This is a genomic window from Streptomyces sp. NPDC001315, assembly GCF_042896175.1.
GTDB lineage: Bacteria > Actinomycetota > Actinomycetes > Streptomycetales > Streptomycetaceae > Streptomyces.
Genome location: NZ_JBIAWZ010000023.1, coordinates 1 through 107,953 on the forward strand (window position 1 = coordinate 1; position 107,953 = coordinate 107,953).

The following is a 107,953-nucleotide window of genomic DNA, read 5'->3' on the forward strand; positions in this document are numbered from 1 at the left end:
CCCGGTTACATTCCGAACCCGGAAGCTAAGCCTTACAGCGCCGATGGTACTGCAGGGGGGACCCTGTGGGAGAGTAGGACGCCGCCGAACAAATTGTGGGAAAACCCCCGTATCGAAAGATACGGGGGTTTTCTGCGTTCAGGGTCGATTCAGGTTCGGTTCAGGGTCGATCAGTGTCTTCAGAACGTCATTTCCGCGGTGTCGACCGTTCCGCCGCGGCGGCCGGGGGCCGTCTGCCACTTCCAGTAGAGGTTGGTGTGGGCGATCACCTGCTGCGGGGCCGGCGCGCCGTACTGCGTGAGGTCCTCCGTGGTGTGGGCGTCGGCAACCAGGGTCGCGTCGTAGCCCCGGACCACCGCGCCGTGCAAGGTGGAGCGGATGCATGCGTCGGTCTGGGCGCCCGTGACCACGAGACGGCCCACGCCACGCTCGGCCAGGACGGTCTCCAGGTCGGTAGCCTCGAAGGAGTCGGCGTAGTTCTTGTGGATGAGGGGCTCGGCGGCTTCGCGGGTCAGCTCCGGTACGTACTGCCAGGGCTCGGTGTCGGGCTTCAGACGGTCGTCGGAGTGCTGGACCCAGATCACCGGTACGGCCTCGGCGCGGGCTCTGGTGAGCAGGGTGTTGATGTTGGCGATGACCTCGTCGCGGTTGTGGGAGCCGGCCACCACCCCGTTCTGTACATCCACGATCAGCAGGGCCGTGTTCGGGCGGTTCGGCAGAGTCGTCATGGTTTTCACGGTAGGGGGCGGCACTGGCAGCCGGCCGGGATTAATCGAGTGAAGGGTCGGTTCGGGGGACTACCGTGTCCCGCATGAGTGCCATGACCAGCGGTGATTACGTTATTCGTGCGATACGGTCCGACGAGTGGGAGGCCGTCAAGCAGTTGCGGCTCGACGCATTGCGGGACCCGGTGGCGCACCTCGCGTTCCTGGAAACGTACGAGAAGGCGGCGGCCGAACCGGACTCCTTCTGGCAGGGGAGAGCCGAACGGTCCGGTGAGGGGGCCACCGGGGCGCGTCAGTTCATCGCCGAGGGGGCGGACGGGACGTGGGCCGGGAGCGTGACCGTTCTGGTCGAGGAGGCCGGGACGACGGACTGGGCCGGGTTCCCGGTCGAGCGGATGCAGGGGCACGTGGTCGGCGTGTTCGTACGAGCTGAAGGGCGCGGGACCGGGTTGGTCAAGGCGCTGTTCGACGCGGGCGTGGAATGGGCCTGGGAACGCGGCGTCGAGCGGGTTCGGCTGCTCGTACACGAGGACAACGCTCGGGCGCAGGCCGCCTATCGCAAACTGGGGTTCGCGCCCAGCGGGATGACCGTGCCGTACGTGCACGTTGAGGAGCAGCGGGAGTTGGAGTTCGTGCTCGAACGATCGTGACGGGAGCAACGGCAGCCGTCAGACCGGTAGTTCGTGGTGCGGCCAGCGGGCTCGGGCCTGTTCCCGGGAGCGCAGGAGGGCCAGGGTGGGGAGGCCGCGGTTCGACCCCGTGGACAGGAGGTCCGGGAGCTGGGGGAGGGGGGCCACGGCCGCGATGTCGTCGAGGACCAGTGTCAGTGGTGGGTCGAGGCGACCGGAGGATGACCGTTCGGCCATGCGCCGGCCGCGCTCGACCACGCTGGAGACGAGGGCCGTCAGGAGGGGCATCGCGCCGGGGCTGGTCCTGGGGTCCTCAATGGATTCGCCGACCACATAAAGAGTTCCCCCTTCGTCAACGAAGGAATCCAAGGCGAGGGCATCAGTTCGGTTGGGAGTGCATGCTTCGCGGATGTTGATGGTGGAGAGGGCGAACAGGGCTCGGGAGGTCAACTCCTGGGCGATGTCACGGCGTTCGGGGTGAGCGGTGAGGGCTGCTTCGAGTTCGCCGGCCGAACCAGCGGCTGCCTTGGGGTTCGTACGGAGGGTGCGGACCGCTTCCTGGATTCCTGTGCCCTGGGACCAGCGGTGGACGTGGCGGATGGTGCGGCCGTCGATGGCCGCGGCGTGCAGATAGCTACGGAGGAGGGTTTCCGCGGTGTCGCTCACCGCCTGGTCCAGGCGGGCGGCGGGGCGTACGGGGGCGAGGATCGCTGCCGCGCGGGAGGCCGCGATTTCCTTGGTTTCGCAGGCTGTTGTGGGAGACCAGTGGAGGCGGGCCGGGGTGTCGCAGAGGTGGGTCGGGTCGTAGAGGTGGACCGGGCCCAGTTTGGCCCTGGCGTCCTTGGTGTCCTGCCAGAGGGCGGGGTTGGAGGTGACGATGAGGACGGCGCCCTCTGCGTCGCGTACGGCTTGGGTCGCGGTGGCCTGGCGGGTGGCTGCGGGGGCGTAGTGCACGGCGCCTTCGTAGTGGGTGTTCTCCCACCCGCCCACCTGCTCACCCTTCGACGGTGACGTGAGCGTCGAGGGGGTCGGCGGGGCCGGTGTCGGGTGGAGAGTCTCCGTCGGTGTCCGCGGCTCGCCGTCCGTGTTCGGTTTCGCCTCCGCCCCCGGCTCCGACTCCGCCCTCGGCGTCACCTCCGCCCTGGGCGTCGGGACCTCATGGTGGGTCGGTGTCGTCGGCGCCTCGTGGGGGGCGGCCGTATCGGAGGTCCGAGCTTCATGGCGGCGCCGTTCCGCCGCGCGCGTCTCCTCCCGTCTCCTGGCCCGCACCGCCTTCCACCTCGCCAGTGTTCCCATCACGAACACCGTCAGGACGAACAGGACCATCAGCTGGCCGATGAGCAGGCCCCAGAAGAGGCCGTAGCCGGAGAGGGCCGTCTCCTCCGCCTCCGGCCAGGCGCCGGGGATGTCGTGGGGTTGGGCGATGAGGTGGCGCATGGCGAGGGGGGTGCGGGTGAAGGTGACGCCGGCCGGCCAGGAGCCGTTTGCGAACAAGCCCGCCAGGCCTGTGGCCGACCACACCAGCAGGGTCATGCCGAGGAGGAACGCGAGTATGCCGACCAGCAGGCCGTCAGGGATGCCTCCCTGGCCTTGGCCGCTGGTGCGCTCGCGGTCGTCCGGTCTCATGCCAGGGACACCCCTTCTACGCCACCGTCGACTCGGACGAGCCGTCCAGGTCGCCCAGGTGCTGCTCCATGAAGGCCGCCGCCCGTTCCTCCGCCTCCAGCTCGGCGGCGCGCAGCGCATCGTCGTCGGAGAGCAGGTCGCTGGACGACTCCGTCATCGCGCGGTCGGTGAAGACCAGCGGGCGTTCCGTCTCGGTGACCAGGTGTTTGACCACCTGGACGTTGCCGTTGACGTCCCAGACCGCGATGCCGGGGGTGAGGGTCGGGATGATTTCGACCGCCCAGCGCGGCAGGCCCAGGACGCGGCCCGTCGCCCTCGCCTCGTCCGCTTTCTGGGCGTAGATCGTCCTCGTCGACGCCATCTTCAGGATGGCTGCCGCCTCCTTCGCCGCCGCTCCGTCCACCACGTCGGACAGGTGGTGGACGACGGCCACGAAGGACAGGCCCAGCCGGCGTCCGAACTTCAGCAGCCGCTGGAACAGCTGCGCCACGAACGGACTGTTGATGATGTGCCACGCCTCCTCGACCAGGAAGATGCGCTTCTTCCGGTCGGGGCGGATCCAGGTGTGCTCCAGCCACACGCCGACGATCGCCATCAGGATCGGCATGGCGATGGAGTTGCGGTCGATGTGGGAGAGGTCGAAGACGATCAGCGGGGCGTCCAGGTCGATGCCCACCGTCGTCGGGCCGTCGAACATGCCGCGCAGGTCACCGTCGACCAGGCGGTCCAGCACCAGGGCGACGTCCAGGCCCCACGCCCGCACGTCGTCTATGGCGACGTTCATCGCCTCGGCCGACTCCGGCTCGGGGTGGCGCAGCTGCTCGACGATGTCGGACAGGACCGGCTGGCGTTCGACGATCGTCTCGTTGACGTAGGCGTGGGCGACCTTGAGGGCGAAGCCGGAACGCTCGTCCAGGCCGTGGCCCATCGCGACCTCGATGATCGTGCGGAGCAGGGCCAGCTGGCCCGTGGTCGTGATCGAGGGGTCGAGCGGGTTGAGGCGGATTCCGTGGTCCAGGGCTGCCATCGGGTCCAGGCGGATGGGAGTTATTCCCAACTCCTGCGCGACGAGGTTCCATTCGCCGACCCCGTCCTCGCCCTGCGCGTCCAGGACGACGACCTGGCGGTCGCGGAAGCGCAGTTGCCGTAGGACGTACGTCTTCTCCAGGGCCGACTTGCCGTTGCCGGACTCGCCGAGGACCAGCCAGTGCGGGGCCGGGAGCTGCTGGCCGTACAGCTGGAAGGGGTCGTAGATGTAGCCCTTGCCGGAGTAGACCTCGCGGCCGATGATGACGCCGGAGTCGCCGAGGCCGGGGGCGGCGGTGGGGAGGTAGACCGCCTGGGCCTGGCCCGTGGAGGTGCGCACCGGGAGCCGGGTCGTCTCGACCTTCCCGAAGAGGAAGGACGTGAAGGCGTCGGTGAGGACGGACAGCGGATCCCGCATCAGGTCCTACCTCCGAATGCCGGTGGCGAAGGGAAGTGTGTTCACGAAGGCGCGATGGTGCTCGCGGTCGCACCACTCCAGCTTGAGGTACGACTTGCCGGCCGAGGCCCTTATCGTCCGCTTGTCGCGGGCGAGCGCCTCCGGATTGCGGGAGGAGACGGTGATGTAGCCGACCAGGTTGACGCCCGCGGCGCCGCTGGCGAGGTCCTCGCCGCGCTGGTCGAGGCGGCCGTGGGCGGCCACGTCACGCGGGTCGACGGTGCGGTTCATCTTGGCGGCGCGGGACGCCTCCGCCTCGTCGTTCGTCTTCTCCGTCAGCATGCGTTCGATGGCGACCTCGGTGGGTTCGAGGTCCATCGTGACGGCGACCGTGCGGATGACGTCCGGGGTGTGGACCAGGAGGGGCGCCAGGAAGTTGACGCCGACGGGGGTCATCGGCCACTCCTTCACCCAGGCGGTGGCGTGGCACCAGGGGGCACGGGTGGAGGACTCGCGGGTCTTCGCCTGGAGGTAGGTGGGTTCCATGGCGTCCAGCTCGGCCGGCCAGGCGTTGCGCTTCGTCATCGCCTGGATGTGGTCGATCGGGTGGTCCGGGTCGTACATGGAGTGGATCAGGGACGCGAGGCGGCCCTGGCCCAGCGGCTGGCGGACCCGGATGTCCGCCTCCTGGAGGCGGGAGCAGATGTCGGTCAGCTCGCGGGCCATGACGACGGCGAGACCGGCGTCCCGGTCCAGCTTGCGGCCGGACTGCGGGCGGGCCGCCCGGGCCATGGCCTGCGCCTCGGCGGCCAGCTCACGGTTGAAGTGCATGCAGGCGACGAGGTAGGCGCGGTGCTGCTCGCTGCTGGTGGACACCATGGACTGGAGCTGCTCGTACGACTGCGCCAGCCATGCCGGTGCCTTCTCGTCGCCGCGTACGGCCACGTCCTTGGCGTGGGCGTCCGGGTCGGCCGGGAGGGTGCGGGCGAGCATCTGCAGGCGGGTGACGAAGCCGTCGCCGTTCGCCACGTGCTTGAGGAGCGTGCCGAAGCGGTCGACGAGGGCCTCCTGGTCCTCGCTGTCGCGCAGACCGACGCCCGGCCCCTCGATCTCGATCGCCGCGGTGACCGTGCGGCGGTCGGCGTGCAGGAGTACGGCGATCTCGTCGGGGCCGAAGGGCGCGGCCAGCCAGTTGATGCGGCCGATGCCGGGCGGCGGCCCGACCTCGATCTCCCGCCCGTCGATCCGTGTGCCGGCCTCCATGACGGAGGAGCGGTAGGCGGCGCCCCGGCGGAGGGTCCGCTTGTAGCTGCGGTTGACCTCGAACCACTTGTAGAACGTGCGCTGCTTGTACGGCACGTAGACCGCGGCCAGCGCGATCATCGGGAAGCCCGTCAGCAGCACGATGCGCAGGGGGAGGACGGGGACCAGAAGTCCGCACATCATGCCGAGGAACGCGCCCGTGATGATGAGCGCGATCTCGCCGGACTCGCGGTTGCGGCCGACGATCGCGTTCGGCCGGGCGCGGCCGATCAGATATGTACGGCGGGGCGTGACCGGATGGGACACGTGGGACTGGGTCGTCAACGCCCTTCACCTCCCGTGCGGTTGGTACTGCTGTTGCGGGTGTTGCTGGCGTGCGGGGTGTTCACCGGGCTGGGTGCGCGCGGCGCGGGCGTGGCGGAGGGGACGGATCCGCCGCCTCTGTTCGAGGTGCGAGTGCTGTGCGCGGCGACGCCACCGGAGGCGGGGTTGGCGGGGCGGGGGCCGTTGGAGCCGGACTGGCCTCCGCCGTTGTTGTCGGCGCGGGTGCTGTGCGTCTTGATGCCCTGTGCGACGAGGGTCGCCGGGGAGCTGATGACGGCCGCGGCCTTGCCTTCGGCGCCCTGCATGATGCGGTTGTTGCGGGAGTTCGCGATCTCGTCGCCGAAGCCGGGGACGAAGCGGTAGATCATCGCGCTGGCGAAGATGGCGAGCAGGATGATCGCGAGGCCGGAGACGACGGCGGAGAAGGCGTCGGGGCCGTCATCGCTGGACAGGGCTCCGGCGAGGCCCAGCACGATGACGATGACCGGCTTGACCAGGATCACGGCGATCATGATTCCGGCCCAGCGGCGGACGTGGCCCCACAGGTTCTTGTCGACCATGCCGGCGTAGACGACGGTGCCGAGGAGGGCGCCGACGTAGAGGAGCGCGGCGCGGATGACGAGCTCCAGCCAGAGGACGCCGGCGGCGAGGATGGAGACCAGGGAGACGACGATCAGCATGATCGGGCCGCCGCCGATGTTCTCGCCCTTGGCGAGGGCGCCGGAGAAGTTGCCGAAGAAGGTGTCGGTCTGGTTCCCGGTGGTCTTCGCCAGGACCTCGGAGATGCCGTCGGTCGCCGAGACGACCGTGTACAGGATCAGCGGGGTGAAGGCGGAGGCCAGCACGGTGAGCCACAGGAAGCCGACCGCCTCCGAGATGGCGGTGGTCAGGGAAACCCCGCGCACGGCCCGCTTGGCGACGGCCAGCAGCCACAGCAGCAGCGTCAGGACGGTCGACGCGGCGAAGACGACCGCGTACTGCTGGAGGAACTTGGGGTTCGTGAAGTCGACGTTCGCGGTGTCCTTCACGGCCTCGCTGAGCTTGTCGACGGTCCAGGAGGCGGCGTCGGCACAGCCCTTGGCGAGGGAGGAGAGGGGGTCGAGGGTGTCGGTGGTGCTGGGGGTGGTGGTGCCGGAGGGGGTGTTGCCGCGTTCGCAGTACTTCTTGGCCTCGCCGACGATGAGGTCGCAGTCGCTGCTCTGGGACGCCGAGGGCGACGGCGACGGACTGGGTGTGGGCGCGGCGAAGGCGCGGGTGGCCAGCAGCACGGCCGATGTCTGTACGGCCGTGACGACTCCGGCGAGCCTGAGCACGCGGTGCGGGTTACCGGGCATACGTGAACCCTCCGTACTCCTCGATGGCCTTGCTGATCTCGTCGGAACTGGCGGCCTGGTTATCGCCCGGAACCGGGGCGGGGCCGTCCTTCTGGGAGTCCGTGGAGATCTTCCAGTCGCCGCCGGACCACTGCAGGTCGAACGTCCAGGTCTTCCACGTCGAGGTGACGGGGTCGGTCGACTTGTCCCCGGACATGCCGATGAGCCCCATGTACCAGACCGCGACCTTGGCGCTGCCGGCGCTGTACGACTGGACCGTCGTGCCCACGGGGACCACGCGGGAGACGAACGTGCTGCCCGCCGGTGCCTTGCCGTCGGCGTCGAGCCCGAGCTTGCCGAGGAAGTCGGCCGAGTAGGCCTGGTCCATAGGGGCCTGGAGTCTGGCAGCCGCGTCGGCGGTGTAGAGGGCGTCGAGAAGGGCGTGCCGGCTGTCCTTCTGGAACATGCTGGTCGAGCCGAGCGCCACGGAGTAGTTCGCGGCGGCCGACTGCGCACCCTGCTCGGTGTCGGCGAACCCCGACGGAATCCCGCCCGCCTTCGTCTCCACCGGCTTCGTTCCGCTCGCCGCAGTCGTCGACGTCTGTGGTTTGTCGGCGCCCGTGCTGCCGCTTTCGTTGCCGGCCGTGGACGCGGAACCGTCTCCTCCACGGTTCGCGAAGGCGATCGCCGCGATGAGCAGGACCACCACGCCGACCACCGTGATCAGGCTCCGTGACGACGAGCGGCCGCCGCGCCGGGCGCCGCCGTAGGGGTCGCTGTCGGGCAGGCGGGTGCGGGTCTGGCCTGAGCCGCCGTAACCGTCGTCGGCACCGGTGCGTGCGGTGTCGCCGTAACCGTGCTCGTCCCCGAGGCTCATGCCGCGTACGCCCTCTCGACCTCGTACCGAAAAGCGTAGAAGTACGACGGTAGCCGTGCTGGTTCCCGCGCGGGCGCGGTGTGGTGACTCGACATCAGGGAAACGCAACCTCAGCCGGTGGGCACGACGGGCGGGTGGGGGTGGAGGTGGGACCGGGCGTGCCCGGGCGGGCCGGAGCTATACGGCCATGCCGTACACGATGGTGAACAGCGTGCCGAGCGAGCCGATGATGAAGACACCGGTGAGGCCGGCGATGATGAGCCCCTTGCCCTGTTCCGCGCTGAACGTGTCGCGCAGGGCGGTCGCGCCGATACGCTGCTTGGCGGCGCCCCACACGGCGATGCCGAGGCAGAGCAGGATGGCGACCGCCATCACGACCTCGATCATCACCTTGGCCTCGTTGCCGAGGCTGCCGAAGGGGCCCCAGTCCGGAGCGATCCCGCCGATGATGGTGTTGATGTCTCCCTTGTCGGCCGCAAAGAGCATGTAAGTCACCGCCCCTGGTGGGTAGTTCCGAGCGGCCTCTGCGGTGTGCAGAGGTCAGGCCCCATTGTCGCCGACAATGTCGCTGTCGCATGTCGACTTGGCGTCATTGATTGGCGGGTTTCGTACGAGTGCCTGACGAAGGGCCCTATCGTCACTCTGTGTATCACGGCAGGTCACGCCGGGCAATGAGGTCGGAGCGGAACCTGTCGTGTGGTTCCGTCGTTGACCCTTTTTCGTGTCGATGTTCTCGGGGTGAAGGTTATCGGGTACGACGAACGGGCCGCGGCTGGGTGCCGCGGCCCGTTCTCCCCTTGCCACGTGGTCCCCACGGTCCACGGTGGCGCGCTGTGGTGACTGATCGTCAGTCGGGTGTATCGGTCGTATCGGTCGTGGTCACCGGCAGTCGGCCGTCAGCCGGTGAAGGCGGCGACTCCCTCCGGGGTGCCCCAGCCGGTCGGGCCGTCGTAGCCCGTCGTGGCGGTGCAGAAGTAGCTGGTGGTGCAGGTGCCGTTGTTGCCCGAGGTCACGTCGTTGAGGGCCGAGGTGCCGGCCGCCGTGTAGGGGAACTTCGCCGGGTAGGAACCGGAGGACGGCGTGCCGGCCAGGGCGTACACGCCCGCGATGATGGGCGAGGAGACGCTGGTGCCGCCGAAGGTGTACCAGCCCGCCGTAATGCCGTACGAGTCATAGACCGCGACGCCGGTGGCCGGGTCCGCGACCGCCGAGACGTCGGAGATCATGCGCTTGGTGCAGCCCGTGTCGGTCTGCCAGCTCGGCTTGGCGTCATAGGCGGAGCAGCCGGAGCCGGTGCCCTCGGTGCTGCTGGTCTTCCAGACCGTTTCGGTCCAGCCGCGGGTGGTGGAGGTGGCCTTGGTCAGCGCGGTGCCGCCGACGGAGGTGACGTACTGCGAGGCCGCCGGGTACTCGGCGCCGTAGGCCTCGTCACCCGCGCTGACGGTGATGGCGACACCGGTGTGCTTGAAGTACGAGGTGTCGTAGGTGGAGTCGGAGGACGACTCGGAGCCGCCGTAGCTGTTGGAGACAAACTTCGCGCCGAGGGTGACCGCCTCGTTCACCGCGGTGCCGAGGTTGGCCATGGTGGCGGACTTGGCCTCGACGAGCAGGATCTTGCAGTTCGGGCAGATGGCGCTGGCCATGTCGAGGTCGAGGGAGATCTCCTCGGCCCAGCCGGTGTTGCTCGTCGGCAGTGAGGTCGTGGAACCGGTCTGACTGACCTTCTTGAAGCAGCCGTTGGCGGTGGTGCACGCCGACAGGCCGTAGTACGAGCGGTAGGTGGCGAGGTCCGCCTCGGCGTTGGGGTCGTTGTACGCGTCGACGATGGCGATGGTCTCGCCCGAGCCGTTGGAGGCGGCGGCCGAGGTCAGGCCGTACGCGGCCCGCAGGTCGGTCGGCCCGAAGCCGGACGGGGTGGTGGCGTCGGCGGCCTTGGGCGTGACGCCCTTGGCGTAGGCCTTCTCCGCCATGTACTCGGTGACGCCGCTGGTGACCCGTTTGGCGTTACAGGCCGCGACGTCCGCCTTGGTGGGCGTCGCGCACGCCCTGGTCCAGCTGACGTGAGGGGCGACCTTGGCGACGCCGCTCTGGGCGTCCGCCGCTCCGGCGGTGCCGAAGCCGGCGAGGACGAGGGCCGCGGTGCCGAGGGCGGCTGCGCCCATGCGGCGCAGGCTGCGGCGTATGACGGGTCTGTCGGGGTGTGTGGTGCGCAACGTACAGCCTCCTGAGAACGGTTGACAGGGGCGGTGCGGGTGCGCCGCCGGTACGGTGTCCCCGGCGGGGGGCCGAGCGGCCCGCAGATGACCATCGCTTGTTGAGTACGCGACAACAAGACGAGTTGTCGATTCCTGACCTCCGCCTTACTGAGGGCGGTTCGGGCTTACCACTCAGTGGCTGGGGGATGGACGGGCGATGGCTGGCTCTTGACCTTGGGCACAGGGGGCACACAGGGTGGGCGGGGTGGAGCAGGGGGCGTCTGTTGGGGGCACGCAGGGGCGATTCGCCCTCGCCGTCCAGATCGGGACAGTGACCGGCGGCAGCGAGCTGCTTGGCGGCGTCCGGCGTGATCTGGCGCCGGATGAGGCGGTCTGTGTACGCGGATACATTGCCATCGGGGCGTGATCCCTGACATGGCCGACTGTTTCATCCGAGAGCGGCACGGTGATCTTCGTGGTCATGGCCGGGTCATACCGCGCCATCCACGAAATGGTCGAACTCCCCCGCCTGCACGCCCAGTACGAACGCGTCCCACTTTCGCCGGTTCGTCGTGACCACGTTGTCCGGGTCGCTGGTCTCGCGGATGTAGACGGGCGCGTCCCCGTCGTCCCCCTCGCCGAAGGCGATCTCGATCCAGGGGCCGGGGCCGGTCGCCTCCGGCGGGGCGGCGCGTTCCCAGGTGAGGTTCGGGGGGATGTCGTCAGACATGGTGGGGGTCCTTCTGGAGTACGTGGAGGAGGGCTGCGAAGGCGACGGGGGTGGAGGTGAGTATCGCGGCGGTGGGGTCGCCGGTTTCGGTCATGTGGATTGCTTCGGGGGACGCGACGGCGTTCACGCAGGAGTTGCCCCGGGCGTCCGCCGCTCCGGCGGTATGCCACTGGGCATCCGGCCAACTCCCCTCAGTGACCGGAGACTTCCATGCCCACCGTATCCCCGCCCTGGACCCACACCCTCCAACTCCCGCACGACCCAGGCGCCCCCGGCGTCGCCCGCGCCACCCTGCGCACCATCCTCTCCGCCCATGACCTCACCGAACTCACCCCCAGCGCCGAACGTCTGGCCGCCGAGCTGCTCACCGACGCCCACCTCCACACCGCCGGCCCCTACGCCTCCGCCTCCTCTCGGCGGAACCCGGGAGGCCCCGGATCGCCGTCTGGGACACCGAACCCCGTGTCCCGCCCGGCTTCGCCGCCGACGGCGCCCCCGTCGCCCTCCCTCCGCCCGACGCCGAGCACGGACGTGGGCTGCACCTCGTACAGGCGTGTGCGGGCAGGTGGGGTGTCTCCGTGCTGCGGGAGCCGGGCGCGTCGAAGGGCGGGAAGCTGCTGTGGGCCGAGTGTCAGACGATTGGCCTAACGTAGTCATGTGGCGACGGAACGTAAGGAAGGCGTGGTGTGGCGAAGGTTGAGCAGCGACACAGGGGCGCGGCCGTGTGCGCGGGGCCTGACGCGGAGGCGGGGGAGGGGCTCGCACAGTACGGTGGATTCGACGCCGAGCCGGAGCCGGAAGGATGGAGGTCGGACACCATGTCGATGCCGTCCGTGCCTCAATTCCATCCCAGGCCCCGCCCCGGGAATCTGCGCGAAGTCGCCGAGAAGATCCAGGAAGCGACAGGTCTGCGCGTGCAGGTTCTGGGAGGGAAGCTCGTGACGTCTCCGACGCCGCGAGGCAAGCACGCCGGTGTGCTGAGGCGGCTGCGTCGGCAGCTCTACGCGGCGATGCCCGAAGGGCTGGACATGTATGAGATGTCCTCGATCGCATCGCCGGAAGACCCCGATGACTATGCGACGCCGGACCTGATCGTCCTGCCCACCGAATGGGACGAGGACGACGGTTGGCTGGCCGCCTCGGAGGATGCGGCGCTCGCCGTGGAAGTCATCTCGCAGTCCGAGAAGTCCAGGGAGATCAGGGACAAAGCCGACTGGTACGCGGTTGCCCGCGTCCCCCTCCTTCTCGTCATCGACCCGCGCAAGGGCACCTGGTCCCTGCACACCAACCCCGACAACGGCGCCTACCAGGACGTCACGCCCGGCAAGTTCGGCGAATCCTTGCGGCTGCCCGAGCCGCTGGACGTCGAGGTCGCCACCGACGGCTTCCCGATCTACGGCACTCCGCCGCCCAGCGTCTGACGTTCCTCTCACCTTCATGCGACAAGGTGGGCCCGATGAAGCGCACCCTCCGCCCCCCGGGCACCCGTAGGCGCACGCTGCTCGGCGCGCTCGTGCTGTTGGTCGTCGCGGCGGCCTCGGAGGCGGCGGCGGACGACGGGGCCGGCCCCCTGGGCGTAACCATCACCACGGGCCGGTCGGCGCAAGCCGCTCGGGTGGGGGCGCTGTTCCCGGCCGACCGCGGCTCCGGTCTCGCCGGCGAGCACTTCTGCACCGCCTCCGTGGTGCACAGCCCGCACCGGAACCTCATCGTCACCGCCGCGCACTGCCTCGGCGGGAACGGGGGCCGCGACCTCGTCTTCGCGCCCGGGTATCGGGACGGCAAGGCTCCCCACGGCTTGTGGAAGGTCGGGCGGCTGTTTCTGCCCGACGGGTGGGCCGACGGACAGGACGAGGACAGTGACATCGCCTTCGCCGTCGTCGAGCCGCAGGGCGAGAAGGGGATCGAGGACGTCGTCGGTGCGAACCGGTTCGCCGCCGGGGTGGCCACCGGGGCGACAGCGCTGACCGTCACCGGGTATCCCGACTCCCGCGAGGCACCCATCAGCTGCACCAACAAGCCCGCCGCGCACAGCACCACGCAACAGCGCATCGACTGCCCCGACTTCAGCGGCGGCACCAGCGGCAGCCCCTGGGTGAACGGCAACGGGCAGATCGTCGGCGTGCTCGGCGGGCACGAGCAGGGTGGGTCCACCGACGACATCTCGTACAGCGTGGTGTTCGGAAGAGAGGTCGCGGAGCTGTACGGGGACGCGGCGGGCGATCCCTAGACGCCGACAGGCGTAGACAGAGAGCCGTCCTCGGCCACCGACGCGCGCATACGCGTCGACCTTTCCCGTGATCACCCCTCACCGCGGGGGCCGCCTCTACACTGACGTGGGCGTACTCCCGGGCGGTGAGGGGCGGTTGACGGTGCGTAAGACGTGGGTCGTGGTGACCGCTGTCGCCGGTGCCGGTCTCGCCTTCGTGATGCTGCTCGTCGTCGGGGTCTACGTCGCCTCCGGGAACCTCGCGGGCGGGGTGGGCGGTGGGACCAGGGCGTTGGCCAAGGGGGCCGTGCCCGCGGCGTATCAGACGCTTGTGCAGAAGTGGGGCAATCTGTGCTCCGCCCTCAACCCGGCCCTGCTCGCCGCCCAGCTGTACCAGGAGAGCGGGTTCAACCCGAGCGCCAAGAGTCCGGCGGCCGCGCAGGGCATAGCGCAATTCATCCCGGGGACATGGGCCACCCACGGCATCGACGGTGACGGAGACGGCGACCGCGACGTATGGGATCCGAATGACGCGATTCCGTCGGCCGCTTCGTACGACTGTCAGCTCGCGTCGTACGTGAAGGACGTGCCGGGCGACGCCACCCACAACATGCTCGCCGCCTACAACGCGGGGGCGTACGCGGTCATCAAGTACGGGGGCGTGCCGCCGTACAAGGAGACCCGGAACTACGTGAAGACGATCACGACTCTGGAGGACTCCTTCGCCGCGCCGGTCAGTCGCGTCGATCCGTCCAAGCAGGCCGCGGGGGCCATCTACTACGCGCAGAAGAAGCTGGGCACTCCCTATCTGTGGGGCGGCAACGGCACGGCTGACCAGGGCGGACGGTTCGACTGTTCGGGGCTGACCAAGGCCTCGTACGAGAGTGTGGGGATCACGCTGCCGCGCGTCGCCAACGACCAGTACAACGCCGGGCCGCATCCGAAGCGGGACGAACTGCTGCCCGGGGACCTGGTGTTCTTCTCGGACGACCTCACCAACTCGCGGGCCATCCGGCATGTGGGGATTTATGTGGGTGGCGGATACATGATCGACGCGCCGAGAACAGGTGCTGTGATCCGGTTCGACCCGATCGACACCCCTGACTACTTCGGGGCCACGAGGGTCACCGAAGATGGCGCGAAAGCGCTCCCCACCACGGTGTGAACCGAGCGTGAACCCACCCCCTGAGCTGCGGAGATGTATTTCTCTTCGATAACGTCTGCGTGATCATTCGGTGGAGTGTGGAACGTAGTGACAGGGGCCGTGCGTTCCTGTTCACGTAGCCCGGCGGACGTCAGTCGGCACGTGTCATGTGCGCGTGTGTGCAGCGGAGCGGAAGCGGACCTACAGACCACGGGGGTGGGCAGGAGCGGCGCACGTGAGGTGCGTCCGGAAGAACGACGAAGGGGCCGCAGCGCCATGGCTGGACTCGCCGAATCCGGGTCGAACCCCGACGTCGACCTGCTCTATGACATCAACGGTCTGGCCAAGGACGCGCCGCACTGGTTCGACCGCGTGGTCGAGTTCGTGGGTGAGTACGGGCTGTTGCTCGCCATGGTGCTGCTGGTGCTCTGGTGCTGGTGGACCGTGCGGCGGCGGGGCGGCGACGCGGCCGCCCCGTCCGTGGCCGCGCTGGTGTGGGCGCCGCTGGCGGCCGGCCTCGCGGTGCTGGTGAACGTGCCGATACGGGGGTTCGTGGAGCGGCCCCGGCCCTTCCGCGACCACCAGGGACTCGATGTCCTCGTCTCCGGCAAGACCGACTACTCCTTCGTGAGCGATCACGCCACCCTCACCATGGCGATGGGCGTCGCGCTGTTCGTCGCGAACCGGAGGTTCGGACTCGTCGGGATCGGGCTGGCGCTGCTCGAAGGGTTCTGCCGGGTCTACATGGGCGTGCACTACCCGACGGACGTCATCGGCGGGTTCGCGCTCGGTACGGCCGTGGCGCTGCTGCTCTCGCCGCTGGCCATGCTGATGCTCACCCCGGTGATGAAGGCCGTGGACCGCTCCCCCCACGCCGGTCGGCTGATCCGGCGCCGGTCGGCCGGGGACGCTCGGGACGCGGTGGTTCCGGGGGCGCGGAGTGCGTCCTCGGCGGGAGCCGAGGAACGGGATCTCGCGGCCTGAGGCCCCCTGGAGAGCCTGCGGGTACTAGAGAGCCTGCGGGTAGGTGAAGAACCGGTTCGGGTCGTACTGCTTCTTCAACTGGGCCAGGCGCGTTGCCGCTTCGCCGTAGTACGCCTTCCGCCAGTCCGTCAGAGTCGGGTCCGTGTAGTTCTGGTAGGCCGCGCCCGAGGCGTACGGCTGCATCGCGTTGTGAGCCGTCGTCAGCCAGGACTGGGCCGTGGAGCCCGACGTCCCGGCCCCCCAGGACACGATGTACTGCGCCAGCATGCGCGAGCGGCGGTGCACGAAGGCCGTCGCCGTGGGGGAGACACGGTTGACCGCGCCGCCGAGAGCCGTGAGGGCGATGCTGCCGGAGCCGCCGCGCACCGACGTGATCTGGGCGAGCAGGGTCTGGATGCCGGCCGCGGAGAGGGAGCGGTCGAAGAAGTCCGACTTCGCCGCGTACGTCTCCCGGCCCAGCGCGCCCTGCGGGGAGCGGCCCGGGGTCGCGCCCGGGAGGTGGCACTGGGCGTCGGAGGAGAAGGAGGAGCAGCCGGCGTAGATCTCCATCGCCTCCTCGTAGCCGCGGCGGCGGAGCGAGACGCTGCTCGCCGGGGCGCCGATACGGTCGGCGAGGCGGTCGACGGCGTTCTGCAGTTCGCCGTACGTGCCGAGGGAGAAGGCCGCGACGGAGACCTTGGGCGTGCCGCCGGAGCTCTCCAGGTGCAGGGAGGACCAGATCTCGTCCGGCTGGGACGGACCCCACCCCTGCCAGGCCTTCACCACCGCGGCCGCCTTCGCCCACGGCCAGGTCATGTACGCGGTGACGGCCTGGGGGGCGGCGTGGGTGCGGAACCGCAGCTCGGTGACGACGCCGAAGTTGCCGTTGCCCGCGCCGCGCAGGGCCCAGAAGAGGTCCTTGTTCTCGGTGGCGTTGGCGGTCAGCTGCTTGCCGTCCGCCGTGATCAGGGTCGCCTGGGTGAGGCTGTCGCAGGTCAGGCCGTACGCGCGGGAGGCCACGCCGTGACCGCCGCCCAGCACCAGGCCGGAGACGCCCACGGTCGGGCACGAGCCCGCCGGAATCGTCACGCCCTTCGCGGCGAGCGCGCGATAGACGTCGATCAGCTTGGCGCCGGCGCCGACGACCGCCGTGCCGCCGCTGCTGCGGACCCGGTTGAGCTCGGAGACGTCGACGACCAGGCGGCCGTTGCCCGAGGACCAGCCCGCGTAGGAGTGGCCGCCGTTGCGGATCGACACCTGGATGTGGTGGGCGCGGGCGTACGCCAGGGTCGTACGGATGTCGTCGGCGTGGGCGACGTAGGCGACGGCCGCCGGCTTCAGATCGTCGAAGCGGGTGTTGTAGAGCCGGCGGGCCGACTGCCACTTGGCGTCGCCGGGGCGTACGAGGACGCCGTCCAGGTCATGGGCGAGCGCGGTCCAGTTCGCGGGGGCCGTGGCGGCGGTGGTGCGCAGGGAGGTGGAGGCGGGCGGGGCGGACCCGTCCGCGGTCGTCGGCGGCGGAGTGCTCTGCGACGGCACGGCCGACCCGGTTCCCCCGCCCTTGCACCCGGTCGCCGCGACCGCCGCTATCGCGGCCGCGCCGCCTCCGATGAACGTACGCCGTTCCATGTGGCCTCCTGCTAGCTCTCGTGGAACGAGACGGGTCCCCCGGCCGGGGGGTTCCCGGGACGGGCTGGTTCATCGGCCTCATGGGCACGGTTATGTGGCGAGGGTACGGGGTGGGCGCGGTGGTGCGGGGGCGTCGGATGGTTGCGCGGATGCCGAGATGTGTGGCGCTATGTCCGATATGTCGTGCAGTGTGTCAGGTGGTGTGTCAGATCGGCGTCGCGTCGGAACCTCCATGTGTTCTCCCTGTGAGCAATCCGTGACCTAACCGCACCGTCCTCAGGGGTTCACCCCCCGTTCACTTCCGTCCGTAGGTCGCTTCACCTGATCTGCCTAATTTCGGCCTTACCGATGCCGGACGCACTGCGCAAACGCGTCCGGATCACCCGCAGCACCCTGTCTTCGCACGCCGCCGATCAGGCCGGCGGCTCCTGGAAGGAATTCCCTCAGTGAAGCTTCAGCGCAAGAACCGGCGGGCTCTCGCTCTCGGCGCTCTCGCCGTCTCCGGCGCCCTGGCCCTCACGGCGTGCGGCTCGGACGACACCGGCGGCGGCAGCGGTGGCAGCAGCGCCTCCGCGACCACCGGTGGCAGCAACATCAAGTGTGACGACGCCAAGGGCCAGCTGCTCGCCGACGGCTCCTCCGCGCAGAAGAACGCGATCGACGCCTGGGTCAAGCAGTTCACCGCTGCCTGCTCGGGCGTGCAGATCAACTACAAGGGTGGCGGCTCCGGCGCCGGCGTCACGGCGTTCACCCAGGGCCAGGTCGCCTTCGCCGGTTCGGACTCCGCGCTGAAGCCCGACGAGGTCACGGCGTCGAAGTCGGTCTGCTCCAACGGCCAGGGCATCGACCTCCCGATGGTCGGCGGCCCGATCGCCCTCGCGTACAAGCTCGACGGCGTGGACAACCTCGTCCTGGACGCCCCGACCATTGCCAAGATCTTCGACGGCAAGATCACCAAGTGGAACGACGCGGCGATCAAGGCGCTGAACCCGAGCGCCACGCTGCCCGACCTGAAGATCCAGGCGTTCCACCGCTCGGACGAGTCCGGCACCACGGACAACTTCACCAAGTACCTGATCGCCACCACCCCGGCCAACTGGAAGTACTCCGGCGGCAAGGCCTGGCAGGCCAAGGGTGGTCAGGCCGCGTCCGGCTCCAGCGGTGTCGCCGCGGGCGTCAAGCAGACCAACGGCGCCATCGGCTACATGGAGCTGTCGTACGCCAAGGACGGTCTGTCGACGGTCTCCATCGACACGGGTGCCTCCGCCCCGGTGAAGGCCTCCTCCGACGGTGCCACCAAGGCCATCGCGGACGCCAAGGTCGTCGGCACCGGCAGTGACCTGGCGCTCAAGATGAACTACACGACCAAGGCCGACGGCGCCTACCCGATCACCCTGGTCACGTACGAGATCGTCTGCGACAAGGGCAACAAGGCCGACACCCTGGCGAGCACCAAGGCCTTCCTGCGCTACATCGCCAGCGAGGACGGCCAGGGCATCCTCTCCGGCATCGACTACGCCCCCGTTCCCGCCGACATCATCGCCAAGGTCCGCACCACCATCGAGGGCCTGAGCTGATCTGAAGGTGCGGTCCGGTCCTGGGAACCCGGGGCTGGACCGCACCGTCCGGTGCACCGCCGCCATGAGCCGTCCCGCACGGACGGCTCCGCCGAGCCGCTCCGACCGAGCGGCTCCGCAGACCGGAGAACCCGATGGATATATCGACACAGAAAACACAGGCTCCACCTCCAACGCCCCAGCCCTCCGTGGGCGAGCAGAAGCGCGCCGCCCGCGGCGCCACCCGGCCCGGTGACCGCATCTTCCTCGGTCTGTCCCGCGGGTCGGGCATCCTGCTGCTCGTGATCATGGCCGCGATCGCGGTCTTCCTCAGCTACCGCGCCTCGCTCGCCATCAGCAAGGACCACGGAAACTTCCTCACCACCTTCGAGTGGAACACCGGCCTCCAGCAGCCGGTCTTCGGCATCGCCGTCCTGGCCTTCGGCACGATCGTCTCCTCGATCGTCGCCATGCTCCTCGCGGTCCCGATCGCCGTCGCCATCGCGCTCTTCCTCACGCACTACGCCCCGCGCAAGCTGAGCGGCCCCATCGCGTACGTGATCGACCTGCTCGCCGCCGTACCGTCCATCGTGTACGGCCTGTGGGGCGCCCTGATCCTCGTGCCGCACATGAACGGTCTGTTCAGCTGGCTCAACGACTACCTCGGCTGGACCGGCATCTTCTCCTGGGAAGAAGGCGCCCCGCGCTCGATGCTCACCGTCGGCATCCTGCTCGCGATCATGATCCTGCCGATCATCACCAACGTGAGCCGCGAGGTCTTCCGCCAGGTCCCGCAGATGCACGAGGAGGCCGCGCTGGCCCTCGGTGCCACGCGCTGGGAGGTCATCCGTATGTCGGTGCTGCCCTTCGGCCGCTCCGGCGTGATCTCCGCCTCGATGCTCGGCCTCGGGCGTGCGCTCGGCGAGACGATCGCTGTCGCCACCGTGCTGTCGCCGAGCTTCGACATCCAGGCCAGCCTGCTCGACCCGGGCGGCGGTACGTTCGCCCAGAACATCGCCAGCAAGTTCAGCGAGGCGACGGAGTTCGGCCGTGACGCGCTCATCGCCTCCGGTCTGGTCCTGTTCGTCATCACGCTGCTGGTCAACGGCGCGGCCCGCATGATCATCGCCCGCCGCAAGGAGTACTCGGGGGCCAACGCATGAGCCACGCAGCCGTCGTCGCCGACAAGCAGCCCAGCACGCTGCGCGGCGCCAGCCTCCCCAAGTGGTCGCCGTGGGCCATCGCCGCGGGCTCCCTCGCCCTCGCGGTCGTCATCGGCCTCGCCGCCGACCTGCACAGTCACATCCAGTGGGGTCTGATCGCCGCGCTCCTGTTCGTCTTCGGCACGTACGGCATCGCCGCGCGCGTCGAGGGCCGCCGCCAGGCCAAGGACCGCATCGCGACCTCGCTCGTCTGGGTCTCCTTCCTGATCGCCCTGGTCCCGCTGGTCTCCCTGATCTGGGTGACCGTGCAGCGCGGTGTGAAGGTCCTCGACGTCTACTTCCTGACCCACTCCATGGGTGTGGTCGCCGACTCCGAGCCGGGCGGCGGTATCTACCACGCCATCCTCGGCAGCCTCGAGCAGGTCGCCCTCGCCACCGCGATCGGTGCGCCGATCGGCGTGCTCACCGCGATCTACCTCGTCGAGTACGGGCGCGGGAAGCTCGCCACGGCCGTCACCTTCTTCGTCGACGTCATGACGGGCATCCCGTCGATCGTCGCGGGTCTGTTCATCCTCAGCCTCATGCTGATGTTCGACATGCAGCCCTTCGGCTTCGCCGGCTCGCTCGCCCTGGCGATCCTGATGATGCCGGTCGTCGTCCGCTCCACGGAGGAGATGCTCAAGCTCGTCCCGAACGAGCTGCGCGAAGCCTCCCTGGCGCTCGGCGTCCCGAAGTGGCGCACGATCCTGAAGGTGGTCCTGCCGACCTCGATCGGCGGCATCACCACCGGCATCATGCTGTCGATCGCCCGTATCGCGGGCGAGACCGCGCCGGTGCTGCTGCTGGTGTTCGGCAACCCGTTCATCAACGCCAACCCCTTCGAGGGGGCGCAGGCCTCGCTGCCGCTGTACATCTACCAGCAGTACTCGCAGAGTGGTGGATCGACGGCGGCGTACGACCGTGCCTGGGCGGCGTCGCTGACGCTGATCGCCTTCGTGATGATCCTGAACCTGGTGGCCCGCGGCATCGCCCGCTGGAAGGCCCCGAAGACCGGTCGCTGACGCGGCCATCGGCGACTGAAGACTCTGGAAGTGAAGTAGTAATGGCCAAGCGAATCGACGTAAGCGGACTCACCGCCTACTACGGCTCCCACAAGGCGATCGAAGACATCTCGATGACGGTCGAGCCCCGCTCGGTGACGGCCTTCATCGGCCCCTCGGGCTGCGGCAAGTCGACGTTTCTGCGCACGCTGAACCGTATGCACGAGGTCACCTCCGGCGGCCGCGTCGAGGGCAAGGTGCTGCTGGACGACGAGGACCTGTACGGCGCCGGCATCGACCCGGTGTCCGTGCGGCGCGAGGTCGGCATGGTCTTCCAGCGTCCGAACCCCTTCCCCACGATGTCGATCTTCGACAACGTGGCGGCGGGGCTGCGCCTGAACGGCAAGTTCAAGAAGAGCGAGCTGAACGACATCGTCGAGAAGTCGCTCAAGGGCGCGAACCTCTGGAACGAGGTGAAGGACCGCCTGAACAAGCCCGGCTCGGGTCTCTCCGGAGGTCAGCAGCAGCGGCTGTGCATCGCCCGCGCGATCGCTGTCGAGCCGAACGTCCTGCTCATGGACGAGCCCTGCTCCGCCCTCGACCCGATCTCCACCCTCGCCATCGAGGACCTGATCGGTGAGCTGAAGGAGCGCTTCACGATCGTCATCGTGACGCACAACATGCAGCAGGCGGCGCGCGTCTCGGACCGTACGGCGTTCTTCAACCTCGCGGCGGTCGGTCAGCCCGGCAGGCTCATCGAGATCGACGACACGGAGCGGATCTTCTCCAACCCGTCGGTCCAGGCGACCGAGGACTACATCTCGGGCCGCTTCGGCTAGGCCGACGCTCCGAAAGGACCCCTCGCGGTGCTGCATGGCGGTGCCACCGCGAGGTCAAAATGGGCCCGCCCCCTGGCTCCCGGGGGGCGGGCCCATCGTCGTCGGCCCCCCGGGGCTGCGCCCCGGACGCCGTTTCGGCCTTGACGGCCTCGTCCTCGATCGCCGGACGGGCCGAGATGTCGCTGGGAGCTTTGCTGACCGGCGCTTTGAAGTGAGGCGTTCGACACCCCGTAAGCGACGGGCCGCGCGGCCCACCCCCGGCCGCTACAGGAACGCCAGGTTCACAACCCCGTACGACGCCGCAGCCACCAGCGCGGCCGCCGGCATCGTGATGAACCAGCCCAGGACGATGTTCTTGGCGACGCCCCACCGCACCGCGTTCACGCGCTTCGTCGCGCCGACGCCCATGATCGCCGAGGTGATGACATGGGTCGTGGAGATGGGCGCCTTGAAGAGGTACGCCGTGGTGAACATGATCGACGCACCGGTCGTCTCCGCGGCGAAGCCCTGCGGCGGGTCCAGTTCGATGATCTTGCGGCCGAGGGTGCGCATGATGCGCCAGCCGCCGGCGTACGTGCCCAGGGACAACATCATCGCGCAGACGAGCTTGACCCAGACCGGGATCGGGTCGCTGTAGTCCTCGACGTCGGCGATGACCAGCGCCATCACCACGATGCCCATCGTCTTCTGGGCGTCCTGGAGGCCGTGGCCGAGGGCCATGCCTGCCGCCGAGACGGTCTGCGCGATGCGGAAACCGCGCTTGGCCTTGTGCGGGTTGGCTTTGCGGAAGATCCACATGATCGCGGTCATGACCAGGTAGCCGACGATCAGGCCCACGACCGGGGACAGGAACATCGGGATGACGATCTTGTCCAGCACCCCGCTCCAGTAGACCGTCGTACCGCCCGCGAGCGCCGCGCCGACCATGCCGCCGAACAGCGCGTGGGAGGAGGAGGAGGGCAGACCGAAGTACCAGGTGATCAGGTTCCAGGTGATCGCGCCGACCAGCGCCGCGAAGAGGATGCCCATCCCCTTCGAGCCCTCGGGTGTCTGAATGATGCCTTCGCTGACGGTCTTGGCGACCCCGCTGCCCAGGAAGGCACCGGCGAGGTTCATGACCGCGGCCATGGCGAGAGCCGCGCGGGGAGTCAGCGCCCGGGTCGAGACAGACGTCGCGATCGCGTTGGCGGAGTCGTGGAAGCCGTTGGTGTACGTGAAGAAGAGCGCGACCGCGATGGTCACGACCAGAGCGAGGGTGTCCATGGACTGGCTCAGGACTCCTTGACCGCGATGGTCTCCACCGTGTTGGCGACGTGCTCGAAGGCGTCCGCCGCCTCCTCCAGCACGTCCACGATCTGCTTCAGCTTCAGCACCTCGATCGCGTCGTACTTGCCGTTGAAGAGGGTGGCGAGCAGCTTGCGGTGGATCTGGTCCGCCTGGTTCTCGAGGCGGTTGACCTCGATCCAGTACTCGGTCAGGTTCTGCATGGTCCGGAGGTTCGGCATGGCCTCGGCGGTGAGCTCCGCCGCCCGGGCCAGCACCTCGATCTGCTGCTCGACGCCCTTCGGCAGTTCCTCCACGTTGTAGAGGACGACCAGGTCGACGGCCTCCTCCATGAAGTCCATGATGTCGTCGAGGGAGGACGCGAGGTTGTAGATGTCCTCGCGGTCGAAGGGCGTGATGAACGAGGAGTTCAGCTGGTGGAAGATCGCGTGCGTGGCGTCGTCACCGGCGTGTTCCGCGGCCCGCATACGCTCTGCGATCTCGGCCCGGGCGGAAGCGTCCGCCCCGAGCAGTTCCATCAGGAGTTTCGAGCCCGTGACGATGTTGTCCGCGGACGCGGCGAACATGTCGTAGAAGCTCGTCTCCCTGGGGGTCAGACGAAAGCGCACGTGTGGTCCTCGGGATGCATCGGTTTCGGTCAGGCTGATGCTAGGCGCATCATCCGGCCACGGCTAATGGGCCGTCCTCCAGTGTCGCCCATCGGGCAGAGTGGTCGGCACGGGGCCCGGTACCGCCATGGGCACGGGGCCTCATACCCAGCAAAGTTCGTTACCATATACCCACCAGGGGTATCAGTCAGCGGGAGGACGCGATGACGACCACCGAGGCCGGCGCGACGGCGCCCTCCGAAGCAGCCGAACCCGAAACAGTCGTACCCGAAGCGACCGTGCACGGATACCACAAGCAGAAGGACGAGCACCTAAAGCGCCTGCGCCGGATCGAGGGCCAGATCCGCGGTCTGCAGCGCATGGTCGACGAGGACGTCTACTGCATCGACATACTCACCCAGGTGTCCGCCTCCACCAAGGCCCTGCAGTCCTTCGCCCTGCAGCTCCTGGAGGAACACCTGCGGCACTGCGTCGCAGACGCCGCCGTCAAGGGCGGTGCCGAGATCGACGCCAAGGTGGAAGAGGCGACGAAGGCGATCGGCCGGCTGCTGCGTACCTGACCGCCGCCGTGCGGGGCCGGTGCTCAGCCGCCGCGGGTGTTCCGTTCCTCGGCCACCCGCAGCACCTCGTCGATGCTCTCCAGGCTGAGCCGGTCCTCGTCGGCGGCCGACGCCGCGATGATCAGTTCTCCGCACAGTTCGATCTCGGCGAGGGCCACGTGGTCCTGAACTGCCGTACCGCCGACCGGAGCCACGCGCATCACCTCATCTCTGCCGTCACCGACTTCCTAGAGTAGGGAGCGGCCTACGCACCGCGCATGGCACGGACGGGCTAGTTCTCACGTCTCACTGTTCGGCGATCGTTCCCGCGTAGATGTCCCCGGCCGCCGGCAGCCGTACGTCCACGGGGGCCCCGAAGTCGTAGAGCAGTGTCGTCGACGCGACCGCCACGGCGTCCTTCTGCCGGCCGTTGACGAAGCTGAACCGCTGCCGGACCTTGCGGATGCGCCCCTGGTCGTCGAGGTAGACGTCGAACGGAACCTCGGCCGTGGCGAACCCTTTCGCTGCCGCCCGCAGTGACTCCCGGCCGCCGGCCGAGGCGTGTTTCGCCGCCTGGTTGAGGTCGGCGGTGCCCCGGTAGTGCCGCACCTCGGTCCCCGCGACCTCGGTCCGGCCCAGGTACGTCGCCGCCAGCGTCCCGCGCAGCACCTCGGCGGCGGCGTACGGATCGGTGGCCCCGCCCGTCACCAGGTTCCCGTCGGACAGGCCCGCCGTCTCCACCCGGACCCATTTGTCGTCCGGCACTCCCGCGCCCCTGTTCTTCATGAACAGGGCGCCCGGTGCGAGGAGTTCGGTGATGGGCCGGTGCTCGCTCTGTCCGGCCGGGTCCTGCGGCAGCAGCACCTTCAGCCGGCCGAGCTGTCTGCGGTAGTCGTAGCCGCCCTCGCCGCGGATGGTGACGCGGGTGCCGCCGGTGGCCATCTCCATCGACGTACGCGCCTTGGAACTGCCCGCGTCCACCAGCCGGTCGGCGGCGTGCCGCAGCGTCTCGACGGGATCGCCGGCGCCCCGCGCGTCCTCGGCGGCGGCACCGCTCCAGGAACATCCGGTGGCCCCCACACAGATCCAGACCACGAGCCCCGCCACCGCGGTCCCGCCCGCCGTCCGGCTGTGCCGCCGCTGCCTTGCCGCCATCGCCTGCCTACCCCCAGCCGGTACGTCCGTCACGGGCCCCCTGTCGTTCCGGTTAACGACGGGTAGGTGACGCCGGTCACGCGCGCCGTGGGCTGCCGGGGCCGGTGCCAAGCCCTCACGGGCGCCATACGAGCCCTTTACCAAGCCTGGGTAACGTTGTCTGCGTGGCGCAGCAGGAGGTGCCGGACTTCATCCGGGAATTGCCGGGACATCGAACGACGACGGCTGAACAGGGGCGTTTCTGCGTGGCCCGCTGCACCTGCGGCTGGCGCGGTCCGGCCCGCCGGGCACGGAGTCTGGCCCGGGCGGACGCGGAGGGGCATGTGCCGGCCGGCTGAGCCCGTTCGTTTTCCGGCGGCGCCGGGTCAGGCGGTCAGGCGTGGCGTACGGTCGCCAGCAGGTTGTCGACCAGGGTTCGGTCGCGGGGCTGGGTGAGGCGGTTGCGGGCCGCGGTGGGGGAGAGCCACAGGATGCGGTCCACCTCGTGGGTCGGGGCGAACACGCCGGAGACGGCCTCGGCCGCCCAGTAACGGACCCGCTTCGGGCGGCCGTTGGCGAGGTAGTACATGGTCGGCAGCGGCGGGCCGGGCTCGGCGGTGTAGCCCGTCTCCTCCTCGACCTCGCGCAGCGCGGCGGCGAGGTGTTCCTCGCCGCGCTTGAGCTTGCCCTTGGGATGCGACCAGTCGTCGTACTTCGGCCGGTGCACCAGGCAGAGCTCCAGCTGCCCGTCGAACGGGGAGCGGCGCCACAGGACGCAGCCGGCCGCCTGGACGGTGCTGTCGTCGTCGATGTCTGTCACCGTGTGCTCGGCCTCCCTGTGCGTCAGGACGTGGTGACGGTCTGCTTCTGCCACGCCTGCTGGAACGCGAACCTGGCCGCCTCGACCTCGTGCCGCTGGTCGGCGTGGAGCACGCCGAGCGCGTACGCCGTCGCCGGGGCGATGCGTGGCGTACGGGCCGCCTGGGCCGCCGCCGCGGCGGCCTCCGAGGCGTCGCGATGCCGGTTGAGGGCCTGGCCGGCCGACAGCACGCGTACGTGGAGGGGGGAGCCGCCGTGCGGGGCCAGGACCTCGCGGGCGTAGCGGTGCAGGCGCAGCAGCAGGCGGACCTGGTGCCAGGGGCCGTCCTGGGGGTGGGGGGCCGGGTCCGGGGAGAGGCCGTGGATCAGGGCCTCCGCGTTGTAGGGGTGGCCCGCGGTGACGAGGGGGAGGGTGGTGACGGCGTCCGTGAGGCGCTCTTCGGCCGCGGCGGCGAGGGGGCGCAGGTCGGTGGTGGGGGCGGTCAGGGTGAGGGGGACGTCGCTGGCGAGTACGGCGAGTTTGTCCGCGACGGCGTGGAAGCGGGACGAGCCGAGAGCTTGCAGGGCCGTGGAGTGGGCCCGGGTCCGGGCGAGTGTGAGCTGGCGTTCGAGCAGGGCGCCTGCTTTCGCCGCGCCTACGGTGAGGTTGCCGCGTTCTGTCGCGTCGGAGGGTGGGGCATCCGGGCCCGCGGTGCCGGCCGGCGCCGTGCCGACCGTCTGGGCCGGAAACACAGCCGCCCCCGACAACCGGTGCAGTGCGAGCAACAGCCGTGCCAGGCGGGCCTCGTACGCGTGCTCCAGTGCCAAGGTGCCGGACAGCCAGGCCAGTTCCGGGCGGATGTCCTCCGCCCAGGCGGGGTCCAGGAGGGGGCGATAGGTGTGCAGGCTGCCGCTGATGCGGCGGGCCGACTGGCGCAGGGCCAGGGCCGCGTCGGCGGACCCCTCCGCGCCGTTGTCCCCCGGTCGCGGCTGCGCTCGACCGGGGGCACCCCCACTGCCGCCGGTCTCCCGGTGCAGGCGCAGGGCGCGGAGGAACTCCGTGGCCTGGGACCGGAGGTAGCGCGCGAGGGCGTCTCCGGTCACGGGCCCGGCGGCTGTGGGGTCCGTCGGGTCAAGGTGTTGCTGTGCCACGCCGGCGCCTCCGGGCGTCTATGAGCATCTCCTGGACGTTGCGCAGGGGCTGTCCGTCCGCGTCGGTCGCGTGCCGGGTCCACTCGCCGTCCGGGCCCAGGTGCCAGGACGCGGTGGAGTCGGACATGCCGGTCTCCAGCAACCGGTTGAGGGACGCCCGGTGGGCCGAGTCGGTGACCCGGACCAGGGCCTCTATACGGCGGTCGAGGTTGCGGTGCATCATGTCGGCGCTGCCGATCCAGACCTCGGGCTCGCCGCCGTTGCCGAAGCCGAACACGCGGGAGTGTTCGAGGAAGCGGCCGAGGATCGAGCGGACCCGGATGTTCTCCGACAGGCCCGTGACGCCCGGGCGCACCGCGCAGATGCCGCGCACCCAGATGTCGACGGGCACGCCCGCCTGGGACGCGCGGTAGCACGCGTCGATGATCGCCTCGTCCACCATCGAGTTGACCTTGATGCGGACGTGGGCCGGCCGTCCGGCGCGGTGGTGCTGGACTTCCTTGTTGATGCGCGCGATCAGCCCGTCCCGCAGGGACTTGGGGGCGACGAGGAGGCGGCGGTAGGTCTCGCGGCGGGAGTAGCCGGAGAGGCGGTTGAACAGGTCGGAGAGGTCCGCGCCGACCTGCGGGTCCGCCGTCAGCACGCCCAGGTCCTCGTAGAGGCGGGCCGTCTTCGGGTGGTAGTTGCCCGTGCCGACGTGGCTGTAGCGCCGCAGCGTCTCGCCCTCCTGGCGGACCACCAGGGACAGCTTGCAGTGGGTCTTCAGGCCGACGAGGCCGTACACGACGTGGCAGCCGGCCTCCTCCAGCTTCTTCGCCCACTTGATGTTGGCGTGCTCGTCGAAGCGGGCCTTGATCTCGACCAGGACGAGGACCTGCTTGCCCGCCTCGGCGGCGTCGATGAGTGCGTTGACTATCGGGGAGTCGCCGGAGGTCCGGTACAGGGTCTGCTTGATCGCGAGGACGTCCGGGTCTTCGGCCGCCTGCTCGATGAAGGCCTGCACGGACGTCGAGAAGGAGTCGTACGGGTGGTGCAGGAGCACGTCCCGCTGCCGCAGGGCGGCGAAGATGTCCGGCGCCGACGCGGACTCGACCTCCGCCAGGTCGCGGTGGGTGCCCGCCACGAACTTCGGGTACTTCAGCTCGGGACGGTCGAGGCCGTGGATACGGAAGAGGCCCGTGAGGTCCAGGGGACCCGGCAGCGGGTACACCTCGGCCTCGCTGATCTTCAGCTCGCGCACCAGGAGGTCGAGCACCTCGCGGTCGATGGACTCCTCGACCTCCAGGCGCACCGGCGGCCCGAAGCGGCGCCGCATGAGCTCCTTCTCCAGCGCCTGGAGGAGGTTCTCGGCGTCGTCCTCCTCGACCTCCAGGTCCTCGTTGCGGGTGAGGCGGAAGGCGTGGCTCTCCAGCACCTCCATGCCCGGGAACAGCTCCTCCAGGTGGGCGGCGATGACGTCCTCGATGGGCACGTAGCGGCCGGGGGAGCTCTCCAGGAAGCGGGACAGCAGCGGCGGCACCTTCACTCGGGCGAAGTGCTTGTGACCGCTGACCGGGTTGCGTACGACGACGGCCAGGTTGAGGGACAGGCCGGAGATGTACGGGAAGGGGTGTGCCGGGTCGACCGCGAGGGGGGTCAGCACCGGGAAGATCTGGTGGCGGAAGAGCGTGAAGAGGCGCGCCTGCTCCTTCTCCGTCAGCTCGCCCCAGCGGACCAGGTGGATGCCCTCCTCCGCGAGGGCGGGGGCGACGTCCTCGTGGTAGCAGGCGGCGTGCCGGGCCATGAGCTCGCGGGAGCGGGCCCAGATCATCTCCAGCACCTCGCGGGGCTGGAGTCCGGAGGCGGAGCGGGTGGCGACGCCGGTGGCGATACGGCGCTTCAGACCGGCCACCCGGACCATGAAGAACTCGTCCAGATTGCTGGCGAAGATCGCCAGGAAGTTCGCCCGTTCGAGGAGGGGCGTGTTCGGGTCCTCGGCGAGTTCGAGGACGCGCTCGTTGAACGCGAGCCAGCTGCGCTCACGGTCGAGGAAACGACCTTGCGGCAGTTGCGGCCCGTCGTGCGGCGACTCCTCGTACGCATCGAGGTCGGCATCGATGTCGGGTTCCAGGTCGGAGACCGCGGCCGCCACGGTGTGCGGGCGGTGCGCGGCTATGGAGCCCACGGAGGGCTGTGCGTGCTGGACCTCTGCCTGGGCGTTTGGCTGGCTCATAAACCCATTCTTCCGCGCCAGCAGCCTGACCGGCGCGTCGGATTGTGCGGGCGGGAGCGCGGCGGCGTCGTCCTCGGGGGGCGGCGAAGGCTCGGGCACGGCGGGGTTCATTGATCGAGCGTCGCAAGCTCGTCTGAACCGATGGTTACGGAGACATGGCGTGCGGGATATCGGGACACGGCTCCCGGGCGTCCACGGCACCGGGAGCCGCGTAGGAGGATGAGGGCACACCCCGTCCCCCGTACGGAATGTGCCGACGAGAGCTCGTTTCAGGCGGTCCGGCGACGCAGCAGCCGGAAGGCGACGAACGCCGTCACCGCGGCGAAGGCGAGCACGACCCCGGATTCCATGAGCTGGAGGGGCCAGAAGTGGGAGTAGGGGTGGACGTCGGCGTAGTAGCCCGTGGCGTGGAGCTGTTCGAGCTTCGTGGCACAGCCGGGGGCGTCCTTGTAGTCGGGGATGAAGCAGCTGGAGTCGCCGGCGACGTGCGTGCCGCCCGAGGTGACGATGCCCCGCTCGACGGTCTCGGCCCGGGAGGTGCCGGGGATCGACTCGCTTCTGAGGCCGGCGACGCGCGTCACGGTCGGCCACAGGCGGACACGCAGGGCCTCGGCGATGCTCCAGACGCCGAAGGAGGCCGCGCCGGTCACGCCCAGCGCGGGCAGTGCACGGCCCAGCCGCAGGGCCGCGACGGCACCGAAGGCGAGGGCGAACAGGGCGACGGCGACCGGGACCGGACCGCTCGCGGTGTAGGTGAGGACGTCGGTCCACGGCTTGATGGTGTCGATCCGGCCCTGCCCCGCGGACCACGCCCGGTGGTACAGCAGAGCGAGCGGCGTCAGGCCTACGACGATCAGCGCGGCCGGCCAGGCCAGCTTCACGGCCAGCCAGCGGGCCGGGGAGACGGACTGGGTCCAGGCGAGCTGCGCCGTGCCGTCCTCCACCTCCCGCCCGAACAGGGCACCGCCCGCCCAGGCGGCGACGGCGAGCGGCGCGAGGGCCACGACGAAGGCGGCGTACAGGGCGACCGACTTGTAGGTGGTGACGGCGTTCTGGTCGTACGAGCAGGCCGGCTGCGGACAGGCGTTGTACTGGCGCCAGGCCTCGGCCGAGGCGTCGGTGAGCGGGCCGCCCAGCCACAGCGTCAGGGCGGCGCCGCCGACGACCACGAGCGCCCAGACGAGCAGCGCGGGCCGGTGCAGGCGCAGGACCAGCCAGGTCGGTCCGGACAGGCGGGGCGAGCGGGCCGGGGCGGCCGGTACGGAGAGGGTGCTCATGCGGCGGCCACTTTCTTGTGCAGGACGCGGAGGGACACGGCGACGACGAGCGCGGTGAGGGCCAGGACGACGCCGGTCTCCAGGAGCTGGCGGGGCCAGTACTCGGGGGACGGCAGGTAGGTGCGGTGCGCGCCGCCGCGCACGGCGAGCTCCGGGAAGGAGGTGAAGAGCGCGAGGTGCTGGAAGGGCCACAGGTGGTCGTGCAGCGACGTGATCACGTACTGGACGGCGACGGCGACCGCCAGTGCGGGCAGCGCCCGCCCGACGAGCAGTCCGGCGAGTGCGCCGACGGCCAGACCGAGCAGCGGGTAGGCGACGGTGGCCGGGCCGATCCGGAAGTAGAGCTCCTGCGGGGCGTGACCGGCGTACAGGAGCCCGTTGTGAGCGGTCCACAGCAGCCGGTAGAGCACCACGAGCAGTCCCGTGCCGGCGGCGATCGCGACGGCGGGCACGGCCAGCTTCACGGCCAGCCAGCGGGCCGGGGAGACGGACTGGGTCCAGGCGAGCGGCGCGGTCCCGGACTCCAGCTCGCGGCCGACCAGCGCGCTCGCCGCGAACAGCGGGACGGCGAAGGTGGCCACGCGGATGAAGCCGGCCGGGCGGTAGAACAGGAGGTCGTACGCGTTCTTCGCCGAGCTCCAGCCGTTCGGCACGTAGTACCCGTACCGGTCGAACTCCTGCTGGGCGGCCGTCGCGCCCGGCCCGTACAGCCACAGCAGCAGGCCCGCCGTGACCACGACGAAGGCGAGCCAGGTCCACAACGCGGCGCGGTGCAGGCGGAGCACGGTCCAGACGAGGCCGCGGGGTCGCACGAGGGTGCGGCGCGGGGAGCGCGAGGCCGTCGGGGACACGGAGAGAGCCGTCGCGCTCATGCCTTGACCGTCGACATGCGCGAGGTCGTGCCCGGGGTGAGCAGGGCCGGGGCGCCGGGGGAGCGGAGGTGGGCGAGGAGCAGCGCCTCCAGGGACGGCTCCGCGGTCGCCCAGCCGTCGCCGACCGGGCCTTCGCGGCGGATCAGAGCGGTGACGCCGCGGCCGGTGGCGCGGGACTCGACCACCGTGTGGGGAGCGAGGTCGGCGGGGGTGCCGCGCCCGGTCACCAGGGTGTGGGCGGCGAGCAGGTCGTCGATGCCGCCGCCGAGCCGGATGCGGCCGTTGCCCAGGAGCAGCAGGTGGTCGCAGGCATCGGCGAGTTCGGCGACGATGTGCGACGAGACGAGGACGGTGGTGCCGCGCTCGGCGGCGTCCGCCATCAGCGTGCCCATCAGCTCGTGGCGGGCCAGCGGGTCGAGGTCGGCCATCGGCTCGTCGAGCAGCAGCAGCTCGGGCCGCTTGCCGAGCGCGAGGGCGAGCGCGACCCGGGTGCGCTGGCCGCCGGAGAGCCGGCGGATCCGCTTGCCGGGATCGAGGGAGCCCTGCTCGACGATCGCGGCGGCGTGGGCGCCGTCCCAGCGGCCCGGGTTGAGCTCGGCGCCCATGCGCAGGGTCTCGGCGATGGTGAGCTGGGGGTGCAGGGGCTTGTCCTGGGCGAGGTAGGCGACCCGGTCGCGGTGCTCGCCCGGGGTCCCGCCGAGGACGGTGAGGGCGCCGGAGGTGGGGCGCAGCAGGCCGGCCGCCATCGCCAGCAGGGTCGACTTCCCGGACCCGTTCGGGCCGACCAGGGCGCTGATCCGGCCGGCCGGGAGCCGGAAGGAGCAGTCGTCGAGGGCGGCGGCGCCCCGCCTGCCGTAGCGCTTGCCGAGTCCGGACGCCTCCAGGGCGACGGCCGGGGTGGTGCGGGTGGAACTCACTGGTCCCCCTTCGGGAAATGTGCGTCCAGTACGGAGCCGAACAGCGCGTCCACGTCCTCGCGGTCGAGGCCCGCTTCCCTGGCCCGCTGCGCCCATGCGTCGAGTTCGCTGCGCAGGGGCGTGTCGGCCGGGTGGGCGCCGAGGGTGCGGCGGACGAAGGTGCCGAGGCCGCGGCGGGCCTCGACCAGGCCCTCGCGCTCCAGCTCGCGGTAGGCCTTCAGGACGGTGTTCGGGTTGATGGCGGTGGCCTCCACGACCTCGCGGGCCGTGGGGAGCTTGTCGCCGGGCTCGATGAGGCCCAGCCGGAGGGCCTGTTTGGTCTGCTGGACGATCTGCAGATAGGTGGCGACGCCGGAGCGCCGGTCGATGCGGTACTCGACCACCCGTACAACCACCCTTTCACTAATTGAGTAGTGAAAGGGTGGTGGAAGATGATCCGGAAAGTCAAGCCGGAAAAAGAAGCCGGAAAGTCAGGGGCGATCGAGTGAACCGATCGGCAGGGCTCGTCCGATGAGGAGACGTGAGCGAAACGAGAAGCGACGGGGAGCTGCTGCGGGCCATCGCGGCGGACGGGGACCGGCGCGCCTTCGAAGAGCTGTACCGGCGGTTCGCGCCGTGGCTGAGCGCACGGCTGCGCGGCCGGTGCGCCGACGCCGGGATCGTCGACGACGTCGTACAGGAGACGTTTCTCGCGGTGTGGCGGGGGACCGCCCGCTACCGCGAGGAGGGAGACGTGGCCGGCTGGCTGTGGCGTATCGGGTCGCGGCGGCTGGTCGACGCGCTGCGCGGTGACGGGGCGCGGGGGCGGCTGCGGCAGACGCTGGCGCGGCTGCGGCACCGGGACGAGGCCTCGGCGGAGGAACGCGTGCTCGCGGGGGTGGAGCACGGGGACCTCGCCGGGGCCCTCACCCGGCTCTCGCCCGAACTGCGGGCCGTCCTCCAGGCGACGGTCATCGACGGGCTCACCACCCGGGAGGCGGCCGTGCTGCTCGGCATCCCGCCCGGCACGGTCAAGACGCGGGCACTGCGCGCCCGCAAGCAACTGCGGGAGGCGCTGGCATGAGTACGACCTGGCATGTGCCCGAGGACGACCTCCGGGCTTACGTACAGGGTGAGTTGGCGGCGCCGCGGCTGTGGTCCGCCGACACGCACCTGGCGGCCTGCGCCGACTGCCGCGCCCTGCTCGCGCGGGTCGGTGATCCCGTCGCGCTGGACGCCGGCTGGGAGCGGCTCGACGCCGAACTCGACGCGCCCAGGCCGGGGTTCGTCGAGTCGCTGCTCGTACGGACCGGCGTCGCCGACCACACGGCCCGGCTGCTCACCGCCACACCCGTGCTGCGCCGCTCCTGGCTCGCTTCGGTCGTGCTCCTGCTGGTCATGACCGTGGGGGCCGTCTACACGGCCGACTCGCCCACGATGTTCCTCGTCCTCGCACCACTGCTGCCGCTCGCCGGGGTCGCGCTGTCGTTCGGGCCCGCGCTGGACCCGACGTACGAGATGGCCGTCGTCGCACCGCTGCACGGGTTCCGGCTGCTGCTGACGCGCACGGTCGCCGTGCTGGCCGTCGGCCTCGCGCTCAACGGCCTGGCGACGCTCGCCCTCCCGTCGTACGGGCTGGCGGCGCTGGCCTGGCTGCTGCCCGCACTCGCGCTGACCGCGGCCGGACTCGCGCTGACGGCTCGACTGGGCCCGGTCCTCGCGCCCGCCCTGGTCGGCGGAGCGTGGACCGCGCTGCTCCTGGTGGCGGAGGCCTCCCGGCACGGCAGCGGGACGCTCGCGCCCTTCACCGCGGCCGGGCAGGGCGTCGCGGCCGGGGTCGCCGCGCTGGCCGCCGGGCTGCTGTACACGGCCCGCGACCGGTTCGACTCGTCGTCGACGCGGGTGCTGTTCGGGGGCTCCTCGGGCGGGGGTGCGCTGTGACGGAGTCCCTTCCGGCGATGACGCCCGGCGCGCGGCGCCGCAAGCGGCTCGTACTGCTGCTCAAGGCGGCTGCCCTGGCGGCCGGGGCGGTCGCCCTGTGGACCGCCGAACTCCTCCGCCTGCTCCTGACCGGCCCGGCGCCCCGCACCGGTCGGACGTCCGACAGCTCCGACACTGACAGCGGGGGCGACGGGTGAGCCTGACGGCAGCCCCTTTCTCCGACCACTCCGACTTGATCCGCCTCTTCCACAGGAGCGCCCTATGACTCCCACCGTCTCCGCCGCGGGGCTGGCCCTTCGCTACGGCGGCACCGCGGCCCTCGACGACGTCTCGCTGCGGCTCACCGAAGGGGTGACCGGGCTGCTCGGGCCCAACGGGGCCGGAAAGACCACCCTGCTGCGGGTGCTCGCCACCGCCGTCCCCGCCGACCGGGGCGCCTTCACCGTCCTCGGGCACGACCCGGGCACCGCGGCCGGGCGGCAGCACGTCCGCCGCGCCCTGGGATACCTGCCGCAGACCCCCGGGTTCCACCCGGACTTCACCCCCTTCGAGTTCGTCGACTACGTCGCGATCCTCAAGGAACTGACGGACCGCGGCGCCCGGCACCGCGAGGTGCGGCGGGTGCTCGACGCCGTCGACCTGTCGGACGTACGCGGCAAGCGCATCAAGCGGCTGTCCGGCGGAATGCGGCAGCGCGTCGCACTCGCCGCCGCCCTCGTCGGCGACCCCGGTTTCCTCGTCCTCGACGAGCCGACCGTCGGCCTGGACCCCGAACAGCGCATGAGGTTCCGGGAGCTGATCGCCCAGGCCGGCGAGGGCCGGACCGTCCTGCTGTCCACCCATCAGACCGAGGACGTGGCGATGCTCTGCCACCGCGTGATCGTCATGGCCCGCGGTCGCGTCCGCTTCGAGGGCACCCCCGCCGAGCTCACCGCGCAGGCGGCGGGCCGGGTGTGGAGCAGCGCCGAGCGGGACCCGGGGGCTCGGGCGGGATGGCGTACGGGCCTGGGCACCTTCCGTAACGTCGGCGACCCGCCCGAAGGCGCCGATCTCCTCGAACCGTCCCTGGAGGACGGCTACTTGCTCACCCTCGACGGCGAGCCGGCGGAGGTGGCCGCATGAGCGCCACCGCGGTCATGGAAACGGCCCCCACGGCCGTCGAGCCCGCCCCCGCCCCGAGGCGCGCGGCGGCCGTCCTCGCCCTCGCCCGCTTCGAGGCCCGCGAACTCCTCCAGTACATACCGGTGTTCGCCCTCCTCCTCCTGTACGTCGGATACACCGGCTGGCAGCTGTTCTCGGGCCGCGAGGGCATGGACGCCTACCCGGCCCTCCAGGACGTCGACCGCGGTACGCAGAGCATGCCGCCGCTCCTCGGCATCGCGCTGCTCGTCTGCGTCAACCGGGCCGCGCTGCGCTCCCGCCGCAACGGCACCGACCGGCACGACGGCGTCCTGCCCATGGAGCCCTGGCGGCGCACGGTCGCGCACGCCCTGTCCGTCGTGCCGTACGCCGTGGTCACCGCGCTCGTCGTCGCGGTCGAGTTCACCGGGGCGGCGCTGAAGCCGGGCGCGGCCGGCCACGGCTCGTTCTTCGAACTGGCCGTGGGCCCGCTCATCGTGCTCCTGTTCGGCGTCGTCGGCGTCCTGCTCGCCCGGGTGATCCCGTCCTCCTTCGCCGCCTCCCTCTTCGTCGTCGGCGCCTACGTCCTGTTCACCCTCGTGTCGGAAAGCACTGGCAGCGCACACTGGCTGCGCTGGCTGTCGCCGACCGTCACCGAGACCGGCGCCGACCCCCTCCCGTCCGACCTGATCGGCCGCCCGGCCGCCTGGCACGCGCTGTACCTGGCGGGGCTGATCGCCCTCCTGCTCTGCGGCGCGGTGCTGCTGAGCGGTGGACGCACGCGGCTGGTCAGGACCGCGGCCGTCGTCGCCCTCGCCGTCACGGCCGCGGGTGCCGTCGGTCAGGCCCCCGGCGACTCGGCCGCACTGACGGCCGCCCGAGCCGAGGCGTCCACCCACCCCGAGCGGCTCCAGTCGTGCGTCGCGCACGGCACCTCGACGTACTGCGCCTTCCCCGAGTGGACCGGCCGCACCACCGACTGGGCCGCCGCGGTCGACCGGGTGCAGAAGCTCGCGGGCGGCGCCGCCGGAAGCGCGCGGCTGACCGTACGGCAGCGCGTCGAGGCCCGCTACGGCCCGGCGGACGACGCCGCGATCGACCCGCTCACCGAGCCCGGCCAGGTCACCGTCGGCACCGCCTGGGGCGGCAACCGGATCCCCGAGTTCGAGGTCGGCGTCGCCTCGGTGCTGGTGGCGGGCGACGAGAAGTCCGGCGGTGAGGTGTGCGACGCCCGCGCCGTGACGATCATGTGGCTGGCGCTGGGCGCGGAGTCCGAACCGATGACCGCGTTCCGCAACGTCCGCCTCGACGACAGCGTCACGGGCTCCGCGCTCGCGCTGACACCCACGAACGGCGTCTTCATGAGCACCGGACAGACCGACGTCGTACGGCAGTTGCTCCAGCAGCCCCGCTACGGCGTCACCGCCAAGGTGAAGGCCCACTGGACGGAGCTGACCTCACCGAAGACGTCGCTCACACGGGTGGCGGAACTGCTGGACGTGAAGGCGCCGGCGAAGGGGGCGGAGACCGGTGACGAGTGCGGGGAGTAGGAATGAACTGAAGGAGTACGCCGTGATGCGCGCCCTGCTCCGCCCCGTCTGGCGCACACTGCCCTGGACGGCCCTCACCGCGACCGGCGGTTTCGGGCTGCTGCTCGTCGGCCTCCCGCGTCTGCTGTCCGACGCGCCCGACCCGTGGCTGTGCCTCAGCCTGCTGCGGGCCGCCGCGCTCTGCCTCGGCCTGGGCCTGGCGTTCCTGCTGGACGACCCGGCCCGGCACACCACCGCGTCGGTGCCGGTAGGCCGGCCGGTGCGCAGCGGACTGCGGCTGGCCCTGGCCGCCCCGGTCGCCGCGCTGTGGTGGACGGTCGCGCTGCTGCTCGTACCGAGGGAGGCGCGGCCCCCGGTGGGCGCCGTCACCCTGGAGGCGGCCGCCTGTGCCGCGCTCGCCCTGGCCGCCGCCGCGACCGTCGTCCGGTTCTCGGACGAGGCCCGGCCGGGCACCGCCGTCGCGACCGGCCTGCTGGCCGGCGCACTGACCGTGCCGACGCTGCTGCTCCCTGCGCGATGGACGCTGTTGGCGGCGGTGGGCGACAAGCGGTGGGAGGACGCGCACGAGCGATGGGCGGGGCTGTTGGTGCTCGCGGGGGTGGTGGTGATGGTGTGCATGCCGGAGCCGCTGCGGCGGGGGCACGGCTTTCGCCGAGGCGGGCGCCTGCTTTTCGGCGCGGCTCGGTAGAGAACTCAGCCCGTCCGGCGACTGAGGACGAGGCCGTTCAGGCCGACAGCGGGGGCCCGGGGGCGGCAGCCCCCGGCGACGCCCGCACCGGCGCCGGGTGCCGATGAACGCCGCTCACGTCTCCGTGCGGTACATCAGATCCGTCTCGTGCGTGAGGAACCCCAGCCGCTCGTAGACGGACACCGCTGCCTTGTTGTCGGCGTCGACGTACAGCATCACCGTAGGCAACGCCTGCGCCGCGAGATGCCGCAGGCCGATCGTCGTGAGGGCCTTGCCGAGGCCGCCGCCCTGCGCGCCGGGGGCGACACCGAGGACATAGACCTCGCCGAGCCGCTCCTCGGCGTGGACCTTGGTCCAGTGGAAGCCGACGATCCGGTCCCCGCGGAGGGCGAGGAAGAAGCCGGCGGGGTCGAACCACGGCTCGGACTTGCGGTCGTCGAGGTCGCGCTGGGTGAGGGAGCCCTGTTCGGGGTGGTGGGCGAAGGCGGCGGAGTTCACGGCGAGCCAGGCCGCGTCGTCGGTGCCGGGCTCGAAGGTGCGGACGCTCACGCCCTCGGGGAGGACCGGGTCGGGCAGGTCGAGGTCCGTCAACGAGCGCCGCATCTGGCGCAGTTCGCGGAAGAGGGTGAGCCCGAGGACCTGGGCCAGGTGCCGTGCGGCGGAGTGGCCGCCGTGCGCCCATACCCGCAGCCGCTTCCCCGAAGCGGCGAGCAGCGCCGAGCCCAGCGCCCGCCCGTGCCCGTGCCCGCGGTGCGAGGGGTGTACGACCATCTCGGCGGCCGGCGCCTCCACCGGGTCGGTGTCCTCCAGCTGCGCGTAGCCGACCAGTTCGTCGCCCACGGACAGCAGCAGATGGGACACGCCCTCGCGGGCGCCGCCGCGCAGTTGCAGCCGTCCCTGTTCGGACACCGCCTGCTGGCCGTCGTTCCGGGCGGCCTCCGCGAGGAGTGCGAGCACGGCGTCGGTCTGCTCCGGGGAGAGCGCGGAGAGGGTCTCGATGGATCGGGAGCCGGGGAACCGCTCGGTGTCGTCGCTGGTCATGCGTATGAGGGTAAAGGGAGTGCGCGGCAAAGTGGCGGCAGGGGAGAGGCCAAAGGAGAAGGCTGAGGAGACGGCAAAGGAGAGGGCAAAGGGAAACCAGGATGTAACCATGAACCCCCTGTCGTGCTACGCGCGTTGACCCTAGGCTGCGCCGGACGGGGCCACATCCTCAGCAGACCCACGGGGCCACGACGGCCCGGTGGACGCACATCAGCCACAGGGGGGCGTATGCCAGCCACACCTCAGTCGTACCCCAGCCGCAGACGCCGTACGTACCGGCTTCTGGCGGCCGCCGCCGGTCTCGCCACCGCCGGAGCACTGGCCGCCGCGCTCCCGGCGGACGCGCACGAGTCGGGCGAGCCCGGCCAGGCGAAGCCGAGCCGTTACCAGGACGTCCAGCTGCTGTCCTTCAACGACCTGCACGGCAACCTCGAACCGCCGTCGGGTTCCTCCGGCCGCGTCACCGAGACGCAGGCCGACGGCACGACGAAGACGATCGACGCGGGTGGCGTGGAGTACCTCGCGACGCACCTGCGCGAGGCCCGCAAGGGCAACGCCTACTCGATCACCGCGGCCGGCGGCGACATGGTCGGCGCCTCCCCGCTGATCTCGGGCCTCTTCCACGACGAGCCCACCATCGAGGCGCTGAACAAGCTCGACCTGGACGTCACGTCCGTCGGCAACCACGAGTTCGACGAGGGCGCCACGGAACTGGCCCGCCTCCAGAACGGTGGCTGCCACCCGACGGCCGGCTGCTACACGGACGACAAGTTCGAGGGCGCCGACTTCCCCTACCTCGCGGCGAACGTCCTCGACGAGAAGACCGGCAAGCCGATCCTCAAGCCGTACACGGTGTGGAAGAAGAACGGCGTCAAGATCGGCTTCATCGGCGTGACCCTGGAGAACACCCCGGGTGTCGTCTCCGCCGACGGCGTCAAGGGCCTCGAGTTCAAGGACGAGGTCGAGACGATCAACAAGTACGCCAAGGTGCTGGAGAAGCAGGGCGTGAAGTCGATCGTCGCGCTGATCCACGAGGGCGGACTGCCGGCCTCGGGCTCGTACAACTACAACTGTGACTCGCCGGGTGCGGGTGACGGTATCTCCGGCCCGATCGTCGACATCGCCAAGAACATCACGCCGAAGGTGGACGCGCTGGTCACCGGCCACACCCACGCGGCGTACGTGTGCACGATCCCCGACCCGGCGGGCAAGCCGCGCATGGTCACCTCGGCCGCGTCCTTCGGCCGCCTGTACACGGACACCACGCTGACGTACGACCGCTTCACCGGCGACATCGCCCGTACGTCCGTCAAGTCCGCGAACCACGTGGTCACCCGGGACGTCGCCAAGGCGGCCGACATGACCGAGCTGATCAGCAAGTGGAACACCCTGGCCGCCCCCGTCGGCAACCGTGCGATCGGCTACATCTCCGCCGACGTCCCCAGCACCGGCACCGAGTCCCCGATGGGCGACCTGATCGCGGACGCGCAGCTGGCGTACGGCAAGGAGCTTGACCCGGAGACCGACCTGGCGCTGATGAACCCGGGCGGTGTCCGCGCGGGTCTGACGTACGCGGCCAAGGGCACCGAGGGCGACGGCGTGGTGACGTACGCCGAGGGATTCACGGTGCAGCCGTTCGCCAACACCGTGAACCTCCAGGACTTCACGGGCGCCCAGCTGATCCAGGTCCTCAAGGAGCAGGTGAGCGGCACGAACGCCGCCTCGCCGAAGATCCTGCAGCCCTCGTCGGGCCTGACGTACACGCTGGACCTGACGAAGACGGGCGCCGACCGTGTCGTGACCGACTCCATCAAGCTGAACGGTGCGGCCATCGACCCGGCGGCCACCTACCGCGTCGCGACGAACAGCTTCCTCGCGGGCGGCGGCGACGGCTTCACCACGCTGGGCCAGGGCACGGGCGACCTCGTCGGCACCGATGACCTGACGGCGCTGGCGCAGTACCTGACGGCCAACTCTTCGGCCACGAGCCCGATCGCGCCGCCGGTGGCGAACCGGATCGCGATCGTGCAGTAAGCACCGGCCTTCGGCTGAGTGAGAGGCCCGGGACGTACGCGCGGCGTACGTCCCGGGCCCTTTTGCTGCCCGTAATAAATTCTGTGTGAATACGGGTTCGGTTCCAGGCGTCTCCTGAAAATGGCTTCAGACGCATTTCATCGAGGTCTCAGCGGAATTGGCGATTTGCGGCTTCCCGGTGTCGTAATGTTTTCCGTGTCGAGAGCGAACGATGCGAAAGCGAAGAACGCGAACGGCAGGCAGAGGGAAACGGCAACAGTAGGAGACAGTCATGAGCTTCCACTAGATCGCCCTGGTGAAGAAGGCCCACAAGGGCTGATGTCAGGCTTACCAAGATTTAACACAAGCAAATCAAAGAGAATTGCAGCAGATCGATAGAGGGACTGTTGCAGAACCGCAGTAGAGAGGAAAACTCCCATGAGCTTCCACAAGATCGCCCCGGTGAAGAAGGCCCACAAGCCCGCCGCCCCGGCCCCGAAGCCCGCGGCCAAGAAGCCGGCCCCGAAGCGCCGCCCGGTCGCGCACAAGGCCTGAGGCACGCCCCGAGGCGGGGTCACCGGTCAGTCGAGCACGCTCGTTCAACCGATGACCCCGCCTCAGCCATGCCCCCACACCACGCAGAGGGAGTCGTCGACATGAGGGAAGCCCGCGAGGCCTTCCGCCGCTTCTGGCCGCTGACCCGCGGTGACCGCGGGTGGATGCTGGTGATCGTGGGGTGCGTGGTGGTGTCCGCGCTCGCCGAGACCGCCTCCATCCTGTTGTTCGCCCAGCTCACCGACAACGCCCTGAAGGCCGGCTCGCTCTCCGCCTTCTGGGGTCCGGCCGGAGCCTGGCTGGGCGTGGCCGCGCTCGGCGCGCTGGTCGGCTACCTCGGCAACTCGCTCGCCACCTGGACGGCGGAGAGATTCGTCCTGCGCCTGCGCGCGAGCGTCTTCCGCCACGTCCAGGACCTGCCACCGCACTTCTTCCAGAAGCACCGTCAGGGCGACCTGGTGGAGCGCCTGACCGGAGACGTGGAGGCCATCGAACAGCTGGTCGTCTCCGGGGTGGTCGGCACGATCTCGGCCGCCTTCTCAGCGGTCTTCTACGCGGTGGCCGCGCTGTGGCTCCGCTGGGACCTGGCCCTGGCCACCTTCGTCCTGGCCCCCCTCTTCCTCCTCGCCGCCCGCCGCTTCTCCGGCCGCATCAAGCAGGCGTCCCAGGACGAGCGGGTCGCCGACGGCGCGATCACCTCGGTCGTCGAGGAGTCGCTCGGCAACATCGTCCTGACCCAGGCCTACAACCGCCGTCGTGACGAGGAGCGGCGTCTGGACCGCGAGGCCCGCGCCTGGATGCGGGCCGGCGTGCGGGGGGCACGGCTGAGCGAGATGTACGAACAGTTCGTGGAGGTCGTCGAGACCCTCTGCGTCCTCGCGGTGATCGGCCTGGGCGTCTGGGAGATCTCCGCCGACCGGATGACCCTGGGTGCCCTGCTCGCCTTCGCGGCCTTCGTCGGCTACCTCTACCCGCCGATCCGCAATCTCGGCCAGCTCGGCCTCACCGTCACCGCGGCCACCGCGGGCGCCGACCGCATCGGCGAGATCCTCGACGCCGAACCCGCGGTCAGCGACCCCATCGACCCGCTGCCCGCCTGGCCCGTCCGAGGCTGGGTCAGCTTCCACGACGTCTCCTTCACCTACCCGGGCGCCCCCCGCCCCTCCCTCGGCGACGTGACGTTCACGGCGGGCCCGGGCGAGCTGATCCTGGTCACCGGCGCGAGCGGGGCGGGCAAGTCAACCCTGTCCAAGCTCCTCACCCGCTTCTACGACCCCTCCTCGGGCGTGATCTGCCTGGACGGAGCCCCGCTGACGGACGTACCCCTGGAGTTCCTGCGGGAGAACGTGGCACTGCTTCCCCAGGAGACCCTCATCCTCAACGGCACGATCCGCGAGAACATCGAGTGCGGCCGACCGGGCGCGACGGACACGGAGATCGAACGAGCCGCCCGCTCCGCCGCGGCCCACGACTTCGTCGCCACCCTCCCCGACGGCTACGACACCCACATCGCCCCCGGCACGGCGGCCCTCTCCGGCGGCCAGCTCCAGCGCATCGCCATCGCCCGCGCGATGCTCCGCGCCGCCCCGGTCCTCGTCCTGGACGAGCCGACCACCGGACTCGACTCGGTCGCCGCCCGCCAGGTGATCCAGCCCCTGCGCCGCCTGATGTCCGGCCGCACCACCATCATGATCACCCACGACCTTAGCCTGGCCCCGGACGCCGACCGGATCCTCGTGGTGGACGAGGGCCACCTCGTGGAGAGCGGCACCCACGACGAACTGATCGCCCGCGGCGGAACCTACGCGAGGCTGGCGGCACCCTGGCCCGGGAACCCGGGGACGGGGCAGGCGGCGGACGACACATTGGTCCTGCGGACGTGAGCGAGAGCATCGGACGGGCCTGCGCCGAGAATGCCGAGCCGCCATCGGGACATGCGTCTTTGCCGCCCGTACTCCCGCTCGAAGCCATTCATGCTCACGCTCACACCCCGTCAGGGCCCGGCAGTGTGACACTTTTCCTGAACTTGTAGACCGAAGTCCGTGCCGTAGGCCAGGGTGCCGGCGGCGGTCAGGGCCAGGGGGACCCCGACCACGAGGGCCGTCCCCCGTCGCCGGTCGCGTTCGCCGTTACGGAATCTCGGGTGGCGGCGTCTTCGAGCCCGGCAGCCGGACCGTCACGACGGTTCCGCCGCCCTCCGCGCGGGCCAGGCTCACCTCGCCGCCGGCCTGCTGCACCGTGCGGGCGACGATCGACAGGCCGAGGCCCGAGCCCGGCAGGGCGCGTGCGCTCGGAGAGCGCCAGAAGCGGTCGAAGACGTGCGGGAGTTCGTCGGCGGGGATGCCGGGGCCATGGTCGCGGACGGTGAGGACGCCGCCGCTGAGCTGCACCTCGATCGTGCCGGCCTCGGGGCTGAACTTCACCGCGTTGTCGAGGATGTTGACCACGGCGCGCTCCAGCGCCGCCGCTTCCGCCCGTACGAACCAGGGCTCGACGACCGACTTGATCGTCAGCTCCGGGCCGCGCAGGCGGGCCCGGCTCAGGGCGGCCTCGACGGTGTCCTCCAGCGAGACCACCTGGACGCGCTCACCCCGCTGGCCTTCCGAACGCGACAGCTCCTGAAGGTCGCCGATCAGCGACGCCAGCTCCGTCATCTGCGCCTTCACCGAGGCGAGCAGCGCCTTGCGGTCCGCCTCCGGGATGGGACGGCCCGTCTCCTCGCTGCGGGTGAGGAGTTCGATGTTCGTACGGAGGGAGGTGAGGGGGGTGCGGAGTTCGTGGCCGGCGTCCGCGATGAGCTGTTGCTGGAGTTCGCGGGAGTTGGCGAGGGATGCGGTCATCGAGTTGAAGGAGCGGGAGAGGCGGGCGATCTCGTCGTCGCTGTCCTCTTCCACCGGGATGCGGACGCCCAGGTCCTCGGTGCGGGCCACGTGTTCGACGGCTTCGGTGAGCTTGTCGACGGGGCGCAGCCCCGCGCGGGCGACCGCGAGACCGGCGGCACCGGCGCCGATGACTCCGATGCCGGAGACGAGGAGCAGGACCAGGGCGAGCTCGTTGAGGGTGGACTCGGTGCCCTTCAGGGAGACGGCGACCATGACGGCACCGTAGGAGTGTGCTCCTGTGGCGGCGTTCTCGAGGGGCAGAGGCGTGGTCATCACGCGTACCGCGTTGCCGTCCGCGTCGGTGCCGTTGCGGATGATGCCCTTGCCGCTGCTCCCGTTCTTGATCACGTCCTTGTCCGCGTGGGTGACCTTGATCGTGCCCTCGGAGTCCTGAAGGACGCAGGGGGTGCCGTTCGCCTGGACGACCTGGGTGTAGAGGTTGTTCCGGAACGGGTTGTCGCTCGTCCGCGGAGTCTGGGTGCAGTTGGTGAGCGCGTCCTGCATCTGGACGACCTGCCCGGGCCCCTTCATCCTCGACTTCCGCAAGTCCTCGTTGACCTGCTCGTACAGCTTCCCCTGCACGATGAACCAGCACGTCACCGAAACCGCCGCCACCGCGAACGCCACCGCCGCCGCGACCAGCATCGACAACCGCGCCCGGATCGGCAGCGTCCGGAACCGGCGTGCGACCTGGCTCACTCCGCGCCGCCCTGCCGGAGCACGTACCCCACACCACGCACGGTGTGCACGAGGCGCGGCTCGCCGCCCGCCTCGGTCTTGCGGCGGAGGTACATGACGTAGACGTCGAGGGAGTTGGAGGAGGGCTCGAAGTCGAAGCCCCACACCGCCTTCAGGATCTGCTCACGCGTGAGGACCTGGCGCGGGTGCGCCATGAACATCTCCAGCAGCGTGAACTCCGTGCGGGTCAGCTCCACGGCGCGTCCGCCCCGCGTCACTTCCCGCGTCGCGAGATCCATGCGCAGGTCGCCGAAGGTGAGGGCCTCGTCCCCCTGGTCCGGTCCCGGCACCGCCGCCGCGTACGAGCTGCGGCGCAGCAGCGCGCGGACCCGGGCGAACAGCTCGTCCAGTTCGAACGGCTTGACCAGGTAGTCGTCGGCGCCCGCGTCGAGCCCGGTGACCCGGTCGCCGACCGTGTCGCGGGCCGTCAGCATCAGGATGGGCGTGGTGTCGCCGGCGCCGCGGATGCGGCGGGCGGCGGTGAGGCCGTCCATGCGCGGCATCTGGATGTCGAGGACGACCAGGTCGGGCCGGTACACGGTGGCCTTCTCCAGCGCGTCCGCACCGTCCACGGCGACCTCCGTGTCGTACCCCTCGAAGGCGAGGCTGCGCTGGAGTGCTTCGCGGACCGCCGGCTCGTCGTCGACGATCAGGATGCGCTGGGTGTCACGGTCGCCTTCGGCGGGGCTCATGGGCGGAGTTCCTCGGATGGGGGGAGGAGGGGGACGACTACGAGGCTGAACGAGCTGAACACATTCAGCCTCGCATGTTTCCCGGCTGGGGCGTCACGGAAGCGGGCGGTCGGCTCAGCCGCCTACCGCGCTCAGCCGCTTCAGCGGCACCTTACGACGGTGCGGGCGGGCCGCGGAGGTGCGCAGGCCCATCAGCTCGGGGGCCACCACCTCCGGCGCTCGCGGCGCCAGCGGCGCCGACGCCACCGGTGCGTGGAGTTCGTACGCCACTTCGAGGGTCAGGGAGAAGTCGGCCGGGCCGATGCCGGTCACCAGGTGGTGGGAAACCTGCTTGATCATGACGTACTCCTCTACGTGTCAGGTGAGCTGGATCAGCTGTCGGAACCGCCCGCCCGCAGGCTGGCCAGGTCGGCCTTGACGGTGTTGATCGGGATGGCGAAGCCGAGGCCGACGCTGCCGGCGCTGGACGACGACGTGGAGTCCGCCGCCGAGTACATCGCGGAGTTGATGCCGATGATGTTGCCGTTCATGTCGATCAGCGCGCCGCCGGAGTTGCCCGGGTTGAGGGAGGCGTCCGTCTGGAGTGCCTTGTACGTCGTCGTCGACGTGCCGGTGTCGCCGTTGAACTGCCGGCCGCCGAACTCGAACGGCCACTGGCCGTTGCCGCCGCCCTGTCCCTGGCTCTGGCTCTCGTCGGTCGAGACGGTCACGTCACGGTCCAGGGCGGAGACGATGCCGCTGGTGACGGTGCCGGTCAGGCCCTCGGGGGAGCCGATCGCCACGACGTCGTCGCCGACCTGGACCCCGGCGGAGTTGCCGAGGGTCGCCACCGTCAGGCCGGAGGCGTTCTCCAGCTTGATCAGGGCGAGGTCCTTCTTGCTGTCGGTGCCGACGACCTTGGCCGTGTACTCCTTGCCGTTGCTCGTCGACACCTTGATCGACGAGGCGCCGGAGATCACGTGGTTGTTGGTGATGATCTCGCCGTCGCTGGTGATGATCACGCCGGAGCCGGTCGAGGAGCCGTTGCTGAGCGTGGCGTTGATCTCGACGATGCTCGGGCTGACCGCCGCGGCGACCCCGGCGACGGTGCCCTTCTTGGCGGAGGGAACCACGCTGGTGCTGGTGGAGCTGGAGGTGACCGAGTCCTTGCCGGTGAGCTCCTGAATGCCGTACGCGGTGCCGCCGCCCACGGCCGCGGCGATGATCGCCACCGCGGCGAGCAGGGCCACCGTGCCGCGGGTGCGCTGCTTCTTCGGCGCGGGCTCGGCGGGTACGGCGGTGAGGAGAGCGGTGGTGCCGCCGCCGTAGCCGTCACCGGCACCTCCCGCCGGGAAGCCGGCGGATGCGGCGGGTGCGGTGGGGAAGGAGCCCGAGGAGGCCTGGGCCGGCCACACCGTGGTGCCGGGCTCGACGGCCACCGGCGGCTGCGCGGGCTGGTACGCCGGCGGGGGCGGCCACTCCGGGCTGACGGGGGAGGAGGCGTGCCGCTGCTGGGGGTACGCCGACTGCAAGGGGTTGGAGGCCTGCTGCTGGTCGCCCTGGTAGGGGGTCTCGTACTCGCCGCTGCGGCGGAAGCTCTCGGTCATGAAAAGAGCTTCCCGCCCCACGATGAGAGCTTCCTGAGCGCTCCCTGAGAAGGCGGGTAGAAGCTCGTATGCCCGATATAAAGCGGGTTCTCGCAGCTGGGCGAGGCCTCTCAGAAAGCCCTCAGGGAAGCTCGGGAAAGCTCAGAAAAACCCCGGGGAAGCCGCGGAGAAGGAGCGCCGTGGCCTCACTCGCACCCGCACGACGTCCGCACCACCAACCGCGACGGGAACACCTTCAGCCGCTCCTGCCGCGACCCCGCGACCCGCAGCCCGTCGTCCAGCACCAGGTCCACCGCCGCCCGCGCCATCGCCGAACGGTCCGACGCGATCGTCGTCAGCGGCGGATCAGCCAGGGCCGCCTCCTTGATGTCGTCGAAGCCGGCCACGGCCAGCTCCCCCGGAACATCGAGGCGCAGCTCCCGCGCGGCCCGCAGCAGGCCGATCGCCTGGTCGTCGGTGGAGCAGAACACCGCCGGGGGCCGCCGCGGCCCGGAGAGGATCTCCAGGGCGACCCGGTAGGCGTCGTAGCGGTTGTACGGCGCCTCGAAGAGCCGCCCCTCCGTCGATATCCCGGCCTCGTCCATGGCGCGCCGCCAGCCCTCGACGTGGTCGGAGACCGGGTCGCCGACCGCGGGGGTCTCGGCGGTGCCACCCATACAGGCGACGTACTCGTAGCCGTGCTCCAGGAGATGCCGGACGGCGAGCTGGGCGCCACCCAGGTCGTCCATGACGACGGCGACGTCGTCGATGGCCTCGGGCCGCTCGTGCAGCAGGACCACACGGGCGTCCCACGCCTCGATCTCGGCGGCGGCGAGGTCGTTGAGCGCGTGGCTGACCAGGATCAGGCCGGAGACGCGCATACCGAGGAAGGCCCGCAGATAGTGGACCTCGCGCTCGCCGATGTAGTCGGAGTTGCCGACGAGCACCATTTTTCCGCGATCGGAAGCGGCCTGTTCGACCGCGTGCGCCATCTCCGCGAAGAACGGCTGGCGTGCGTCCGGCACGATCAGGCCTATGAGGTCGGTACGCCGCGACGCCATCGCCTGGGCCACCCGGTCGGGCCGGTAACCGAGTTCCTTGATGGCGGCGAGGACACGCTCGCGCGTGGCCGGGGCGACCGGCCGGGGTCCGTTGTTGATGACGTAACTGACCACAGCGGTGGACGTCCCCGCCAACCGCGCCACATCATCCCGAGTCACCTTGGCCACGCGCGGAGTCTACGCGGATGGACCCGCTCCGGGCAGGGCGTATCGGACTTTGCCTGTGCGCGAGCAACGCCCTGGGTGCCCTGCCCGAGCGCCCACTACGCCTCCGCGCCGACCTCGGTGCTGTCCAGGGCGGCCGTCTCGTCCGCATCCTCCGGCTTTGGCGGGGCCGCCTTGGCCTTCGCCTCGTCCGTGGCGCGGTCGGCCTTCTCGGGAGTAACGAATCGATAACCGACGTTCCGGACGGTTCCGATCAGCGACTCGTGCTCGGGTCCGAGCTTGGCGCGCAGCCGCCGTACGTGGACGTCGACCGTGCGGGTGCCACCGAAGTAGTCGTAGCCCCAGACCTCCTGGAGCAGCTGTGCACGCGTGAACACGCGGCCCGGGTGCTGCGCCAGGTACTTCAGGAGCTCGAACTCCTTGAAGGTGAGGTCGAGGACGCGTCCCTTGAGCTTGGCGGAGTACGTCGCCTCGTCGACCGACAGGTCGCCGTTGCGGATCTCCATCGGGGAGTCGTCGTTGACGATCTGCTGCCGGCCCATGGCCAGCCGCAGTCGTGCCTCGACCTCCGCCGGACCGGCGGTGTCGAGGAGTACGTCGTCGATGCCCCAGTCGGCGGTGACGGCCGCGAGGCCGCCCTCGGTGACGACGAGGATGAGGGGGCAGCCGGGGCCCGTGGACCGCAGCAGCTGGCACAGGCTGCGGACCTGCGGGAGGTCGCGTCGCCCGTCGATCAGGATGACGTCGGCACCGGGGGTGTCGACCAGAGCGGGGCCTTCCGCCGGGGCCACTCGCACATTGTGCAGAAGCAGGCCGAGAGCGGGAAGCACCTCCGTCGACGGCTGAAGGGCATTGGTCAGGAGCAGCAGAGAACTCATCGCACCCCACCTGCCTGGGTCGTCGTCATACGTTCGTGCACGGTTCGCTCGCCCATAACGTCTGGTTCCTCCTCGGTCCCTGCGAGGACGTTTGCGGCACTGCTTCCTACTGTGCGGCTCCCGCGCCCTTGGGACCCGCCGCGCCACCGGCCACGTCGTATACAACGCTCCCGAAAGCACAAAAGGACCCGGGGGCTACGCTGCCCGAGTCCTCTGCCCAGCAGAATAGCCCACATGAGTACGGGTCAGGCAGGTCATGCGGCACGTTCCACCGTTCGTCCGAACTCTGAGATGGGCAGACGGGTGCCTTTGCGCACGTTTCTACGCACCTCCGACGGCGTGACGATCGATTCCGTATACAACCCGGGCGCGGTCGTATACGACGGCTCGCCGCCATCCTCCGCTGACCCGGTGTTCGTGGTCGCGCACGGTTTCACCGGCGACGTGGACCGGCCGCATGTTCGGCGGGTGGCGGAGACGTTCGCGCGGTACGGGGCCGTCGTCACGTTCTCCTTCCGGGGGCACGGCGCGTCGGGCGGGCGCTCCACGGTGGGCGACCGGGAGGTGCTCGACCTGGCGGCGGCGGTGGAGTGGGCCCGCGGCCTCGGGCACGCGCGCGTGGTCACCGTCGGCTTCTCCATGGGCGGCTCGGTGGTGCTGCGGCACGCGGCGCTGTACGGCCCGCGGCACGAGGCGCGCACGGACGCGGTGGTCTCCGTCAGCTCGCCGGCCCGCTGGTACTACCGGGGCACGGCCCCCATGCGGCGGCTGCACTGGCTGGTGACCCGGCCCGAGGGGCGCCTGGTGAGCCGCTACGGATTCCGTACCCGGATCCACCACCGGGACTGGGACCCGGTGCCGCTGTCCCCGACGGAGGCGGTCCCGCACATCGCGCCCAGGCCCCTGCTCATCGTGCACGGCGACCAGGACGGCTACTTCCCCGTCGACCACCCCCGGATGCTGGCCGCGGCCGCCGGCGACCACGGCGAACTCTGGCTGGAGCCCGGCATGGGCCACGCCGAGCACGCGGCGGACGACGAACTGCTGCGCCGGATCGGTCGCTGGGCCGCCGCACAGGCGGGCTAGCCTGGCGGTGTTCACAGCCGAACCGACTTGAGGGACGAGATGGCAAAGGTCACGGTGCGTTACTGGGCCGCCGCCAAGGCCGCGGCCGGGGTCGCCGAGGAGCCGTACGACGCGGCCACGCTCGCCGAGGCGCTCGACGCGGTCCGGGAGCGACACCCCGGAGAACTGGCACGCGTACTGCGGCGATGCTCGTTCCTCATCGACGGTGACCCCGTCGGGACCCGCGGGCATGAGACGGTACGGCTGGCCGAGGGCGGCACGGTCGAGGTGCTCCCGCCGTTCGCAGGAGGGTGACCCCACCGATGACCAACCAGCCGTACGAGCCTTACGGAGGGTCCCCGTCCCCGTACGAGGGCTACGACCCGTACGCGCAGCAACAGCAGCCGCAACAGCAACAGCCGCAACCGCAGCAGGTGTGGCCGGGGCAGCAGCACCAGCCCTACCCCTACGAGGACCCGCAGTACACCCAGCACTGGCAGGGGCAGACCTGGGAGACGAACGTGCAGCCTCCGGTCGCCGCGCCGAGCGCGACGGAGACGGCGTATCTGCCGCCCCAGGAGTATCAGCCGCAGCCGCAGCCGCAGCCGCAGCCGCAGGCACATGCGCAGGCGTACGGCTATCAGGAGCCCCCGGCAGGAGGGTGGCCCGGAGCCGCCGCTGCGGAGCAGCCCCCCGTCGCCCCCGCGGCCCCCGCCTACACGGCACCCGGTGCCGTCCAGGGCGGTGGCAGCACCGGGGAAGCCCCCTCCTACGGCCCCGCCACCGTCGCCGGCAACGCCCGCGTCACCGACGCTCAGCGCGCTCGCCTCGAAGGCCGCTCCCCGATCATCGAGCCCGGAATGCAGCCCGCCGCGCTCACCGCGCTGCTCGGCCTGCTGCTGTCGGGCACGGCGGCCATCGGCTCGTACGCCCTCCTCGTCCCGCTCGTCGTCCTCCAGGCCGTCACCGCCGCGGGCTGGTTCCGGCTGAACGGGATGTGGCCGGCCCGGCAGGGCATCGCGCTGGCCTTCCTCGGCGCGCTGGTCTCGGACGTCGCGGTCCTCGGGGCCGGACGTGAGCACGGGCCCGCCGCGATCCTCGGCACTCTCGGCGTATGGGTGCTGCTCTGCCTCGTCCTGCAACTGCGCTCGCACGCCGACCCGGACGAGCGGATGTACGGCCTGATGGCAGGCGTCGCCTCGGCCGCGCTGTCCATCATCGCGACCGGGCACCTGGCCGCCGAAGCGGACGCGGTGTCGGTCGGCGCCGCCGCCGTGGCGGTGGCCGTCCTGGCCCGCGCGCTGCCGCTGCCGACCCCGGCCTCCGTGGTCGTGGCGCTGCTCGCCGCGGCGGGCGCCGGCATCGCGGTCGGCGGGATGACGGGCCTCGGCTCGAAGGGGGCGCTGCTCGGCGCCGGCGCCGCGGTCTGCGCGCTCATCGGCCACCGGGTCGCCAGTTACGACTACCCGTCCCGGTTCGTCCACTTCACGGCGGGCGTGGCCCTGCCCCTGTCGGCCGCGGCGCCGGCGATCTACGTACTGGGCCGGGCGCTCGGTTAGGACAGGTCCCGGACCTGTCCTGGTGTCAGTGGCATGTCACAGGTGATCGACAATCTCCCGGTGGTCCCGCAGGGCGGGACTACCGTGGCTGTCGTCCTTGATGGCTGTCCATGTGGGGGAACACCGAATGCGCGCGCTGCGAGTACTTCTGATCGTCGTCGTGATCCTGGGCGTGCTCTTCGTGGTCGTGGACCGGGTCGCCGTGCACTTCGCCGAGGGTGAGGCGGCGGACAAACTGAAGACCACCGAGGGCCTGGCCAACACCCCGGACGTGTCCATCGACGGCTTCCCCTTCCTCACCCAGGTCGCGGGCGGCGAGCTGGACGACGTCGAGGTCGGCATCAAGGACTACGACGCGGCCACCGCCACCGGCACCGCGACCATCGCCTACGACGAGCTGCTCAAGGCCGCCAAGTCCGAGCCCACCCGGGTCGGGCCCGGCGTCACCGCCCAGGTCGTGGGCCTGTCCGACGGCGGCAACGGCAAGATCAAGGTGCAGGTCGACGCGACCGTCCTCGGCGTGAAGCTGCCCCGCCCGGTCTCCGTGCTCAGCACGGTCACGGTCAACGGCGACACCGTGCAGGTACGTGCGGACTCGCTGCCCGATCTCGGCGTCGACCTCGCCGAGAACGCGGTCCGCTCGATCACCGACTTCCAGCAGGCCATCGAGGAGCTCCCCGGCGGCGTCCAGCTGGACAAGGTGGAGGCGGCGAGCGACGGAGTGAAGATCTCGGTGCGGGGTTCGAACGTGAGGCTGGCCGGGTAGGACGGCGTTCGGCGGAGGAGAGCCGTCCGAAAAGCGAGACGCTCCTGTCCGCACGGCAGCTGTGGCGACGGACACAGGAGCCCCGAAACTGTGCGGAGACGGCCGGAGTGCAGATCGCATCCCATATCGCGGACGATCGCGTCTCAAAATGCGACACGCCGGTGACACGCCAGGCTGTCCGTCCCTACGATCGAGCCCATGAAGCGTCAGGCGGATCTCACGAAGCGGCGGGCAGTAGACCTGTGCCGCGTCGCCGCCATGCTCTGTCGCCCCTTCTGAGCGGGAGCCCCGACTTCCGCATCCCCCCGCCCTGCCCTGGGTATCCGTGCGCCCTCTCTCTGTGAGCGCACCTCTCTCACTCGCACGCACCGCCGCAACTGCCCCGGAGGAGAAAGAGCATGAGCCGCAGCGACGTCCTGGTCGACGCCGACTGGGTCCAGGACCACCTGGACGACCCGAGCGTGGCCATCGTCGAGGTCGACGAGGACACGTCCGCGTACGAGAAGAACCACATCAAGAACGCGATCCGGATCGACTGGACCAAGGACCTCCAGGACCCGGTCCGCCGTGACTTCATCGACCAGGAGGGCTTCGAGAAGCTCCTGTCGTCGAAGGGCATCGCCAACGACACGCTGGTGATCCTCTACGGCGGCAACAACAACTGGTTCGCCTCCTACGCCTACTGGTACTTCAAGCTGTACGGCCACGAGAACGTCAAGCTTCTCGACGGCGGCCGCAAGAAGTGGGAGCTGGACGCCCGCGAGCTGGTCGAGGAGGTGCCCGAGCGCGCCGAGACCTCCTACCAGGCCAAGCCGCAGGACACGTCCATCCGCGCCTTCCGCGACGACGTCGTGGCGGCCATCGGCTCGCAGAACCTGGTCGACGTCCGCTCGCCCGACGAGTTCTCCGGCAAGCTGCTCGCCCCCGCGCACCTGCCGCAGGAGCAGTCGCAGCGTCCGGGCCACGTCCCGAGCGCCCGCAACATCCCGTGGTCGAAGAACGCCAACGACGACGGCACCTTCAAGTCCGACGAGGAGCTCAAGGAGCTCTACGCCGAGGAGCAGGTCGACCTCGCCAAGGACACCATCGCCTACTGCCGCATTGGCGAGCGTTCGGCCCTGACCTGGTTCGTCCTGCACGAGCTGCTCGGCGTCCAGAACGTCAAGAACTACGACGGCTCCTGGACCGAGTACGGCTCCCTCGTGGGCGTGCCGATCGAGCTCGGCGCCAACAAGTAAGCAATCCGACCGACCTTTCATCACCCCCTTCAGGAGTACGACATGTGTGGAGCGAAGGCCGGCGGCCCGGACGCCTCGACGATCAAGCCCGGTGAGACCACGATCCAGGGCCAGGTGACGAAGGACGGCGAGCCCGTGGTCGGCTACGTCCGCCTGCTGGACTCGACCGGCGAGTTCACCGCCGAGGTCCCGACCTCGGCCACCGGTCAGTTCCGCTTCTACGCGGCCGAGGGCACCTGGACCGTCCGCGCCCTCGTCCCCGGCGCCACCGCCGACCGCACGGTCGTCGCCCAGCAGGGGGGCCTCGCGGAGGTCGCGATCGCGGTCTGAACGACACCGTGAACCACTGAAGGGCCGCACCCCGCGGGTTGGACGCCTGGGGTGCGGCCCTTCGGCGTTTCCGGTCCTACGCTGGAGGTATGTACGCACGGCGACGGCACATCTACTTCGCCATGATGGGGGCCTGCATCGGTCTCTTCGTCCTGGCGTGGGCGGTCGTACGCCTCTGGTCGATCCCCGTGGCGGTCGGCATGTGCGTGGTGGCCATGGTCATCCCCCCGCTCGCCGCGATGGTCGCCAACCGCCGGGGGCCCGAGGACCGGTGGTGGGACGACCCCTCCGGCGATCCCAAGTCCGACGAGTGGTGGGACGAGCTGGACGGGAAGAAGCGGCCCCGGTAGGAAGACAGGCATGTCGCCTACGAGGCTGTCCACCGTGGTGCTCGACACGCGTGACGCGCACGAGCTGGCCGGGTTCTATCAACGTCTGCTCGGCTACGAGGTGCGCGCCGACGAACCCGACTGGGTGCTCATCGGCCCGCCGCCGGGCATCGCGGGCACGGCCCTGTCCTTCCAGACCGAGCCCGAGTACGTCCCACCGGTGTGGCCCACCCGGAATCCCGGAGAGCAGCAGATGATGCTGCACCTGGACATCGAGGTCGACGACCTGGAGGCGGAGACGGCGCGAGCCGTGGCCGAGGGGGCCCGGCTCGCCGCACACCAGCCGCAGGACGACGTACGCGTCCTGTTCGATCCCTCGGGACACCCCTTCTGCCTGTGGGCCGAGCAGTCCGAGTAGGTCTCAGTAGACGAGCGCCTGCGTCTCGTCCCCCAGCGTCTCCTGCACGAACACCTGTGCGCCCGCGATCCGCACGCCCTCGATGACGTCCTTCTCGGTGATGTCGCGGCGGGCCGCGCACTGCGTGCACAGGGTCAGACGGCCGCCCGCCAGAACCGAGTCGATCAGATCGGGCAGCGGAGCCGCGTGCGGCAGTTCGAACTCGGCGGCCCGGCCGGGCAGCGCGAACCACGAGGACTCACCGGTCAGCCACAGGGAGACCTCGACCCCGCTGGCCACGGCCACCGCCGCGACCGTGAACGCCTGCGAGCAGCGCTCGGGCGCATCGGCCCCCGCCGTCACCTTGATCACGAGCTTCTTTGCCATGTCTGAATCGTAATCAACTCCCTTACAACTAGGTGTGTTGGCCACGAGTCTCCTGTGAAGCGCGTATACGGAATCGACGCTTCACGTTCTGTGGGGGGACGTCTTGGAAGGACCCGAAGTAGTACCCGAAGCACCTGATGCACCTGGTGGCTCTAATGCATCTGATGGGCCTGATGGGCCTGATGGATCAGATGCGCCGGACATGCCCAGTACTCCCGTCGTGCCCCGGCCGCGCCGCCGCGGGCGTACGGCGCTGCTGATCGTCGGCGCCGCCGCGCTCGGCCTGGTCGCCGGCACCTGCGGCGGTTACCTCGTCCAGGCCGACCGCGAGCCGACGAAGCTGCCGCCGCTCTCCCAGCCCACGCTGCCGCAGGCCAAGGGCGAGGGCCCCGAGCCGCTGTCGGCCGCGCAGGACCGCCAGGTGAAGACCGACGGCGACCTGCGGAAGCTGCTGCTGAGGAAGCCGCACGGCGCGAAAGAGGCCGACTGGGTGGCCGCCGACGGCTGGATGGGCCTGGCCGGTTACGCCGACGGCTTCACTGAGCCGGGCGACGCCTACTCCGACCTGGTCGGCGAGGAGTTCCGCCGGGCGGCCGTCACCGGCTGGGACGTCGGCAGCGCGTACAGCGTGGAGATCCGGCTGGTCCAGTTCCGGCAGGAAGAAGACATGGCGGCCGAGGGCTCCAGCGACGACGGCCAGTACTGGGCGGAGAAGGAGAACGCCACCGACAGCTGGAGCGTCCCCGGCACCGGGGACGGCATGGCGTACGTCCACACCCGGCCCGACACCGAGCCCGGCTACCTGCCGGTGTACAGCGCGGAGGCGCACGCCTGGCGCGGCGACATCGCGATGGAGATCTGGGTCTACGGCGACAAGCCGATCGCCAAAAAGACGATCATGGACCTGGCCAAGCGGCAGATGGAGCAGCTGTGAGCGAGAAGCAGAGCGAGCCGGCCGCGGTGCCCGAGCCGGTCACGGTGCCCGAGCCGGTCACGGTGCCCGAGCCGGTCACGGTGTCCGAGACTGCCGTGGCTGACACCACCGTGCCCAAGCCCGCCAGGAAGCCCGTCCGCCGGGGGCGCCTCGCGGCCGTCGCCGGGTCTGTGCTGCTGGCCGGGGCCGTCGTCGCCGGGGTGGGATACACCGTCGTGACCGTGGACGGAGCCGACCGTGACGCGGGTGCTCCCGTCTGGAAGTTCCCGAAGGTCACGGCGGAGGAGAAGAAGGCGGCCACCCAGCAGGGGCTCGCCGGAATGCTCGTGCCGTACGGGACAGACGGCTGGAGCAGGGGGCCGGACCTCGCGGAGTTCGGCGCCGACGTGCAGCTGAGCGGTGCCCAGGCCACGGCCCTGCGGAAGCAGTCGCTGAGCGACCTGCCCCGTTCCCAGCGCAAGCGGCTGGAACAGCAGATCGACAAGCAGCGCATCAAGGGCATGGCGATGCGCAGTTACTACAGCCGCAAGGCCAGCAACTACGACAACGCCGACATCTACGCGGTGAGCATCGTGCTGGCCCAGATGGACAGCAAGGCCGCGGTCCGGGAGATGTCGACGTTCCAGAACGAGTTCCTCGACACCCTGGACGTCTTCCGCAAGGGCCCGGAGATCAAGGGCCACAAGAACGCCAAGTGCTTCCTGCCGCCCAAGGACGCCGACGAGGACCTCGACACGATGTTCTGCTCCGCGTACGTGGGAAACGTCCTGGTCACGGCTACCGCGGATGGTGTGAAGCCACTCGACACCAAGGGCGTCGCGACGCTCCTGCGCACACAACTCGACCGCATTGCCGAGCCGGGGGAGGCGGTATGACTGAGCAGCACCAGGTCACGGAGCCGGAGGCTGCGGCGACCACCGAAACGAACCCGGAGGTCGAGCCGATCGCCGCTCCGGTCTCCGTGGGCGAGCCGACCGTCAGCCCTGCCCCTGAGGCCGTGGTGACCGCCCCCTCGGCCGCCCAGCCCCCCAAGGACCGCCGTGTACTGCGTGCGGTCCTCCGCTGGACCGCCGCCGTCGCTGTCTTCGGAGCGGTCGGGACGGCGACGGCGTACGGGATCACGGGGATGGAGCGGACGGACGTACCGGGACTGGCGACGGAGTCGGACGGGCGCTGGGAGTTCCCCACGCTCGTCAAGCCGCCGCTGCCGTCGGGCAGTCCCGCGCCCTTCGCCGAGGCGAACACGGCGGGCGCCCACTATGCCGATCTGCGCGCCCTGGTCCTGCCCGCCCCCGAGGGAGCGACGCAGGACAAGGCACTGAGCGGTTCGGACGGCTGGCTGAAGACCGAGGACTACTTGGCGGAGTACGCCCAGAAAGAGGACCGCGACGAGATCCGGCGCAAGCTCGTCGACTCCGGTCTCCGGCACATCGCGGCCCGCGGCTGGACCACCCCGGACGGCACCCGGACCCGGATCTACCTGCTCCAGTTCGGCACGGCGACCGTCGTGGAAAAGGCGCTCGCGAGCGACGCCATCGCGTACACCAGCCCGACCTACCAGGTGCGCGGTGCCACCGACGCCACCTACGACGAGGACTTCCCGGAGGTGGCCGTCTCGGGGATCGCCCGCACCGCCTACGTCGAGGCGAAGCCCTACGGGCCCGAGCAGGTCCGCCAGGCCTACCTCTCCGCCGGTGACGTCTACGCGGTGATCCTGCAGACCAGGAAGGGCGCCGCGAAGGCCGTTCCCTTCCAGCAGACGGTGATGCTGCAGAGCCAGCTCCTCGGCTGACCGCCGCGAGGGTGTACCTCGCAAGGAGGGCCGGGCCCCGGCCGCGTAAGCTGGGGCCCGGCCTTGTGTACGTACGAATCGCGCTCATCCCAAGGAGCACCCCGTGGAGATCTTCTTCGAAACCCTGCTGGTCCTGGTCTGCGTCGGCGTCCTCGCCTTCGCCGGGCTGAGCGTGAAGAAGCTGTACCAGGGTCAGCGCTGAACAACCTCTAGGGACTGCTGCTCATGATCGAGATCCCGTCGGACCTTCACAAGGACCTGGTCCCCCTCGCCTTCCTGCTCGGCAACTGGGCCGGCGCCGGCGTGCACGACTTCCCCGGCTCCGAGAAGTGCAACTTCGGCCAGGAGGTCACCTTCACGCACGACGGCCGGGACTTCCTGGAGTACAACTCCCACACCTGGGTCCTGGACAAGGACGGGAACAAGGTCAGGCCCCTGGAGTCCGAGTCCGGCTTCTGGCGGATCGACGCCGACCGCAAGGTCGAGGTCACGATGACCCGCGACGACGGCGTCATCGAGATCTGGTACGGCGAGCTCGCCGACAAGAAGCCGCAGATCGACCTCGTCACGGACGCCGTGGCCCGGACGGCCGCCTCCCGCCCCTACACCGGCGGCAAGCGCCTGTACGGCTACGTCAAGAGCGACCTCATGTGGGTCGGCGAGAAGCAGACCCCCGAGGTCGAGCTGCGCCCCTACATGTCGGCGCACCTGAAGAAGGTCGTCACCCCGGAGGACGTGGAGCGCTGGGCCAAGGCCCTGCCCGACGACATGCCGGACGACGGGATCGCTTTCTTCAAGTAGATCTGTCACTCAGGTTTGCATCATCGTGATGGCCCCCGCGCGCTGCGCTGGGGCCATCAACAGTTTTGGGTGCCTCGGTGACCTGAACAAGCGAGCAGGGGTTAACAGATTCAAGGCGCAGCGCACTGCGGTTGACCCTGGACGGCGACCCTGAAGTGCATCCCGGGCTGTGGTGCGCTCTTTGGCTCTCTGCACTGCCTGGAACTCGCGCTGCGCAATGCGCTCCACCGGGAGCTCTCCCTGGCGTATCACAGGGACGACTGGTGGATGATGGCTCCGAACTTCTGCTGTCGGGCCGCCTGCCCACCACAAGCGCTTGATGGGCGTCGACGCTTCTACACTGGGCGGTGTGGTGAGCACCGACTGGAAGAGCGACCTCAGGCAGCGCGGCTACCGGCTGACGCCGCAGCGGCAACTCGTGCTCGAAGCCGTGGACACCCTTGAGCACGCGACCCCCGACGACATCCTCGTGGAAGTGAGGAAGACGGCGTCGGGGGTCAACATTTCCACGGTCTACCGGACCCTGGAGCTACTGGAGGAGCTCGGGCTGGTCAGCCACGCCCACCTCGGGCACGGCGCGCCGACGTACCACCTCGCCGACCGGCACCACCACATCCACCTCGTCTGCCGTGACTGCTCGAACGTCATCGAGGCGGACGTCGAGGTGGCCGCCGACTTCACCGCCAAGCTGCGCGGGACCTTCGGCTTCGACACCGACATGAAGCACTTCGCGATCTTCGGCCGGTGCAAGGACTGCTCCCTCAAGAGTTCAATTACCAAGTCGTAGGCTTACGTACATGAAGAGCCCTCTGCTGTCCCTGCCCGGCGCCGTCCCCGCCGAGGGCGTGGACGAAGGCGTCGCCGCCCACTACGGCGACCTGTTCCGCGAGCAGCGCGCCCTCGCCGACGGCACCGGATTCGTCGACCTCTCGCACCGCGGAGTCGTCGCCGTCACCGGCGACGACCGGCTGAGCTGGCTGCACCTGCTGCTCACCCAGCACGTCAGCGAGCTGCCCGCGGGCGAGGCCACCGAGGCGCTGATCCTGTCCGCGCACGGCCACATCGAGCACGCCCTGTACCTGGTGGACGACGGCACGACCACCTGGGCCCATGTGGAGCCCGGCACCCAGGACGCGCTGATCGCGTACCTGGAGTCGATGAAGTTCTTCTACCGGGTGGAAGTCGCCGACCGGACGGACGAGTTCGCCGTCGTGTACCTGCCCGCCGGGTCCATCGCCGAGGTACCGGCGGGTGCCGTCGTACGCGAGACGGCGTACGGCCGTGATCTTCTCCTCCCCCGTACGGAGCTGGAGGCGTACGCCGCGAAGGCCGGCCCGGCGGTCGGAATCCTCGCCCACGAGGCGCTGCGCGTCGAGCACCACCAGCCGCGCGTGGGCTTCGAGACCGACCACCGCACCATCCCGCACGAGCTGGGCTGGATCGGCAGCGCGGTCCACCTCCAGAAGGGCTGCTACCGGGGTCAGGAGACGGTCGCCCGCGTCCAGAACCTGGGCAAGCCCCCGCGCCGCCTGGTCTTCCTGCACCTCGACGGCAGCGACGTCCATCTGCCGGCCCACGGCACGGAGATCCGGGTCGCGGACGAGGGCCCCGACGGCCGCAAGATCGGATTCATCACGACGTCCGTACGCCACCACGAGCTCGGCCCGATCGCGCTCGCGCTGGTGAAGCGGAACGTGCCGCTGGACGCGCGGCTGCTGGCGGGGGAGACGGCGGCGGCGCAGGAAGTCGTCGTGGAGCCCTGATCAGGTTTCGATGAGCACGCTCAGTACGCTCCGGTTTCGATGAGCACGCTCAGCACGCTCAGATTTCGATGAGCACGGTGAACGGGCCGTCGTTCGTCAGCGACACCCGCATCTGCGCGCCGAACCGGCCCGTCTCCACCGTCGCGCCCAGGGCGCGCAACTGGGCGACCACCTCGTCGACCAGGGGCTCGGCGACATCGCCGGGGGCGGCCGCGTTCCAGGTGGGGCGGCGGCCCTTGCGGGCGTCTCCGTAGAGGGTGAACTGGCTGATCACGAGGAGCGGGGCGTCGACATCGCTGCACGACTTCTCGTCCTGCAGCATGCGGATCGACCACAGCTTGCGGGCGAGCTGGGCCGCCTTCTCCTTGGTGTCCTCGTGGGTCACCCCGACGAGGACACACAGTCCCTCGCCGATGATCTCCCCGACCGTCCCGCCGTCCACGACGACGCTCGCGCCGTCCACTCTCTGCACCACTGCACGCATACGACCATCATGCCGGTCGGCGACGAACCGCCCGAAGAACGGTCCGGGAATGGTCCGTACCAGGTCTTTTTCGATCCCTATCCTCCGATCTGGGGCCGATCGGGGGTACTCGTTCACATAGCGGGCACTTGGGGTGGCACGATGGCGCCACACGCCGGTCGAGGGGACGGTAGAGGCACATGAGCACACCGAGTACCGGGCGTACCGGGCAGCCGCCTGCGGCTGCCACCCGACCGCCCGCGCAGCGCACCGACAGCCCGTGGCTGCCCGCCGAGCCTCCCGAGTACGACCTGGCCGTACTGAGCCTGGTCGAGCTGCGCACCCTGCGCCGGGACGCCCAGCGCGACGAGGCCGACCTCAGCTACGTACGGCGGCTGTTGCAGGGCCGGATCGACATCCTGCGCGCGGAGCTTGCCCGGCGCGGGCCGGAGTCCGTCGTGGACGAGCCGGACGAGGCGTCCGTCTTCGACCGGCTCCCGGAGATCCTCACCGACGCCCCGACCACACACCGCTCCTCGGCCCGCCACGTGACACTGGGCACCCCGCACGGCGAGGAGTACCGGCTGCTTGCCGCGGAGATGCTCGCCGAGGTCGAACTGTCGGACCTGGACGCCCGCACCGACCCGGAGCTGAGTGAGGCGATGGGGCGGCTCGTGCGGTACGAGCAGCAGGTGTCCCGCCGGCGGCAGCGGCTGCAGCGGACGGCGGACGACTGCAGCGCGGAGATCGCCCGCCGGTACCGTGAGGGGGAAGCACAGGTGGACGACTTGCTCCTCTGACGGACAGGACGGGCAGAGGTCGCGGGAGCGAGGGAAATCCGCGCGACACGCCCGTGTCGCACACCTACCGTGACCCCATGACCCGCCGCCCCGACATCGACGTCCGCCCGATCACCGAGCCCGAGTTCCGCGAGTGGCAGCGCGCCCTGGAGACCGGTTTCCTCCGTGCGCCGGCCCTCCCGGAGGAGCAGATCGAGGCCCGCCGCAACCTGTTCGTACCGGGAAGACTCCTCGGCGCCTTCGACGGAGCGCGCTGTGTCGCCACCTTCCGCTCCTTCGCCCAGGAGCTCACGGCGGTCGGCGGCACCCCGGTCCCCGCCGACGCCATCTCCAACGTCACCGTCACCGCCACCCACCGCCGCCGCGGCCTCCTCACCCGCATGATGAGCCAGGACCTCGCCACGGCGAAGGAACGCGGAGACGTCGTCGCCACGCTCATCGCGGCCGAGTACCCGATCTACGGCCGCTACGGCTTCGGCCCCGCCACCTGGATGGCCGAGTGGACCGTCGACGTCACTCGCACCGGCCTCGACCCCCGCCGTCCGGCCCCGGACGACGGCGGCCGTATCGACCTGGTGGACGGCGAGGACGTCCGCAAGCTCGGCCCGGAGCTGCACGAGCGCGTGCGCCGGGCCCAGCCGGGCGCCATCGATCGCGACGAGCTGTGGTGGCGGGCGAGGACGGGCCTCGTACGCTTCGTTTCGTCGTGGACCGAGCCCTTCCACGCCGTGTACCGCTCGGCGGACGGCGAGGTGGAGGGCCTGGTGGCGTACACGTGCGACGACAAGTGGGACGACGCCAAGCAGCCACGCAACACGGCGAGCGTGAGGTGGCTCATCGCGGCGACCCCGGCCGCCGAACGCGCCCTGTGGCGGTACCTGTGCTCGATCGACTGGATCACGCAGGTGAAGACGGGCTGGCGGGCCCCGGACGACCTGCTCCCCCTCTTCTTCCCCGACCCCCGGGCGGCCCGGATCACCACGCAGGCCGACTGGTTGTGGGTGCGGATCCTGGATGTCGTACGGGCTCTGGAGTCGCGTACGTACGGGGCACCGGGCGAGCTGGTGCTGGAGGTCGTCGACGGGGCCGGGCTCACCGGCGGCCGCTACCGGCTGGAGGCCGCGGCGGACGGGACCGGGGTCTGTACGGCGACGACGGCGAACGCCGACCTCACGCTGGACGTGGGCGAGTTGGCGACCCTGTGGCTCGGCGACGAGTCGGCGGTGCGGCTGGCGGCGCTGGGCCGGGTGCGGGAAGAACGAGCGGGCGCCGCCCGGGTGGCCGACGCCCTGCTGCGTACATCCAGGCGTCCTTGGTGCCCGGACATGTTCTGAGCGCTCCTTTCGGCCGGAGACATTGCGGTGGTGCGGTGTTGCGATACCACGCATCCGTAGCTGTGGCTGTTCAGTTGTGGTTGTTTTGCCGGTTGCTCTTGTTGTTTCTGTTGTGCTGTGGTGCGGACCGACCAGGCTCCCGGCTCCCCTCCGGAAGGGAGTCCGGTCAACCGCAATCAGGACTGGTGGCCAACCCCCTGAAACCTTGACCAGGTTGTTCAAGTTGGCGACCAACTTCACTGTAGTTATCTCCTCTTGGAAGCGACTCATAACCACCTTCCCTTGAACTGCCGAAAGATGGCGGGAAGTTGTAGTGTTTGGTCGTGGACCCGGAACCCGCCTCCGCCAATGGGCGGAAAATGCCACAGCGGCCACAGAGGACACACCACGAGGTGGCCGACGAACTACGCACCCGGATCAGGTCCGGCGTGCTGCGACCGGGCCAGCGCATGCCCACCCAGGCCAAACTGGCCGACGAGTTCGGCGTCGAGCGCGGGGCGGTACGGGAGGCGCTGCGTGTCCTGCAGGCGGAGCGGCTCCTCACCAACGTCTCCAAGGGCAGCCCTGCGACGGTCGCCCCCGACGTGGGCCTCGGCAAAGTCCCGGCCGGCCCGGAAGCTCCGCCGCAGCCCACCACGGTGGCCCTCGCCTCGCGCATCGCCGGCGCCTTCGCGGCCCCGCACGTCGAGATCGACGCCCTGTGCCTGACCTCGGTCTCCCTCACCCTGGCCATGGGCGAACCGCTGCGCCAGATCCACGCGGGGCGAATAAAACCGGCCAAGGTCGACGTACGGATCCTGCTGCCGAGCCGGGACATCCATCTGGCGTTCCCGGCACCGGTGGACCGGTCGGACTCCGAGCGGCTGCAGCGCCGCTGGCTGGCCCACCGCAACGCCCAGGGGCAGGTGCTCCGGCACAACCTGCTGGCCCTGCGCTCCACGCACGGCATCGACGTCCACGTGACCTTCCGCGCGCTGCCCTTCACGCCACCGGTCAAGCTCTACCTCCTCAACGGGACGGAGGCCCTCTTCGCGTATTACACGCTGGTGCGCCGCGAGGAGGAGATCGACCACGAGCCGCTGGAGATGTACGACGCCGAGGGCACCCAGTCGATGCTGTACGCCTTCGAACAGGGCGTCGGTCTGCGGGACACGACGTTCGTGGAGCAGTCGAACCTGTGGTTCAACGCACTGTGGGAGACGATCAGCTCTGAGCTGGTGCTCACGAGCTGATCGTCTCCCACAGCGGTTGACCTGGACAGGTGCGCGTCATAGAGCGGGCCTGGTGACCAGGGCGGCGAGTACGACGGCCCCGATGGAGCTGACCGCCGGGCTCTTCGCCTTGATGCCGATGGTGAGCAGCAGCAGGCCGATGACGCCGACGGCGCCGTACTTCCACTGGACGGTCTGTTCGAGGCCGACGACGAGGACGGCGGAGAGGAGGGCGAGCACAGGCACGGTGAATTCCCCCTTCGGGCTGCCGGGACGGGAGGCAAACCTTCCGCCAACTCGCTTGAGTTGGCAACCAACTATGGTTAAGTTGTCCCCACTTGGCGGCTATCCATAAACAACTTTCAAACAACTCCCTTCAGATGGACTGAAGTTGTAGCGTTTGGTCGTGACCCAGGAGAACGTGGCAGTGAACGGCAGTAGAAGGCTCTCCCCCCAGGAGATCGCCGACGTCCTGCGCGAACGCATCCGCGTCGGGGACCTCAAGGCGGGGGACCGCCTGCCCACCCAGGCCGAACTCGCCGAGGAGTTCGGCGTGGAACGCGGGACCGTCCGTCAGGCCCTGCGGGCACTCCAGGAGGACGGGCTGCTCAGCAACGTCAGCAAGGGCAGCCCCCCGCGGATCGCGGAACCGACGCCGGTTCTCAACGAGCCGCAGCCCACGATGGTGGGACTGGCCCCGAGGCTGGTGGATGCCTTCGCCGTCCCGAACGTCCGCATCGACACGGTCTCCCTCACCGCGGAGACCTTGATGATCGCCGTGGGTGAACCGCTCCGCCTGATTCACGAGGGCCGTATCCGCCCCGAGTCGATCGACGTCCGCATCCTGCTCCCGTCCCGGAGCATCAACCTGGCCTTTCCGGTGCCGGTGGAGGACGGCGGTGACGACCTGGTTCACCAGCGCTGGCTGGAGACGAGCAACGCCCAAGCCCATGTACTGCGGCACAACCTGCTCGCCGTGCGTTCCACGCATGGCATCGACGTGCATGTGACCTTCCGCGCGCTGCCCTTCACCCCGCCGGTCAAGCTCTACCTCCTCAACGGGGACGAAGCACTGCTCGGCTACTACATGCTCGTGCGGCGCGAGGAGGAGTGGGGAAGCCAGACCCTGGACATGTACGACGCGCTCGGCTCCAAGTCCCTTCTCTTCTCGTTCCTCAAACGGGCCGGCCAGCGGGACGCCGCCTTCGTGGACCAGTCCCAGAAGTGGTTCGATGCCCTCTGGGAAACCATCACCACGGACCTGACACTCTCCTAGTGACTTCTGATACGACGCAGACTGAACTGGTGGCAGAAGAGGCAGAGATTGAGATCGGCAGGCTGCGTGAACTGATCGCGCGTGCACGGGTCGTCCTCTGGGACTTCGACGGGCCGATCTGCCGACTGTTCGCGGGGCACTCGGCGGACCGAGTGGCCGGGGAGTTGGTGGAGTGGCTGGAGAGCCGCGGCCTGCGCGGACTGCTCACGGACACCGAACGCGGTGCCGTCGACCCGCACGTCGTGCTGCGCGCCGTGGACCGCCGGCATCCCGGCAGCGACCTGGTCGCGGAACTGGAGGAACGACTCACCCACGAGGAGCTCCGGGCCGCGCCCACCGCGATGCCCACCGCCTACGCCGATCCGCTCATCCGCACCTGGTCGGCGGTCGGCGCCCGGCTGGCCATCACGACGAACAACTCCCCGCGCACGGTCCGCGCATACCTGGATGGCCGTGGCCTGCTCTCCTGCTTCGCCCCCCACATATACGGGCGCACGCAGAACCTCCACCTCCTCAAGCCCGACCCGGACTGCCTCCACCGTGCGATGAGGGCAATCGGAACGTCTCCGGCCGCCGCTCTGATGATCGGCGACTCTCCTTCGGACTTCGCCGCCGCACAGGGAGCCGGGGTCCCGTTCCTCGGCTATGTACGCAACGAGCGCAAGACCAAGCTGCTGCGAGAGGCCGGTGCCGTGGACCTGATCAGCTCCCTCGAGCCCCTGCTGCGAGTGCTGAGGGGGCGGGGAGGACCCGGAGCCCCGGGCGCTCTCCCAGGAGCTGAGGGTCCGCATTGATGAACCAGTTGGTCCACGAGAGTGACGAGGAGGAGCGGTGCTGCGAATGGCCGGGTTCTCCATCGATGTCTGACGGCTGTGGAGTAACGTGCTTCACCGCTTACCCATCGGCTCCACCGGAACGGGCTGAACCCAGAGAATGACACCGCAACCGGTCTCCGTCGCTCGCCGGCGGGCCGACAAGATGAGCGGCGACGCGAGTGTGGTCAAAGGCCCGCTGCACGGGTACCACCACGAGACCTATGTGTTTCCGCTGTCGGACGGCACGCGGATCGTCAAGTGCCGGGAGCCGCGCGCGCAGATTCTCTGGTTCGACCGCAGATGCTTCCTGTCGGAGGAAGAACTTCTTCGTGCCCTGAAGGGACACATCGCCCGTGTGCCCGACGTCGTGGACATAGAGGGCATGTCTTTGCAGGGGTTCATCGAGGGGCGCACCCTCGGTCCTCGGCGCTGGGCCGGCCGACGCGTGCCTCCCGCGATCGTCGACCAGATCGTGGAGCTGTTCCGGGAGATGGTGCGGGTCACGCCGGACATGCTCGACGTCGAGCGGCGCTGTGAACGCAGCGACCGCCCGGAGGACGGTGACAGCGACGGCTTCCTGGAACGCCTGATCGTCTTCAGTGAAGAGCAGGTCTATGCCAGGAACCTCGCGGACTTCCAGGGGCTCTTCCGGGATCTCGGCGTGCGGGAGGATGCGTTCACCCGGATCAGGAAGCATGTCTCCGGGCTGAAGGAGCGTCCCTTCTGCCTGCTGCACGCGGATCTGCACCGGGAGAACTTCATCATCGACCCACAGGGCCGGCTCTGGACCATCGACTGGGAGCTGGCGATGCTGGGCGACCCTCTCTACGATCTCGCCACCCACCTCCATCTGATGCGTTATCCCGCGGATCAGGAACGACTCATGGTGCGGGAATGGCGCAGGGTCGTCGAGGGCGTCCGTCGGGGCAGCGCCTACGGATGGGAGGAGGACCTCTCCCGCGTGCTCGACTTCAAGAGGGCGCAGTCCGTCTTCACCGATGTCATTCGGGTGCCGCTGTCCTTGAGCGACGGAGCGGATCTCAATTGGGTGGCCCTTCCCCGCGCCGCCCGGAAGCTGCGCCGGATCCTCACGGCGGCGGCGCGTCCGCTCGGTCTGGAGCAGGTGCCCAGCGCCCCGCAGATCATGACCGCCGTCGCCCGATGGCACCGTGAACGAGGCGCGGCATAGGGCGGGCGTCGGCTCCGGAGGCCGACGCCGGTCACGGCGGTGCGTACCCTCGACGTCATGAGCGAGACCGGGCTGCGCGAGCGCAAGATGCAACGTGGTCTTCGATGACTCCCGTACCTCTTGTGCCTCCCTTGCCCCTCTTCCTCGATGTCGACGGGACGCTGATCCCCTTCGGGGCGGCCGGTCCGTACCCGTCGTACGAGGCGGGCCGTACGCCCTCCGCCCACGCCGCCGGTAATCCGCTGCTGACCCGGATCGACCCGGCGCTCGGTCCGCGGCTGGCGGCGCTGGGCTGCGAGCTCGTGTGGGCCACGACCTGGATGGACGAGGCGAACGACCACATCGCGTCCTGGCTCGGGCTGCCCCCGCTGCCCGTCGTGGACTGGCCGGACGAGGAGTGCCCGCCGGGGCCCCTGCACTGGAAGACCAGGCCGCTCGTCGACCGCGCGGGCGGCCGGCCCTTCATCTGGCTCGACGACGAGATCACCGACGCCGACCGCACCTGGGTGACCGCCCACCACCCCGAGCCTGCCCTGCTCCACCGAGTGGACCACCGCTACGGACTGACGGAGGCGGACTTCGCGGTACTGGAGAGGTGGATCGGGGAGCTGGGGCTGAAGTAGGCGTCGTGGCTCGCGGGCAAGGGGGCCGCGCAGCACGAATGGCTCACCCGGTGTCCTGTCCCAGATAACTGCGGGCAGGGTAGCTGAAGCTGGTTGCGATAACGCTCGACTGCCCTGATCCGCTGGCTTTGGCGGCGTTCTATCAGCAGGCCACCGGCCTTGAACTGCACCCGAAGTCGGATGCCGACTTCGCGGGCCTCAACGGTGAGCACGGACTCTTGATCGGGTTTCAGCGGGTCGACGACTACCGGCCGCCGAGCTGGCCCGACCAGATCGTTCCCCAGCAGCTTCACATCTGCTTCAAGGTCGACGAGGACTTGGACGTGGCGGAGACCCGGTTGCTGGAGCTGGGTGCGGGCAAGCCGGATCACCAGCCGCATGGGGACAAGGCGCGGGTCCTCACCGATCCGGTTGGGCATCCGTTCTGCATCAGCCTGCGCTGATTGGCGCCCTGCCTGGGACGCGTTGGCCGGGGTCGTCCCGCTGGGGCGAGGTTCGGCATGTGCCGGCGGGGAGCCGGGGTCAGCAGAGATGCCCTCGACGAGCCAGGATCTGGATTCCCTTCGACTCGTGTCCGTTCATGGTGGCGACGGTGATTCGGCGGGTGTCGGCGATCTCGAAGTCTGCAAGCAGTGAGGTGAACCAGTCGCTCGGATGGTGGCGGCAGACTGCGCCGTCGCCGGTCTCGAAGACTCCGTAGGTGCCGTAGGGTTTCGCGAACCTGGCATAGCGGTCACGGTTGCGCTCGTCGTCCTGCAGCAGCAGATCGCTGACGTAGAGCATGCCGCCCGGTTTGAGAACGCGGCTCAGCTCGCCGACCAGCCGTCGCTGTGCGTCGTTGCGGGGTATGCAGGTCAGCACCGCGAAGAGGAGGACCACGTCGAGGCTTGCGTCCGGGTGGGCCAGCATCGGCGGTGTGTCCAGCACGGCGAAGTGCATCGTGGCGTGCAAGGTGTGGGCCCGGGAGATCATCCCTGGTGAGGTGTCGACGCCGGTGAGGTTGGTAAAGCCCTGCTCTTCGAGGGCTTCCATGGTCCGGCCGTAGCCGCAGCCGTAGTCGAGGATCGCGGCATGCCGGTCGACGCCGTCCAGCCACGGCACGTGCAGGGGATGCGTGAACGTCTTGGTCGTCGCGGCGGCGTCCCAGTAGGCGGTCTGGCTGTCGAGGTCGGACATGGCGGATACCTCCATCGGCGCCCTGAAACGGCGATCACGCTGCCATGATCTCGGATGCTGTGGCCTGGCGTCGCGTCTCACTCAATTCCGGGCAAGTGTGCCTGATTCTCATTGACTTGGGCTGTGGGTTCCTTGATCTCGGCGGACTTGATGGCCAGTTCGATGCGCCATGCGGTCGTGATCATCTCGGTGAGAAGCCAGTGCCTTGCGGTGGTGCGAAGAGAGCGTTCTTGGGGCAGACGTCGGCGGAACTCCGCCTTGAACAGTCTCGTCTGCTCCTCCTCGCCCAGTCACTCAGGCGGTAGCCCCGCTGGAACAGGCTGTGCCAGAAGGTGGAGCGGCGCTCGTAGCAGGCAGCGATCACTGCGGGGCCGTAGCGGCGTAACAGCCGGTAGTGCCGCCGCTGAGCCTGGACGACTTCAGGCGGAACGACACGAATGGCTCACCCGGCACGCCTGAACGGGTGGCCCGGCGCACTTTTGCAAGCGGATGCTTGCAAAAGTTAGCGGAGGTGGGGCAAGGTGGAGGTATGGCATCGCTCAACGTCGGCAATCTCGGTGAGTACCTGCGCGAGCAGCGGCGCAACGCGCAGCTGTCGCTGCGGCAGCTCGCCGACGCCGCCGGGGTGTCCAATCCGTATCTGAGTCAGATCGAGCGCGGGCTGCGCAAGCCGAGCGCGGAGGTGTTGCAGCAGGTCGCGAAGGCGCTGCGGATCTCCGCCGAGACGCTGTACGTCCATGCGGGCATTCTCGACGCCGAGCGGGACCGGGACGAGGTGGAGACGCGTGCGGTCATCCTCGCCGATCCCACGCTGAACGAGGGGCAGAAACAGGTGCTGCTCCAGGTCTACGAGTCCTTCCGCAAGGAGAACGGATTCGAGGCCGCCCCCGCGACCGCCCCCGCGACGGCCCCGGGGGACAGGGCAGGCACGGTGGACACGGCCGACGTGCCCGACACATCCGACCCGGTGGACGCCGACGACGAGCCCGACGGTGCGCGGCACGCTGCCGACAGAGACGACGACAGCGTCAGTGAGAGCGCCGTACGCCGTACCCGCAAGACCCCCGCACGCCGTACCCGCCCCGTCGGCGGTTCCGGCGGCGACCCGCAGCAGACGGCCAGTTGACCGGACCAGGGGACCGGCCGCCTGACTGCGGACCCACAAAACCCTCAGCCGAACGTGAATCCGGGAGGACCATCACCATGGCCATCACCGATGACCTGCGCAAGACCTTCAGCGACCCGACCCCGCTCTACTTCGCCGCCGGCACCGCCGACCTCGCCCTGCAGCAGGCCAAGAAGGTGCCCGGTCTGGTGGAGCAGCTGCGCGCCGAGGCCCCGGCCCGGTTCGAGGCCGTCCGCGGCACCGACCCGAAGGTCGTGCAGGAGAAGGCCGCCGCCCGCGCCAAGGAGGCCGGCGCCAAGGCCAAGGAGGCGCAGGAGACCCTCCAGACGAAGGTCGGCGAATTCATCAGCACCCTCGACGGGGACCTGAAGAAGCTCGGCAGCACGATCGACGCCGACCTGAAGAAGCTCGGCGAGAGCGCCCAGGACCTCGCGCTGCGCGGTGTCGGCGTCGCCGCCGAGTACGCCGTGAAGGCCCGCGAGACCTACGAGAAGGTCGCCGAGCACGGCGAGCAGGCCGTGAAGACCTGGCGTGGCGAGGCCGCCGAGGAGATCGAGGAGCTGGCGATCGCCGTCGAGCCGAAGACCGAGCCGGTCGAGGTCAAGGAAGAGGCGAAGCCCGCCGCGGCCCGGACCGAGTCCGTGTCCGAGGCCGGGACCGAGCCCGCCCCGGCGAGGAAGCCCGAGGCGAAGAAGGCCCCGGCCGCTCGCAAGACCACCGCGAAGAAGACGACGCCGCCCGCCAAGTAAGGGACGGTATGCGCACGGGCCGGGCACCCTCGGGGCGCCCGGCCCGTTCTACGGGTACGGTGGCCGCGTACGCGTCATGGTCATGGGAGTCGGAGAGAACGGGCGGTGGGCGGCATGCTGGCGTTGGGCTTCGCGGGATTCCTGGGGCTCCTGAAGATCCTTCTCATGGCCCTTGCGGCGTTCGGGCTGTTCGACGCCGCGTTCCGGCGCGAAGACGCCTTCCGCGCGGCCGACAAGCAGAACAAGGTGTTCTGGCTGATCATGCTCGGCCTGGCGCTCGCCGTGAGCTACCTGTTCTCGATCTTCGCGATGCTGCCGATCGCCGGCGCGGTCGCCAGCATCGTCTACATCGTGGACGTGCGGCCCGCCGTGAAGCAGGCCTCCGGCGGTGGCAGCGGCTGGGGCCGCCGCGGCGGCGGAAGCAGCAGCGACGGCCCCTACGGTCCGTACAACGGCGGGCGCTGACCGCCGCCGGGTTGCGGTCCCTCTGACGGCGGGCGCTGACCGCCGCCGGGTTCTCAGGGAACCCGGTCCAGCAGTACCACCGCTACGTCGTCCGTCAGCTCGCCCCCGTTCAGTTCGCGGACCTCGTTGACCGCGGCCCGCAGCAGCTGCTCGCCGTGCAGGCCGGACGCGAGCTGGCGGCGCACCATCTCCACCATGCCGTCCTGGCCGAGCCGCTCCCGGCCCTCCCCGATACGGCCCTCGATCAAGCCGTCGGTGTAGAGCATCAGACTCCACTCGGCGCCCAGCTCCACCTGCATGCGCGGCCAGCGGGCGCCGGGCAGCAGACCGAGCGCCGGGCCGTTGTTGTCGTACGGCAGGAGCTCCGCGGGCCGGCCCGGGCGGGCGACCAGCGGGGAGGGGTGGCCGGCCAGGCACAGGCCCGCGCGGCGGCCGTCCGGGGAGATGTCCACGGTGCACAGCGTCGCGAAGATCTCGTCGTCGTCCCGCTCGTGCTCCAGCACCTGCTGCAACGTGCCGAGCAGCTCGTCGCCGCACAGCCCCGCCAGCGTCAGCGCGCGCCAGGCGATGCGCAGCTCCACGCCGAGCGCCGCCTCGTCCGGGCCGTGCCCGCAGACGTCGCCGATCATGGCGTGCACGGTGCCGTCGGGCGTGCGGACGGTGTCGTAGAAGTCACCGCCGAGCAGCGCGCGCGAACGGCCGGGGCGGTAACGGGCGGCGAAGCGGAGCGCCGAGCCATCCAGGAGCGGGGTCGGCAGCAGGCCGCGTTCCAGGCGGGCGTTCTCCTGGGCGCGCAGCTTGCCCTCGGCGAGCCGCCGCTCGGCGGTGTCGGAACGCTTCCGCTCCACCGCGTACCGGATGGCGCGGCTCAGCAGCCGTCCGTCCAGCTCGTCCCGGAAGAGGTAGTCCTGGGCACCGACGCGCACCGCCTCCGCGCCGCGCTCGGCATCGCCGGACGCGGTGAGCGCGAGGACGGCGTGCCGGGGCGCGAGCCGCAGCACGTGCTTGAGCACGGCGAGCTCGTCGTCATCGTCGCCGGACGAGCGGCCGGGCGCCGGCAGCGCCAGGTCCAGCAGGATGCACTGGACGTCGTGGGTGAGCAGCCGCTCGGCCTCGGTGAGGTTGCGGGCGGTGCGCACGCGGATCGGGTTGCCGGCCGAGTCGAGCAGGTCGGGCACGAGCGGCGAGCCTGCGGGATCGTCCTCGATCAGCAGGAGCGTGAGCTGGGTGTTGGCGGCGGTGCCGGTGTTGGCGGCGGCGCTGGTGTGGGTGGTGGCGGAGGTGTCGGCGACCGTGGCTTCCTTGCGCGGGGTCTCTTCCTTCGAGGGGCCGCCTGGAGGCGCGGCCTGCGCCTGACCACACTCCACGGCCGGGATCGCTCTCTGCCGCGGTACGGGTACGGGCATCGTGTTGAGTTCCTTCCCTCCCCCCGAGGGCACGGTGGACGGAGGGACTCCATCCACCGACGGGGACCATAGCGGTAGTCGGCGCCGCAGCGGAATGGTGTGAGGCACGCCGCTCGGCCTCAGGCCACTGTCATATGCCGCGTTCCGTACCGCAGTTGGGCAGGGTGGGTGTGTGGCAGGGATGACGAACGTCACGTCCACGGAGGGTTTGGGAACCGCCGGGCGTGCGCTGGGTCACGTGGGCCTGGTCACGCGTCCGGCCGGACCACTCCGAGGATCGGCATCGTCCCCGCGCCCGCGAGCGTCACGGTCCGGCCCGGCCGCGGGGCGTGGATGATCGCGCCCTCGCCCACGTACATCGCGACATGGCTGGCGTCGTCGAAGTAGATGATCAGGTCGCCGGGGCGCATGTCCTTGATGTCGACGTGCTTGAGCTGCTTCCACTGCTCCTGCGAGGTGCGCGGAATGCCGTGACCCGCGTTCGCCCAGGCCTGTGAGGTCAGGCCCGAGCAGTCGTACGACTTCGGGCCCTCGGCGCCCCACTCGTACGGTTTTCCCATCTGGTTCGTCGCGAACTCCACGGCCTTCTTGCCCTGCGCGGACGCCTTGCCGTTGATCTCGTCGAGGATGCCGGAGTCCAGCCAGGCGGTCTGCGCCTGGTGCGCGGCCTGCTCCTCCAGCTCGGCGAGGCGCTCCTTCTCCTCCTTCTCCAGCTGGGACTCGAGCTTCTCGGCCGCCGCGATCTGCTTCTCGATCTTCTTCTGGGCGGCGGCCCTCGCCTGGCGGTTGGCCTCCAGCTTCTGCCACTGGGCGGAGGCGTCCTCGGCGTACTGCTCCAAGTCCTGCTGGGTGCGGGTCATTTCCGCGATCAGGCCCTTGGTGGCCCGCTGGCCCTGGAGCACCCGGCCGGTTCCGTCGAGGAACTCCTGCGGGTCGTCGCTCAGCATCAGCCGGGCCTCGTCCGGGAGTCCGTCGGTGCGGTACTGGGAGCGGGCCGCGGCGCCCGCGCGGTCCTTCAGCTCGGCGAGCCTCTCCTGACCCTGGACGATCTTCTTGGCCAGCTCGACGATCTCCGCGGACTGCTTCTCGGCCTTCTCCTCGGCGGCGTTGTACGCGTCCGTGGCCACGGATGCCGCGTGGTAGAGCTTGTCGAGCTTCTCGCGGACGGCCTCAAGGTCCTTGCTGGGCTCGACCTTCGAGGTGGCGTTCGAGGTGGCGCTCGGGGTGGGTGTGGGATCGGGGGCCGCGAACGCCGTGCCCGGCACCGCCAGGACGGTGACCGCGCAGACCACGGTCACTGCCATCGCGATCAGGCCGCGCTTGCCCGTACCCATAACCCAACCCCCAAACTGATTTACCGTCAGTAACTTACGGACGTCTGGGGGATCGTGCCATGTCGACGCGCAAAACGACAGAGGTAAAGCTTCCCCCTCACTCCCCCTCATCCCGCCCCGGTACGACGATCTCCCCGCCTTTGTGACGAACGACTCACGGAGATCGTTCCTTGCAGGTCGGAGTGGGTCGGAGCAGGTGGGTCGAGCGGGGCGGTGCCTGGGATCAGTCCCGCGGCGCCAACGCCTCCCACCGCACCGTCACTTCACCCTGCCGCCACCGCACCGGCCCGTCCGTCACCGGCCAGTCCGCCGTCAGGTCCCGTACCGCCCGGATCCAGCGCTGGCGGGCGCCGTAGGAGGCGTAGGGCGCCGCGGCGGCCCAGGCGCGGTCGAAGTCGCGCAGGAAGGCGTGCACGGGCTCGCCGCGGACATTGCGGTGGATGAGTGCCTTGGGCAGGCGTTCCGCCAGGTCCGACGGGCGATCGAGGGAGCCCAGCCGGGTCGCGAAGGTGACCGTGCGCGGCCCCTCCGGGCCGAGCGCGACCCACACGTGCCGACGCCCGATCTCGTCGCAGGTCCCCTCGACGAGCAGCCCGCCCGGGGAATCCTCCGTCGCGGGGGCGAGACGGGAGCACAGCCGCTCCCAGACCGCGGCGACCTCGGACTCGTCGTACTGGCGCAGCACGTTGGCGGCCCGGACGAGGTGTGGTCGGCGGGGGATCGGGATCTCGAAGCCGCCGTGCCGGAAGACCAGTCCGTCGCGCTCGTACGGCTTGGCCGCCGCGACCCGGGCCGGTTCGATCTCGATGCCCACCACGCGCGCGTGGGGCGCGACGGAGCGCAGGCGCCACAGCAACTCGACGGCCGTCCAGGGGGCGGCCCCGTACCCGAGGTCGACGGCCACGGGGTCGGCGGTGCGCCGCAGCGCCGCGCCGTGCGTGGCGGCGATCCAGCGGTCCATGCGGCGCAGCCGGTTCGGATTGGTCGTCCCGCGTGTGACCGTGCCCACGGGGCGGGCGGGAGCGCGGGATGTCATGCCTACGAGGGTATGCGGACGCGGACAGATGGATGTGTACGCATCCCACCCGTGCGGGCAGACGGATGTGTACGCATCCCATGATCGAACGGTTGAGCGACCCTCGGTAACGTCTCAGTAAAAACCACCCCGCACGGAATGGGAACGCCTTCCTCCGGTGTTGCCTTCACTTGGAGGGCGCGCTGCGGCCTCCGCACGGCATGCCCGCAGCAAGGAGGAACGCCACGTGAGCCAGTACGTCAGCAGGCTCGGGCGTCGCTCTCCGGCAACGCCCTCACGGCTCAGGCTGCCGCACCGCAGGCCCCGCAGGGTGGCCATGCTCTCCGTGCACACCTCACCGCTCCACCAGCCCGGCACCGGCGACGCCGGCGGCATGAACGTCTACATCGTGGAGCTCGCGCAGCGCCTCGCCGCGATCAACATCGAGGTCGAGATCTTCACCCGCGCGACCACCGGCGCCCTGCCGCCGGCCGTCGAACTGGCCCCCGGCGTCCTCGTCCGGCATGTCGACGCGGGCCCGTACGAGGGCCTCGCCAAGGAGGAGCTGCCGGCCCAGCTGTGCGCCTTCACACACGGCGTGATGCAGGCCTGGGCCGGTCACCGCCCCGGCTACTACGACCTGGTCCACTCCCACTACTGGCTCTCCGGCCACGTCGGCTGGCTCGCCGCCCAGCGCTGGGGCGCCCCCCTGGTGCACGCCATGCACACCATGGCCAAGGTCAAGAACGCCAACCTGGCCGACGGCGACACGCCCGAGCCCGCCGCCCGCGTGATCGGCGAGACCCAGATCGTCAGCGCCGCCGACCGCCTCATCGCCAACACCGCGGAGGAGGCCGACGAGCTGGTACGGCACTACGCCGCCGACCGCGGCAAGGTCGCCGTGGTCCACCCCGGCGTGAACCTCGACCGGTTCCGCCCCGCCGACGGCCGGGCGGCCGCCCGGGCCCGCCTGGACCTGCCGCAGGACGCCGTGATCCCCCTCTTCGCGGGCCGCATCCAGCCCCTGAAGGCCCCCGACGTGCTTCTGCGCGCCATCGCCGTGCTCCTCGACGAGCGCCCCGACCTGCGTAAACGCGTCGTCGTACCGATCGTGGGCGGCCCCAGCGGCAGCGGCCTGGCCAAGCCGGAGGGTCTGCAGAAGCTCGCCGCGCGCCTGGGCATCGCCGACGTCGTACGGTTCCACCCGCCCGTGGGTCAGGACCAGCTCGCGGACTGGTTCCGTGCCGCGTCCGTCCTCGTCGTCCCCTCCTACAGCGAGTCCTTCGGTCTGGTCGCGATAGAGGCGCAGGCGGCCGGCACGCCGGTGCTCGCCGCCTCGGTCGGCGGCCTGCCGGTGGCCGTGCGCGACGGCGAGACGGGCTTCCTGGTCCAGGGCCACGAACCCGCCGCCTACGCGCGCGTGCTGGCCGACTTCGCCGACCGCCCCGAGCTGCCGTCCCGGATGGGCTCCGCCGCCGCCCGGCACGCCCAGTCCTTCGGCTGGGACACCGCGGCAGCCGCCACCGCCGACGCCTACACGGCCGCGATGCACTCCCACAGGCGTCGCGTACGCTCCCACCATGGCTGATGTTGTCGAGAGGGCCGCGCAGGTCGTCGAGGGCGCCCTGAAGGACGCCGAGCTGGAGTGGGAAAGCCCCGAAACCGGCACCTACGTAGTGCAGCTCCCCGGCACCCGCAAGCTGAAGACGACCGTCTCCCTCATCGTCGGCCGCCACTCCCTCTCGCTGAACGCCTTCGTGATCCGCCACCCCGACGAGAACGAGTCCGGCGTCCATCGCTGGCTCCTGGAGCGCAACCTCAAGCTGTACGGCGTGAGTTACGCCGTCGACCGGCTCGGCGACGTCTATGTCGCCGGCAAGCTGTCGCTGGCCGCCGTCACCGCCGACGAGGTGGACCGCCTCCTCGGTCAGGTCCTCGAAGCGGCCGACGGCGCCTTCAACAGCCTCCTGGAGCTCGGTTTCGCCTCCGCGATCCGCAGGGAGTACGAGTGGCGCGTGTCGCGCGGCGAGTCGACGCGGAACCTGGACGCGTTCACGCACCTGACCCAGCATCCGTCCGACTGATCACCAGGCTCTCCTCGAGCGTGCACGGGAGTGCGCGGAACCTGCCCAGGCGGCTCACCCCTTCCCCGTCCGTACGTACCGCCCTGGGGTCACCCCCACCAACTTCTTGAAGTGCCGGGTCAGGTGGGCCTGGTCGTAGAAGCCGGTCGCCGTCGCCACCTGGCTCGGCGGCTGTCCGTCGAGGAGGAGGCGGCGGGCCCGGTCGACGCGGCGGGACATCAGGTACTGGTGCGGGGCGATGCCGTACGCGCCGCTGAACGCCCGCACCAGATGGGCGGGGTGGGCGTGCACGAGTCCGGTGGCCTCGTCGAGGGTGAGGCCCTGGACCACGCGCTCGTCCAGCAGTTCACGCAGCCGGCGGGCGAGGTCGGGGTCCCGTCGCGGGGCGCGCACGGCGTCCCGGGGCCGCAGCAGCGCCCGCAGCCGCTCGCCGGCGAGCGTCAACCGGCTCTCGGCCTCCAACTCGTCACCGGGCTGCGTGAGCGCGGAGTGCAACTGTCCCACGCGCAAGCGCAGCAGGGGATCGCGCAGATCGGGCCCGTCGACGGCCGCCCCGATCAGATCCTCGCCCAGCCGCGAACTGTCCAGATAGAGAACACGCTTGCGGAAACCGCCCGGGGTGGCGGGGGATCCGTTGTGCGGAACGTGCGGCGGCAGCAGCGAGACCGTGTCGTGCGGGGTGCCGTGCTCGTGCCGGTCGAGGTCGTACCGCACGGCCCCGTCGTCGACGATGAGCAGCGTCCACGCCTCGTGCACGTGCATCGGATACGCGTACTCGGTGAAGTGCGCGTGGAGCACCTCCACGACACCAGGTACGCGCGGGCGCCAGGCGGAGACGCTGTCGCCCCCGTTCCGCTCGGTGCGCTCGATGGGCTCGGTGGCCATGCAAAGAACGTACAAGACGAGGCCGTACGGCGTTCGGCAGTCTCGAGGCATGAGCGAGCAGCCCCGTTTCGACACCAAGATCGCCGTCCTGCTGCGCGAGGACCTGGAGCCCTGGCAGCGCCTGAACGTCACCGCGTTCCTCGTCAGCGGCCTCGGTACGGCCGTCCCCGAGGTGATCGGCGAGCCGTACGAGGACGCGGACGGCGTCCCCTACCTGCCGATGTTCCGCCAGCCCGTGCTGGTCTTCGAGGGCACGAAGGAGACGCTGACGGCGGCCCACGCCCGGACCCTGTCCCGTGCCCTGCCCCGCGCGCTCTTCACCTCCGACCTCTTCGCCACGGGCAACGACCGGGACAACCGAGCGGCCGTGCGCGCGGTGCCGACGGCCGATCTGGACCTGGTGGGGCTGGCGGTGTACGGCCCGAGGAACGCGGTGGACAAGGTGCTCAAGGGCGCGCGGATGCACCCCTGAGCAGACTTTCGTACGGCGGGATCGGGCGGTGGCGGGTGCGATCAGGCGGCGCTGACCTCGGGTTCGGCCTCCTGGCGCCGCTCCGCCACCCGCTCGTCCGCGGGCAGCGTCCGCATCAGCGCCGCGTACCCGACCGCGGCCCCCGTCCCGACGACCGCGCACAGCCCCCACAGCCACTCCGCCCCGAACCGGTCGATGACGAAGCCGGACATCAGCGGGGCCACCAGCGCGGCGACGGACCAGGACAGGGTGTACATGCCTTGGTAGCGCCCGCGCCCGTGCACGGGTGAGAGGCGCACGACCAGACCCGTCTGCGTGGGCGCGTTGACGATCTCCGCCAGCGTCCACACGCACACCGTCAGCGCGAAGACGCCGACGGACCCGGCGAAGGCGGTCAGCCCGAAGCCGTACCCGGCCAGGAGGGAGGAGACGACGAGCAGCCGCCGCGGGTCGCGGTGCTCGATGAACCGGGTGACGGGGATCTGCAGGGCGACGATGAGGACACCGTTGACGGCGACCGCCATGCCGTAGTCGGCCGGGGTGAACCCGGCCTGGCCCATGGCGACGGGCAGTCCGACCGACCCCTGCTGGAAGATCAGCGCGACGAGGAAGGACAGCCCGACGACGCTCATGAAGCGTCCGTCGCGCAGCACGGTCCTGAGCCCGACCTCGTCCGCGGCCTGCTTCTCCGCCGCCGTGCGCTGCGGCCGGGACTCGGGCAGCTTCAGGAAGACGACGATCGCGCAGGCCATGGTCATCCCCGCCTCGATCAGGAACCCGGCGAGGTAACTGAACTCGGCGATGAAACCGGCGGCCATGGAGGAGACGGCGAAGCCGAGGTTGATGGCCCAGTAGTTGAGCGAGAAGGCCCGCACCCGGTCCTCGGGCCGCACGATGTCGGCCATCATCGCCTGCACGGCCGGCCGGGAGGCGTTGCTGGCCATCCCGACGAGGAAGGCGACGCCGGCGATGGCGACGGGATGGTGCATGAACCCGAGCAGCGCCACGGACAGGGCGGTGGACACCTGGGCGACCAGCATCGTGGGCCGCCGCCCGAGGCGGTCGGCCATCACCCCCGCCCCGAGCGAGGAGGCGACGCCGCCGAGCCCGTGCAGGGAGGCGACGAGACCGGCGTACGCGGCGGAGTACCCGCGGTCGAGCGTCAGGTACAGCGCCATGAAGGTGGCGACGAAGGCACCGAGCCGGTTGACGAGCGTGCTGGTCCACAGCCACCAGAACTCGCGCGGCAGCCCGGAGAGGGTCTGGCGGGCGGCACGTCTCAGGGCGACGACGGACATGGCGGGACCCCCACGGATGTAAGCGGCTCAGGCGGCGTGCACAACTTACGATCCGGAAGACCTGGCAGACCACTCAATTAACAGATCCAGTCAACCGTCGGGCCGGCCGGGGCGGGGCGGGCCCGTCCTGTGTCCGGCCTACGGGCGGACGCACCCCGCCGTGAACCCGTGGATTACGCTCATACACATGGCCGACGCACCGTACAAGCTGATCCTCCTCCGCCACGGCGAGAGCGAGTGGAACGCGAAGAACCTGTTCACCGGCTGGGTGGACGTCAACCTCAACGAGAAGGGCGAGAAGGAGGCGGTCCGCGGCGGTGAGCTGCTGAAGGACGCCGGCCTGCTGCCCGACGTGGTCCACACGTCCCTCCAGAAGCGCGCCATCCGCACCGCGCAGCTGGCCCTCGAGTCCGCCGACCGCCACTGGATCCCGGTCCACCGCTCCTGGCGCCTGAACGAGCGCCACTACGGTGCCCTCCAGGGCAAGGACAAGGCGCAGACCCTCGCGGAGTTCGGCGAGGAGCAGTTCATGCTCTGGCGCCGCTCCTACGACACCCCGCCGCCGCCCCTCGAGGACGGCACGGAGTTCTCCCAGTCGGACGACCCGCGCTACGCGTCCATCCCCCCGGAGCTGCGCCCCCGCACGGAGTGCCTGAAGGACGTCGTCGTCCGCATGCTCCCGTACTGGTACGACGGCATCGTCCCCGACCTCCTGACCGGCCGCACGGTCCTCATCGCCGCCCACGGCAACAGCCTGCGCGCCCTGGTCAAGCACCTCGACGGCATCTCCGACGCCGACATCGCGGGCCTGAACATCCCCACGGGCATCCCCCTGTACTACGAACTCGACGCCGACTTCAAGCCGGTCACCCCGGGCGGCAAGTACCTCGACCCGGAGGCCGCCGCGGCGGCGATCGAGGCGGTCAAGAACCAGGGCAAGAAGAAGTAACCCGAGATCAGAGCGCGATCCGCTCTGACGGGAGATCCAGTTGGTGGCCCCGCCCTGTCGCTTCGACGGGGCGGGGCCACGGTTCTGTGGAGCGGGTTCGCAGGTCACGGTGGTGCCGGGGCACGCGTCCGCGAGTGGGGTGAGCGCTTCCTGTCCGATGGCGTCGGTGGTGAGACCCCGGCGGAGCTCGGTCGCGGTCCACTCCGGGTGACGGGGTGGGGCGGGTGGTCGTCAGATCGACAGCGGCACGGCGTGGATCTCGTCCGCCTTGTGGCCGGCCCGTTCGTGAATGCGTTGGACCGCTTCGGCCGAGGGAGCCTCGGAGAGGCAGTAGACGGTTCCGGAGTCCGGGTCCGCCCAGGCCCTTTCGAAGTGCACCTTCTCGTCCTTCTCTATGGCGAGGTCGGCCTGGTGAGCCTCTCGAAGCTGGTCGGGCGTGATGCCCTTCATCCCGTGGTGGACGTCCATGAACTTGCTCATGGGCTCGCACCTCCTTCCGGATCACCTTCCATGCTGCGCTCGTACGGCCGACAGGGCGACCAGTGACGTTCCGGGCGCGGCGCGGCGAAGGGCCCCGGCGTGACTGCCGGGGCCCTTCGCCGTCGTACGCCCGCTACGGCGTCAGCCGCACTGGCAGGGGTTGCCCGACTGGCACCCGCACCCGCAGCCCGAGCCGCAACCGCACGCGCCGATCAGCGTCAGGTTCCTGATCTCGGTGGGCTGCTCGGTCTGGCGTTCCTGCGTGGGGTCGGGCGTCGTGCTGGGGGATTCGGCCATGACTCTGGGTCCCTCCTCGAGGCTGTGCCTGTGCTCATTGGATGCCCGTTCTGCAGGGCGCATCAACGGCGCACAGTGGCTTGCACACGCCCCGGTCTATCCGCTTCGCGCCTTTTCGGACACGGAGGGTTACGTACGGAGGTTTGCGAGGCCTACGCGCCCTCGCCCCCCGCCGTCGACTGGGTCTCCGGCTGGATGTCGGGCTGGATGTCCGGCTGGAGCTCGTCCGCGTGCTCGCCCGTCACCAGGAACACCACCCGCTTGGCGACCGCCACCGCGTGGTCGGCGTACCGCTCGTAGTAGCGGCCGAGGAGCGTCACGTCCACCGCCGTCTCGATGCCGTGCTTCCAGCGGTCGTCCAGCAGGTGCTGGAACAGCGTGCGGTGCAGCAGGTCCATGGCGTCGTCGTCCTGCTCCAGCTGGAGCGCCAGATCGACGTCCTTCGTGATGATGACCTCGGCCGCCTTCGCCATCAGACGCTGCGCGAGCTGGCCCATCTCCAGGATCGTGGCGTGCAGGTCGTGCGGGATGGCGTGCTCCGGGAAGCGCAGGCGCGCGAGCTTCGCCACGTGCTGGGCGAGGTCGCCGGAGCGCTCCAGGTCGGCCGACATGCGCAGCGACGTGACGACGATCCGCAGATCCGTGGCCACCGGCTGCTGCCTGGCCAGCAGCGCTATCGCGCGCGCCTCCAGGTCGTGCTGGAGCTCATCGACCCGCTTGTCGGCCTCGATGACACTTTCGGCCAGCTTCAGGTCGGAGTCGAGGATGGCGGTGGTGGCGCGTCCGATCGCCGACCCCACCAGCCGGGCCATCTCCACCAGTCCGTCGCCGATCGAGTCCAGTTCCTCGTGGTACGCGTCCCGCATCAGGATTCCCTCTCGTGCGTGTTCTTCAGGGGGTTCCGGGGGCCGGGACCCCGGCGGTGTCAGTCCTGAAACGTCATCTGACCGGCGGTGCGAACCCCACGCTCCCACGTTCCGGCCCGTACGCGTCGGTTTCCGTCACCCCAAATGAACCACTGCTAGCTCCTAGGTGAACTCTGGGCGACGAGTGTTCGAGGTCGCACTGCGATGGCTGTGGCCAGCCGCGACGACATGCCTAACCTGGGGGCATGGACGTGAACGCGGCGGTCGCCGCAGCGGCAGCGATCGCCGGGGTACTCACCGGCGTCATCGCCATGCTGGCGTTCCGCTGGAGCGAACGCGACCAGCAGCGACCCACCAGAACCTCCCTGCACACCGACCCCGTGCTCCCGCCGGGTGTGGACACGGTCCTGTCCGTTCTCCGCTCCTCCGCCGTCGTGCTCGACGAGGCGGACGCCGTGGTCAAGGCGAGTTCCGCCGCGTACGCCCTCGGGCTGGTCCGCGGCGGCAAACTCGCCGTCGAACCCATGCTCCAGATGGCCCGGGACACCCGGCGCGACGGTGAGATACGCCAGGTCGAGCTGGATCTGCCCAGGCGGGGGACCGGGCGGGGCGAGGCCCTCGCCGTGTCCGCGCGCGTCGCCCCCCTCGGCTCCCGCCTCGTGCTCCTCCTCGTCGAGGACCTCACCGAGGCCCGGCGCATCGAGGCGGTACGGCGCGACTTCGTCGCGAACGTCAGCCACGAACTGAAGACCCCCGTCGGCGCGCTCTCCCTTCTCTCCGAGGCCGTCATGGACGCCTCGGACGACCCGGAGGCGGTGGAGCGCTTCGCCGGCCGGATGCAGATCGAGGCCACGCGCCTGACCAACCTGGTCCAGGAGCTCATCGACCTCTCCAGGGTCCAGAACGACGACCCCCTCGAGGACGCCGAGCCCGTCCGCGTGGGCGAACTCGTCGCCGAGGCCATCGACCGCTGCCGCCACCAGGCCGGCACCAAGCAGATCACCATGGCTGCGAATGTGGGGGTCTCCGCAGGGCTGGAGGAGGGTGCAGGCCGACGGACGGGCGGCACCGCCGACCTGCGGATCTGGGGAAACCGGGGGCAGCTCGCCGCCGCTCTCGGCAACCTCGTCGAGAACGCCGTCAACTACTCCCCGGCCCGCACCCGCGTCGGCATAGCGGCCCGCCGGGTGACCGCGCCCGGCGGAGAACTCATCGAGATCGCCGTCACCGACCAGGGCATCGGCATCTCCGACAAGGACAAGGAGCGCATCTTCGAGCGCTTCTACCGCGTCGACCCGGCCCGCTCCCGCGCCACGGGTGGTACGGGCCTGGGGCTGGCGATCGTCAAGCACGTGGCCGCCTCGCACGGCGGGGAGGTCACGGTGTGGAGCTCCGAGGGACAGGGCTCCACGTTCACTCTGCGGCTGCCGGAGGCGGGTGCGGCCCGTGACCGCGCCCAGCAGCATCCCGACCTCGACGACGACAACGACGACCTTGACGACGACGTCGAGAATGACGGGGCCGGGCAGTCCGCCCACCCGTCGCGCGCCACATCCCCCGACTCAACCGCGTACCAGACGCTTTCCGCCCCGGAGGTCCTTCCGTGACCCGAGTGCTCGTCGTCGAGGACGAGGAGTCCTTCTCCGACGCCCTGTCGTACATGCTCCGCAAGGAGGGCTTCGAGGTCGCGGTCGCGACCACGGGCCCCGACGGACTCGACGAGTTCGAGCGCAACGGCGCCGACCTCGTCCTCCTCGACCTGATGCTGCCGGGGCTGCCCGGCACAGAGGTGTGCCGTCAGCTGCGCGGCCGCTCCAACGTCCCGGTGATCATGGTCACCGCCAAGGACAGCGAGATCGACAAGGTGGTCGGCCTGGAAATAGGAGCCGACGACTACGTCACCAAGCCGTTCTCCTCGCGCGAGCTGGTCGCCCGTATCCGGGCCGTCCTGCGTCGCCGCGGCGAGCCCGAAGAGGTCACCCCGGCCGCACTGGAGGCCGGCCCGGTCCGCATGGACGTCGACCGCCACGTGGTCACCGTCTCCGGCTCGAAGGTGGATCTCCCGCTCAAGGAGTTCGACCTGCTGGAGATGCTGCTGCGCAACGCGGGCCGCGTACTCACCCGTATGCAGCTCATCGACCGCGTCTGGGGCGCCGACTACGTCGGTGACACCAAGACCCTCGACGTCCACGTCAAGCGACTGCGCGCGAAGATCGAGCCGGACCCCGGTGCGCCGAGGTACCTGGTGACGGTGCGCGGCCTCGGATACAAGTTCGAGCCGTAAATCGGGTACGGGTACGAGCCGTAAAGAAGACGTACGCCGAAGGGCGGCACCCGGAAAGGGTGCCGCCCTTCGGCCTGCAAGGTGTTCAGTGGCCGGACGCCGACTCCGAGGACGTGGCGCTCGCGGACGCCGTGTCGCTCGGGGAGGCCGAGCTGGAGCCGGACTCGTTCGGCGAGGGCGACGTGGTCTCCGACGCCTGCTGGGAAGCGGCCGCCGGGGCGCTCGGGATCTCGCTCGGGCCCCACTTGGAGAAGTAGCTCTCGGCCGGGACGACGAAGGCGCGCAGGCTCACCGCACCGGTCTTGCTGAAGGTGAAGGTGATCTTCTGGGCGTTGCCGCCCTGGACGGAGTCGCCGGGGTTGGAGAGCACCGCGGCGGCGTTGTCCTTGCCGCCGAGGATCACGGAGCCGCCGGCCGGAATGGTCAGCTCGCCCTTGCCCTTGGCGGGGGAGAGGTCGGCGTTGCCGTCGCCCTCGACGCTGATCGAGTCCAGCGTCTGGGCGGTGGTGCCGCTGTTGAAGAGGGTCGCGGAGATCACGGCGGGACCCGTGGACTCCGTGCTGGGCTGGGTGATGACGAGAGCGTTCTGGATCTTGATGTCGCCGACGCTCGTCGCCGCGTTGTCGGGCTTGATCTCCAACGTCTGGGAGTTGTTGCCCGCGCCGCACGCGGCGAGCGAGGCGATCGAGAACGCGATGGCGGAGGCGGCGAGGGCGCCGCGTCGAAGGCTGCTGCTCACGGCGGCGGCTTCTCCTTGAACGCAGGGGCAGCTGTACCTAAAGCCGCCCTAAGTGTCTGTCAGCGGCCTTAGGTTACCGAGCCGTTCCCCAGCCGCCGCACCCGACCCTCCCCCCGAGCGCCCGGCTTCCCTCAGCAGGCGGTACCCGAGGGCCTCCGGACCGGGAAGTGAACCCAGAAGTGATCCCGGATGTGATCCCAGAAGTGACCCCCGAGTCACATTCGTCCCGCACTCGTCCGAGATTCACTTAAGCGGGCTTGCGGATTTTCAGTGCGGAATGCGCGGCGGTGACAGACCTATGCCTGGGAATTGATCACCGAAGCCGTTCGGTCGGCCGTTCCGCCGGCCTTGTGATCGTCCCCTGATCGGCCCTGTGAGGACCCTTGTGATGGCCCTCGTGATCACCCCGTGATCAATTCCGGATTCGTCCCGCATCCGTCTCGGGCAACCGAACGGAGTAGCGGAACTCGATCGTATGGAACCAGACATTTAGGGACGTTCGTCCGCTTGGAGGAGCCTCCGGATGTGTGTAACGTACGCGTTTCACCTCCCCCGGAGAGCCGCTCCGACCTGCGAATACCCGCTTCCGATCGGCCCTCGATGCACGTTCCTGTTGCTGTTGTCAAGCCCCGAGATATGCCCTGACCTGCGAAAACGCCATTCAGAACCCGCCGTTTCCGTGTTACCCTGGATAGCCACGGAAGGGGTACCTGTCACATGACGTTCAAGGTTGGCGACACCGTGGTCTATCCCCATCACGGGGCCGCGCTGATCGAGGCTATCGAAACTCGCCAGATCAAAGGCGTGGACAAGACCTACTTGGTGCTGAAGGTCGCCCAGGGTGACCTGACGGTACGTGTGCCAGCGGACAATGCGGAGTTCGTCGGCGTGCGTGATGTGGTCGGTCAGGACGGGCTGGACCGGGTCTTCGAGGTGCTGCGCGCTCCGTACGCCGAGGAGCCCACGAACTGGTCACGCCGTTACAAGGCAAATCTGGAGAAGCTCGCCTCCGGCGATGTCATCAAGGTCGCGGAAGTCGTGCGTGACCTGTGGCGTCGTGAGCGCGAGCGCGGACTCTCCGCCGGTGAGAAGCGCATGCTCGCCAAGGCGCGCCAGATCCTGGTGAGCGAGCTCGCTCTCGCGGAGAACACCAACGAGGACAAGGCCGAGGCCCTGCTCGACGAGGTCCTCGCGTCCTGACGCGTGGCGGCAGCTCCCGCCCCACTTCAGCACGCTCAGCACAGTAAATGCCGCGGTGCCCGATGACGTAGATGACGTATCTTCTGTCGCCGGGCGCTGCGGCATGTTCGTACTCGGATGCCGTACGCCGCGAGGGATGTCCCCCCGATACTGGTGTGCCGGGCCCGGGCAGCTGGCTCGACCGGTGTCACGGAAGGGTTCCGGTCAAGGCGTCGCACCCGGCACGCTGTGGCCATACCCACGTAGGCCGAGCACACAAACCTGACAGGAACCGATGTCTGACGTTTCGCGCCCTTCGGCCGCGGATGCCGTTCCCGAGGCCCCGGCCATGACCCCCCGTACCGCCGTCGTGATCCCGGCCGCCGGCCGGGGCGTGCGCCTCGGTCCGGGGGCTCCCAAGGCGCTCCGCGCGCTCAACGGCACCCCCATGCTCATCCACGCGGTACGCGCCATGGCCGCCTCCCGCGCCGTCTCCCTGGTCGTCGTCGTGGCCCCGCCCGACGGCGCGGGTGAGGTCAAGTCGCTGCTCGACGCGCACGCACTGCCGGAGCGCACCGACTTCCTCGTCGTACCCGGCGGCGAGTCCCGCCAGGAGTCGGTGAAGCTCGGTCTGGACGCGCTGCCGCCCGACTACGGCATCGTGCTCGTGCACGACGCCGCGCGGCCGCTGGTGCCCGTCGACACGGTGGACGCCGTGATCGAAGCGGTGCGGGAGGGCGCGCCCGCCGTGGTGCCGGCGCTGCCGCTCGCGGACACCGTCAAGGAAGTCGAGCCGGCCGCGGTGGCGGGGGAGCCGGAGCCGGTCGTCGCCACGCCCGAGCGGGGGCGGCTACGAGCCGTCCAGACCCCGCAGGGCTTCGAGCGGGCCACGCTGATCCGTGCGCACGAAACGGTGACCGACGACGTCACCGACGACGCGAGCATGGTGGAGCAACTGGGACTGCGGGTCGTGGTCGTCCCCGGCCACGAAGAGGCCTTCAAGGTCACGCGGCCCCTGGACCTGGTGCTGGCCGAGGCGGTTCTCGCGCGCAGGAGGCTCAACGATGGCTTCTGAGACTTCTGAGACGCATACGCCTCTGCTGCCGCAGGTGGGTATCGGCACGGACATCCACGCCTTCGAGGAGGGGCGTGAGCTGTGGTGCGCCGGCTTGAAGTGGGAGGGGGAGGGAACGGGCCTCGCCGGTCACTCCGACGCGGACGTCGTCGCCCACGCCGCGTGCAACGCGCTGTTCTCCGCGGCCGGGCTGGGGGATCTGGGCCAGCACTTCGGTACCGGGCGGCCCGAGTGGGCCGGAGCGTCCGGGGTGACGCTGTTGACGGAGGCCGCGCGTCTCGTGCGCGAGGCCGGGTTCGTCATCGGCAACGTCGCCGTGCAGGTCGTCGGCCCACGACCGAAGATCGGGAAGCGGCGGGACGAGGCGCAGAAGGTTCTGTCGGAAGCGGCGGGCGCGCCGGTCTCCGTGTCCGGCGCCACGACGGACGGGCTCGGGTTTCCGGGCCGGGGAGAAGGGCTGATGGCGGTGGCGACGGCGCTGGTGGCTCGGGCGGGCTGACCCCACCGACCCTCCACCGTCCGGCATTCGACGACCCGGCCGGTCAAGCCGAAGCCGGGCCCGGGAGGCAGAGCCCGGCAGCGGTTGCCTCACCCGCCCGCGTGTAATCGGCTCCATCGCCGGAGGAATACGCCGGAAGGGTCGCGAGGCACTGCCCCGCGCCCACTACCCTGGAGTGGTGACTATTCGCCTGTACGACACCAGCGCCCGGCAGATCCGTGACTTCGCCCCGCTCAAGCCGGGTTGTGTCTCGATCTACCTCTGTGGCGCCACCGTGCAGGCGGCACCGCACATCGGGCACATCCGGTCCGGCCTCAACTTCGACATCCTGCGCCGGTGGTTCACCCACCGCGGCTACGACGTGACGTTCATCAGGAACGTCACGGACATCGACGACAAGATCATCACCAAGTCGGCCGACCAGAGCCGCCCCTGGTGGGCCATCGGGTACGAGAACGAGCGGGCGTTCAACGACGGCTACCAGGCCCTCGGCTGCCTGCCGCCGACGTACGAACCGCGTGCCACCGGGCACGTCCCCGAGATGATCGAGATGATGCGCGGCCTCATCGAGCGCGGCCACGCCTACGAGGCCGACGGCAACGTCTACTTCGACGTGCGCTCCTTCCCGGAGTACCTGCGGCTGTCCAACCAGGAGTTGGACAACCTCCAGCAGCCCTCCGGGTCCGGCGAGACCGGCAAGCGTGACGCGCGTGACTTCGCCATGTGGAAGGCGGCGAAGCCGGGTGAGCCGAGCTGGGAGACGCCGTGGGGGCGAGGGCGCCCGGGGTGGCACCTGGAGTGCTCCGCCATGGCGCACAAGTATCTGGGGACCTCGTTCGACATTCACGGTGGCGGGCTCGACCTCATCTTCCCGCACCACGAGAACGAGATCGCCCAGGCCAAGGCGTTCGGCGACGACTTCGCCCAGTACTGGGTGCACAACGCCTGGGTCACCATGAGCGGCGAGAAGATGTCCAAGTCGCTGGGTAATTCGGTCCTCGTCTCCGAGATGGTCAAGCACTGGCGCCCGATCGTGCTGCGCTACTACCTCGGCACCCCGCACTACCGCTCCATGATCGAGTACAGCGAGGAGTCCCTGCGCGAGGCCGAGTCGGCGTTCGCGCGGATCGAGGGCTTCGTCCAGCGGGTCGTGGAGAAGGCCGGCGGGGTCGTCGAGCCCGCCGCCGAGGTTCCGCCCGCCTTCGCCGAGGCCATGGACGACGACCTGGGCGTGCCGCAGGCGCTCGCCATCGTGCACACGACCGTCCGGCAGGGCAACTCCGCCCTGGCCGCCGACGACAAGGAAGCGGCTGTCGCCCGCCTCGCCGAGGTGCGCGCCATGCTCGGCGTCCTCGGACTCGACCCGCTCGACCCGCACTGGGCCGGTGAGGCCGACCGCGGTGACGATCTGCACGGCGTCGTCGACAGCCTCGTACGACTCGTCCTCGACCAGCGCGAGGCCGCCCGCTCCCGCAAGGACTGGGGCACTGCGGACGCCATCCGTGACCAGCTCAACCAGTCCGGACTCGTCATCGAGGACAGCCCGCAGGGACCGCGTTGGAGCCTCGGCCCGCGCTGAGCCCCGCCGGATTCGCCAGATCGCTTACGTGATCGATTGTGCCGTCCGGGCCTCCGGGCGGCACACTTCATAGACGTACACACTTCAGCGCTTCACATCGCTGCACACAGACAGGTAGGTCATGGCCGCTAACAACCGCCGCATGTCCGGCAAGAAGGGCGCGCAGGTCGGCAGTGGCGGCCAGCGGCGCCGGGGCCTGGAGGGCAAGGGGCCGACCCCGCCCGCCGAGATGCGCAAGGGACACAAGAAGAACCGCATCGCCAACGCGAAGGCGAAGCAGACCGTCCGCCGGCCCGTTCCGCGTGGCCGCGGCGGCAAGGGCACGTCCGAGATGGTCGTTGGGCGCAACCCCGTCGTCGAGGCGCTGCGCGGAGGTGTGCCCGCCTCGACGCTCTACGTCCAGCAGTTCATCGACAACGACGAGCGGGTGCGCGAGGCGCTCCAGCTCGCGGCCGAGCGCGGCGGCATCAACCTCATGGAGGCGCCCCGCCCCGAGCTCGACCGGATGACCAACGGGCTCAACCACCAGGGCCTGGTCCTCCAGGTCCCGCCGTACGAGTACGCCCATCCCGAGGACCTCGTGGGCGCCGCCTACGACGAGGGCGCCGACCCGCTCATCGTCGCCCTCGACGGCGTCACCGACCCCCGCAACCTCGGTGCCGTCGTACGGTCCGTCTCCGCCTTCGGAGGCCACGGCGTCGTCGTGCCCGAGCGGCGCGCGGCCGGCATGACCGCCGGTGCCTGGAAGACGTCCGCCGGGACCGCCGCCCGCACGCCCGTCGCCCGCGCCACCAACCTGACGCGTGCCCTGGAGGCGTACAAGAAGGCCGGAATCGTCGTCGTCGGCCTGGCCGCCGACGGGGAGGCCGAGGTGGGCGACCTGGAGGCCCTGGGCGGCCCGGTCGTCATCGTCGTCGGCAGCGAGGGCAAGGGGCTGTCCCGGCTGGTCGGGGAGACGTGTGACTACCGGGTGCGGATTCCGATGCCCGGTGGTGCGGAGTCGTTGAACGCGGGTGTCGCGGCGGGTGTCGTGCTGTACGAGGCGGCTCGCCGACGCGCCTGAGGTCGAGCGTGGACGGCGCCCGAACGGGCGTCTGTCCCGTCACCCACTTGGGGCAATCTCGGTGGCAAGGACAGCCTTGACGGGGTCCGGACAGATCCGCCCGGTCAAAGCAGTGTCCTAACTCCACGTCACTCGGTTAGATGAGTGTGGACACCAGAACACCCCGCACACCCACGGGGGACCGCTCGTCTGGATACGACGACGCTCCCGCGCTGAGCATGGTGAAGGTGCCGAGCGATCCGGCGCAGGTCATCGTCAATCACGCGAGCTTCCGCGTCGAGCTGGGCGCGTCGACGAGACGGGCCCAATCCCCGCGGATCGCCCAGCACTTGAGCTCCGCCGACGGCGCCCGTATGTCCGGCGTGGGCGCCACCGGAGCCCGCCGCCGCGCCGTCGTCTGGAGCGGCAGGTCCGCCCCCGACGACACCGGCGCCCACCGCCTGCTCCAGGCCGTGCGGGCCGGCAGCGTCCGCCACGGCGAACAGCCCTCCGTCGACGCCGGCGCCACCCAGGTCATCCCCCGCGTCGACACCACCGGCTACCCCGGCGCCGGTTACGCCGGCTACGACACCTACGACGGGCACGGCAGTGCCTACGTCGGCGGATACGACCACGCTTACGGCGGCGCCTACGACGAGCTGGACCAGACCGTCGAGACCCCCGTCGTCGGCGCCCGGCGCACCTCCGGCGACGACGCCCCCGCCGGGACCCGGCTCCTGCCCCACATGCGCACCGTCGGCAGCGCCTACGGCGAAGCCGCTTACGACGAACCCCCCTACGGCAACGGGCGGTTCGAGGACGAAGACGACGAGGACGTCGACGAGCGGGACGGGGCGGCGAGCGGGTCGCGGTCCAGGCGGCACGGCGACGACCCCGCGCGGCACGGCTACTACCCCGGCCGCCGCATGAACCTCGGCGTCGTGCTGCTCCCGCTGCGCGTCTTCCTCGGCTTCATCTCCATCTACGCCGGCATGGGCAAGCTCTGCGACCCCGTCTACTTCGACGGCGGCAAGCGCGGCTCCATGGTCAAGTGGCTCAACACCCTGCACCCCTGGGAAGTCGCCGAGCCGCTGCGCCAGTTCGCGCTCCAGCACCCCGTCGGCTCCGGCCTCGTCATCGCCTTCCTCCAGGTCATCGTGGGCGTCCTCACGGTCCTGGGCTGCTGGCAGCGGGTCACCGCCGTCGTCGGCGCGGCGCTCTCCGCCGCGCTCATCGTCACCGTCAGCTGGAAGACAGCCCCCGCCTACGACGCCCCCGACATCATCTGCCTCGCCGCCTGGTCCCCGCTGATCATCGCCGGCGCCCCCGTCTACTCCATCGACGGACGTCTCGCCGCCGGTGCCTGGCGCCGGCTCGGGCCCCGCTCCGACATCTGGGAACTGCGCAGTCACGTCCTGCGCCGCGGCGCCCTCGTCACGGCCATCGCCACCGGCCTCACCCTGCTCATCGGCTCCCTGCTCGGCGGCGCCGTCCGGGACGCCGACCGCGTGGTCGTCCCCGGCCCCGGCGAGGCCCCGCGCAACGAACTGCCCGGCTCGCCGCTCCCGCAGGACCCCGCCAAGCGCAAACACCAGCAGAAGCCGTCGGCCCCCACCTCGCCCACCCAGGGCGCCACCTCCGGCTCTGCCAGCCCCTCCAGCGACGCCGCCACCACCCCCGGCGCCACCGGCAGCGCCACCAGCGGCGCGCCCAGCCAGAGCCAGAGCACCGCCGGCCAGGCCCCGCCCCAGCAGTCCTCCCCGTCCGGCGGCGCCCCGAGCACCAGCTCCGGCCCCTCCTCCGGCGGCAGCGGCTCGCCCGGCGGCTCGGGCGGCTCGGGGGGCTCGGGCGGCTCGGGGGGCTCGGGCGGCTCCTCCTCCGGACAGCCCGGCCTGGTGGGCGGCCTGCTCGGCTAGCCCGGCCCGCCGGTACGAGGACGGGGTCCCGCACATCAAGCGTGCGGGACCCCGTCCTCGTACCGGAAAAAAGCTCCTGAGAAGCGTCCTGACAGTCCTCTCAGCGGCCCAGGGCCGCCAGTTCCCTCGCCGCCTCCGTCAGGTCCTTCGCCGTGTCGATCGCCCGCCAATAGGCACCCTGCGGGATCGGGAAGCCCGCGAGGCGGCGCTCACGGGCCAGATGCGGGAACGTGGTGCGCTCGTGGTCGCCCCGCGCGGGGAGCAGACCGGCGAACTCAGGGGAGAAGACGTAGACACCCGCGTTGATCTCGTACGTCGTCGGCGGGGCCTCGATGAAGTCCGTGATGTGGCCGAAGCCGTCCGTCTTCACCGCACCCCACGGGATGCGCGGGCGCGCCAGGGCGAGGGTCGCGACGGCGTCGCGCTCGGTGTGGAAGTCCGCCATGTCGCGCAGCGAGAAACGGGTCCAGATGTCGCCGTTCGTCGCGTACCAGGCCCGGTCCGGGTGGGGGAGGTGGGCGGCCGCGTACTTCAGACCGCCGCCGCGGCCCAGCGGCTCCGTCTCGACGACCGTGGTGATCTTCACCGGCAGGTCGGCCGAGTCCAGCCACTTCTGGAGGACCTCGGCGAGGTGGCCGCAGCTGATCACCACGTCCGTCACGCCCTCCTCGGCGAGCCAGACGAGCTGATGGCCGATGATCGGCGTCCCCGTGCCGGGGATCTCGACCATCGGCTTGGGCCGGTCATCGGTGTACGGGCGCAGCCGGGAGCCCTGGCCACCGGCCAGGACGACGGCTTGCGTGGGGCGGGACGCGGCGTGCGGATCGGTCATGCCCGAACTGTACGCGGCGCCCCGCTCGGGGGCCTGGACCGGCAGAACGATCCTTGACCGGCCCTTACCGACCTCCCGCCTCGGTGGTGGGGGCCGGGGGCGTCAGAGCTCAACTGTGGGAGGCAGCCACCCCCGACGCGAAAGAGGTGTCGCAGACGGGGCGCGCGTACGACTGGGCGCGCGAGGGACCGTAGATACGGACCGCTGCACGGCCGAGCGCACGGGCGATGGAGACGCAGTGCTTGGCCAGCGACGGACGGCCGTTGACGGCCTGCTGGAGGTGCGTGAGGGCGACACCCGGGTTCTTGTCCTGCAGCTCGGTCAGCAGCTGGTCGCGCAGCACGTCCTGCGGTGCGCGGGCCATGGAACGCGAGGTGCCGCCCGCGGTGGAGACGTCGGACGCGGCGAGCACCGAGTTCGAGGGAGTCCCCGACCAGTTGACTCGGGTGACCGCGAGGGTCCCGGACAGCACCAGGACGACGGGCAGAACGAGGGCGAGGGTGCGGCCGATCCGGCGGGCGGGGCCCCGGTGGCCGCGTCGCGTCTGTTGGGAGATGGAGTGCTTCACGCGTGTGAGGGTAGCGCCCGGTAATGATTTGGCGACATTTAGTCACCGGTTCGGGGGATGAAGGAGGGGCATTTTTTGGGTAAGGGGTTGACGCACAGCGCTCGAAAAGGGCGGTTTGCCGGGGTATTTGTCGACAACGAAAAGGGCCCCGCAGCGGTCTGCGGGGCCCGATTCGTCAACCTGGGTGAATTACCTGGGATTCTCCGGCCTGGGATCAGTCAGTCCCAGGGGCAGGTCGGTCCCGGATCAGTCGGTGAGGCGCTCGCCCGTGGTCGTGGAGAACACGTGGATCTCGCCCGGCCGCGGCACGACGTGCAGCTGCGCGCCCTTCTCCGGCACCTGACGACCGCCGACGCGGACCACCAGGTCCTTGACCTCCCCGCCGACCTCGGAGTGGCCGTAGACGTAGCCGTCGGCGCCGAGCTCCTCGACGACGTTCACGGAGACCGCGAGACCGGCCGGGGCGTCCTCGGTGTCCTTCGACAGCGCGGAGGCGGCGCCGCCGTTGTGCTCGACCACGTCGAAGTGCTCGGGGCGGACGCCGACGGTGACCGTGCGGTCGCCGCGGTCGGCGGCGGCCTTGAGCGCGTCACGGTTGACCGGCACCACGCTGTTGCCGAACTTCACACCGCCGTCGGTGATCGGCACCTCGACCAGGTTCATCGCGGGGGAGCCGATGAAGCCGGCCACGAAGAGGTTGGCGGGCTTGTCGTACATGTTGCGCGGGGAGTCGACCTGCTGGAGCAGACCGTCCTTGAGGACCGCCACGCGGTCGCCCATCGTCATGGCCTCGACCTGGTCGTGGGTGACGTACACGGTCGTGATGCCCAGGCGGCGCTGGAGCGACGCGATCTGCGTACGGGTCGACACACGGAGCTTGGCGTCCAGGTTGGACAGCGGCTCGTCCATGAGGAACACCTGCGGCTCACGCACGATCGCGCGACCCATCGCCACACGCTGGCGCTGACCACCGGACAGCGCCTTCGGCTTGCGGTCCAGGTACTCGGTCAGGTCGAGGATCTTCGCGGCCTCCTCGACCTTCTGCCGGATCTCCGCCTTGTTGACGCCGGCGATCTTGAGCGCGAAGCCCATGTTGTCGGCGACCGTCATGTGCGGGTACAGCGCGTAGTTCTGGAACACCATCGCGATGTCCCGGTCCTTCGGCGGCAGGTGGGTGACGTCACGGTCACCGATGCGGATGGCGCCGGCGTTCACGTCCTCGAGCCCCGCGAGCATCCGGAGCGAGGTGGACTTGCCGCAACCGGACGGACCGACCAGAACGAGGAACTCGCCGTCCTCGATCTCGATCTCGAGTGAGTCGACGGCGGGCTTTTCGGAACCCGGGTAGATCCGGGTCGCCTTGTCGAACGAGACAGTGGCCATGGTGAATGGGCCCCCTTCTACCGGCAGGAACGTGCCGGACGATCCGTTGTAGGAAGGTGGTTGGTGTAGTCCACATGAGTGAACTGGGTCAGGACGGTACCTGGCGATCAGGTGATCTGTCAGTACCTGGGGGACTGTGAACTTCGCGGAAATTTTCGACAGGGTCTCCCCGCGACCTGGGTACACTGCACGAGCACGTGCGTCTCGGACGCGCGCAGGCCTCCTTAGCTCAGCTGGCCAGAGCACCGCTCTTGTAAAGCGAAGGTCGTCGGTTCGAATCCGACAGGGGGCTCGGACAAGCCCAGGTCAGATCACCTCTGACCTGGGCTTCTCGCATTTCTCCAGCCCCAGCTCCGCCAGCGCCCCATCCGTCAGCCGGTACATCGTCCACTCGTCCTGGGGGTGGGCGCCGAGGGACTCCCGCGCAGGCTGCGGGCGATCTCCAGCTGCTTGTCCTGCAGTGGGCGTCCGTTCTTGATCTCCCAGAGGCAGTTCTGGAGGACCCGGCCGAGGGTCCAGGCCCTGGCTCGTGCGCGGTCGAGTCCGAGTACGTCGGTCATGGCGTCGAAGCGCCAGCGGAGGTCGTCGGGGTCGTAGCGGTTGTGGAGGGCGGGGAGGAGGTCGAAGCCGGGGTCGCCGGCCAGGGGCTTGGGGTCGATGGCGAGCCAGGGGGCGCGGTCGCCGGCGAGGACGTTGTCGTAGTGCAGGTCCCAGTGGAGGAGCCGGTCGCCGGGTTCGGCCAGCACTTCGCGTACGGCGGCGGCGCAGTCGGCGACGAGGCGGCGGGCCTCGGGGTCGGGGATGCGGTTCAGGGACCGCGGGGTCTGTTCGAGCATGGCCCGGGCGATGTCGCCGAGCCGTCGCAGGTGCGCGGGGGCGGGGAAGGCCGTCAGGTGGGCGAGCAGGTGGGCGATGACGAGGACGGCCTCGTGCGGGTCCGGGACGTGGGAGAGCGCCCGGGACGGGTCGAGGCGTTCGAGAAGCATGGTGCCGGTCGCCTCGTCGTGGTCGAGGAGTCGTACGGCTCCGTCGCCGTTCCATGCCCGTAGGGCGATCGGTTCGCCGGCGGTCTCCTCGTCCAGGAGCTGCATCTTCAGTACGGCGGTGGTGTCGTCGAGGCGGCGGCGGACCGGGAGGACGAGGGCGCTGACGCCGTGCATCGAGGGGCCGTCGGGGCGGAGCTCCCAGCGGTCCAGGAAGGCGGCGGCCAGTCGGGGCAGGTCCGCGACGAAGGAGCGTCCGGCATCCCCGTTGAACTTCTCCTGTGCTGCCGCCAGCTCGCTCGGGACGTCGATCATCTTCGGGACGATACTGGCGTGCGTGAATCGGCTCATGCGAATCGACGGGGGCGTCCGGTGCCGGGTGTGGGCGTATGTCCGCAGTGCGCCCGGTACGTATGTGTGGCTGGGGATCCTGTTCCTCACCACGGTCGCCCTGCACCACATGTCGCCGGATTTCGAGGAAGACTTCCTTCGGCAGCGGTCGACGAACATTCATGAGCTGTCGAGCAATCCGGTGCGGGTGCTGATCACCAGTGCGATGTGGATCGACGGCGGGTTCTGGTGGCCGTATGTCGTGCTGTACTCCGTTTTCCACGCGCAGGCCGAGCGTTGGCTGGGCACGCTGCGGTGGCTGGTGGTGTGTGTGGCGGCGCATGTGCTGGCGACGCTGATCAGTGAGGGGGCGCTGCTGAAGGCGATCCGGGACGGGATGGCGCCGGCCTCGGCGGTCAACACGCTTGATGTCGGGGTGAGTTACGCGCTGGCCGGGGTGGTCGCGGTGCTCGTGTATCGGATCGTGGCGCCCTGGCGGTATGTGTATCTGGCTGTCGTGCTCGTCGTGTACGCGGTTCCGCTGGTGATCGGGCGCACCTTCACCGACTTCGGGCATTTCGTCTCGGTGTTGATCGGGCTGGCGTGTTATCCGCTGGTCAGAGGGCGTGGAAAAGCATGGAATCCGAAGGAGACAGTGGCCGCGCCGAGGGGTTAACGTCCCCGCCATGAGCAACTCGGGCGGCAGTGTCGTGAACGGCGGCATCTCCTTCTGGTACGCGGACGACGGTCTTCCGGCGCGACGGGAGCCGCTGGCCGGTGACGCGTCCGCGGACGTGGTGATCGTCGGGGGTGGGTATACGGGGTTGTGGACCGCGTATTACCTGAAGAAGGCGGCTCCTTTCCTCCGTATCACGGTGCTTGAGCAGAAGTTCTGTGGTTACGGCGCCTCGGGTCGTAACGGGGGCTGGCTGTACAACGGCATCGCGGGGCGGGACCGGTACGCGAAGCTGCACGGTCGTGAGGCGGCGGTGCGGTTGCAGCGGGCCATGAACGACACCGTGGACGAGGTCGTCCGGATCGTCGGGGACGAGGGCATCGAGGCGGACGTCCACAAGGGCGGGGTGCTGGAAGTCGCGCGTACGCCGGCGCAGTTGGCGCGGCTGAAGTCGTTCCACGAGGGGGAACTGGCGTTCGGGGAGAAGGATCGGGAGCTGTACGACGCCCGGGAGACGGCCGAGCGGATCCGGGTGGCGGACGCGGTCGGTTCGACGTGGACGCCGCACGGGGCGCGGGTGCACCCGGTGAAGCTGGTGAAGGGGCTGGCGGCGGCGGTGGAGGCGCTGGGGGTGGTCGTTCACGAGTCGACGCCGGTGACGGAGATCCGGCCGAAGCACGCGGTGACGCCGTACGGGACCGTCCGCGCGCCCTACATCCTGCGCTGCACGGAGGGGTTCACGGCTTCGCTCAAGGGGCAGCGGCGGACGTGGCTGCCCATGAACTCGTCGATGATCGCGACCGAGCCGTTGACGGCGGAGCAGTGGGAGTCGGTCGGCTGGGACGGGCGGCAGACGCTGGGCGACATGGCGCACGCGTACATGTACGCGCAGCGCACGGCCGACGGCCGGATCGCGCTGGGTGGGCGGGGTGTCCCGTACCGCTTCGGGTCGAGGACCGACAACGACGGGCGGACGCAGGAGGCGACCGTCGAGGCGCTGCGGGAGATCCTGGTGGACTTCTTCCCGGCGCTGGCCGGGGTGCGGGTCGAGCATGCCTGGTCGGGGGTGCTGGGTGTGCCGCGGGACTGGTGTGCGACGGTCACTCTGGACCGGTCGTCGGGGCTCGGCTGGGCGGGCGGTTACGTCGGTTCGGGCGTCGCCACCGCCAACCTCGCCGCCCGTACGCTGCGGGACCTCGTGCAGTTGGACTCCGGACAGGGCGGGCGGACGGAGCTGACGGATCTGCCGTGGGTGGGGCACAAGGTCCGCAGGTGGGAGCCGGAGCCGTTGCGGTGGCTGGGCGTGCAGGGGATGTACGCCACCTACCGGGCGGCGGACCGGCGGGAGCGGGTGACGCACGGTGCGCGGTCGTCGCGGCTGGCGCGGGTGGCGGACTGGGTGGCGGGGCGGCACTGAGGTCCTTGACGCCGGGTGCCGGCAGCCGGTGCCGGTCCTGTACGGCGCTGGGGTGTCGGTCGGTCCTGGTCATGGCTCCAGGACCACCTTTCCGCTCGTCGCGCGGGTTTCCAGGGCGTGGTGGGCGGCGGCTGCGTCGGCGAGCGGGAAGCGCTGGACGGCGGGGGCGAGGCGGCCTGCGGCGGCCTCGGTGAGGGCGCGCAGTTCCAGGGTGCGCATGGGGTCGGGGCCGCCGGTCCGCCGCATCATGGCGGGGCCGAGGACCTGTTCGGAGACGCCGTCGACGAGGTACGCGCTGCCGTCGCGTATGCCTTCCGCCGACCAGCCGAAGACGAGGTGCCGGCCGCCGGGGCCGAGGAGGGCGACGGCCTCGCGGGCGACGTCGCCGCCGACGCCGTCGAAGACGACGGTGGCGGGTCGTCCGCCGAGGTATGCGCGGACCTTGTCGGGCCACGCGGGGTCGGTGTAGTCGACGGCGAGGTCGGCGCCGTTGGCACGGACCTGTGCGGTCTTGTGCGGGCCGCCGGCGAGGCCGATGACGGTGGCGCCGGCGTTCCTGGCGTACTGCACGAGGAGGGTGCCGATACCGCCCGCGGCCGCCGGGATCACGGCGACCGAGTCGGGGCCGAGTTCGGTGAACTGCAGGATCCCCAGCGCCGTACGGCCCGTGCCGATCATGGCGACGGCCTGCGCGAAGTCGAGGTTCTCGGGGATCTCGTGGACGCGGTCGACGTCGGTGACGGCCAGTTCGGCGTAACCTCCCCCGGAGCTTGAAGAGCCTCGGGGGACCCCCAGGGCGAAGCCGAGGTGCGCGACCACGCGTTTGCCGAGCCAGAGTCCGGCGACGCCCTCGCCGAGGGACTCGACCGTGCCGGCGACCTCGCGGCCCGGGATGGTGGGCAGGGAGGGTGGCTCGGGCAGCGGGCCCTGGATGCCTTCGCGCAGGGCGGTGTCGAGAAGGTGGACTCCGGCCGCGGCGACGGCGATGCGGAGTTGGCCGGGGCCGGGAAGGGGATCCTCGACCTGTTCGTGGGTGAGGTTTTCCGCCGGGCCGAAGGTGTGGAGGCGGATGGCGTGCATGGGGTCCCCCTGATGTGCGTCGTCCGGTGTCGTGGACCCACTCTTCGACCTCAAGCGTGCTTGAGGTCAAGGGGGTGGCGGCCCAGCGCGAGCGACACGGCGGTGACGGCGCTGTTGAAGGAGACCTCGGACAGGACGCCGGGTGCCGCGACCTGGTCGCCGGCCAGGTAGACGCCGTCGCCGCGGTCCACGGCCGGGCGGTCGCGCCAGCTGGTGCCCGGCAGGTCCACGGCGCCGGTACGGCCGCCTGCGACGGCCTCGCGCCGCCAGATGACGCGCTCGCGCCAGCCGGTGAAGGCGAGGTCGAGGAGTTGTTCGGCGCGTGTGATGCCGTCGGCCCTGGACTCGCGCGGGGCGAGGGGGATCTGCCCCTGGAGGAGCTGCTCGCCGGCGGGGGCGAGGCTGCGGTCCTGGGCCGTGAACCGTTCGATCCAGCCGGGCGCGTCCAGGTCGGAGACGGCGAAGGCGTCGCCGCGGCGGGTGCGCAGGGCCAGGTCGATCAGGGCGGTACGGCCGCTCGGCCAGGTCAGCGAGTCGTCCTTGAGGAGGCGGCGGGCGGCGTCGAGGGACGTGGCGACGATCACCGGGGTGTCGGTGGGGAGCGTGTCGACGCGGGAGAGGGTCTCCACGTGGACGCCCAGGTTCCAGGCGTACCCGGCCATGCGGTCGATGACATTGCCCCAGCCGCCGCGCGGGTAGTGGGCCTCCGGCGGGAGCTTGGTGGCACGGCGCAGGCGTTCCTGCACGAAGGCGGCGGACAGGGCGCCGGGGTCGTGGTGGAAGAGGGCGACGGCGGAGTAGTTGGCGGCGGCGCGGGCGCCTTCCTCGCCGGCCCGTTCCGTGGCCCAGGTGAGGAAGTCGACGTCGACGGGGGCTTGTTGTGCGGTACGGCGCAGCAGCTTGAGCATCGGGAAGGGCGGGGTGCGGCGCAGGGCGCCGTGGTGGCGGAGCCTGAGCCGGGCCGCCTCCAGGGGCGGGAGCGGGGCGAGCGGGCCGATGAGGTCGCGTTGCTTGAGCCAGGTCCAGTGCGGGCCGCCGTTGTAGAGGGCGTGCGGGCCCTCGTTGGTCCGGTACGGGCCGTCGGCGGTGCGGGCCCGGCCGCCGAGGGTGTGGTGGGCCTCGTGCACGGTGACCTCGAGGCCCGCTTCGGCGGCGGTGATGGCGGCGGTGAGGCCGGCGAAGCCGCCGCCGATGACGGTGATGCGCTGCATGGCTGGGGGTCTCCTCTGCTGGGCTTGCTGGGCTCTGCTGGGCCCGGTTGGCGGGCGTCTGAAGTAGGACCGATTTAGGGGGCAGGAATGTGACAGCGGCTGTGTTCGCGCAGGTCAGGGCGATTGTCAGTGGGCGGGTGCAGGATGGGGGCATGGTGAGGACAGGTGCTGGGGGGACCGGTAGGGCCGGCAGTGCCGCTGGGCCCGGTCGCAAGGGTGCGCGGCGGCCGGAGTTGCGGCTGCCGCCACTGGAGCTGTACGGCGGGGGCGGGCTGGAGCCGGACGGCGACTACGACGGGCTGGAGTTCCGCGAGGAGGACTTCGTCGGGCAGGACGGCGGAGGCGCACGCTTCATGGACTGTGCGCTGAGGGGCTGCGCGTTGGACGAGACGCGACTGCACCACGCCCGGATCCTGGACTCGGTCCTCACGGGCATACGGGGTGTCGGTACCGACCTCGCCGAGTCGACCTTGCGTGATGTGGAACTGGTCGACGCGCGGCTGGGCGGGGTGCAGTTGCACGGTGCCGTGCTGGAGCGGGTGGTGATCCGCGGCGGGAAGATCGACTATCTCAACCTGCGCAAGGCCCGCCTGAAGGACGTCGTCTTCGAGGGGTGCGTCCTCGTCGAGCCGGACTTCGGGGGCGCCCGTCTGGAGCGGGTGGAGTTCGTGGACTGCGCTTTGAAGGGCGTGGACTTCGGCGCGGCGACGCTGACGGATGTGGACCTGCGCGGGGCCGCGTCGCTGGAGATCGCGCGGGGGGTGGACCGGCTGAGGGGTGCGGTGATCAGTACGGGCCAACTGCTGGATCTGGCACCGGTGCTGGCGGTGGAGATGGGGATCCGCGTGGAGGGGTGAGGCCGAGCTGAGGCTTGGGCGAGGCCGGGGCGGTGGTGCTCGGGGCCTCAGAGGTCTCAGCCGAGGTGCCGCTGGAACGTCTCGATCGTGTGGCGCCGCAACGGGCGTTCCCGGTGCCGGAGTCAGGTCATTCGCGGAAAGCGGGCCTGGAGTGTCCAGATCGCCGGGTTCTCGCCCAGGTCGTCGTGCAGGTCGACGAGGTCGGCGATCAGGTCGTGCAGGAAGTCCCGTGCCTCGCGGCGCAGCTCGGTGTGGGGGAAGGTGAGCGGGGGTTCCTCGGCCGGCATCCAGTCGGACTCGATGTCCACCCAGCCGAAGCGGCGCTCGAAGAGCATGCGGTCGGTGGACTCGGTGAAGTCCAGTTCCGCGCGCTGCGGACGTGCGGCGCGGGAGCCGGCCGGGTCCCGGTCGATCCGCTCGACGATGTCGCACAGTGCCCACGCGAAGTCGAGCACCGGCACCCATCCCCAGGCTGTGGACAACTCCCGGTCCTTCTCGGTGTCGGCCAGATAGACATCGCCGCAGAACAGGTCGTGGCGCAGCGCGTGGACGTCCGCGCGGCGGTAGTCCGTCTGGGGCGGGTCCGGGAAACGGTTGGAGAGGGCGTAGCCGATGTCGAGCACGTAGGTGATGGTGTCACGCCCCTCATAGGATCCCTGACATGTCCCGATCCGCGCCCGTTGTCCCCGCGCTCGTGCTCGCCCTCGCCCTCACCGCGTGCAGCGGCGGCGTCCAGGGCACCCCGGGCGGCGCCGGCGTGCGCGACCCGTACTTCCCGAAGACGGGCAACGGCGGCTACGACGTCACCCACTACGACCTGAGACTCGCCTACGACCCCGGCACCCGCCGTCTCACCGGCACCGCCGACATCACGGCCCGGGCCACCACGGACCTCTCCGCCTTCGACCTCGACCTCAGGGGCCTGGACGTCCAAGCGGTCACCGTCGAGGGCAGGGACGTCCGCTGGAGCCGCGCGGGCCAGGAGCTGACCGTCCGCCCGCAGGACGACCTCGACGACGGCGAGACCTTCCACGTCACGGTCCTCTACGCGGGCATCCCGGTCACCATCACCGACCCGGACCGCTCCAAGGAGGGCTGGCTGCCCACCACCGACGGGGCACTCGCGCTCGGCGAGCCGACGGGTTCGATGGCCTGGTTCCCCGGCAACAACCACCCCTCCGACAAGGCGACGTACGACATCGCCGTCACCGTGCCGAAGGGCCTGAAGGCGATCTCCAACGGCGAGCTCACCGCGGAGACGACCAAGAACAGCCGGACCACCTTCACCTGGCACACCACCGAACCCATGGCCACCTACGTGGCCACGGTCGCGATCGGCCGCTACGACGTCACCCGCTCCACCACCGACGGCGGCCTGCCGGTGTACGTCGCCGTCGACCCGGATCGCGCGGCGGCGAGCCGCGCCGTGCTGGCGAAGATCCCCGAGGTCATGGAGTGGGCGCAGTACAACTTCGGCCCATACCCCTTCTCCTCCGTCGGCGCGGTCGTCGACCGCGCCGACGACGTCGGCTACGCCCTGGAGACGCAGAGCCGCCCGGTCTTCCCCGGCGCCCTCGACACCCCCACCCTCGTCCACGAGCTCGCCCACCAGTGGTACGGCGACTCCGTCACACCGAAGACGTGGCGGGACATGTGGCTCAACGAGGGCTTCGCGACGTACGCGGAATGGCTGTGGGAGGAGGACCACGGCGGCGACAGCGCCCAGGACACCTTCGACGCGCTCTACGACGGCGACTACTTCGACACCAAGGAGGCGAACGAGGCGATCTGGGCGTTCCCGCCCGCGAAGCAGTCCAGCGCCGCGCACGTCTCCGACGCGCCCGTGTACTGGCGGGGCGCCATGGTCCTGCACAAGATCCGGCAGACCGTCGGCGACGACACGTTCTACGACATCGTCCAGGGCTGGGCGGCCGCCCACCGTCACGGCAACGCGGACACGGACGAGTTCACGGCGTACGTGGAGGAGAAGGCGCCGGGCAAGGACTTCAGCGGCATCTGGAAGGACTGGCTGTACGGGGACGGGAAGCCGGACCGTCCGTGAGGAGCGGTCCGGCCACCGTGCCGAGGCGGCCGGCTGGTCGACGTCGACCGCCTTCCACGCCGTCGCCGCGGCCGGTACTCCGCGCTGCCCGCGCCGTAGAGCTCCTCGCCGCCTGGAGGGTCCGGGCGCGGCCTGCCGGTCCCGGAGTCAGACCTGGCCGAACTCGTCCAGCAGCCGCGCCAGTTCCGGCGGCCAGACCGGCTCCGGCTCCTCGGCGAGTTTCTCCCGCGTCCACCAACGCCAGGTCAGGATCCCGTCCTGCGCGTGCGCGGCGGCGAGATGGGGTCCGGTCGGTTCGCGGTGCGGGCCGTGGGCGACGTAGATGTGCTCGTGCTGGCGGACAGGGATGCCGATGGGGGTCCCCCCGCTCGAGCGGAGCCGAGAGTGGGCAAGGGTGAAGTCGTGTTCCCATGTGCACAGCAGTGGGCCCGGCTCCAGGTCCGTCCAGCCGGTCTCCTCGCGCAGCTCGCGCAACGCGCCCTCGCGCGTCGACTCGCCGGGCTCGAGGCCGCCGCCGGGCAGTGCCCAGTGGACGCCGACCTCGACGTTGTCGTACCGGAAGAGGAAGACGGAGCCGTCCGGGTCGAGCACGGCGACGCGGGCCGCCCGGCGCGGGGTGCGGAGTTGTTTGCGCAGTACGGCGCAGGGGCGGTCGAGTTGGCGGTCGCGGCGGTGGTCGACGACCTCGTACCCGAGGGCGGTCCAGAAGGCGAGGCCGCCGGGGTTGTTGTCGAGGACCGCGAGGCGCACGGCGCTCCGTCCGGCGGCGCGGAATCGTTCCTCGACGGCCGCCGCCAGCTCCCGCCCGTACCCCTGCCGCTGCGCCCCCGCGTCCACCATCAGCAGCCCGATCCATGGATCCGGGTCGGCCGGATCCGGATGCCGCGCGAGGGTCACGGCGACCCCGACCAGCCGCCCCTCGGTGCGGGCCAGCAGCACCTCCACGTCCGGATTCGCCAATTCGTCCGCCAGCGCCGCCGCCACCTGTTCCGGACGGATGTCGTCCGGGTCGGGAAAGTCGCCGCTGAGCGCGTGGAAGGCGCGGTTGGAGGCGTAGAGCGCGGTGAGTTCGGTGAGAAGGGGAGCCGGGATGTCGTGGTCGGGGGTGAGGGGGAGCGGGTCGAGGCGCATGGGCGCAGGTTAGTTGCGGGTGGGGTGTTCGTGGAGCTCGAACCGGACATGTCTGCCCGGAACTGGCCCGACCCTGCCCCGAAGCCCAGAAGCCCAGAAGCCCCGAAGCCCCGAAGCCCCGAAGCCCCGAAGCCCCGAAGCTCAGGCAGCGTCGTGTAGATCCGTGGCCGTCAGTAGTGAGATGAGGCCGATGCCCTCGGCGTCGAGGGCCTCGCTGCCGCCCTGCTCGCGGTCGATGACGCACAGGGCCTTGTCGATGTCCGCTCCGATGGCTCGCAGGTCGGCTGTGGAGAGCACGATCTGGCCGCCGCTGGTGACGACGTCCTCGATCACCAGCACCCGGCGACCGGCCACGTCCGCGCCCTCGGCGAGGCGGCAGGTGCCGTACGGCTTGGCCTGCTTGCGTACGAACGCGCAGGGCAGGCCCGTGTGGCGGCCGAGTGCGGTGACGACGGGGATGCCTCCCATCTCCAGGCCGGCGAGTACCTCGGTGTCGGACGGCACCAGCGGGGCCATCGCGCGGGCTATCTCGTCCAGGAGAACGGGGTCGCCCTCGAAGCGGTACTTGTCGAAGTACTCGGACGCGGTGAGTCCCGAGCGAAGCGTGAACTGCCCGGTCAGGTGGGAGACGGCAAAGATGCGGCGAGCAAGATCAGGAAGGGTCACGGGGTGGGAGTCTCCCAGACGCGACCTCGTCGAAAGCCGGAGCCCCCGGCCAGGTGACCGGGGGCTCCGTGCGGTCGGGCGTATCTCAGACGTTCACGCCGAAGTCCTGGGCGATGCCCACCAGGCCGGACGCGTAGCCCTGGCCGACCGCGCGGAACTTCCACTCGGCGCCGTTGCGGTACAGCTCGCCGAAGACCATGGCGGTCTCGGTCGCCGCGTCCTCGGAGAGGTCGTAGCGGGCGATCTCGGAGCCGCCGGCCTGGTTCACGATGCGGATGTACGCGTTGCGGACCTGGCCGAAGTTCTGCGAGCGGTTCTCCGCGTCGTAGATCGAGACCGGGAAGACGATCTTGTCGATGTCGGCGGGGAGGCCCGCGAGGTTGACGTTGATCGCCTCGTCGTCGCCGGCGCCCTCGCCCGTGCGGTTGTCGCCGGTGTGGACGATGGTGCTGTCCGGGGTCTGCTTGTTGTTGAAGAAGACGAAGTGGGCGTCCGAGTAGACCTTGCCCTGGGTGTTGACCGCGATCGCCGAGGCGTCGAGGTCGAAGTCGGTACCGGTGGTGGTGCGGACGTCCCAGCCGAGGCCCACGGTGACGGCGGTCAGGCCCGGAGCCTCCTTGGTGAGCGAGACGTTGCCACCCTTGGACAGGCTTACAGCCATTGTTGGGAGTCCCTTCCGTCGTTGCGTACGCGGCTTCGTACGGCACGAAGCTACAGCTACCCCTATGAACGCCGAGAGACCTGCCGAAGGTTCCGGCTCTCTTTACTTTCTTTACCCGATTGCCCGGAGCGGGCGGTGGAGTCCTGGATATTCGCGTGACGTGGACCGGACACAACCGGGAACATGGACGGCATGTCTGGTCCTTATGTCGTCCGCGGCTCCGTCTCGCTCCCCGAGGCCGAGCTCATGTGGCGTTTCTCGCGGTCGTCGGGGCCCGGTGGGCAGCATGTCAACACCAGCGACTCGCAGGTGGAGCTGCGTTTCGACCTGGCCGGGACGCAGGCGTTGCCCGAGGTGTGGAAGCAGCGGGCGCTGGAGCGGCTGGCCGGGCGGCTCGTCGACGGCGTCGTGGTCGTCCGTGCCTCCGAGCACCGTTCCCAGTGGCGCAACCGCGAGGCCGCCGCCGTACGCCTGGCCGCCCTCCTCGCCGAGGCCACCGCGCCGCCGCCCAGGCCGCGCCGGCCGACCCGGATCCCGCGCGGGATCAACGAGCGGCGGCTGCGGCAGAAGAAGCAGCGCTCGGACACCAAGCGGGGGCGGTCCGGGCGGGACTGGACGTAGCCGAACAAGACCCCGGACGCGCTCGACACCGAGTCCGTCCGGGACAGGCCTGAGCGCTGCCTCAGGGCAGCTCCAGAACGCCTACCCTGGGCGTTTCGCTTGCGGCGGTGTCCGAGTCCTGACCGGAAAAGCGAAAGTGCCTTCTGAGCTGGGAAGATGAGGCTTGTCGAAGGTCTCTGT

Annotated in this window: 113 protein-coding genes, 1 tRNA gene and 1 rRNA gene; 63 read left to right on the plus strand and 52 right to left on the minus strand. The window is 70.2% G+C overall.

The window, feature by feature from the left end:
• Positions 1 to 90 (plus strand): 5S ribosomal RNA (gene rrf, locus ACFY16_RS36270); the annotation flags it as partial.
• Positions 91 to 179: 89 nt separating this feature from the next.
• Here rrf and ACFY16_RS36275 read toward each other — a convergent pair.
• Positions 180 to 728, minus strand: a complete 549-nt coding sequence (locus ACFY16_RS36275; RefSeq protein WP_390651473.1) for a cysteine hydrolase family protein — start codon at positions 726 to 728, stop codon at positions 180 to 182.
• Between the two features lie 92 nt (positions 729 to 820).
• Here ACFY16_RS36275 and ACFY16_RS36280 point away from each other — a divergent pair, with 92 nt between their 5' ends.
• Positions 821 to 1,375 carry a GNAT family N-acetyltransferase gene (locus ACFY16_RS36280; protein ID WP_390651570.1) on the plus strand — a complete coding sequence of 185 codons (555 nt, stop codon included), beginning with the start codon at positions 821 to 823 and terminating at the stop codon, positions 1,373 to 1,375.
• A gap of 18 nt (positions 1,376 to 1,393) precedes the next feature.
• Here the strand turns inward: ACFY16_RS36280 and ACFY16_RS36285 are convergent, their stop codons facing one another.
• The 9 genes from ACFY16_RS36285 to ACFY16_RS36325 form a co-directional block, all read right to left on the minus strand.
• Positions 1,394 to 2,980 carry a type IV secretory system conjugative DNA transfer family protein gene (locus ACFY16_RS36285; RefSeq protein WP_390651474.1) on the minus strand — a complete coding sequence of 529 codons (1,587 nt, stop codon included), beginning with the start codon at positions 2,978 to 2,980 and terminating at the stop codon, positions 1,394 to 1,396.
• A 16-nt stretch (positions 2,981 to 2,996) separates the two neighbouring features.
• Entirely contained in the window at positions 2,997 to 4,424 is a 1,428-nt protein-coding gene (locus tag ACFY16_RS36290) for an ATP-binding protein (protein ID WP_390651475.1), read from the minus strand.
• A gap of 6 nt (positions 4,425 to 4,430) precedes the next feature.
• Complete coding sequence (locus ACFY16_RS36295; RefSeq protein ID WP_390651476.1) at positions 4,431 to 5,990, minus strand: SCO6880 family protein; 1,560 nt, start codon at positions 5,988 to 5,990, stop codon at positions 4,431 to 4,433.
• Positions 5,987 to 7,324, minus strand: coding sequence for a hypothetical protein (locus ACFY16_RS36300; RefSeq protein WP_390651477.1), 1,338 nt, complete (start codon positions 7,322 to 7,324; stop codon positions 5,987 to 5,989). Before ACFY16_RS36300 ends, ACFY16_RS36295 begins: the two co-directional genes overlap by 4 nt.
• Positions 7,314 to 8,180 (minus strand): hypothetical protein, encoded by an 867-nt coding sequence (locus tag ACFY16_RS36305; protein ID WP_390651478.1) that lies wholly within the window; start codon positions 8,178 to 8,180, stop codon positions 7,314 to 7,316. Before ACFY16_RS36305 ends, ACFY16_RS36300 begins: the two co-directional genes overlap by 11 nt.
• A gap of 177 nt (positions 8,181 to 8,357) precedes the next feature.
• On the minus strand, positions 8,358 to 8,666 hold the full coding sequence (locus ACFY16_RS36310; protein ID WP_014673544.1) for a hypothetical protein: 309 nt from the start codon (positions 8,664 to 8,666) through the stop codon (positions 8,358 to 8,360).
• Between the two features lie 410 nt (positions 8,667 to 9,076).
• On the minus strand, positions 9,077 to 10,393 hold the full coding sequence (locus ACFY16_RS36315) for a peptidase S8 (RefSeq protein WP_390651479.1): 1,317 nt from the start codon (positions 10,391 to 10,393) through the stop codon (positions 9,077 to 9,079).
• Between the two features lie 472 nt (positions 10,394 to 10,865).
• Positions 10,866 to 11,105, minus strand: a complete 240-nt coding sequence (locus ACFY16_RS36320) for a DUF397 domain-containing protein (protein WP_390651480.1) — start codon at positions 11,103 to 11,105, stop codon at positions 10,866 to 10,868.
• Positions 11,098 to 11,232, minus strand: coding sequence for a hypothetical protein (locus ACFY16_RS36325; protein ID WP_390651481.1), 135 nt, complete (start codon positions 11,230 to 11,232; stop codon positions 11,098 to 11,100). Before ACFY16_RS36325 ends, ACFY16_RS36320 begins: the two co-directional genes overlap by 8 nt.
• A gap of 697 nt (positions 11,233 to 11,929) precedes the next feature.
• Between ACFY16_RS36325 and ACFY16_RS36330 the strand changes: the two genes are divergently transcribed.
• The 4 genes from ACFY16_RS36330 (at position 11,930) to ACFY16_RS36345 (ending at position 15,442) form a co-directional block, all read left to right on the plus strand.
• Complete coding sequence (locus ACFY16_RS36330; RefSeq protein WP_390651571.1) at positions 11,930 to 12,526, plus strand: Uma2 family endonuclease; 597 nt, start codon at positions 11,930 to 11,932, stop codon at positions 12,524 to 12,526.
• A 35-nt stretch (positions 12,527 to 12,561) separates the two neighbouring features.
• Positions 12,562 to 13,335, plus strand: coding sequence for a trypsin-like serine peptidase (locus tag ACFY16_RS36335; protein WP_390651482.1), 774 nt, complete (start codon positions 12,562 to 12,564; stop codon positions 13,333 to 13,335).
• A gap of 136 nt (positions 13,336 to 13,471) precedes the next feature.
• Positions 13,472 to 14,479: an NlpC/P60 family protein gene (locus tag ACFY16_RS36340; protein ID WP_390651572.1), complete on the plus strand. Its 1,008-nt coding sequence runs from the start codon at positions 13,472 to 13,474 to the stop codon at positions 14,477 to 14,479.
• 255 nt (positions 14,480 to 14,734) lie between these two features.
• A complete protein-coding gene (locus ACFY16_RS36345; RefSeq protein ID WP_390651483.1) occupies positions 14,735 to 15,442 on the plus strand; it encodes a phosphatase PAP2 family protein in 708 nt (235 codons plus the stop codon).
• A 24-nt stretch (positions 15,443 to 15,466) separates the two neighbouring features.
• Here ACFY16_RS36345 and ACFY16_RS36350 read toward each other — a convergent pair whose 3' ends face one another.
• On the minus strand, positions 15,467 to 17,050 hold the full coding sequence (locus ACFY16_RS36350) for an FAD-binding oxidoreductase (RefSeq protein ID WP_390651484.1): 1,584 nt from the start codon (positions 17,048 to 17,050) through the stop codon (positions 15,467 to 15,469).
• Positions 17,051 to 17,496: 446 nt separating this feature from the next.
• Between ACFY16_RS36350 and pstS the strand changes: the two genes are divergently transcribed.
• The 4 genes from pstS to pstB all read left to right on the plus strand — a co-directional run bounded on the left by pstS (position 17,497) and on the right by pstB (position 21,648).
• The gene (gene pstS / locus ACFY16_RS36355) at positions 17,497 to 18,627 is read left to right on the plus strand and encodes a phosphate ABC transporter substrate-binding protein PstS (RefSeq protein ID WP_390651485.1); all 1,131 of its coding nucleotides are present in this window, start codon (positions 17,497 to 17,499) and stop codon (positions 18,625 to 18,627) included.
• A 134-nt stretch (positions 18,628 to 18,761) separates the two neighbouring features.
• Positions 18,762 to 19,769 (plus strand): phosphate ABC transporter permease subunit PstC, encoded by a 1,008-nt coding sequence (gene pstC / locus ACFY16_RS36360; protein ID WP_390651486.1) that lies wholly within the window; start codon positions 18,762 to 18,764, stop codon positions 19,767 to 19,769.
• Entirely contained in the window at positions 19,766 to 20,830 is a 1,065-nt protein-coding gene (gene pstA / locus ACFY16_RS36365) for a phosphate ABC transporter permease PstA (RefSeq protein WP_390651487.1), read from the plus strand. The genes pstC and pstA overlap by 4 nt, the downstream gene beginning before the upstream one ends.
• A gap of 41 nt (positions 20,831 to 20,871) precedes the next feature.
• Positions 20,872 to 21,648 carry a phosphate ABC transporter ATP-binding protein PstB gene (gene pstB / locus ACFY16_RS36370; RefSeq protein WP_390651488.1) on the plus strand — a complete coding sequence of 259 codons (777 nt, stop codon included), beginning with the start codon at positions 20,872 to 20,874 and terminating at the stop codon, positions 21,646 to 21,648.
• 264 nt (positions 21,649 to 21,912) lie between these two features.
• Here the strand turns inward: pstB and ACFY16_RS36375 are convergent, their stop codons facing one another.
• Both ACFY16_RS36375 and ACFY16_RS36380 read right to left on the minus strand, forming a co-directional pair.
• Entirely contained in the window at positions 21,913 to 22,911 is a 999-nt protein-coding gene (locus ACFY16_RS36375; protein ID WP_390651489.1) for an anion permease, read from the minus strand.
• Between the two features lie 8 nt (positions 22,912 to 22,919).
• Entirely contained in the window at positions 22,920 to 23,540 is a 621-nt protein-coding gene (locus tag ACFY16_RS36380; RefSeq protein WP_390651490.1) for a DUF47 domain-containing protein, read from the minus strand.
• A gap of 203 nt (positions 23,541 to 23,743) precedes the next feature.
• On the opposite strand from ACFY16_RS36380, the gene ACFY16_RS36385 reads away from it, so the two are divergent.
• Positions 23,744 to 24,100, plus strand: a complete 357-nt coding sequence (locus ACFY16_RS36385) for a metal-sensitive transcriptional regulator (protein WP_390651491.1) — start codon at positions 23,744 to 23,746, stop codon at positions 24,098 to 24,100.
• A gap of 23 nt (positions 24,101 to 24,123) precedes the next feature.
• On the opposite strand, the gene ACFY16_RS36390 is transcribed toward ACFY16_RS36385, so the two are convergent.
• The 9 genes from ACFY16_RS36390 to ACFY16_RS36430 all read right to left on the minus strand — a co-directional run bounded on the left by ACFY16_RS36390 (position 24,124) and on the right by ACFY16_RS36430 (position 32,824).
• Positions 24,124 to 24,300 carry a hypothetical protein gene (locus ACFY16_RS36390; RefSeq protein ID WP_390651492.1) on the minus strand — a complete coding sequence of 59 codons (177 nt, stop codon included), beginning with the start codon at positions 24,298 to 24,300 and terminating at the stop codon, positions 24,124 to 24,126.
• 85 nt (positions 24,301 to 24,385) lie between these two features.
• Positions 24,386 to 25,234, minus strand: coding sequence for a hypothetical protein (locus tag ACFY16_RS36395; protein ID WP_390651493.1), 849 nt, complete (start codon positions 25,232 to 25,234; stop codon positions 24,386 to 24,388).
• Between the two features lie 373 nt (positions 25,235 to 25,607).
• Positions 25,608 to 26,033 (minus strand): NUDIX hydrolase, encoded by a 426-nt coding sequence (locus ACFY16_RS36400; RefSeq protein ID WP_390651494.1) that lies wholly within the window; start codon positions 26,031 to 26,033, stop codon positions 25,608 to 25,610.
• Between the two features lie 23 nt (positions 26,034 to 26,056).
• Positions 26,057 to 27,163, minus strand: coding sequence for a CHAD domain-containing protein (locus ACFY16_RS36405; protein ID WP_390651495.1), 1,107 nt, complete (start codon positions 27,161 to 27,163; stop codon positions 26,057 to 26,059).
• Positions 27,144 to 29,486, minus strand: a complete 2,343-nt coding sequence (locus ACFY16_RS36410) for an RNA degradosome polyphosphate kinase (protein WP_390651496.1) — start codon at positions 29,484 to 29,486, stop codon at positions 27,144 to 27,146. The genes ACFY16_RS36405 and ACFY16_RS36410 overlap by 20 nt, the downstream gene beginning before the upstream one ends.
• A 158-nt stretch (positions 29,487 to 29,644) precedes the next feature.
• Positions 29,645 to 30,652, minus strand: coding sequence for an ABC transporter permease (locus ACFY16_RS36415; protein WP_390651497.1), 1,008 nt, complete (start codon positions 30,650 to 30,652; stop codon positions 29,645 to 29,647).
• Complete coding sequence (locus ACFY16_RS36420) at positions 30,649 to 31,524, minus strand: hypothetical protein (RefSeq protein WP_390651498.1); 876 nt, start codon at positions 31,522 to 31,524, stop codon at positions 30,649 to 30,651. The genes ACFY16_RS36415 and ACFY16_RS36420 overlap by 4 nt, the downstream gene beginning before the upstream one ends.
• On the minus strand, positions 31,521 to 32,441 hold the full coding sequence (locus ACFY16_RS36425; RefSeq protein ID WP_390651499.1) for an ABC transporter ATP-binding protein: 921 nt from the start codon (positions 32,439 to 32,441) through the stop codon (positions 31,521 to 31,523). The genes ACFY16_RS36420 and ACFY16_RS36425 overlap by 4 nt, the downstream gene beginning before the upstream one ends.
• Complete coding sequence (locus ACFY16_RS36430; RefSeq protein WP_351145249.1) at positions 32,438 to 32,824, minus strand: GntR family transcriptional regulator; 387 nt, start codon at positions 32,822 to 32,824, stop codon at positions 32,438 to 32,440. Before ACFY16_RS36430 ends, ACFY16_RS36425 begins: the two co-directional genes overlap by 4 nt.
• Positions 32,825 to 32,961: 137 nt before the next feature.
• On the opposite strand from ACFY16_RS36430, the gene ACFY16_RS36435 reads away from it, so the two are divergent.
• The 6 genes from ACFY16_RS36435 (at position 32,962) to ACFY16_RS36460 (ending at position 37,718) form a co-directional block, all read left to right on the plus strand.
• Positions 32,962 to 33,504, plus strand: a complete 543-nt coding sequence (locus ACFY16_RS36435) for an RNA polymerase sigma factor (RefSeq protein ID WP_390651500.1) — start codon at positions 32,962 to 32,964, stop codon at positions 33,502 to 33,504.
• Positions 33,501 to 34,361: a zf-HC2 domain-containing protein gene (locus ACFY16_RS36440; protein ID WP_390651501.1), complete on the plus strand. Its 861-nt coding sequence runs from the start codon at positions 33,501 to 33,503 to the stop codon at positions 34,359 to 34,361. Before ACFY16_RS36435 ends, ACFY16_RS36440 begins: the two co-directional genes overlap by 4 nt.
• Positions 34,358 to 34,558 carry a hypothetical protein gene (locus ACFY16_RS36445; RefSeq protein WP_390651502.1) on the plus strand — a complete coding sequence of 67 codons (201 nt, stop codon included), beginning with the start codon at positions 34,358 to 34,360 and terminating at the stop codon, positions 34,556 to 34,558. Before ACFY16_RS36440 ends, ACFY16_RS36445 begins: the two co-directional genes overlap by 4 nt.
• A 64-nt stretch (positions 34,559 to 34,622) precedes the next feature.
• Positions 34,623 to 35,483, plus strand: coding sequence for an ABC transporter ATP-binding protein (locus ACFY16_RS36450; RefSeq protein ID WP_390651503.1), 861 nt, complete (start codon positions 34,623 to 34,625; stop codon positions 35,481 to 35,483).
• Positions 35,480 to 37,030, plus strand: a complete 1,551-nt coding sequence (locus tag ACFY16_RS36455) for an ABC transporter permease (protein ID WP_390651504.1) — start codon at positions 35,480 to 35,482, stop codon at positions 37,028 to 37,030. Before ACFY16_RS36450 ends, ACFY16_RS36455 begins: the two co-directional genes overlap by 4 nt.
• Positions 37,031 to 37,055: 25 nt before the next feature.
• Positions 37,056 to 37,718 (plus strand): ABC transporter, encoded by a 663-nt coding sequence (locus ACFY16_RS36460; RefSeq protein WP_390651505.1) that lies wholly within the window; start codon positions 37,056 to 37,058, stop codon positions 37,716 to 37,718.
• Positions 37,719 to 37,832: 114 nt separating this feature from the next.
• Here the strand turns inward: ACFY16_RS36460 and mshD are convergent, their stop codons facing one another.
• On the minus strand, positions 37,833 to 38,759 hold the full coding sequence (gene mshD, locus ACFY16_RS36465) for a mycothiol synthase (protein WP_390651506.1): 927 nt from the start codon (positions 38,757 to 38,759) through the stop codon (positions 37,833 to 37,835).
• A gap of 228 nt (positions 38,760 to 38,987) precedes the next feature.
• Here mshD and ACFY16_RS36470 point away from each other — a divergent pair, with 228 nt between their 5' ends.
• The gene (locus ACFY16_RS36470; protein ID WP_390651507.1) at positions 38,988 to 40,793 is read left to right on the plus strand and encodes a bifunctional metallophosphatase/5'-nucleotidase; all 1,806 of its coding nucleotides are present in this window, start codon (positions 38,988 to 38,990) and stop codon (positions 40,791 to 40,793) included.
• A 635-nt stretch (positions 40,794 to 41,428) separates the two neighbouring features.
• Positions 41,429 to 43,210 (plus strand): ABC transporter ATP-binding protein, encoded by a 1,782-nt coding sequence (locus tag ACFY16_RS36475; protein WP_390651508.1) that lies wholly within the window; start codon positions 41,429 to 41,431, stop codon positions 43,208 to 43,210.
• Positions 43,211 to 43,456: 246 nt separating this feature from the next.
• Here the strand turns inward: ACFY16_RS36475 and ACFY16_RS36480 are convergent, their stop codons facing one another.
• The 6 genes from ACFY16_RS36480 to ACFY16_RS36505 all read right to left on the minus strand — a co-directional run bounded on the left by ACFY16_RS36480 (position 43,457) and on the right by ACFY16_RS36505 (position 49,308).
• Entirely contained in the window at positions 43,457 to 44,908 is a 1,452-nt protein-coding gene (locus ACFY16_RS36480) for an ATP-binding protein (RefSeq protein WP_390651509.1), read from the minus strand.
• On the minus strand, positions 44,905 to 45,639 hold the full coding sequence (locus tag ACFY16_RS36485) for a response regulator transcription factor (RefSeq protein ID WP_390651510.1): 735 nt from the start codon (positions 45,637 to 45,639) through the stop codon (positions 44,905 to 44,907). The genes ACFY16_RS36480 and ACFY16_RS36485 overlap by 4 nt, the downstream gene beginning before the upstream one ends.
• A gap of 114 nt (positions 45,640 to 45,753) precedes the next feature.
• Entirely contained in the window at positions 45,754 to 45,978 is a 225-nt protein-coding gene (locus tag ACFY16_RS36490) for a hypothetical protein (protein ID WP_390651511.1), read from the minus strand.
• Between the two features lie 32 nt (positions 45,979 to 46,010).
• Positions 46,011 to 47,225 (minus strand): S1C family serine protease, encoded by a 1,215-nt coding sequence (locus ACFY16_RS36495; protein WP_390651512.1) that lies wholly within the window; start codon positions 47,223 to 47,225, stop codon positions 46,011 to 46,013.
• A gap of 185 nt (positions 47,226 to 47,410) precedes the next feature.
• Positions 47,411 to 48,433 carry a LacI family DNA-binding transcriptional regulator gene (locus ACFY16_RS36500; RefSeq protein WP_390651513.1) on the minus strand — a complete coding sequence of 341 codons (1,023 nt, stop codon included), beginning with the start codon at positions 48,431 to 48,433 and terminating at the stop codon, positions 47,411 to 47,413.
• A gap of 95 nt (positions 48,434 to 48,528) precedes the next feature.
• Complete coding sequence (locus ACFY16_RS36505; protein WP_351145223.1) at positions 48,529 to 49,308, minus strand: response regulator transcription factor; 780 nt, start codon at positions 49,306 to 49,308, stop codon at positions 48,529 to 48,531.
• 234 nt (positions 49,309 to 49,542) lie between these two features.
• Between ACFY16_RS36505 and ACFY16_RS36510 the strand changes: the two genes are divergently transcribed.
• From ACFY16_RS36510 to ACFY16_RS36550, 9 genes are all read left to right on the plus strand, one after another.
• Entirely contained in the window at positions 49,543 to 50,394 is an 852-nt protein-coding gene (locus ACFY16_RS36510; RefSeq protein WP_390651514.1) for an alpha/beta hydrolase, read from the plus strand.
• Between the two features lie 39 nt (positions 50,395 to 50,433).
• Complete coding sequence (locus tag ACFY16_RS36515; protein WP_351145221.1) at positions 50,434 to 50,688, plus strand: MoaD/ThiS family protein; 255 nt, start codon at positions 50,434 to 50,436, stop codon at positions 50,686 to 50,688.
• A gap of 8 nt (positions 50,689 to 50,696) precedes the next feature.
• Positions 50,697 to 51,932: a hypothetical protein gene (locus tag ACFY16_RS36520; protein WP_390651515.1), complete on the plus strand. Its 1,236-nt coding sequence runs from the start codon at positions 50,697 to 50,699 to the stop codon at positions 51,930 to 51,932.
• Between the two features lie 127 nt (positions 51,933 to 52,059).
• The gene (locus tag ACFY16_RS36525; RefSeq protein ID WP_390651516.1) at positions 52,060 to 52,698 is read left to right on the plus strand and encodes a DUF2993 domain-containing protein; all 639 of its coding nucleotides are present in this window, start codon (positions 52,060 to 52,062) and stop codon (positions 52,696 to 52,698) included.
• 198 nt (positions 52,699 to 52,896) lie between these two features.
• Positions 52,897 to 52,977, plus strand: coding sequence for an Ms5788A family Cys-rich leader peptide (locus ACFY16_RS36530; RefSeq protein ID WP_350751515.1), 81 nt, complete (start codon positions 52,897 to 52,899; stop codon positions 52,975 to 52,977).
• Between the two features lie 119 nt (positions 52,978 to 53,096).
• Complete coding sequence (locus ACFY16_RS36535) at positions 53,097 to 53,936, plus strand: sulfurtransferase (protein ID WP_390651517.1); 840 nt, start codon at positions 53,097 to 53,099, stop codon at positions 53,934 to 53,936.
• Positions 53,937 to 53,978: 42 nt separating this feature from the next.
• Positions 53,979 to 54,266 carry a DUF1416 domain-containing protein gene (locus tag ACFY16_RS36540; RefSeq protein WP_003991226.1) on the plus strand — a complete coding sequence of 96 codons (288 nt, stop codon included), beginning with the start codon at positions 53,979 to 53,981 and terminating at the stop codon, positions 54,264 to 54,266.
• Between the two features lie 89 nt (positions 54,267 to 54,355).
• The gene (locus tag ACFY16_RS36545; RefSeq protein WP_390651518.1) at positions 54,356 to 54,616 is read left to right on the plus strand and encodes a DUF3099 domain-containing protein; all 261 of its coding nucleotides are present in this window, start codon (positions 54,356 to 54,358) and stop codon (positions 54,614 to 54,616) included.
• A gap of 10 nt (positions 54,617 to 54,626) precedes the next feature.
• Complete coding sequence (locus ACFY16_RS36550) at positions 54,627 to 55,013, plus strand: VOC family protein (protein ID WP_390651519.1); 387 nt, start codon at positions 54,627 to 54,629, stop codon at positions 55,011 to 55,013.
• A gap of 3 nt (positions 55,014 to 55,016) precedes the next feature.
• Here ACFY16_RS36550 and ACFY16_RS36555 read toward each other — a convergent pair whose 3' ends face one another.
• Positions 55,017 to 55,379 (minus strand): DsrE family protein, encoded by a 363-nt coding sequence (locus ACFY16_RS36555; protein WP_390651520.1) that lies wholly within the window; start codon positions 55,377 to 55,379, stop codon positions 55,017 to 55,019.
• 202 nt (positions 55,380 to 55,581) lie between these two features.
• On the opposite strand from ACFY16_RS36555, the gene ACFY16_RS36560 reads away from it, so the two are divergent.
• The 6 genes from ACFY16_RS36560 (at position 55,582) to ACFY16_RS36585 (ending at position 60,669) form a co-directional block, all read left to right on the plus strand.
• The gene (locus ACFY16_RS36560; protein WP_390651521.1) at positions 55,582 to 56,313 is read left to right on the plus strand and encodes a hypothetical protein; all 732 of its coding nucleotides are present in this window, start codon (positions 55,582 to 55,584) and stop codon (positions 56,311 to 56,313) included.
• Positions 56,310 to 57,188 (plus strand): hypothetical protein, encoded by an 879-nt coding sequence (locus ACFY16_RS36565; protein WP_390651522.1) that lies wholly within the window; start codon positions 56,310 to 56,312, stop codon positions 57,186 to 57,188. Before ACFY16_RS36560 ends, ACFY16_RS36565 begins: the two co-directional genes overlap by 4 nt.
• On the plus strand, positions 57,185 to 58,105 hold the full coding sequence (locus ACFY16_RS36570; protein WP_390651523.1) for a hypothetical protein: 921 nt from the start codon (positions 57,185 to 57,187) through the stop codon (positions 58,103 to 58,105). The genes ACFY16_RS36565 and ACFY16_RS36570 overlap by 4 nt, the downstream gene beginning before the upstream one ends.
• 225 nt (positions 58,106 to 58,330) lie before the next feature.
• Complete coding sequence (locus tag ACFY16_RS36575; protein WP_390651524.1) at positions 58,331 to 58,906, plus strand: FABP family protein; 576 nt, start codon at positions 58,331 to 58,333, stop codon at positions 58,904 to 58,906.
• A 349-nt stretch (positions 58,907 to 59,255) separates the two neighbouring features.
• Entirely contained in the window at positions 59,256 to 59,693 is a 438-nt protein-coding gene (locus ACFY16_RS36580) for a Fur family transcriptional regulator (protein WP_390651525.1), read from the plus strand.
• Between the two features lie 10 nt (positions 59,694 to 59,703).
• Complete coding sequence (locus ACFY16_RS36585; RefSeq protein WP_390651526.1) at positions 59,704 to 60,669, plus strand: YgfZ/GcvT domain-containing protein; 966 nt, start codon at positions 59,704 to 59,706, stop codon at positions 60,667 to 60,669.
• Between the two features lie 58 nt (positions 60,670 to 60,727).
• Here the strand turns inward: ACFY16_RS36585 and dtd are convergent, their stop codons facing one another.
• Entirely contained in the window at positions 60,728 to 61,153 is a 426-nt protein-coding gene (dtd, locus tag ACFY16_RS36590; RefSeq protein WP_390651527.1) for a D-aminoacyl-tRNA deacylase, read from the minus strand.
• Positions 61,154 to 61,332: 179 nt separating this feature from the next.
• Here dtd and ACFY16_RS36595 point away from each other — a divergent pair, with 179 nt between their 5' ends.
• From ACFY16_RS36595 to ACFY16_RS36605, 3 genes are all read left to right on the plus strand, one after another.
• Positions 61,333 to 61,932: an aerial mycelium formation protein gene (locus tag ACFY16_RS36595; RefSeq protein ID WP_390651528.1), complete on the plus strand. Its 600-nt coding sequence runs from the start codon at positions 61,333 to 61,335 to the stop codon at positions 61,930 to 61,932.
• A gap of 77 nt (positions 61,933 to 62,009) precedes the next feature.
• Entirely contained in the window at positions 62,010 to 63,266 is a 1,257-nt protein-coding gene (locus tag ACFY16_RS36600) for a GNAT family N-acetyltransferase (protein ID WP_390651529.1), read from the plus strand.
• A gap of 359 nt (positions 63,267 to 63,625) precedes the next feature.
• Positions 63,626 to 64,498, plus strand: coding sequence for a FadR/GntR family transcriptional regulator (locus tag ACFY16_RS36605; RefSeq protein WP_390651530.1), 873 nt, complete (start codon positions 63,626 to 63,628; stop codon positions 64,496 to 64,498).
• 36 nt (positions 64,499 to 64,534) lie between these two features.
• Here the strand turns inward: ACFY16_RS36605 and ACFY16_RS36610 are convergent, their stop codons facing one another.
• Positions 64,535 to 64,723, minus strand: a complete 189-nt coding sequence (locus ACFY16_RS36610; RefSeq protein WP_390651531.1) for a hypothetical protein — start codon at positions 64,721 to 64,723, stop codon at positions 64,535 to 64,537.
• Positions 64,724 to 64,877: 154 nt separating this feature from the next.
• On the opposite strand from ACFY16_RS36610, the gene ACFY16_RS36615 reads away from it, so the two are divergent.
• From ACFY16_RS36615 to ACFY16_RS36635, 5 genes are all read left to right on the plus strand, one after another.
• Positions 64,878 to 65,753, plus strand: coding sequence for a GntR family transcriptional regulator (locus tag ACFY16_RS36615; protein WP_390651532.1), 876 nt, complete (start codon positions 64,878 to 64,880; stop codon positions 65,751 to 65,753).
• Between the two features lie 29 nt (positions 65,754 to 65,782).
• A complete protein-coding gene (locus tag ACFY16_RS36620) occupies positions 65,783 to 66,547 on the plus strand; it encodes an HAD family hydrolase (protein ID WP_390651533.1) in 765 nt (254 codons plus the stop codon).
• Positions 66,548 to 66,686: 139 nt separating this feature from the next.
• Positions 66,687 to 67,757 carry a phosphotransferase gene (locus tag ACFY16_RS36625; protein WP_390651534.1) on the plus strand — a complete coding sequence of 357 codons (1,071 nt, stop codon included), beginning with the start codon at positions 66,687 to 66,689 and terminating at the stop codon, positions 67,755 to 67,757.
• 131 nt (positions 67,758 to 67,888) lie between these two features.
• Positions 67,889 to 68,380, plus strand: a complete 492-nt coding sequence (locus ACFY16_RS36630; protein WP_390651573.1) for an HAD domain-containing protein — start codon at positions 67,889 to 67,891, stop codon at positions 68,378 to 68,380.
• A gap of 83 nt (positions 68,381 to 68,463) precedes the next feature.
• Positions 68,464 to 68,823 (plus strand): VOC family protein, encoded by a 360-nt coding sequence (locus ACFY16_RS36635; RefSeq protein ID WP_390651574.1) that lies wholly within the window; start codon positions 68,464 to 68,466, stop codon positions 68,821 to 68,823.
• Positions 68,824 to 68,902: 79 nt separating this feature from the next.
• Here the strand turns inward: ACFY16_RS36635 and ACFY16_RS36640 are convergent, their stop codons facing one another.
• Positions 68,903 to 69,556 carry a class I SAM-dependent methyltransferase gene (locus ACFY16_RS36640; RefSeq protein WP_390651535.1) on the minus strand — a complete coding sequence of 218 codons (654 nt, stop codon included), beginning with the start codon at positions 69,554 to 69,556 and terminating at the stop codon, positions 68,903 to 68,905.
• 529 nt (positions 69,557 to 70,085) lie between these two features.
• Between ACFY16_RS36640 and ACFY16_RS36645 the strand changes: the two genes are divergently transcribed.
• The 3 genes from ACFY16_RS36645 (at position 70,086) to ACFY16_RS36655 (ending at position 71,896) form a co-directional block, all read left to right on the plus strand.
• Entirely contained in the window at positions 70,086 to 70,682 is a 597-nt protein-coding gene (locus ACFY16_RS36645; protein WP_390651536.1) for a helix-turn-helix domain-containing protein, read from the plus strand.
• 77 nt (positions 70,683 to 70,759) lie between these two features.
• Positions 70,760 to 71,431, plus strand: coding sequence for a hypothetical protein (locus ACFY16_RS36650; RefSeq protein WP_390651537.1), 672 nt, complete (start codon positions 70,760 to 70,762; stop codon positions 71,429 to 71,431).
• Positions 71,432 to 71,536: 105 nt separating this feature from the next.
• Positions 71,537 to 71,896, plus strand: a complete 360-nt coding sequence (locus tag ACFY16_RS36655) for a DUF2516 family protein (RefSeq protein WP_390651538.1) — start codon at positions 71,537 to 71,539, stop codon at positions 71,894 to 71,896.
• A 53-nt stretch (positions 71,897 to 71,949) separates the two neighbouring features.
• Here ACFY16_RS36655 and ACFY16_RS36660 read toward each other — a convergent pair whose 3' ends face one another.
• The 3 genes from ACFY16_RS36660 to ACFY16_RS36670 all read right to left on the minus strand — a co-directional run bounded on the left by ACFY16_RS36660 (position 71,950) and on the right by ACFY16_RS36670 (position 75,672).
• Positions 71,950 to 73,302 (minus strand): PP2C family protein-serine/threonine phosphatase, encoded by a 1,353-nt coding sequence (locus tag ACFY16_RS36660; protein ID WP_390651539.1) that lies wholly within the window; start codon positions 73,300 to 73,302, stop codon positions 71,950 to 71,952.
• Between the two features lie 248 nt (positions 73,303 to 73,550).
• Positions 73,551 to 74,636, minus strand: coding sequence for an NlpC/P60 family protein (locus tag ACFY16_RS36665; RefSeq protein WP_390651540.1), 1,086 nt, complete (start codon positions 74,634 to 74,636; stop codon positions 73,551 to 73,553).
• A 223-nt stretch (positions 74,637 to 74,859) separates the two neighbouring features.
• Entirely contained in the window at positions 74,860 to 75,672 is an 813-nt protein-coding gene (locus ACFY16_RS36670) for a class I SAM-dependent methyltransferase (RefSeq protein ID WP_390651541.1), read from the minus strand.
• Between the two features lie 226 nt (positions 75,673 to 75,898).
• On the opposite strand from ACFY16_RS36670, the gene mshA reads away from it, so the two are divergent.
• Both mshA and ACFY16_RS36680 read left to right on the plus strand, forming a co-directional pair.
• Positions 75,899 to 77,239 carry a D-inositol-3-phosphate glycosyltransferase gene (mshA, locus tag ACFY16_RS36675; protein WP_390651542.1) on the plus strand — a complete coding sequence of 447 codons (1,341 nt, stop codon included), beginning with the start codon at positions 75,899 to 75,901 and terminating at the stop codon, positions 77,237 to 77,239.
• Positions 77,232 to 77,735, plus strand: coding sequence for a YbjN domain-containing protein (locus ACFY16_RS36680; RefSeq protein WP_390651543.1), 504 nt, complete (start codon positions 77,232 to 77,234; stop codon positions 77,733 to 77,735). Before mshA ends, ACFY16_RS36680 begins: the two co-directional genes overlap by 8 nt.
• Positions 77,736 to 77,789: 54 nt before the next feature.
• On the opposite strand, the gene ACFY16_RS36685 is transcribed toward ACFY16_RS36680, so the two are convergent.
• Positions 77,790 to 78,620, minus strand: coding sequence for a helix-turn-helix domain-containing protein (locus ACFY16_RS36685; protein WP_390651544.1), 831 nt, complete (start codon positions 78,618 to 78,620; stop codon positions 77,790 to 77,792).
• 49 nt (positions 78,621 to 78,669) lie between these two features.
• On the opposite strand from ACFY16_RS36685, the gene ACFY16_RS36690 reads away from it, so the two are divergent.
• Positions 78,670 to 79,092 carry a DUF2000 domain-containing protein gene (locus tag ACFY16_RS36690; protein ID WP_351145184.1) on the plus strand — a complete coding sequence of 141 codons (423 nt, stop codon included), beginning with the start codon at positions 78,670 to 78,672 and terminating at the stop codon, positions 79,090 to 79,092.
• Positions 79,093 to 79,133: 41 nt separating this feature from the next.
• Here the strand turns inward: ACFY16_RS36690 and ACFY16_RS36695 are convergent, their stop codons facing one another.
• A complete protein-coding gene (locus tag ACFY16_RS36695) occupies positions 79,134 to 80,390 on the minus strand; it encodes an MDR family MFS transporter (protein ID WP_390651545.1) in 1,257 nt (418 codons plus the stop codon).
• Positions 80,391 to 80,577: 187 nt separating this feature from the next.
• Here ACFY16_RS36695 and ACFY16_RS36700 point away from each other — a divergent pair, with 187 nt between their 5' ends.
• Positions 80,578 to 81,339 carry a phosphoglyceromutase gene (locus ACFY16_RS36700; protein ID WP_351145182.1) on the plus strand — a complete coding sequence of 254 codons (762 nt, stop codon included), beginning with the start codon at positions 80,578 to 80,580 and terminating at the stop codon, positions 81,337 to 81,339.
• Positions 81,340 to 81,570: 231 nt separating this feature from the next.
• Here the strand turns inward: ACFY16_RS36700 and ACFY16_RS36705 are convergent, their stop codons facing one another.
• From ACFY16_RS36705 to phoU, 3 genes are all read right to left on the minus strand, one after another.
• Complete coding sequence (locus ACFY16_RS36705; RefSeq protein WP_390651546.1) at positions 81,571 to 81,819, minus strand: SCO4226 family nickel-binding protein; 249 nt, start codon at positions 81,817 to 81,819, stop codon at positions 81,571 to 81,573.
• A gap of 141 nt (positions 81,820 to 81,960) precedes the next feature.
• Complete coding sequence (locus ACFY16_RS36710; RefSeq protein ID WP_390651547.1) at positions 81,961 to 82,116, minus strand: hypothetical protein; 156 nt, start codon at positions 82,114 to 82,116, stop codon at positions 81,961 to 81,963.
• Between the two features lie 152 nt (positions 82,117 to 82,268).
• Positions 82,269 to 82,982, minus strand: a complete 714-nt coding sequence (gene phoU, locus ACFY16_RS36715) for a phosphate signaling complex protein PhoU (RefSeq protein WP_390651548.1) — start codon at positions 82,980 to 82,982, stop codon at positions 82,269 to 82,271.
• Positions 82,983 to 83,227: 245 nt separating this feature from the next.
• Here phoU and ACFY16_RS36720 point away from each other — a divergent pair, with 245 nt between their 5' ends.
• Complete coding sequence (locus ACFY16_RS36720) at positions 83,228 to 84,589, plus strand: sensor histidine kinase (protein ID WP_390651549.1); 1,362 nt, start codon at positions 83,228 to 83,230, stop codon at positions 84,587 to 84,589.
• Positions 84,586 to 85,266 carry a response regulator transcription factor gene (locus ACFY16_RS36725; RefSeq protein WP_015659563.1) on the plus strand — a complete coding sequence of 227 codons (681 nt, stop codon included), beginning with the start codon at positions 84,586 to 84,588 and terminating at the stop codon, positions 85,264 to 85,266. Before ACFY16_RS36720 ends, ACFY16_RS36725 begins: the two co-directional genes overlap by 4 nt.
• Positions 85,267 to 85,351: 85 nt before the next feature.
• On the opposite strand, the gene ACFY16_RS36730 is transcribed toward ACFY16_RS36725, so the two are convergent.
• Complete coding sequence (locus ACFY16_RS36730) at positions 85,352 to 86,005, minus strand: DUF461 domain-containing protein (RefSeq protein WP_390651550.1); 654 nt, start codon at positions 86,003 to 86,005, stop codon at positions 85,352 to 85,354.
• Between the two features lie 717 nt (positions 86,006 to 86,722).
• Here ACFY16_RS36730 and ACFY16_RS36735 point away from each other — a divergent pair.
• The 6 genes from ACFY16_RS36735 (at position 86,723) to ACFY16_RS36760 (ending at position 93,295) form a co-directional block, all read left to right on the plus strand.
• Positions 86,723 to 87,205 carry a CarD family transcriptional regulator gene (locus tag ACFY16_RS36735; protein ID WP_003953493.1) on the plus strand — a complete coding sequence of 161 codons (483 nt, stop codon included), beginning with the start codon at positions 86,723 to 86,725 and terminating at the stop codon, positions 87,203 to 87,205.
• A gap of 274 nt (positions 87,206 to 87,479) precedes the next feature.
• Complete coding sequence (gene ispD / locus ACFY16_RS36740; RefSeq protein ID WP_390651551.1) at positions 87,480 to 88,259, plus strand: 2-C-methyl-D-erythritol 4-phosphate cytidylyltransferase; 780 nt, start codon at positions 87,480 to 87,482, stop codon at positions 88,257 to 88,259.
• Positions 88,249 to 88,758, plus strand: coding sequence for a 2-C-methyl-D-erythritol 2,4-cyclodiphosphate synthase (gene ispF / locus ACFY16_RS36745; RefSeq protein WP_390651552.1), 510 nt, complete (start codon positions 88,249 to 88,251; stop codon positions 88,756 to 88,758). The genes ispD and ispF overlap by 11 nt, the downstream gene beginning before the upstream one ends.
• Before the next feature lie 178 nt (positions 88,759 to 88,936).
• Complete coding sequence (gene cysS / locus ACFY16_RS36750) at positions 88,937 to 90,337, plus strand: cysteine--tRNA ligase (protein ID WP_390651553.1); 1,401 nt, start codon at positions 88,937 to 88,939, stop codon at positions 90,335 to 90,337.
• A 121-nt stretch (positions 90,338 to 90,458) separates the two neighbouring features.
• The gene (gene rlmB / locus ACFY16_RS36755) at positions 90,459 to 91,400 is read left to right on the plus strand and encodes a 23S rRNA (guanosine(2251)-2'-O)-methyltransferase RlmB (RefSeq protein ID WP_390651554.1); all 942 of its coding nucleotides are present in this window, start codon (positions 90,459 to 90,461) and stop codon (positions 91,398 to 91,400) included.
• Positions 91,401 to 91,540: 140 nt separating this feature from the next.
• Entirely contained in the window at positions 91,541 to 93,295 is a 1,755-nt protein-coding gene (locus ACFY16_RS36760) for a DoxX family membrane protein (protein ID WP_390651555.1), read from the plus strand.
• Positions 93,296 to 93,395: 100 nt separating this feature from the next.
• Here the strand turns inward: ACFY16_RS36760 and ACFY16_RS36765 are convergent, their stop codons facing one another.
• The 3 genes from ACFY16_RS36765 to ACFY16_RS36775 form a co-directional block, all read right to left on the minus strand.
• Positions 93,396 to 94,127: an NDP-sugar synthase gene (locus tag ACFY16_RS36765; protein ID WP_390651556.1), complete on the minus strand. Its 732-nt coding sequence runs from the start codon at positions 94,125 to 94,127 to the stop codon at positions 93,396 to 93,398.
• 109 nt (positions 94,128 to 94,236) lie between these two features.
• Positions 94,237 to 94,695: a hypothetical protein gene (locus ACFY16_RS36770; RefSeq protein WP_390651557.1), complete on the minus strand. Its 459-nt coding sequence runs from the start codon at positions 94,693 to 94,695 to the stop codon at positions 94,237 to 94,239.
• A gap of 246 nt (positions 94,696 to 94,941) precedes the next feature.
• Complete coding sequence (locus ACFY16_RS36775; RefSeq protein ID WP_390651558.1) at positions 94,942 to 96,078, minus strand: ABC transporter ATP-binding protein; 1,137 nt, start codon at positions 96,076 to 96,078, stop codon at positions 94,942 to 94,944.
• A 218-nt stretch (positions 96,079 to 96,296) separates the two neighbouring features.
• Here ACFY16_RS36775 and ACFY16_RS36780 point away from each other — a divergent pair.
• Positions 96,297 to 96,370: transfer RNA gene (locus tag ACFY16_RS36780), tRNA-Thr, on the plus strand.
• Positions 96,371 to 96,449: 79 nt separating this feature from the next.
• Here the strand turns inward: ACFY16_RS36780 and ACFY16_RS36785 are convergent.
• The gene (locus tag ACFY16_RS36785) at positions 96,450 to 97,412 is read right to left on the minus strand and encodes an aminoglycoside phosphotransferase family protein (protein WP_390651559.1); all 963 of its coding nucleotides are present in this window, start codon (positions 97,410 to 97,412) and stop codon (positions 96,450 to 96,452) included.
• Here ACFY16_RS36785 and ACFY16_RS36790 point away from each other — a divergent pair.
• Entirely contained in the window at positions 97,411 to 98,067 is a 657-nt protein-coding gene (locus tag ACFY16_RS36790) for a rhomboid-like protein (RefSeq protein ID WP_390651560.1), read from the plus strand. The genes ACFY16_RS36785 and ACFY16_RS36790 overlap by 2 nt on opposite strands.
• Before the next feature lie 10 nt (positions 98,068 to 98,077).
• Positions 98,078 to 99,484, plus strand: a complete 1,407-nt coding sequence (locus ACFY16_RS36795; RefSeq protein ID WP_390651561.1) for an NAD(P)/FAD-dependent oxidoreductase — start codon at positions 98,078 to 98,080, stop codon at positions 99,482 to 99,484.
• A gap of 69 nt (positions 99,485 to 99,553) precedes the next feature.
• Here the strand turns inward: ACFY16_RS36795 and ACFY16_RS36800 are convergent, their stop codons facing one another.
• Both ACFY16_RS36800 and ACFY16_RS36805 read right to left on the minus strand, forming a co-directional pair.
• Positions 99,554 to 100,564: a zinc-binding dehydrogenase gene (locus ACFY16_RS36800; protein ID WP_390651562.1), complete on the minus strand. Its 1,011-nt coding sequence runs from the start codon at positions 100,562 to 100,564 to the stop codon at positions 99,554 to 99,556.
• Positions 100,565 to 100,614: 50 nt separating this feature from the next.
• Positions 100,615 to 101,775 (minus strand): FAD-dependent oxidoreductase, encoded by a 1,161-nt coding sequence (locus ACFY16_RS36805; RefSeq protein ID WP_390651563.1) that lies wholly within the window; start codon positions 101,773 to 101,775, stop codon positions 100,615 to 100,617.
• A gap of 152 nt (positions 101,776 to 101,927) precedes the next feature.
• On the opposite strand from ACFY16_RS36805, the gene ACFY16_RS36810 reads away from it, so the two are divergent.
• The gene (locus tag ACFY16_RS36810; RefSeq protein ID WP_390651564.1) at positions 101,928 to 102,632 is read left to right on the plus strand and encodes a pentapeptide repeat-containing protein; all 705 of its coding nucleotides are present in this window, start codon (positions 101,928 to 101,930) and stop codon (positions 102,630 to 102,632) included.
• Between the two features lie 122 nt (positions 102,633 to 102,754).
• On the opposite strand, the gene ACFY16_RS36815 is transcribed toward ACFY16_RS36810, so the two are convergent.
• The gene (locus ACFY16_RS36815) at positions 102,755 to 103,255 is read right to left on the minus strand and encodes a hypothetical protein (RefSeq protein WP_390651565.1); all 501 of its coding nucleotides are present in this window, start codon (positions 103,253 to 103,255) and stop codon (positions 102,755 to 102,757) included.
• A 38-nt stretch (positions 103,256 to 103,293) separates the two neighbouring features.
• On the opposite strand from ACFY16_RS36815, the gene ACFY16_RS36820 reads away from it, so the two are divergent.
• A complete protein-coding gene (locus ACFY16_RS36820; protein WP_390651566.1) occupies positions 103,294 to 104,694 on the plus strand; it encodes a M1 family metallopeptidase in 1,401 nt (466 codons plus the stop codon).
• Positions 104,695 to 104,841: 147 nt separating this feature from the next.
• Here ACFY16_RS36820 and ACFY16_RS36825 read toward each other — a convergent pair whose 3' ends face one another.
• The 3 genes from ACFY16_RS36825 to ACFY16_RS36835 all read right to left on the minus strand — a co-directional run bounded on the left by ACFY16_RS36825 (position 104,842) and on the right by ACFY16_RS36835 (position 107,152).
• Complete coding sequence (locus ACFY16_RS36825) at positions 104,842 to 105,825, minus strand: GNAT family N-acetyltransferase (RefSeq protein ID WP_390651567.1); 984 nt, start codon at positions 105,823 to 105,825, stop codon at positions 104,842 to 104,844.
• Between the two features lie 141 nt (positions 105,826 to 105,966).
• Positions 105,967 to 106,491, minus strand: a complete 525-nt coding sequence (pyrE, locus tag ACFY16_RS36830; protein ID WP_390651568.1) for an orotate phosphoribosyltransferase — start codon at positions 106,489 to 106,491, stop codon at positions 105,967 to 105,969.
• An 85-nt stretch (positions 106,492 to 106,576) separates the two neighbouring features.
• Positions 106,577 to 107,152 carry a TerD family protein gene (locus ACFY16_RS36835; protein WP_384731816.1) on the minus strand — a complete coding sequence of 192 codons (576 nt, stop codon included), beginning with the start codon at positions 107,150 to 107,152 and terminating at the stop codon, positions 106,577 to 106,579.
• A 183-nt stretch (positions 107,153 to 107,335) separates the two neighbouring features.
• Between ACFY16_RS36835 and arfB the strand changes: the two genes are divergently transcribed.
• Positions 107,336 to 107,773 carry an alternative ribosome rescue aminoacyl-tRNA hydrolase ArfB gene (arfB, locus tag ACFY16_RS36840; RefSeq protein ID WP_390651569.1) on the plus strand — a complete coding sequence of 146 codons (438 nt, stop codon included), beginning with the start codon at positions 107,336 to 107,338 and terminating at the stop codon, positions 107,771 to 107,773.
• Positions 107,774 to 107,953: the final 180 nt, after the last annotated feature.

What these genes read in the sequence shown, in the direction of transcription:
- ACFY16_RS36275 (WP_390651473.1), bottom strand. Translation starts at nt 728, where the DNA reads ATGACGACTCTGCCGAACCGCCCGAACACGGCCCTGCTGATCGTGGAT.
- ACFY16_RS36280 (WP_390651570.1), top strand. Translation starts at nt 821, where the DNA reads ATGACCAGCGGTGATTACGTTATTCGTGCGATACGGTCCGACGAGTGG.
- ACFY16_RS36285 (WP_390651474.1), bottom strand. Translation starts at nt 2,980, where the DNA reads ATGAGACCGGACGACCGCGAGCGCACCAGCGGCCAAGGCCAGGGAGGC.
- ACFY16_RS36290 (WP_390651475.1), bottom strand. Translation starts at nt 4,424, where the DNA reads ATGCGGGATCCGCTGTCCGTCCTCACCGACGCCTTCACGTCCTTCCTC.
- ACFY16_RS36300 (WP_390651477.1), bottom strand. Translation starts at nt 7,324, where the DNA reads ATGCCCGGTAACCCGCACCGCGTGCTCAGGCTCGCCGGAGTCGTCACG.
- ACFY16_RS36305 (WP_390651478.1), bottom strand. Translation starts at nt 8,180, where the DNA reads ATGAGCCTCGGGGACGAGCACGGTTACGGCGACACCGCACGCACCGGT.
- ACFY16_RS36310 (WP_014673544.1), bottom strand. Translation starts at nt 8,666, where the DNA reads ATGCTCTTTGCGGCCGACAAGGGAGACATCAACACCATCATCGGCGGG.
- ACFY16_RS36320 (WP_390651480.1), bottom strand. Translation starts at nt 11,105, where the DNA reads ATGTCTGACGACATCCCCCCGAACCTCACCTGGGAACGCGCCGCCCCG.
- ACFY16_RS36330 (WP_390651571.1), top strand. Translation starts at nt 11,930, where the DNA reads ATGCCGTCCGTGCCTCAATTCCATCCCAGGCCCCGCCCCGGGAATCTG.
- ACFY16_RS36335 (WP_390651482.1), top strand. Translation starts at nt 12,562, where the DNA reads ATGAAGCGCACCCTCCGCCCCCCGGGCACCCGTAGGCGCACGCTGCTC.
- ACFY16_RS36345 (WP_390651483.1), top strand. Translation starts at nt 14,735, where the DNA reads ATGGCTGGACTCGCCGAATCCGGGTCGAACCCCGACGTCGACCTGCTC.
- ACFY16_RS36350 (WP_390651484.1), bottom strand. Translation starts at nt 17,050, where the DNA reads ATGGAACGGCGTACGTTCATCGGAGGCGGCGCGGCCGCGATAGCGGCG.
- pstC (WP_390651486.1), top strand. Translation starts at nt 18,762, where the DNA reads ATGGATATATCGACACAGAAAACACAGGCTCCACCTCCAACGCCCCAG.
- pstA (WP_390651487.1), top strand. Translation starts at nt 19,766, where the DNA reads ATGAGCCACGCAGCCGTCGTCGCCGACAAGCAGCCCAGCACGCTGCGC.
- pstB (WP_390651488.1), top strand. Translation starts at nt 20,872, where the DNA reads ATGGCCAAGCGAATCGACGTAAGCGGACTCACCGCCTACTACGGCTCC.
- ACFY16_RS36375 (WP_390651489.1), bottom strand. Translation starts at nt 22,911, where the DNA reads ATGGACACCCTCGCTCTGGTCGTGACCATCGCGGTCGCGCTCTTCTTC.
- ACFY16_RS36385 (WP_390651491.1), top strand. Translation starts at nt 23,744, where the DNA reads ATGACGACCACCGAGGCCGGCGCGACGGCGCCCTCCGAAGCAGCCGAA.
- ACFY16_RS36390 (WP_390651492.1), bottom strand. Translation starts at nt 24,300, where the DNA reads ATGCGCGTGGCTCCGGTCGGCGGTACGGCAGTTCAGGACCACGTGGCC.
- ACFY16_RS36395 (WP_390651493.1), bottom strand. Translation starts at nt 25,234, where the DNA reads ATGGCGGCAAGGCAGCGGCGGCACAGCCGGACGGCGGGCGGGACCGCG.
- ACFY16_RS36410 (WP_390651496.1), bottom strand. Translation starts at nt 29,486, where the DNA reads ATGAACCCCGCCGTGCCCGAGCCTTCGCCGCCCCCCGAGGACGACGCC.
- ACFY16_RS36415 (WP_390651497.1), bottom strand. Translation starts at nt 30,652, where the DNA reads ATGAGCACCCTCTCCGTACCGGCCGCCCCGGCCCGCTCGCCCCGCCTG.
- ACFY16_RS36420 (WP_390651498.1), bottom strand. Translation starts at nt 31,524, where the DNA reads ATGAGCGCGACGGCTCTCTCCGTGTCCCCGACGGCCTCGCGCTCCCCG.
- ACFY16_RS36440 (WP_390651501.1), top strand. Translation starts at nt 33,501, where the DNA reads ATGAGTACGACCTGGCATGTGCCCGAGGACGACCTCCGGGCTTACGTA.
- ACFY16_RS36450 (WP_390651503.1), top strand. Translation starts at nt 34,623, where the DNA reads ATGACTCCCACCGTCTCCGCCGCGGGGCTGGCCCTTCGCTACGGCGGC.
- ACFY16_RS36455 (WP_390651504.1), top strand. Translation starts at nt 35,480, where the DNA reads ATGAGCGCCACCGCGGTCATGGAAACGGCCCCCACGGCCGTCGAGCCC.
- ACFY16_RS36460 (WP_390651505.1), top strand. Translation starts at nt 37,056, where the DNA reads ATGCGCGCCCTGCTCCGCCCCGTCTGGCGCACACTGCCCTGGACGGCC.
- mshD (WP_390651506.1), bottom strand. Translation starts at nt 38,759, where the DNA reads ATGACCAGCGACGACACCGAGCGGTTCCCCGGCTCCCGATCCATCGAG.
- ACFY16_RS36470 (WP_390651507.1), top strand. Translation starts at nt 38,988, where the DNA reads ATGCCAGCCACACCTCAGTCGTACCCCAGCCGCAGACGCCGTACGTAC.
- ACFY16_RS36475 (WP_390651508.1), top strand. Translation starts at nt 41,429, where the DNA reads ATGAGGGAAGCCCGCGAGGCCTTCCGCCGCTTCTGGCCGCTGACCCGC.
- ACFY16_RS36485 (WP_390651510.1), bottom strand. Translation starts at nt 45,639, where the DNA reads ATGAGCCCCGCCGAAGGCGACCGTGACACCCAGCGCATCCTGATCGTC.
- ACFY16_RS36490 (WP_390651511.1), bottom strand. Translation starts at nt 45,978, where the DNA reads ATGATCAAGCAGGTTTCCCACCACCTGGTGACCGGCATCGGCCCGGCC.
- ACFY16_RS36495 (WP_390651512.1), bottom strand. Translation starts at nt 47,225, where the DNA reads ATGACCGAGAGCTTCCGCCGCAGCGGCGAGTACGAGACCCCCTACCAG.
- ACFY16_RS36505 (WP_351145223.1), bottom strand. Translation starts at nt 49,308, where the DNA reads ATGAGTTCTCTGCTGCTCCTGACCAATGCCCTTCAGCCGTCGACGGAG.
- ACFY16_RS36510 (WP_390651514.1), top strand. Translation starts at nt 49,543, where the DNA reads ATGAGTACGGGTCAGGCAGGTCATGCGGCACGTTCCACCGTTCGTCCG.
- ACFY16_RS36515 (WP_351145221.1), top strand. Translation starts at nt 50,434, where the DNA reads ATGGCAAAGGTCACGGTGCGTTACTGGGCCGCCGCCAAGGCCGCGGCC.
- ACFY16_RS36520 (WP_390651515.1), top strand. Translation starts at nt 50,697, where the DNA reads ATGACCAACCAGCCGTACGAGCCTTACGGAGGGTCCCCGTCCCCGTAC.
- ACFY16_RS36525 (WP_390651516.1), top strand. Translation starts at nt 52,060, where the DNA reads ATGCGCGCGCTGCGAGTACTTCTGATCGTCGTCGTGATCCTGGGCGTG.
- ACFY16_RS36530 (WP_350751515.1), top strand. Translation starts at nt 52,897, where the DNA reads ATGAAGCGTCAGGCGGATCTCACGAAGCGGCGGGCAGTAGACCTGTGC.
- ACFY16_RS36535 (WP_390651517.1), top strand. Translation starts at nt 53,097, where the DNA reads ATGAGCCGCAGCGACGTCCTGGTCGACGCCGACTGGGTCCAGGACCAC.
- ACFY16_RS36540 (WP_003991226.1), top strand. Translation starts at nt 53,979, where the DNA reads ATGTGTGGAGCGAAGGCCGGCGGCCCGGACGCCTCGACGATCAAGCCC.
- ACFY16_RS36545 (WP_390651518.1), top strand. Translation starts at nt 54,356, where the DNA reads ATGTACGCACGGCGACGGCACATCTACTTCGCCATGATGGGGGCCTGC.
- ACFY16_RS36550 (WP_390651519.1), top strand. Translation starts at nt 54,627, where the DNA reads ATGTCGCCTACGAGGCTGTCCACCGTGGTGCTCGACACGCGTGACGCG.
- ACFY16_RS36555 (WP_390651520.1), bottom strand. Translation starts at nt 55,379, where the DNA reads ATGGCAAAGAAGCTCGTGATCAAGGTGACGGCGGGGGCCGATGCGCCC.
- ACFY16_RS36560 (WP_390651521.1), top strand. Translation starts at nt 55,582, where the DNA reads ATGCCCAGTACTCCCGTCGTGCCCCGGCCGCGCCGCCGCGGGCGTACG.
- ACFY16_RS36570 (WP_390651523.1), top strand. Translation starts at nt 57,185, where the DNA reads ATGACTGAGCAGCACCAGGTCACGGAGCCGGAGGCTGCGGCGACCACC.
- ACFY16_RS36575 (WP_390651524.1), top strand. Translation starts at nt 58,331, where the DNA reads ATGATCGAGATCCCGTCGGACCTTCACAAGGACCTGGTCCCCCTCGCC.
- ACFY16_RS36585 (WP_390651526.1), top strand. Translation starts at nt 59,704, where the DNA reads ATGAAGAGCCCTCTGCTGTCCCTGCCCGGCGCCGTCCCCGCCGAGGGC.
- dtd (WP_390651527.1), bottom strand. Translation starts at nt 61,153, where the DNA reads ATGCGTGCAGTGGTGCAGAGAGTGGACGGCGCGAGCGTCGTCGTGGAC.
- ACFY16_RS36595 (WP_390651528.1), top strand. Translation starts at nt 61,333, where the DNA reads ATGAGCACACCGAGTACCGGGCGTACCGGGCAGCCGCCTGCGGCTGCC.
- ACFY16_RS36600 (WP_390651529.1), top strand. Translation starts at nt 62,010, where the DNA reads ATGACCCGCCGCCCCGACATCGACGTCCGCCCGATCACCGAGCCCGAG.
- ACFY16_RS36605 (WP_390651530.1), top strand. Translation starts at nt 63,626, where the DNA reads ATGCCACAGCGGCCACAGAGGACACACCACGAGGTGGCCGACGAACTA.
- ACFY16_RS36625 (WP_390651534.1), top strand. Translation starts at nt 66,687, where the DNA reads ATGACACCGCAACCGGTCTCCGTCGCTCGCCGGCGGGCCGACAAGATG.
- ACFY16_RS36640 (WP_390651535.1), bottom strand. Translation starts at nt 69,556, where the DNA reads ATGTCCGACCTCGACAGCCAGACCGCCTACTGGGACGCCGCCGCGACG.
- ACFY16_RS36645 (WP_390651536.1), top strand. Translation starts at nt 70,086, where the DNA reads ATGGCATCGCTCAACGTCGGCAATCTCGGTGAGTACCTGCGCGAGCAG.
- ACFY16_RS36650 (WP_390651537.1), top strand. Translation starts at nt 70,760, where the DNA reads ATGGCCATCACCGATGACCTGCGCAAGACCTTCAGCGACCCGACCCCG.
- ACFY16_RS36660 (WP_390651539.1), bottom strand. Translation starts at nt 73,302, where the DNA reads ATGCCCGTACCCGTACCGCGGCAGAGAGCGATCCCGGCCGTGGAGTGT.
- ACFY16_RS36665 (WP_390651540.1), bottom strand. Translation starts at nt 74,636, where the DNA reads ATGGGTACGGGCAAGCGCGGCCTGATCGCGATGGCAGTGACCGTGGTC.
- ACFY16_RS36670 (WP_390651541.1), bottom strand. Translation starts at nt 75,672, where the DNA reads ATGACATCCCGCGCTCCCGCCCGCCCCGTGGGCACGGTCACACGCGGG.
- ACFY16_RS36680 (WP_390651543.1), top strand. Translation starts at nt 77,232, where the DNA reads ATGGCTGATGTTGTCGAGAGGGCCGCGCAGGTCGTCGAGGGCGCCCTG.
- ACFY16_RS36685 (WP_390651544.1), bottom strand. Translation starts at nt 78,620, where the DNA reads ATGGCCACCGAGCCCATCGAGCGCACCGAGCGGAACGGGGGCGACAGC.
- ACFY16_RS36690 (WP_351145184.1), top strand. Translation starts at nt 78,670, where the DNA reads ATGAGCGAGCAGCCCCGTTTCGACACCAAGATCGCCGTCCTGCTGCGC.
- ACFY16_RS36695 (WP_390651545.1), bottom strand. Translation starts at nt 80,390, where the DNA reads ATGTCCGTCGTCGCCCTGAGACGTGCCGCCCGCCAGACCCTCTCCGGG.
- ACFY16_RS36700 (WP_351145182.1), top strand. Translation starts at nt 80,578, where the DNA reads ATGGCCGACGCACCGTACAAGCTGATCCTCCTCCGCCACGGCGAGAGC.
- ACFY16_RS36705 (WP_390651546.1), bottom strand. Translation starts at nt 81,819, where the DNA reads ATGAGCAAGTTCATGGACGTCCACCACGGGATGAAGGGCATCACGCCC.
- ACFY16_RS36710 (WP_390651547.1), bottom strand. Translation starts at nt 82,116, where the DNA reads ATGGCCGAATCCCCCAGCACGACGCCCGACCCCACGCAGGAACGCCAG.
- phoU (WP_390651548.1), bottom strand. Translation starts at nt 82,982, where the DNA reads ATGCGGGACGCGTACCACGAGGAACTGGACTCGATCGGCGACGGACTG.
- ACFY16_RS36720 (WP_390651549.1), top strand. Translation starts at nt 83,228, where the DNA reads ATGGACGTGAACGCGGCGGTCGCCGCAGCGGCAGCGATCGCCGGGGTA.
- ACFY16_RS36735 (WP_003953493.1), top strand. Translation starts at nt 86,723, where the DNA reads ATGACGTTCAAGGTTGGCGACACCGTGGTCTATCCCCATCACGGGGCC.
- ispD (WP_390651551.1), top strand. Translation starts at nt 87,480, where the DNA reads ATGTCTGACGTTTCGCGCCCTTCGGCCGCGGATGCCGTTCCCGAGGCC.
- ispF (WP_390651552.1), top strand. Translation starts at nt 88,249, where the DNA reads ATGGCTTCTGAGACTTCTGAGACGCATACGCCTCTGCTGCCGCAGGTG.
- rlmB (WP_390651554.1), top strand. Translation starts at nt 90,459, where the DNA reads ATGGCCGCTAACAACCGCCGCATGTCCGGCAAGAAGGGCGCGCAGGTC.
- ACFY16_RS36760 (WP_390651555.1), top strand. Translation starts at nt 91,541, where the DNA reads ATGAGTGTGGACACCAGAACACCCCGCACACCCACGGGGGACCGCTCG.
- ACFY16_RS36765 (WP_390651556.1), bottom strand. Translation starts at nt 94,127, where the DNA reads ATGACCGATCCGCACGCCGCGTCCCGCCCCACGCAAGCCGTCGTCCTG.
- ACFY16_RS36775 (WP_390651558.1), bottom strand. Translation starts at nt 96,078, where the DNA reads ATGGCCACTGTCTCGTTCGACAAGGCGACCCGGATCTACCCGGGTTCC.
- ACFY16_RS36790 (WP_390651560.1), top strand. Translation starts at nt 97,411, where the DNA reads ATGCGAATCGACGGGGGCGTCCGGTGCCGGGTGTGGGCGTATGTCCGC.
- ACFY16_RS36785 (WP_390651559.1), bottom strand. Translation starts at nt 97,412, where the DNA reads ATGAGCCGATTCACGCACGCCAGTATCGTCCCGAAGATGATCGACGTC.
- ACFY16_RS36795 (WP_390651561.1), top strand. Translation starts at nt 98,078, where the DNA reads ATGAGCAACTCGGGCGGCAGTGTCGTGAACGGCGGCATCTCCTTCTGG.
- ACFY16_RS36800 (WP_390651562.1), bottom strand. Translation starts at nt 100,564, where the DNA reads ATGCACGCCATCCGCCTCCACACCTTCGGCCCGGCGGAAAACCTCACC.
- ACFY16_RS36805 (WP_390651563.1), bottom strand. Translation starts at nt 101,775, where the DNA reads ATGCAGCGCATCACCGTCATCGGCGGCGGCTTCGCCGGCCTCACCGCC.
- ACFY16_RS36810 (WP_390651564.1), top strand. Translation starts at nt 101,928, where the DNA reads ATGGTGAGGACAGGTGCTGGGGGGACCGGTAGGGCCGGCAGTGCCGCT.
- ACFY16_RS36820 (WP_390651566.1), top strand. Translation starts at nt 103,294, where the DNA reads ATGTCCCGATCCGCGCCCGTTGTCCCCGCGCTCGTGCTCGCCCTCGCC.
- ACFY16_RS36825 (WP_390651567.1), bottom strand. Translation starts at nt 105,825, where the DNA reads ATGCGCCTCGACCCGCTCCCCCTCACCCCCGACCACGACATCCCGGCT.
- ACFY16_RS36835 (WP_384731816.1), bottom strand. Translation starts at nt 107,152, where the DNA reads ATGGCTGTAAGCCTGTCCAAGGGTGGCAACGTCTCGCTCACCAAGGAG.
- arfB (WP_390651569.1), top strand. Translation starts at nt 107,336, where the DNA reads ATGGACGGCATGTCTGGTCCTTATGTCGTCCGCGGCTCCGTCTCGCTC.